Raw genomic sequence first — 82887 nt, 5'->3', positions numbered from 1 at the left:
CAACGCTCTCCATCATGTGCATCACCGTTTTCACCAGGTCTTCCTGGAAAACGCGTCCCCCTGCCACTGGCGGGTCAACTTTGGTGATCGACAGCGGGCGATTGATGCCATAGCTGCCAATGGTTGCGTAGACTCGCGCTAACTGTAACGGCGTTACCATTAGCCCGTAGCCGAAAGAGAAGGTGGCCCTCTCTATGTCAGACCACCGTTGTTTTTGAGGGTATAAGCCACTGCTTTCCCCGACCAGCCCCAAATTGGTCGGTTTACCCAAGCCAAAGCGCGCATAAGTATCTACAAGCGCTGAGGAGGGCATCGCTAACGCCAAACGTGAAACCCCGACGTTACTCGACTTCTGTAAAACCCCGGTAAGGGTCAATTCGTTATAGCGCGCCACGTCTTTGATCTCATGACCATTAACGCGGTACGGCACGGTATTCAGGACGCTGTTTTCTTTCACCACACCACGCTGTAAAGCCGTCATCACCACCATGGGTTTCACGGTAGAACCTGGCTCGAAGATGTCAGTGATGGCGCGGTTACGCATTACGTCTTTCGGCGTATTGCTAAGATTATTCGGGTTATAAGCGGGACTGTTCGCCATTGCCAGCACTTCACCGGTATTCACATCCACCAATACGGCAGTGCCCGATTCGGCTTTGTTGAAGGCCACGGCGTTATTCAGTTCACGATAAACCAGCGCTTGCAGACGCTCATCAATGCTCAGCGTTAGGTTATGCGCCGCACGGCTATCAACCGAAGAGATATCTTCAATGACGCGACCGTTGCGGTCTTTACGCACGGTACGTTCACCCGGCGCGCCAGTCAGCCATTTATCGAAGCTCTTCTCGATGCCCTCAATACCCTGACCATCAATGTTGGTGAAACCAATCAGATGCGCAGTAACCTGGCCCGCCGGATAGTAGCGGCGCGACTCTTCACGCAGATAGATGCCCGGCAGCTTAAGTTTTTTCACATACTCGCCGATTGCCGGATTGACCTGACGCGCCAGATAAATAAAGCGCCCTTTCGGGTTGGCATTAACGCGTGCTGCGAGTTGATCAAGCGGGATTGATAACGCATCAGACAATGCTTTCCAGCGGCTATCCAGCGATACGCCGCCGTGCTCAGTCAGTTCTTTCGGATCGGCCCAGATCGCATTCACCGGCACACTCACCGCCAGTGGACGACCCGCACGATCGCTGATCATACCGCGCGCCGTTGGCACCGACTGCACGCGCAGCGAGCGTAAATCGCCCTCTTTCACCAGCTTATCGGGGTTGATCACCTGCAACCACGCTACGCGCGACAGCAGTCCACCCAGCGCCAGTAAAATACACCCGCACAGTAACGCAAAGCGCCAGCTTACAAAGCTGGCCTTATCTTCTTGTTTTTTTAACTTCAGCGTTTTACCTGCGCCACTCATTGAGTTCTGCGATTCCTTATTTCTGCACCACAATATTTTCCTGTGAAGGATCAACATGCTGCATTTGCAGTTTATCGGTTGCTATCCGCTCTACGCGGCTGTGATCGCCAAGGGCGTTCTCTTCAAGAATGAGGTTGCGCCACTCGATATCGAGCGCATCACGCTCCAGCACCAGCTGTTCACGCTGCGCTGTCAGCAGGCGCGTCTTATGTGTGGTCGTCACCACCACGACGGAGGACACTAGCACCGCAATCAGCAGTAACAGTGGAATCTTGCCAAAACGCAGCAGGTCTCCACCGATAACGCCAGGCAGGCTGTGACGCTCGTTGCCAATCATGACGCTGTTCTCTCCGCGATACGCAAAACAGAACTGCGTGCACGTGGGTTTTCGTTCACTTCAGCTTCACCCGGAATCAGCTTGCCAAGCGTTTTGAGTTCACGACCGCCTAACGCTTTGAGCTGCGACTCGGTCATTGGGATGCCGGCTGGCACCTGTGGACCGCGGCTCTGATCGCGCATAAAACGTTTCACTAAGCGATCTTCCAGCGAATGGAAGCTGATAATCGACAATCTTCCGCCGGGAGCGAGAACAGACAGCGCACCTTTCAGCGCGGTATCAATCTCTTCCAGCTCGCTATTGATCCAGATACGAATCGCCTGGAAGGTACGCGTCGCCGGATGCTTAAATTTGTCTTTCACCGGCATCGCAGCAGCGATAACGGTGGCCAACTCTTTGGTGCGTGTCATGGGCTGCTCGCGATTGCGTTCTACGATGGCACGCGCGATACGTTTACCGAAACGCTCTTCACCGTAGGTTTTAATCACGAAAGCGATATCCGCTTCTTCCGCACTCACTAGCCATTCAGCTGCTGATTGCCCACGCGTTGGATCCATACGCATATCCAGCGGTCCGTCACGCATAAAGGAGAAGCCGCGTTCGGCATCATCCAGCTGTGGTGACGAGACGCCCAGATCCAGCAATACGCCATCAATTTGGCCGGTCAGACCGCGCTCTTCGACATATTCCGCCAGCGCCGAAAACGGCCCGTGGACGATGGAGAAACGGGGATCGTTTATCTCAGCAGCTGCGGCTATCGCTTGCGGATCGCGATCAATCGCGATCAGTTGTCCTTTCTCGCCAAGCTGTGAAAGAATTAAGCGCGAATGACCGCCGCGACCAAAAGTGCCGTCAATGTAAATGCCGTCTTCCCTGATATTGAGGCCGTTAACCGCCTCATCCAGCAGCACTGTGGTGTGTTTGAAATTTTCCTGCATAGCTATAGCGACAAGTCCTGCAACCGCTCAGATAAAGGCTCCTGAGCCGACTGTTCTGTGTCAATATCGTCCTTAACTTGTTGATACCAGGTCTGTTCATCCCACAGCTCAAATTTATTGAACTGTCCAACCAGCATCACTTCTTTGGTCAGGCCCGCGTGTTGTCGCAGCGTATTCGCTAACAACAAACGGCCCGCATTATCCATCTGACACTCACTGGCATGCCCTAACAGCAGTCGCTGTACGCGACGCTCTGCAGGATTCATGCTGGATAAGCGAGACAGCTTTTTCTCAATGATTTCCCATTCGGGCAGGGTATAAAGCAGCAGGCATGGCTGGTGGAGGTCAATGGTGCATACCATTTGCCCCTGAGACTCTGCGACAAGCAATTCACGATAGCGTGTTGGTACTGCTAATCGCCCTTTACTGTCGAGATTGACTAACGTTGCTCCACGGAACATGCCAGCCTTACCCCTCAATCACCCGTTTTCACCACTTTATCCCACTTTTTACCACGAAACGAGTTTACGGAGCCGATGAAATCCTTGTCAAGCCGCAACGGCAAGTGAATATCACTATTTACAACGGGTGAAATTAATTGGAGACGGGAATAAAGCGACATTGAGCGGCAAAATTAAAATTAACCTGATGAATAGTGGAATAAAAATTTCCGCGAAATATAAATTGGCGAAAAATAAAGCGCTTTAGCGCTGAAATATATTTGCCCTGCGTTCTGCGACAGCGGCTGCATTTTAGGGGATTTCTGAAAGGAAGCCCAGCAGCTTCGCGCCAGCTCTGCTATGACCCGTTGATGAACATGTAAACAAATAAGAAAAGTTAACAGGTTTAAATTGTTAGCTATGGTGGCGATAATTTACGCTTTTTTACCCCGGGAGGTTCTTGAGAAATATCTACTGGTTAAATTAAAAGGGGCAGTGAACTGCCCACAATTTCATTTTGCGCGGCGACTTAATTGTCCACGGCGGAATAAATTTCGACGGATGCGCGTTAAACCAGGCTTCGGTTTGCGTGGCTCATCCAGCGAGGCTAATACTAACTCCAGCACACGCTCGGCGACATCGCGGTGACGCTGACCCACTGCCAGTACCGGGCATTCCAGGAAATCGAGCAATTCATGATCACCAAAGGTAGCAATTGCCAGATCGGTTGGCAGGCGACCATCGCGCTTAAGCGTAATGTCCATCACGCCCTGTAATAGCCCAAATGAGGTGGTGAACAGCGCGTCCGGCATAGGATGATCTTCGAGGTAGCTTTCAAACAGCGTTGCCGCGGCGGCACGATCGAAGCTATTACAGTAAATGTAATCGATAGGGCGCTCGTCATCCTTCCACGCATCGCGGAAGCCTAGTTCGCGCAGGAAACTCACTGAAAGCTCAGGCAGTGCGCCAAGGAACAGCACATTTTTCACCGGCAGCTGACGCAATTCAGCCGCCAACGCTTGGGCATCATCCTGATCGGCTCCTACCACGCTGGTAAAGTGTTCACGATCCAGCGCGCGGTCCAGAGCGATAATCGGTAAGGGATCATTGATCCATCGCTGATAGAACGGGTGCTCTGGCGGTAATGAGGTAGAAACAATGATGGCATCGACCTGACGCTGCAGCAGATGCTCAATACAGCGCATTTCGTTATCGGGCTGATCTTCTGAGCAGGCAATCAGCAGCTGATAGCCACGCTGTCGCGCCTGACGCTCCAGATAATTTGCAATGCGGGTGTAACTGGTGTTTTCCAAATCGGGGATTACCAGACCAATAGAGCGCGTCCGGCCGGCACGCAGCCCAGCCGCAACGGCATTGGGGTGATAATTGTGTTCACGCACCACCGCCATGACTTTTTCGACGGTTTTTTCGCTGACACGATACTGCCGCGCTTTGCCATTTATTACATAGCTGGCCGTAGTGCGCGACACGCCTGCCAGGCGCGCAATTTCATCCAGTTTCACGATGACACCTTAATTCTGTTAAGCCAGCGCTGGCGAAAATATCCGCAGATTAGCTATGGATAAAACATTTGTAACATCTAACCGCAGAAAACTACGCTGAGCAACCGCTTTTCTCCAGCATCCTGGTTGAGCGCATAAAATAAAAAAACCCGGCATTTCGCCGGGTTAGCACTGAATGTGATCTTTTCTCTGCGTTATTAACGCATAACGCGATCGCCGCGTGACACACCAACGATTCCTGAACGCGCCACTTCAACAATTTCCGCTACATCACGTACAGTGTTGAGAAACGCATCAAGTTTATCGCTGGTGCCCGCCAGCTGAACCGTGTAAAGCGTCGGCGTCACATCGATAATCTGACCACGGAAAATTTCCGCGCTGCGCTTCACTTCTTCACGACCGTAACCGCTGGCCTGAATTTTCACCAGCATGATCTCGCGCTCTACATAGGCGCCCTGCCCCAGTTCGCTGACGCGTAACACGTCCACCAGCTTATGCAGTTGCTTCTCGATCTGCTCCAGCACTTTCGCGTCGCCAACCGTTTGGATGGTCATGCGGGACAACGTAGGATCATCGGTGGGCGCTACAGTCAGGCTTTCAATGTTGTAGCCACGTTGCGAGAACAGTCCCACGACACGGGACAATGCGCCGGATTCATTTTCCAGCAGAACCGATAAAATACGACGCATAATTAAGTCCTCTCCGTTTTGCTCAGCCACATCTCATCCATCGAACCACCACGAATTTGCATCGGGTAAACGTGCTCGCTGCCGTCAATATTCACATCAACAAACACCAGACGCCCTTTCGCCAGCGTGTCCAGCGCCAGCTGAAGCTTCTCTTCAAGTTCGGCAGGATGTTGAATCGCGATGCCGACATGGCCATAGGCTTCAGCCAGACGGACGAAGTCAGGCAGCGATTGCATATAAGACTGCGAGTGGCGGCCAGAGTAAATCATGTCCTGCCACTGCTTAACCATGCCGAGGAAGCCGTTGTTGAGGTTCAGCACCAGCACCGGCAAATCGTATTGCAGTGCGGTTGACAGCTCCTGAATGTTCATCTGGATACTGCCATCACCGGTCACGCAGATAACCGTTTCATCCGGCAGCGCCATCTTCACACCCAACGCAGCGGGCAGGCCGAAGCCCATGGTGCCCAGGCCGCCGGAGTTGATCCAACGACGTGGTTTGTCGAACTGGTAATAAAGCGCAGCGAACATCTGATGCTGGCCCACGTCAGAGGTGACGTAAGCGTCACCTTTGGTCAAACGACAGATGGTTTCGATCACCGCCTGTGGCTTAATCTTGTCGCTGGTGCGATCAAATTCCAGGCACTTACGGCTACGCCAGCCATCAATGGTTTGCCACCAATCACGCAGGCTATCGAGCTCCTGCTTCGCATCGCTTTGCGCCAGCAGCTCAAGCATTTGAGCCAGCGTCTGTTTTGCATCACCGACAATCGGAATATCCGCGCTCACGGTTTTGGAGATCGAGGTCGGATCGACGTCGATATGCATGATGGTGGCATTCGGGCAGTACTTCGCCAGATTGTTGGTAGTGCGATCATCGAAACGCACGCCAATACCGAAAATCAGGTCGGCATTGTGCATAGTCATGTTGGCTTCGTACGTACCGTGCATACCCAGCATCCCGACGCTCTGACGATGCGTGCCAGGGAACACGCCCAGGCCCATCAACGACATGGTTACCGGGATATTCAGTTTTTCCGCCAGCTGCAGCAGTTCAGCTTCACAGCCAGACATGATCGCGCCGCCACCCGCATAAATCACCGGTTTATGGGCCGCTAATAACGTTTGCAATGCGCGCTTAATCTGTCCTTTATGGCCCTGGATGGTCGGATTGTAGGAGCGCATGCTCACCGTGTCCGGCCATACGTACGGCAACTTATTGGCAGGATTGAGGATATCTTTTGGTAGATCGATTACCACCGGTCCCGGACGACCGCTCGCTGCCAGCCAGAAGGCCTTTTTCAATACGGTTGGAATTTCTTCGGTATTTTTCACCAGGAAGCTGTGCTTCACCACCGGACGGGAGATGCCGACCATGTCGCACTCCTGGAACGCATCATAGCCGATCAGTGAAGAGGGCACCTGGCCCGACAGAATCACCATCGGGATGGAGTCCATATAGGCCGTTGCGATACCGGTGATCGCGTTAGTGGCGCCCGGACCGGAGGTCACCAGCACCACCCCAACCTCGCCCGTCGCACGCGCAAGGCCATCGGCCATATGCACCGCGCCTTGTTCATGACGCACCAATACATGGTCAATACCACCGACCGTTTGCAGCGCATCGTAAATATCGAGCACCGCTCCGCCCGGATAGCCGAATACCTGCTTAACGCCCTGATCGATTAACGAACGGACGACCATTTCGGCTCCTGACAACATCTCCATTTTCTGCCTCCAGGCTTGAGGGACTGAATCCACTGACGTTCGCGTTTCCCGCACGCCACTGATATCCGGCCCCCGCTTGCCAATTAAGATCAAAACCTTATGTTTATGCTCAGAAGACGGCGTTCATTTCCGCCTTCCAGGTACAGGGAATCTACTTGAGTTAATTCTTTTAAGAGTAGGTCGATTACCATAACCGCAGACTACGCAGCCTGCAAACGCCAGCATGCCACCTCAGGCTCTATCCGGCAATTAAGGCACTAACGCGTGATTATCGCCTGGGAGGATTAAACTAATGCTTTGTCATAACCACAGAGGATAATGCTGGCTAAGCAATTATTTGCAGCGTGTTATAAGAAATATGATTTTCATATTGCCTGACCACTCAGTCCACAATCTTTTGGGCTAATTACTTTCTGGCTTGATTATCTTTAAAATGGCTTAATCACATCATATTCCTCTATACAACAAGCCAAATCTTGTTTTGAATTCAGAGCGCATTAACTAACTAAATCAATATATTTCAACGCATTAAAATAAAATCCATTCTCTAAAGTATTTTTTAAGCGTAGGGTTTTGCTTATCCTGCAGCTAATTTATGTCATTGCTCTGCGCAGCTGAAAAATCACAGCAGATCGCCCTCCTGGCTTGACTGAAATACCCTTGCACTTAGGGTTGACTTGCTACGTCAATTCCAGTACCAATATGTGCAGCACACAATTTACGAGGTTTGACTCATGTTTCATTCTTTCCGCCTACTTGGTCTACTACTAAACGCATCCAGTTTGCGCGGTAGACTCGTGGGCGGAATCAATAACTGATTCGAACCTGCAGAAGTTTAAGAAACCCGCGCCAATGCGCGGGTTTTTTTATGCTCGTAGCACCGGCAAAGTTAATGCATAAGGAAGATTACGATGAGCCAGCAAGTTATTATTTTCGATACCACTCTGCGTGACGGCGAACAGGCTTTACAGGCCAGCCTGAGTGTTAAAGAAAAACTGCAGATCGCACTGGCATTGGAACGTATGGGCGTGGATGTGATGGAAGTGGGCTTCCCGGTTTCCTCTCCAGGCGATTTTGAATCCGTACAAACCATTGCTCGTACCATTAAAAATAGCCGCGTCTGCGGACTGGCACGCTGCGTTGAGAAGGACATTGACGCCGCATACGAATCATTGCGTGTCGCTGAAGCGTTCCGTATTCACACCTTCATCGCCACTTCGCCGATGCATATCGCCACCAAGCTGCGCAGCACGCTGCCGGAAGTGATTGAACGTGCAGTACACATGATTAAACGCGCCCGCAACTATACCGACGACGTTGAGTTCTCCTGTGAAGACGGCGGCCGCACACCAATCGACGATCTGTGCCGCATGGTTGAAGCGGCTATCAATGCTGGTGCCACCACGATTAACATCCCCGATACCGTCGGCTACACCTTGCCAGGCGAATACGCCAACATCATCGGCCAATTAGTCGCACGCGTGCCAAACATTGATAAAGCCATTCTGTCTGTTCATACCCACGATGATTTGGGCATGGCGACCGGCAACGCCATCGCCGCGGTATTGGCCGGTGCGCGTCAGGTTGAAGGTACGCTGAATGGTCTGGGCGAGCGCGCGGGTAACTGTGCGTTGGAAGAAGTGATCATGGCGATTAAAACCCGCCAGCAGATTATGAACGTGCACACCAATATCAATCATCAGGAAATCTACCGTACCAGCCAAACGGTAAGCCAAATCTGCAACATGCCGATTCCGGCCAACAAAGCGGTAGTTGGTTCTAACGCCTTCGCCCACTCATCCGGTATTCACCAGGATGGCGTGCTGAAGAATCGTGAAAACTACGAAATCCTGACGCCAGAATCTATCGGCCTGCACAAAATCCAGCTGAATCTGACCTCACGCTCGGGCCGCGCCGCCGTCAAACATCGCATGGAAGAGATGGGTTACAAAGAGTCCGATTACAATCTGGACACCTTGTACGATGCCTTCCTCAAACTGGCTGATAAGAAAGGTCAGGTCTTCGATTACGACCTGGAAGCGTTGGCCTTCATCAACAAACAGAATGAAGAGCCGGAATACTTCCAGCTGAACGAATTCAACGTGCAGACAGGTTCCAGCGTCACCGCCACCGCGTCTGTGCAGTTGGGCTGTGGCGAAGAGACCAAAGCCGATGCCGCTACCGGTAATGGCCCGGTTGATGCCGTTTATCAGGCGATCAACCGCATCACCGGCTTTGAAGCTGAACTGATGAACTACAAGTTGACCGCGAAAGGCCACGGCGAGAACGCGCTGGGTCAGGTAGATATCGTCGTCAACTACAACGGCCGTAAATTCCACGGCGTTGGCCTGGCGACCGATATCGTCGAATCATCCGCTAAAGCGATGGTAAATGCGTTGAACAATATTTGGCGTGCTAAGCAGGTGGAAAAAGAACTGCAGCGTAAATTTAAAGATCAGAAGGAAACGGTGTAACTATGTCTAAGTCTTCTCATATCGCGGTATTGCCAGGCGACGGAATTGGTCCGGAAGTGATGGCGCAGGCCATGAAGGTTCTCGACGCAATTCGTACGCGTTTCGACATGCGTATCACCACCAGCGAATATGATGTTGGCGGTATTGCCATCGATCGTCATGGTGAACCGTTGCCACCGGCCACCGTTGCCGGCGCAGAACAAGCAGATGCGATTCTGTTTGGCTCGGTAGGTGGCCCGAAATGGGAACATCTGCCACCTGCTCAGCAGCCAGAGCGCGGTGCGTTACTGCCGCTGCGTAAGCACTTCAAGCTGTTCAGTAACCTGCGCCCCGCCGCGCTGTATAAAGGTTTAGAAGCTTTTTGCCCGCTGCGCAGCGATATCGCCGAGCGTGGTTTCGATATCCTGTGCGTGCGTGAACTGACTGGCGGCATCTACTTCGGTCAGCCGAAAGGTCGCGAAGGCAGCGGCCCGCATGAGCGCGCCTTTGACACCGAGGTTTATCACCGCTTTGAAATCGAGCGCATTGCCCGCATCGCCTTTGAATCTGCCCGCAAACGTCGCAACATCGTCACCTCAATCGATAAAGCCAACGTCTTGCAGACGTCAGTCATGTGGCGCGAAATTGTCAATGAAGTGGCAAAAGATTATCCGGATGTGCAGCTGAGCCACATGTACATCGATAATGCCACCATGCAGCTGATTAAAGATCCATCACAGTTTGATGTGCTGCTGTGTTCTAACCTGTTCGGCGACATCCTGTCTGATGAATGCGCGATGATTACCGGTTCCATGGGCTTGTTGCCTTCCGCCAGCCTGAACGAAGAAGGTTTCGGCCTGTTTGAGCCCGCGGGCGGTTCTGCACCGGATATCGCCGGTCAGAATATTGCCAACCCGATTGCCCAGATTCTGTCGTTGTCACTGCTGCTGCGTTATAGCCTGAATGCGGATGACGCTGCCGCTAGCATTGAACGCGCCGTGAGCCGCGCGTTGGAAGCGGGTTATCGCACCCGTGATTTAGCCGGTGACGGCAAAGCCGTGAGCACAGATGAAATGGGCAGCATCATTGCCGGTTTTATCGCCGAGGAAAAATAATAAAATGAAAAGCTTATACCAGAAGTTATTTGATGCACATGTCGTCCACGAAGCGCCAAAAGAAACCCCGTTACTGTATATCGATCGCCATTTGATCCATGAAGTGACGTCACCGCAGGCCTTTGATGGCCTGCGTGCGCACGGCCGCAAAGTGCGTCAACCTTCAAAAACCTTTGCCACCATGGACCATAACGTTTCGACCCAGACCAAAGACATCAATGCGTCTGGCGAGATGGCACGTATTCAGATGCAGGAGCTGATCAAGAACTGTGCTGAGTTCGGCATTCAGCTGTATGACCTGAATCACCCGTTCCAGGGCATCGTGCACGTGATTGGGCCGGAACAAGGCATGACGCTGCCGGGCATGACTATTGTCTGCGGCGACTCCCACACCGCCACCCACGGCGCGTTCGGTTCGCTGGCGTTCGGTATCGGTACCTCTGAAGTTGAGCATGTGTTTGCCACGCAAACCCTGAAACAGGGCCGTGCGAAAACCATGAAGATTGAAGTGCTGGGCGAAGCGGCGGCGGGCATTACCGCTAAAGACATCGTGTTAGCGATCATTGGTAAAACCGGTAGCGCTGGCGGTACCGGTCACGTTGTTGAATTCTGTGGCCCAGCGATTGAAGCGCTGAGCATGGAAGGCCGCATGACGCTGTGTAATATGGCGATTGAGATGGGTGCCAAAGCGGGCCTGGTCGCACCGGATGACACCACTTTCAACTACCTGAAAGACAAACAGTTCGCACCGAAGGGCGAGCAGTGGGAACAGGCGGTTGCTTACTGGCGCACGCTGAAATCCGACAGCGATGCCAAATTCGATAGCATCGTCACGCTGCACGCGGAAGATATCGCTCCGCAAGTTACCTGGGGCACCAACCCTGGCCAGGTGATGGCGGTGGATCAAGCGATCCCGAATCCACAATCGTTTGCCGATCCGGTTGAGCGCGCCTCGGCCGAGAAAGCGCTGGCTTACATGGATCTGCAGCCGGGCATTAAACTGACTGACGTGGCGATCGATAAAGTGTTTATCGGCTCCTGCACCAACTCACGCATTGAAGATCTGCGCGCCGCTGCCGCCATTGCTAAAGGCCGCAAAGTGGCGCCAGGCGTAGTAGCGATGGTGGTGCCAGGTTCGGGTCCAGTGAAAGCGCAGGCCGAAGCCGAAGGTCTGGATAAAATCTTCCTCGAAGCCGGTTTTGAGTGGCGCTTGCCGGGCTGCTCCATGTGCCTGGCAATGAACAATGACCGCCTGAATCCAGGCGAGCGTTGTGCATCCACCAGCAACCGTAACTTTGAAGGTCGTCAGGGCCGTGGTGGACGTACTCACCTGGTCAGCCCGGCGATGGCCGCGGCGGCTGCCGTAACCGGTCGCTTTGCCGACATTCGTGAATTGACTCAGGGAGCTTAAGCCATGGCAAACAAATTTACTCAACACACCGGCATTGTGGCGCCACTGGATGCGGCTAACGTCGATACCGATGCCATTATTCCGAAGCAGTTTTTGCAGAAAGTGACGCGCACCGGCTTTGGCGCGCACCTGTTCCACGATTGGCGTTTTGAAGATGATGCCGGCACCGTCCCCACCGCCGGCTTCGTGCTGAACAAGCCGGAGTTCAAAGGCACCAGCATTTTGCTGGCGCGTGAAAACTTCGGCTGCGGATCTTCACGTGAGCATGCGCCCTGGGCGCTGACCGACTTCGGTTTCCATGTGGTGATCGCACCAAGCTTCGCAGACATCTTCTACGGCAACAGTTTCAACAACCAGCTGCTGCCGGTGAAGCTGAGTGATGAAGAAGTGGATGAGATGTTCAAACTGGTCGCCGCGCAGCCGGGCGTTAGCTTCACGGTGGATCTGGAAGCGCAGACGGTAACGGCGGGTGAGAAAACCTACAGCTTTGAAATCGACAGCTTCCGCCGTCACTGCATGATCAACGGCCTCGACAGTATTGGCCTGACGCTGCAACATGAAGCGTCGATCTCCAGCTACGAAACTAATCAGCCCGCGTTCTTACGCTAAGGCAATAAGGGCGACATTCTGTCGCCCTTCTCTTTTCTATCGATGCGGAACATCCCGCACGCGTGACGCCAATCCCAGCGCCAGCACCGCTAACCCCAACGCCAGCCAATAAACAGACTCATGACCAAAGCGCTCGCTCATGGTGCCCTGAATAATACCCGCGATAATCATGCCGGTGGAAATCGACGTAGTGAATAAGGTGGTTGCCGCGCCTGCCCGTCCTGGCATCAAATCCTGGAACCACAGCATGCCAATTCCGGCAATGATGCCAATAAATGCCGCATTGAACAGCTGCAGCACCATCAGCGCAGTACGTGACTGGAACATCACCAGTCCGAGATAAAACACAATTCCCGCCACCAGCGCCAGCAGCATCAGTTTGCGTTTGCCCAACCGCCGCGCGTAATGCCCGGCCAGCAGCATAATCGGAATCTCCAGCCCGGCGGCGGTGCCCATCAATAATCCCGCCAGCTTCTCCGGCAGGCCGAGCGTTGAGCTGATATACAGCGGCATATCGATGATATACATGGTGTTGCACGCCCACATGGTGACGGAGGCAATAAACAGCAGCCGCACCTGGCTATCTTTCCACGGGCTAAGCTGCGTCAGCACCTCTTCAGGCGACGCCACCACGCGCGGTACCGAAGGCAAGGTGCGCCAGATCAGCAGCATGCTCAGCAGGAAAATCCCCGCCGCGACGCAAAACAACGTGGTGAAGCCATAATTGAGCGCCAGCGCAAACGACAGCGGCGGCCCAATCACCCATGCCAGCGACAGCTGCGCACGCATTACCGAGCTGAACATCACCACTTCACGCGCCGATTGATCGGCATATTCACGCGCGAGGGCGAATACCTGCGGAATCGACACGCTGGCCAGCGCAGACAAAAACACCCCCAGCGTCACCAGCGTTAAATAGTGACGGTTGAAAGCAAACAGCAGCGCATTGAGTGTCGCCATCAGGCAGCAGAAAAGAATCAGATTGCGGCGATCGCCTCGATTATCGGATCGCTTCGCCATTAACAGGCTGATGACAATGCCGGCTATCGCATTGATGGTAAAGAACAAGCCCACCCAAAACGGGCTAACCTGCACTTCACGCGTCAAAAATAGACTCAGCGTTGGCGCCTGCAGCGCCCCGGCCACGCCCGTCATAAACGACACCACCATAAAAGAGAGATAGACCGGATTGATGCGACGTTGACGCGTTAACAGCGATTTCATGCAGAAATCCCTTTGCGGATAAAAAATGGCTAGAGAAATGAGGGTAGAAGATTCTACAGCAAAACGAAAAAAGCCAGCAGATAAAGCGCTGCTGGCGGTGAAAATGCACCCTACTCAGAAAGAGGTTCCACGTTGACGGAACCGCTGGCAGAGCGCCATTCATGACTGAATGCCTCCCGCTCTTCCATTGCCGGGCAGTATGCCTCTAATATGAGGCAGGAAAAACTGAGCGATTCTGAGAAGGAGTTCCCCTTTTATGTCCTCTTCACGTCTGCAGCAGCAATTCATCCGCTTATGGCAAAGCTGTCAGGGGCTGGACCAGGAAACCACCCTGAACGAGCTGGCCGATCTGCTGCACTGCTCGCGCCGTCACATGCGTAATTTACTCAATGCCATGCAGAACGAAGGCTGGCTGATTTGGCAGGCGGAAGCCGGACGCGGCAAGCGTTCGATGCTGAGTTTTTGCTATACCGGGCTGGCGCTGCAACAGCAGCGTGCCGAGGATCTGCTGGAACAAGATCGCATCGAACAGTTGGTCCAGTTGGTTGGCGACAAAAATCAGGTCCGACAGATGATCGCGGCACATTTAGGCCGCAGCTTCCGTCAGGGCAAGCATATTCTGCGCGTGCTCTATTACCGTCCGCTGCCCAATCTGTTGCCCGGTTCGCCGTTGCGCCGCTCAGAAACCCATCTGGCACGCCAAATCTTCAACGGCCTGATGCGTATAAATGAGGAAAAGGGGGAAATCGAGCCTGATATCGCGCACCATTGGCAGCAAACTTCGCCGCTGCATTGGCGCTTTTTCCTGCGCCCGGCCATTCGCTTTCATCATGGCCGCGAACTGGAAATGGAGGATGTGATTGCTTCGCTGGAGCGCGTGCGTAGTCAACCGCTGTTTTCCCATATCGAAAAGCTGCATTCACCTGCCCCCTGGACGCTGGATATTCACCTAAGCCAGCCGGACGATTGGCTACCGTGGCTGCTGGCCAGCGTCAGTGCGATGATCCTGCCACGCGAATGGCAGACGCTACGCCACTTTGCCCGTCAGCCGATTGGTACCGGCCCCTACAGCGTGGTGCGTAATCAGCAAACGCAGCTGAAAATTGCCGCCTTTGATGATTACTTCGGCTATCGCGCCTTGATCGACGATGTATCGATTTGGGTGCTGCCGGAGATCAGCGACGAGCTGGTGTATGCCGGCGTAAAACTGCAGGGCGAAAACGCTGATGAGAAATCGGAAGAGAGCCGCCTGGAAGAGGGCTGCTATTTCCTCCTGTTTGATCAGCGCTCACACCTCGGACAAGATGCGCATTTCCGCCGCTGGGTGAGCTATTTATTTAATCCTATCGCCCTGCTTAATCATGCTGGCGTCGGCTATCAGCGTTACTGGTTCCCGGCCTATGGCCTGCTGCCGCGCTGGCATCATCGTCGCGACCTTACGCCTGCCGAGAAACCAGCCGGCTTAACCCAATTCACGCTCAGCTGGTACAACAACCACGTTGAGCATGAAGGTATCGCCAACGCCCTGCGTCCGTTACTGGCGCAGCAAGGTGTTGAGTTGATTACGCGCGAAGTCAGTTACGAGGAGTGGTTCGAGGGTGAAGGCGAGAGTGATATCTGGCTTGGTAGCGTCAATTTTACCCTGCCGCTGGAGTACGCGCTGTTTGCTCAGCTGTTCGAACTGCCTTTGATGCATCATTGCATCCCGATTGACTGGCAAGCCGACGCGGCGCGCTGGCGGCAGAAAGCTTTACCGCTGGCGGAGTGGAGTAAGCAGCTGATCGACAGCGACTATCTGCACCCGCTTTTCCATCATTGGCTGCTGCTGGAGGGGCAACGCAGCATGCGCGGCGTGCGGCTGAATACGCTCGGCTGGTTTGACTTCAAATCCGCCTGGTTTGCGCCTCCGGAGCTGTGAGCATCGCGCCGGCGCAGTTTTGTAAGGTGCGCATTCATGCGCACCGGGAAGCGTGGCACCAGACTTCCAGCCGGTGATCCTTTCGCGCTGTCATATAAATGTCTAGAATGAGCCGTTCTCAACGGGGTGCCTTATTTTGTGGCTGAGAAAGACCCGTCGAACCTGATCCGGCTAATACCGGCGTAGGGATTTGAGATGCCCACTCCTCAGATCCTTTGCGACTCAACCTTATTTTCTCCTCAAGGAGCGCAAAGTGTTAAACAAAGTTCTGCCTGTGTTGTTGCTGGTTGCGGCACCGGTTTTCGCTGCCAAACCGGTTCTGACGGTTTACACCTACGACTCATTCTCTGCCGATTGGGGTCCTGGTCCGGCGGTCAAAAAAGCCTTTGAAGCGCAGTGCGGCTGTGAACTGAAATACGTCGCGCTGGAAGATGGCGTGTCGCTGCTGAATCGTGTGCGTATGGAAGGCAAAAACAGCAAAGCCGATGTGGTGCTGGGCCTCGATAACAATCTGGTGCAGGCAGCGGAGAAAACCGGCCTGTTTGCCAAAAGCAGCGTCGATACCAAAGCGTCAACACTGCCGGATGGCTGGCACAACGACACCTTTATCCCGTTCGATTACGGCTACTTCGCCTTCGTCTACGATAAGAACAAGTTGAAGAATCCGCCTAAAAGCCTGCAGGAGCTGGTCGAGAGCCCGGAAAAATGGCGCGTGATTTATGAAGATCCGCGCACCAGCACGCCGGGTCTTGGCCTGCTGCTGTGGATGCAAAAAGTCTATGGCGACAACGCGCCCGATGCGTGGCAGAAGCTGGCGCAAAAAACCGTTACCGTCACCAAAGGCTGGAGTGAAGCCTACGGCCTGTTCCTCAAAGGCGAAGGCGATTTGGTGTTGAGTTACACCACCTCTCCGGCTTACCACATCATCGAAGAGAAGAAAGAGAACTACGCCGCGGCCGAATTTAGCGAAGGCCACTATTTACAGGTAGAAGTTGCCGCGCAGTTGGCCAGCAGCAAACAGCCACAGCTGGCGCAACAGTTCATGCAGTTTATGGTGTCGCCGGCTTTCCAGCAGACCATTCCCACCGGCAACTGGATGTATCCGGTGATTAAAAGCGAGTTGCCTGCCGGTTATCAATCGCTGCAGGTCCCCGCCAAAGCGCTGCAATTCACGCCAGCGGAAGTAGCCGACCATCGCGCTGCATGGATCAGCGCATGGCAACGTGCCGTTAGCCATTAATGCCTGGCTGGTTGATTCCCGGCAGCGCGACCGCGCTGCTGCTGTGCGCGGTCGCACTGCTGGCCTTTGGCGCTTTAGTGATGGTCGCGCCGGCCACTGACTGGCGCGCGCTGCTCAGCGACAGCTACCTGCACCACGTGCTGGCCTTCTCCTTCGAGCAAGCGCTGCTATCGGCGCTGCTGTCAGTGCTGCCTGCCATCCTGCTGGCACGCGCGCTCTATCGCCGCCGTTTCCCCGGTCGTAATCTGCTGCTGCGTCTGTGTGCTATGACGCTGGTGCTGCCGGTGCTGGTGGCGGTATTTGGCCTGCTGAGCGTTTACGGCCGCAGCGGCTGGCTGGCACAACTGTGTGCGACGCTGGGATTCGACTACCACTTTTCGCCGTATGGTTTGCAGGGCATTCTGCTGGCGCACGTGTTCTTTAATCTGCCGCTGGCAACGCGCATGCTGCTACAGGCGCTGGAGAGCATCCCAGGCGAGCAGCGACAATTAGCCGCGCAGCTCGGCCTGCGCGGCTGGAATCTGTTTCGACTGCTGGAGTGGCCGTGGCTGCGCCGCCAGATTCTGCCTACAGCGGCACTGATCTTTATGCTGTGCTTCGCCAGCTTCGCCACCGTGCTGGCGCTGGGCGGCGGACCGCAGGCCACCACGCTAGAACTGGCGATCTATCAGGCGCTGAATTTTGATTATGATCCTGGCCGTGCGGCACTGCTGGCCCTGCTACAGCTTGGCTGTTGTTTATTACTGGTACTGCTGAGTCAGCGCTTTAGCAAAGCAATTCCCACTGGCAGCCAGAGCATTCGCGGCTGGCGCGACCCGCGCGATTCATGGCATGCGCGTTTTACCGATACCGTGTTAATTGGCATGGCGCTGCTGCTACTGTTACCACCGCTGGCGGCGGTGGTGGTCGATGGCCTACGCGGTGGCGTGGCCGGTGCATTGCAACAATCAGCATTGTGGCAAGCCACCTTTACCTCGCTGCGTATCGCGGTCGGCGCCGGCGTACTCTGTGTGGTGCTGACCATGATGCTGCTATGGAGCAGCCGCGAACTGCGCCAGCGTCAGAAAATGATCGCCGCGCAGGCCTTGGAACTCAGCGGCATGCTGATTCTGGCGATGCCGGGCATTGTGCTGGCGAGTGGATTTTTCCTGCTGTTCAACGCCACCGTTGGCCTGCCGCAGCGCGCCGATGGCTTAGTGATTTTCACTAATGCGCTGATCGCCATTCCCTATGCGATGAAAGTATTGGAGAATCCCATGCGCGATATCAGCACCCGTTATGGCCAGCTCTGTTCCTCACTCGGCATCTCAGGTTTTAACCGCTTACGACTGATTGAGCTGCGCGCGCTGAAACGTCCGATTGCGCAGGCGCTGGCGTTTGCCTGCGTATTGTCGATCGGTGACTTTGGCGTGGTGGCGCTGTTTGGCAGCGCCGATTTCCGCACGCTGCCCTTCTATCTCTTCCAGCAGATCGGTGCCTATCGTGGTGCGGATGGTGCTGTTACCGCACTGCTATTGCTGTTGCTCTGCTTGCTACTCTTTACGCTGATGGAAAAATTACCTGGCCGCCATGCTGACACTGAATAACCTCACTTACCTTTATCAGCATCTGCCGATGCGCTTCAGTTTTGCGGCGCAGGCGGGTGAACGCCTGGCGATCCTTGGTCCAAGCGGCGCGGGCAAAAGCACCTTGCTGAGTCTGATTGGCGGCTTTTTAGCGGTAAACCAGGGATCGCTGGTGATGAATGGCGTGGATCATACCCATAGCGTGCCGTCCGCGCGGCCGGTGTCGATGCTGTTCCAGGAGAACAACCTGTTTCCGCACCTGACGGTGCAGCAGAACATGGCGCTGGGTTTACATCCTGGCCTGAAACTCACGCGCGCGCAGCAGCAACAAGTCACTGACATTGCCGAACAAACCGGCTTGCAGGAGCTGCTGACGCGCTTGCCGGGACAGCTTTCCGGTGGCCAGCGTCAGCGCGTGGCGCTGGCGCGTTGCCTGCTGCGCAATCAGCCTATTTTGCTGCTGGATGAGCCGTTTTCGGCGCTTGATCCGGCGCTGCGCGGTGAGATGCTGCAGCTGGTACGTTCGGTATGTGAAACGCGCAATATCACGTTGCTGATGGTTTCGCACAGCCTGGAAGATGCTCAGCAGATTGCGCCGCGCAGTTTAGTGATCGTCGATGGGCGCATCTATTGGGACGGCAGCACGGAGAGTTTGATTCGGGGTGAAAGCACAGCAGCCGCCATCCTTGGCGTGCAACCGCGTTAAGCGAAGAACACTTTCCACAGCAGGTGGCGGAAGATCGGCATCATGGGATGGAACTGGATCGCGATAAACGCGCCCAGCCCGATCGCTGCCGCCAGCGGTGCCAGCCAGCGCAGGCGCGCAGTCGGCAGATACTGGGTTGCCCAATCGACGGTTTTCCCACTGCGCCACCAGCGCCACAGCAACCAGCCACCGATCCACAGCAGCAGCGCCACCAGCAACAGCAGCCATTTGAAGCTGCCGCCCTGCGCGGCCTGCGGTACATCAATCGCCACGCCCGCCAGAATGCCCGGCATCAAATAAGCCGGCGGCCAAAGAATGCAGCCAATGAGATTCGGTGGCAGGAACTTGCGCACCGGCAGTTCCAGCATACCTGCCGCTAACGGAATCAGCGGACGCGTCGGACCCACAAAACGCCCCACCAGAATGGTGAACATGCTGTGTTGATGCAGCGCGTGCTCGGTTTTATCCAGCAGCCCCTGATATTTTTTCAGATATTTCCAGCGATGCAGCGGACCCTGAAACTTCCAGCCGATGCCATATGAGACCCAATCGCCGACTAAACAGCCGATGAATCCGGCCGCCCACGCAGGGTAAAGGCCAATTTGTCCACTTCCTACCAGCGCCCCAAGGCTGGCCATTAATACCGTGCCCGGCAACAGCAATCCCACGAATGCCAGTGACTCAAGAAAGGTCACCAGCGCAACGGCGATCAGCGCGTACTCCAGCGATTGCGAAAACAGGTGTTGAATCCAGGCTTCCATAAATATCCTCTGCGGAATATAGAGGCTGGATTGTCCAGAGCGCGTGCGCCAGCGTCAAGGCAAGAATTGTAGGCTTTTCCGTCATCCTTCAAATGGCAGGTGCGTTGGCTGCGTTCGCTTGCCCCGGTCACTTACGAGTGTAAGCTCCCGGGGATTTACGCCAGAGATCCAAATACACTGTATAAACATCCATGTTATACTGAATGTAATTCATTCTCCGGAGTTAACGTGACCGATCCGCGCGCAGGTTTTCTGCTTACCCGACATTGGCGAGATACGCCGACTGGCAGCGAAGTGGTGCTGTGGCTGGCGACAGACAGCGGCCCGCAGCGGCTGGTGCTGCCTGCTCAGGAATCGGTGGCGTTTATCCCGGAAGTGTTTCGTGCGCAAACCGAAGCGCAGCTGCACGATGAGCGCCATATTCGTTTGCAAACGCTTGAACTGAAAGATTTCCGCCGCCGCCCGGTTTTTGGCCTCTATTGCCGCAGCAATCGCCAACTGCAAAATCTCGAAAAGCGTCTGCGCGAGAACGGCATTCCGGTCTATGAAGCCGATATCCGCCCGCCGGAACGCTACCTAATGGAACGCTTTATCACCGCGCCTGTGTGGTTTAGTGGCGAGGCGCGCGGTGACAGCGTAGTTAACGCGCGCCTGAAGCCACATCCTGATTATCGTCCACAGCTGAAATGGGTTTCGCTGGATATCGAAACTACCCAGCATGGCGAGCTTTATTGTATTGGGCTGGAAGGCTGCGGCCAGCGTCAGGTCTACATGCTCGGTCCGCCCAACGGCGACGCCAGCCCCCTCGATTTCGAACTCATCTATGTCGATAGCCGCCCGCAGTTGCTGGAGCAGCTCAACGCCTGGTTTGAGCAACATGAACCGGATGTGATTATCGGCTGGAACGTGGTGCAGTTTGACCTGCGCGTATTACAAAAGCACGCCGATCGCTACGGCATTCCGCTGCGTTTAGGGCGTCAGAAGCAGGCTTTAGAGTGGCGCGAGCATGGCTTCAAACCCGGCGTGTTCTTCGCGCAGGCCACTGGCCGCTTGATTATTGATGGCATTGACGCGCTCAAATCCGCTTTCTGGGATTTCCCCTCTTTCAGCCTTGAAGCGGTCTCGCGCCAGCTGCTGGGTGAAGGCAAAGCCATCAATAATCCATGGCAGCGCATGGAGGAGATCAACTGGCGCTTTGCCAACGATAAACCGGCGCTGGCGAAATACAATCTTAAGGATTGCGAGCTGGTAACGCGCATCTTCCAGCACACCGCCATCATGCCGTTCCTGCTGGAACGCGCCACGGTAAATGGGTTAGCAGTGGATCGCCACGGCGGTTCGGTGGCGGCGTTTGGTCATCTCTATATTCCACGCATGCACCGCGCTGGTTTTGTCGCGCCGAATCTCGGTGAAGTGGCGCCTGAAGCCAGCCCCGGCGGCTATGTAATGGATTCGCGCCCCGGCCTGTACGACTCGGTGCTGGTGCTGGATTATAAAAGCCTCTATCCCTCTATTATTCGCACTTTCCTGATCGATCCGGTTGGGCTGGTAGAAGGTCTGGCGCATCCGGATGATGCCGATTCTGTCCCCGGCTTTCGAAATGCACGTTTTTCCCGTGACACGCACTGCTTACCGGCAATCGTTGAGCAGATTTGGCAAGGACGTGAAGCCGCCAAGCGCGACGGCAATAAACCGCTGTCGCAGGCGCTGAAAATTATTATGAACGCCTTTTACGGCGTGCTCGGTACCAGCGCCTGCCGCTTTTTCGATCCGCGTTTGGCGTCGTCAATTACCCTGCGTGGCCACGCCATCATGCAGCAAACGCGCGAGCTGATTGAAGCGGAAGGCTTTGACGTTATTTATGGCGACACCGATTCCACCTTTGTCTGGCTAAAAGGCGCGCACAGCGAAGAAGATGCGACGGCGATTGGTCGCCGCCTGGCCGAGCACGTCAACGGCTGGTGGCAACAGCATCTGCAAGCGACTTATGGACTGGCGAGCGCGCTGGAGCTGGAGTATGAAACGCACTTTAGCCGCTTCCTGATGCCGACGATTCGCGGGGCCGAACAGGGCAGTAAAAAACGTTATGCCGGTATGATCCGCAGCGACGGCGGCGAGCGGCTGGTGTTTAAAGGACTTGAATCGGTGCGTACCGACTGGACACCGCTGGCGCAGCAGTTCCAGCAAAACCTGTATGGTCGTATATTCCGCGGTGAGCCGTGGCAGGATTATATTCGCGAGACGGTGGCACAGCTGCTGGCGGGCGAGCTCGATGAGCAACTGATCTACAAAAAACGGCTACGTCGGGCGCTGAAAGATTACGAACGCAATGTGCCGCCCCACGTGCGCGCCGCACGCCTTGCCGATGAGCAAAATCGTAAGCTACAGCGGCCGTTGCAATACCAGAACGGCGGCTCCATTCGCTATGTGATGGCCACCTCTGGCCCTGAACCGCTGGAGGCACGCAATACGCCGCTGGACTACGATCACTACGTTAGCAAACAGCTACAACCGGTGGCTGATGGCATTTTACCGTTCGTCGGTGATGACTTTGCTACACTTATTACTGGGCAACTGGGGCTTTTTTGACAGGTGACGAATGCCTTGCCATCCAGTACCATAGCGCCCTTCCTGATTCTCACCGCACACACAATCTGACCAAACACCCGTTTGGCGGTTGCGTATTGCCTGAGTGCAGGTGAACTTCTTTATGGCATGTAAGAGAGTCGAGCAAAAAATATATGGTTTTTACACTGGGTCAGCGCTGGATTAGTGATACGGAAAGTGAACTGGGACTGGGCACGGTTGTCGCGATTGATACGCGTATGATTACCATGCTGTTTCCGGCAACCGGCGAAAACCGCCTGTATGCACGAAATGATGCTCCGGTTACCCGTGTAATTTTCAATCCGGGTGACACCATCACCAGCCATGAAGGCTGGCAGATGTGCGTCGATGAAGTCCGCAACGAAAACGAGTTAATGACTTACATCGGCACGCGTCTCGATAACGAAGAAACCGATGTGGTGATGCGTGAAGTGATGCTGGACAGCAAACTGGTGTTCAGCAAGCCGCAGGATCGCTTGTTCGCCGGTCAGCTCGACCGTATGGATCGCTTTGCGCTGCGTTTTCGTGCGCGTAAATATCATAGTGAGCAATATCGTTTGCCGATCAGCGGCCTGCGCGGTATGCGCACCAATCTGATCCCGCATCAGCTGCACATCGCGCACGATGTTGGCCGTCGCCATGCGCCGCGCGTCCTGCTGGCGGACGAAGTGGGCCTGGGTAAAACCATTGAAGCCGGGATGATCATCCAGCAACAGCTGCTGGCCGGTCGCGCCGAACGCGTGCTGATTGTGGTGCCGGAAACGCTGCAACATCAGTGGCTGGTAGAGATGCTGCGTCGCTTTAACCTGCGCTTTGCGCTGTTTGATGATGACCGCTATACCGAAGCCCAGCATGACAGCGATAACGCTTTTGAAACCGAGCAGTTAATTATCTGTTCGCTCGACTTTGTACGCCGTAATAAACAGCGTCTTGAACTGCTGGCGGACGCCGAATGGGATCTGCTGGTGGTCGATGAAGCGCACCACCTCGCGTGGAGCGAAGACGCGCCGAGCCGTGAATATCAGGTCATCGAGCAGCTGGCAGAGAAAACAGCTGGCGTGCTGCTGCTGACCGCAACCCCGGAACAGCTGGGCTTAGAGAGCCACTTTGCCCGTCTGCGCCTGCTCGATCCGAATCGCTTCCACGATTTTGGCCAGTTCGTTGAAGAGCAGCAGCATTATCGCCCGGTGGCAGATGCCGTCAGCTCGCTGCTGGCCGATCACGCCATCAGCAAAGATGAAATGAATCTGATCAACGATTTGATCGGTGAGCAGGATATCGAGCCGTTGCTGCAAGTGGCCAATAGCGATCGCGACGGCAAAGAGGATGCGCGTAAAGAGCTGGTCTCAATGCTGATGGATCGTCACGGCACCAGCCGCGTACTGTTCCGTAACACCCGAAACGGTGTAAAAGGCTTCCCGAAACGCGAGCTGCACCAAATTCGCCTGCCGCTGCCGGCACAGTATCAGACCGCCATTAAAGTCTCCGGCATCATGGGCACGCGCAAAAGTGCAGAAGAGCGCGCGCGCGACATGCTGTATCCCGAGCAGATTTATCAGGAATTCGAAGGCGATAGCGGCACCTGGTGGAACTTCGATCCCCGCGTTGAGTGGCTGATGGGCTATCTCACCAGCAACCGCAAAGAGAAAGTGCTGGTGATTTGCGCCAAAGCGGCCACCGCGCTGCAGCTGGAGCAGGTACTGCGTGAGCGTGAAGGTATTCGCGCTGCTGTATTCCACGAAGGTTTGTCGATCATTGAACGCGACCGTGCAGCCGCCTTCTTCGCCTCCGAAGAGGATGGCGCGCAGGTATTGCTGTGCTCGGAAATCGGTTCAGAAGGCCGTAACTTCCAGTTCGCCAGTCGTCTGGTGATGTTCGATTTGCCGTTCAACCCCGATCTACTGGAACAGCGTATCGGTCGTCTCGATCGTATCGGCCAAATGCATGACATCCAGATTCTGGTGCCGTGGCTGGAAAAAACCGCCCAGGCAGTGCTGCTGCGCTGGTATCACGAAGGTCTGGACGCGTTTGAGCATACCTGTCCAACCGGCCGCGCGATCTATGACAACGAGTACAAGCAGCTGATTGAATACCTCGCCGCGCCGGAAAACCCGCAGGGGCTGGATGCGTTCATCACCGAGAGCCGCAAGCAGCATGATGCGCTGAAATCGCAGCTGGAACAGGGGCGCGACCGCCTGCTGGAACTCAACTCCAACGGTGGCGAAGCGGCACAAGCGTTGGCGAATGCCATCGGCGAACAGGATAATGATACCGATCTGGTTAACTTCGCGCTGAACCTGTTCGATATCGTCGGCATCAACCAGGAAGATCGCAGCGACAGCCTGATTGTGCTGACGCCATCCGATCACATGCTGGTGCCCGATTTCCCTGGCCTGCCGGAGGACGGTTGTACCGTAACCTTCAACCGTAATCAGGCGCTGTCACGCGAAGACACGCAGTTCATCACCTGGGAACACCCGCTGATTCTTAATGGTCTCGATCTGATTCTTTCCGGCGATACCGGCAGCTGCGCGCTGTCGCTGCTGAAGAACAAGGCGCTGCCGGTAGGTACGCTGCTGGTGGAGATGATCTATGTGGTTGAAGCGCAAGCGCCGAAAAGCCTGCAGCTCACCCGCTTCTTGCCGCCAACCCCGGTGCGTTTGCTGATGGATCGTGCCGGTAACAATTTGGCTGGCAAGGTCGAGTTTGAAAGCTTTAACCGTCAGCTCAATGCGGTGAATCGCCATACTGGCAGCAAGCTGGTGAATGCCGTGCAGCAAGATGTGCACGAGATTCTGACCCAGGCGGAAAAAGTGATTGTGCCGGAAGCGCAGGCGATTATCGCGGCGGCGAAAGTCGAAGCCGAAGAGAAGCTGGGTTCAGAACTGTCACGCCTCGAAGCGCTGCGCGCTGTTAACCCCAACATCCGTGATGATGAGGTTGAAGCGCTAGAAAGCAATCGCGAGCAGGTGCTGGAAAGCCTGGGCGATGCGGGCTGGCGTCTTGATGCGCTGCGCCTGATCGTCGTGACGCACCAATAATGTTCAGGACCGCGACATCATGCTGATGGAAGCCTACAACCCGCCGCTCGAGCCCTGGCTGCATATTCTCTATCAGGACGAGCACATTATGGTGGTGAATAAACCGAGCGGGTTGCTGTCAGTGCCGGGTCGTCTTGAGGAGCACAAGGATAGCGTGATGACGCGCATCCAGCGTGATTTCCCGCAGGCGGAATCGGTGCATCGTCTTGATATGGCCACCAGCGGCGTGATAATCGTGGCCCTGAATAAAGCGGCAGAGCGTGAACTCAAGCGCCAGTTTCGTGAGCGCGAGCCCTCTAAGTATTATGTGGCGCGTGTTTGGGGACATCCGGCGTCAGAAGAAGGGTTAATCGATCTGCCGCTGATTTGCGACTGGCCGAATCGGCCGAAGCAGATGGTGTGTTTCGAGAACGGCAAGGCGGCGCAAACGGAGTATCAGGTGCTGGAGTACGAAGCGACTCACAGCGCGCGCATCAAGCTGAAGCCGATTACCGGACGTTCACATCAGCTGCGTGTACATCTGCTGGCGCTGGGGCATCCGATTCTCGGTGACCGCTTTTATGCGCACCAAGAGGCGCTGGCGATGGCCCCGCGTTTGCAGCTGCATGCCGAATCTCTGACGATTACCCATCCGGCTTTTGGTAACAGCATGACATTTAGGCAGCCGGCAGAGTTTTAGCTTCTTCCCTCACCCCAACCCTCGCCCGCGCGCGGTAGAGGGCTAAAGTGAGGGAAAAACAAACTTACTTAAACCCCTTCTCCTTACGAATCAAATCGTAAGCCGCCTGGATTTCCTGCGCTTTCTGTTTCGCCATCTCCATCATCTCTGGCGGTAATCCTTTCGCCACCAGTTTATCAGGATGATGCTCGCTCATTAGCTTACGATAAGCGCGTTTGATGGTGGTGCTATCATCGCTGCTTTTCACGCCCAGCACGCTACAGGCATCTTCCAGTGTGGGCCCGCGTTGGGTCTGCTGATACGCACCGCCGTAGGAAGAACCGCCGCCGCCAAACTGCTGCCCGCCCTCCATCATGCGCAGGAACTGATCGAACTGCGCGCGCGAGATGCCTAGCTCTTCCGCAATGACATACAGCACCTGACGTTCGTTGGGATGCAGTGAACCATCGGCGAAAGCGGCCTGGATCTGGATTTCCAGAAACATACGAATCAGATCGAAACGGCCAAAACAGGCGCTGCGTAGCTCGCGCAGTTTATTGCGCAGCGGATAGTCGCTCTGCTTGCCTTCGCGAAACGCACGCTGTGCAGCGCTGCGCGCATCACCATGCAGCTGCATACGATCCATAAATAAGGAAGCAATCTGGATATCCGCTTCGGTCACGCGCCCTTTTGACTTGGTCAAATGGCCCATCACCTGGAAGGTGGTACTGAAAAACAGTGTCTGTCGCGCCTGGTTATTGGCGAAATATCCCTGCCCTTTTACGCTGCGCACTTTGTCAAACATGTGACCAATGATCAGACCCAGTACAATGCCCCAAAAGCCCGCCCCGGAAAATATACCGAGTGCCAGACCAATTACTTTTCCCCAGTAGCGCATAAACTCCTCAATTCGCCATGCTTGCGGCTGAAAATTGCATTATCATACCTGTCATTTATCTCAGCGCCTAACGGCAACGCGGACAGAAAAGGATTAACACTGGCGCAACGCCGGGCAGTAAGTTAGTCTCTGACCGGATTGTCGGCATGATGCCAGTTTTCATGGAATTATCGAAACCGCGTATGAAAAAACGTATACCTACCTTGCTGGCTACCATGATTGGTGCAGCGCTTTATAGCCAGTCATCACTTGCCGACGATCTGATGTCGCAGTGCATGCTGGGCGTGCCGAGCTACAACCGCCCGCTGGTTAATGGCGATACCAATTCGCTGCCGGTCACCATCAATTCTGATTCAGCCAAAGGCAATTATCCGAATGACGCGGTGTTCACTGGCAACGTCGATGTGCAACAGGGCAATAGCCGCTTGCGCGCTGACGAGATGCAACTGCATCAGCGTCCGCAAGATGGGCAAACCACGCCGGTTCGCACCGTGGATGCGCTGGGTAATGTGCACTATGACGACAACCAGGTCATCCTCAAAGGTCCGAAAGCCTGGTCAAATCTGAACACCAAAGACACCAACGTGTGGAATGGTGATTATCAGATGGTTGGCCGCCAGGGCCGCGGCGATGCCGATCAGATGAAACTGCGCGGTAACAATCGGTACACCATTCTGGAAAACGGCAGCTTCACTTCCTGCTTGCCGGGTTCCAACAGCTGGAGCGTGGTCGGTTCCGAGGTGATTCAGGACCGCGAAGAAGAAGTCGCGGAAATCTGGAACGCCCGCTTTAAACTCGGCAATGTGCCAGTGTTCTACAGCCCCTATTTGCAGCTGCCGATTGGCGATCGTCGCCGTTCCGGTTTCCTGATCCCGAATGCGAAGTACGGCAGCAATGACGGCTTCGAATTCATGTTGCCGTACTACTGGAACATTGCACCGCAGGCCGATGCCACTATTACACCGCATTATATGGAAAAACGCGGTCTGCAATTGCAGAACGAATTCCGCTATCTGACGGTGTTTGGCGCGGGCTTGATGGAGCTGGACTACCTGAAGTCAGATAAGCAATACGACAACGATAAAGCGGTGCGCGGAATCGCAGAGAATGACAGCTCCGATCGCTGGTTATTCTACTGGCGTCATGCGGGCGTTTACGATCAGCACTGGCGCTTTAACGCCGACTACACCAAAGTCAGCGATCCTTATTACTTCAACGATCTTGAGTCGAAGTACTATAGCTCAACCGACGGTTACGCCACGCAGAAATTCAGCTTTGGCTATGCGGACACCAACTGGGACGCTACGCTGTCGAGCAAAGACTTCCAGGTCTTCGGTACGACCAGCAATCGAAACGTCTACCGAGCGCAGCCGCAGCTCGACCTAAACTTTTATCAGAATGATATCGGACCGTTCGATGGCCGCGTCTATGCGCAGGCGGTTAAATTCACCAACGTGAATAGCCGCATGCCTGAAGCGACACGTTTGCACATCGAGCCAACGCTGGATCTTCCGCTGTCAAATGGCTGGGCAAGTCTGGATACCGAAGCAAAATTCCTCGCGACCCATTACCAGCAGGATGAAGTTGATTACTACAACACTTCAATTAATACCGCCGGTGATAACCAGCTGAAGAACTCGGTCAATCGTACCCTGCCGCAGTTCAAAGTGGATGGTCGGTTAGTGTTTGACCGTGATATGGATTGGGAGCCAGGCTACACCCAGACGCTGGAACCACGTGTTCAGTATCTTTACGTCCCGTATCGCAATCAAAGCGATATCTATCCATACGACTCAACGCTGCTGCAAACCGACTACACCGGTCTGTTCCGCGATCGTACTTATAGCGGCCTCGATCGTATCGCTTCGGCGAACGAAGTGGCGACCGGTGTCACCACGCGTATTTATGATAACGATCTGGTTGAACGTTTTAACGTTTCTGTGGGTCAAATCTACTCGTTTACCCCGTCTCGTACCGGCGTAAACCAGACAAATAAAGAAGATGACACCGGCAGCCTGGTATGGGCCGGCGACACCTACTGGAAAATCAGCGATCGCTGGGGCGCGCGTGGCGGACTGCAATATGACACCCGCCTTGATGACGTATCGCAGGGTAATGCGGTAGTTGAGTATCGTCAGGACGCCGACCGTATGGTGCAGCTGAGCTATCGCTACAGCAGCCCGGAATATGTGGCACAGGCCCTGAACAACTCAAACCTGGTGACTAACCCGATCTACAAAAACGGGATTTCACAGGTGGGTACCACTGCCAGCTGGCCGATTGCAGATGCCTGGTCACTGGTGGGCGGTTACTACTACGATACGCGCAACAGCCGTCCTGCTGAACAAATGGTCGGACTGCAGTACAGCTCGTGCTGCTATGCCATTCGTCTGGGTTACGAACGCAAGATCAACGGTTGGGAAAACAACGACAGTAAGTATGACAACCAAATCTCATTCAACATTGAGCTGCGTGGTCTGAGTTCCAACTATGGCTTAGGCACCAATCAAATGCTGCGTCAGGGCATCATCCCTTACCAGCGCGCTTTCTGATGTTGTGATGTTTGACAGGCTATCCCGCAGTGCGGAAACAACAATGGATAAAGTATGAAGAACTGGAGAATGCTGATTCTTGGTGTGGCGATTACCGCTAACACTGCGTTCGCAGCCCCACAAGTGGTTGATAAAGTTGCCGCAGTCGTAAATAACGGCGTGGTACTCGAAAGTGACGTTGATGACATGATGCGCACCGTGAAATCACAGGCGCAGCAGGCAAACCAGCAGCTCCCTGATGACAACACATTGCGTCATCAAATCCTTGAACGCCAGGTCATGGATAACATCATTCTGCAAATGGGTGAAAAAGCAGGCGTGCAGATTAGCGATCAGCAACTGGATCAGGCTATTCAAAACATTGCCGCACAGAATCGCATGAGTCTTGATCAGCTGCGTAGTCGTCTGGCTTACGACGGTATGAACTACAACGTCTATCGCGCGCAGATCCGCAAAGAGATGATGATTGCCGAAGTGCGTAATAACGAAGTGCGTCGCCGCGTCACCATCCTGCCGCAGGAAGTGGACACGTTGGCCGCTCAGGTCGGAGCGCAGAACAGCCAGGGTACGGAACTGAACATTAGCCAGATTCTGCTGCCACTGTCAGAGAACCCAACGCAACAGCAGGTTGACGATCAGGAAACGCTGGCGCGCCAATTGGTTGCTCAGCTGAAAAGCGGTGCTGACTTCGGCAAACTGGCCGTCACTTACTCAGCCGATCCACAAGCGCTGAAAGGCGGCAACATGGGTTGGGGTAAAATCGAAGAGCTGCCAACGCTGTTCTCGCAGGCGCTGAGCACCGCGAAGAAAGGCGATATCGTCGGCCCAATCCGTTCAGGTGTCGGCTTCCATATCCTGAAGGTGAACGATCTGCGTGGCGAGAGTAAAAACATCTCCGTGACTGAAGTACACGCGCGTCACATCCTGCTGAAGCCGTCACCGATTCTGACTGACGCGCAGGCTCAAGCGAAGATCGAACAGATCGCGGCCGACATTCAAAGCGGTAAAACCACCTTCGCCGCAGCGGCCAAGCAGTTCTCTGACGATCCGGGTTCTGCCAATCAGGGCGGCGATCTTGGCTGGGCATCACCGGAAATTTACGATCCGGCATTCCGCGATGCACTGTTGAAACTGCAGAAAGGCCAGGTGAGCCAGCCAGTTCACTCCTCCTTCGGCTGGCATCTGATTCAGCTGCTGGATACGCGTCAGGTCGATAAGACCGATGCTGCGCAGAAAGAGCGCGCCTACCGTATGCTGTTCAACCGTAAATTCGCGGAAGAAGCGCAAACCTGGATGCAGGAACAGCGCGCCAGTGCTTACGTGAAAATTCTGGATAACAATGGTCAGTAATTATCGTGTAGCGATCACTCCCGGCGAACCCGCCGGGATTGGTCCCGACCTCACCGTTCAACTGGCACAGCAAAACTGGCCCGTTGAATTGGTGGTCTGCGGCGACGGCGAGCTTTTGCGCCGTCGCGCTGCTTTATTGGGTTTACCGCTGACGCTGCGCGACTATCAGCCTGGCGTCGCGGCACAACCGCAGCAGGCCGGTACCCTTACGCTACTGCAAGTGGATACCGCGCAGCCCGTCACCGCTGGTGAACTGTGCGTCGCTAACAGCCACTATGTGCTGGAAACGCTGACGCGCGCCTGCGATGGTTGTCTGAAGGGTGAATTCGCTGCGCTGATTACCGGGCCAGTACATAAAGGCGTGATCAACGACGCGGGCATCCCGTTTACCGGTCACACCGAATTTTTCGCCGATCGCGCCGGTGGCGATTTAGTGGTTATGATGCTGGCAACTGAAGAGTTGCGTGTCGCCTTAGCCACGACGCATCTGCCGTTGAAAGATGTGTCTGCAGCAATTACCCGCGATACGCTACATGAAGTGATCACGATTTTGCATCGCGATCTTCAGCTAAAGTTTGGTTTGCCAAATCCGCATATCTTCGTCTGCGGCCTCAATCCGCATGCCGGCGAGAGCGGCCATATGGGCCGTGAAGAGATTGATACCATTATTCCGGCACTCAACGAGCTGCGTCAGCAAGGCATCCAACTCACTGGACCACTGCCAGCGGATACGTTATTCCAGCCGAAATACCTGCAACATGCCGACGCAGTGCTGGCGATGTATCACGACCAGGGCTTACCGGTGCTAAAATTTCAGGGGTTTGGCCGGGCGGTAAATATCACGCTTGGCCTGCCCTTTATCCGGACTTCTGTCGATCACGGCACCGCGCTTGAATTAGCCGGACTGGGTCAGGCGGAACCGGGCAGCTTTATCACGGCGCTTAATCTCGCCATCACTATGATCAAGAGCAGTAATGAATAATCGCGTCCATCAGGGGCATTATGCCCGTAAACGTTTCGGGCAGAACTTTCTGAACGATCAGTACATTATCGACAGCATTGTCTCCGCCATTCATCCGCAAAAAGGCGAAGCCATTGTGGAAATTGGCCCCGGCCTTGGTGCGTTAACCGAACCGGTAGGCGAGCGTCTGGATGAGCTGACCGTTGTCGAGCTGGACCGCGACCTTGCCGCGCGTCTGCAAACGCACCCGTTCCTCGGCCCTAAGCTGACCATCTTCCAGCAGGATGCAATGACCTTTGATTTTTCTGCCCTGGCGCAGGAGAAAGGTCAGCCGCTGCGCGTATTTGGCAACCTGCCGTACAACATCTCCACGCCGCTGATGTTCCACCTTTTCAGCTATACTGGTTCGATTAAAGACATGCACTTCATGTTGCAGAAAGAAGTGGTGAATCGTTTAGTCGCCGGTCCTGGCAGCAAAGCTTATGGTCGTCTGAGCGTGATGGCACAGTACTATTGCCAGGTTATCCCTGTGCTCGAAGTGCCGCCTGAATCGTTCACGCCGCCACCGAAAGTAGATTCGGCCGTGGTGCGTTTGGTGCCTTATACGCAGCCACAGCATCCGGTGAGCGATATTCGTCTGCTGAGCCGCATTACCACAGAAGCCTTTGGTAAACGCCGTAAAACGCTGCGCAACAGCCTTGCTCATATGTTTGCGGCTGGTGCGCTGGATCAATTAGATATCGATGCCTCACTGCGTGCAGAAAACGTTTCTGTGGCGCAATATTGCCAACTGGCAAACTGGTTGAGCAAGCATCAGGCTGAAAACCCGGAGAATTGAGTGCATGAGTGAACTGGCCCGCGTCTGTATCCATGTACATAGTCAGTATGTGGAGTCGCAATCCTTGCCCGACGAGGATCGCTACGTGTTTGCCTACACCATCACCATCCGCAATTTAGGGCGCAGCAGCGTACAGCTGCGCAGCCGCTATTGGCTGATCACCAACGGTAACGGTCGCGAGACTGAAGTCCAGGGCGAAGGCGTGGTCGGCGAGCAGCCGCACATCGCGGCCGGCGGCGAGTATCAATACACCAGCGGCGCGATTCTTGAAACGCCGATGGGCACTATGCAGGGTCACTATGTGATGATCGATGAAGCGGGCGAAGAGTTCAACGTCGAAATTCCCGTGTTCCGACTTGCGGTGCAAACCCACATTCATTAATCCTCCTCCGCCCGGCCCGTCCGGGCGGCGCGTTTTAACCGGACTGACAATGAGTACATACCTGATTGGCGATATCCATGGCTGTTATGACGAGCTTCGTGCGTTGCTGGCGCAGGTCGATTTCGATCCGCAGCAGGACACATTGTGGCTCACCGGCGATCTGGTGGCGCGCGGGCCCGGCTCGCTCAATGTGTTGCGCTATGTGAAATCGCTGGGCGATTGCGTGCGCCTGGTGCTGGGCAATCACGATCTGCACCTGCTGGCGGTGTTTGCCGGTATCAGCCGTAATAAGCCGAAAGATCGCCTGACGCCGCTGCTGGAAGCCGATGATGCCGATGAACTGATCAACTGGTTACGTCGTCAGCCGCTGCTGCAGGTAGATGAAGAGAAGAAGCTATTAATGGCGCATGCCGGGATTACACCGCAGTGGGATCTGGAAACGGCGCAGTTGTGCGCGCGCGAAGTAGAAGCGGTGCTTTCCAGCGACAGCTATCCGCTGTTTCTCGACGCCATGTACGGCGACATGCCAAACAACTGGACGCCGGAGCTTAGCGGGCTGGCGCGCCTGCGGTTTAGCACCAATGCGCTAACGCGCATGCGCTTCTGCTTTCCAAATGGTCAGCTGGATATGATTTGCAAGGAATCCCCGGAATCTGCACCACCGCCGCTGAAGCCGTGGTTTATGGTGCCGAGCAAGATCGACAGCGACTACACGCAGATTTTCGGTCATTGGGCATCACTGGAAGGAAAAGGTACACCGGAACACGTAATTGGTCTGGATACCGGTTGCTGCTGGGGCGGAACACTGACGCTGTTGCATTGGGAAACCAAACAATATTACGTGCAAGCCTCGAATCGTGAACAGGCGATGGCGGAAAGCGCCGCCAGCGCACATCCACCGTTAAGCGATACGCCGTAATTAAAAAACCCCGCTTTAGCGGGGTTTTTTATTGGTCACCTGAAGGCCAACCCTACTTACGGCGATCCAGAATCTCAAAGCAGTAGCTGTGCGAGTTCTGCTCGTCGGCATCGTGGAATTCGCTAAAGTTTGATTGCCACTCATCCGGCTCATAATCCGGGAATTGCGTATCCCCTTCCACTTCCGCGTCGATATGCGTCAGATACAGACGATCTGCGCGCGCCAGCATCTGCTCGTAAACGCGTCCACCGCCAATCACCATCATCTCTTCTACATCGCCCGCAGCTTTCACCGCCTCTTCCAGCGAGGTCACCCAGGTTACGCCATCATGGTTGCCAGGCTGGCTGCTGACCACAATATTAAGACGTCCAGGCAGCGGACGGCCAATGGATTCAAAGGTTAGGCGGCCCATAATCACCGGCTTATTCAGGGTATTACGTTTGAACCACGCCAAATCTGCTGGCAGATTCCATGGCATGGCGTTTTCCATACCAATAATGCGATCCGTTGCCAGTGCCGCGATCAGACTAATCATGTTAAAAGACCTACTGGAAAAAATTGGCGCCATCATACGTAAAGGCGAAACTTTCGTCGATAGGCCGACCCCGCTATTTGCGTAAAGCTCCGATGCCACCGCACTTTTGTTATTGGACAGAGTTTTACACCGACTTTCCCAGCAATAGCGGGGAGAGGCGCCAGAAATTGCTGGCGAGGCGGCACAACTCAGCACGAACCCGTGGACACTCGGTATGGCAGTGTAAAGAAAAACGCACTCTGTGCACCAAAAGAAAACGGCTCCCGCAGGAGCCGTTAAGACGATTTAGAAATCGTAGCGCAGACGCACCAGGTTGACGTTACCCAGTGATTTGTCGGTGCTTGAGGTGATGACATATTCGTAATCAATACGGAAGCCGTAGTCGAGTTGTGCGCTCACGCCAACCCCATTATCGATACGTTTGTAATCACGTCCGTTGACGAACTCCAGACGGTCACCCATGAAGTAAGGCTGAATTGATTTCACCGCATACTGACCGATTGGGAATTTGTAACCGGCAAAGTATTCAATACCCCACGCGTCATCCGCGAAGTAGTTGTTTACCGTATTACGTTTGGTTGGAGAGAAGTTTTCATACCAACCCGCACCTGCTGACAGCGTCCAGTTATCCGGCGTCCAGCTCAATGCGGTACCGTAGATATTCTGGTCGTAGCGCTTGCTGTCACCATTGCCTGGATTACGAATATCTGCGCGGGTGTAGTTCCACGCGGTTCCCCATGCCAGATCTTTGGTGATGTGATAGTTCACACCCAGCGAGCCGCCGCCTTTACGCTTGTAGCGTAGGCCGTTACCCGGCAGGAACTCGTTATCTTCAAACAGATAAGATGCATACACATCTGCATCGCCGAAGGTGTTTTTGTACTTCAACATTTTGCGCGAGCGATATGAACCATCGTAATCGCCATTAATACCGTTGCCTGGGCCCTGAGCCAACATGTCATAGTCCCAGATATCGGTCTTCGCGCCCACTACATCGTAGTAAACGCTGTTCTGCTGACCAAAGTAGAGCTCACCCAAAGTGGCACTTTTGAAGCCCGTGTAAAGTTGGCGACGGGTGGTATTGTTGGCGCCATCAGCATGATGATTGTCCCAACCCCACCAAGCCGGGAAGTTAACACCCAGCTCGTAGTAACCGACCCAGCTTACGTCATCAAACAGGTAGTAATTCGCAGTGAAGCGGAAACGTGAACCGCCATCATAGCCATTACGTTTATAGGATTGGTCGTTCACACCATTTTGGTGCTGGAACTGCGGACGAATACTGCCGCCCACTTTGAAGTCGAGACGGCTGAGCGGATCGCCCGCCTGGGGATCCTGCTTGAGTAAAGTAATTTCCGCCTGGCTGGCGAGTGGCGCCGCTGCGAGTAACGCAGCAATAGCGCTGAGAGTGAAAGCACGCATTTGCATTTTTTATATCCCAGTTAAGGTGAGCGCTCTATTGGTGAGCGAGCGAAATAGTACGGTGCGCTTACTGGGTTCTTATTTATAATTTTGTGCGGATATTCCGAGGTGTAACGTTTTCCGCATCAACTGATAAAAGTTATGTCAAATCTAAAGAATTTTAACGTATAAGCATTTCCATATTGCAGCAAATGACAAAATAAAAACGGCCCCCGAAGGAGCCGCTTATTTTAGCTAACGAACTGATTAGCCTTTAATTTGCGCATGCATTTCCTGCACGGAAATCACCTGCTCTGTTGGATCCGCATTCAGCGCCATCGCAGTAGCAAAGCCGCCGTTCAGCGTAGTGTCGTAATGCACCTTATATTGCAGTGCGCTGCGACGAATCAGCTTAGAGTCTTCAATCGCCTGACGTCCTGCAGTGGTGTTCACGATGTAAGCATATTCGCCGTTCTTCAGACGATCCTGAATGTGCGGACGACCTTCATGCACCTTGTTCACCAGACGTGGATTAATGCCAGCTTCGCCCAGTACCACTGCGGTGCCGTGCGTGGCATCCAGCTCGAAACCAAACTTCTGCAGCTTCGCCGCCAGGTCGACGATACGTTTCTTATCGCCTTCACGTACTGACAACAGTGCACGGCCGGTTTTCTTCATATTGCTCTGCGCGCCCAGCATCGCTTTCGCAAAGGCTTCTGCGAAGGTTCGACCAACGCCCATCACTTCACCGGTAGAGCGCATTTCAGGGCCGAGAATCGGGTCAACACCTGGGAACTTGTTGAACGGCAGCACCACTTCTTTTACCGAGTAATACGGAGGAATCACTTCTTTGGTGACGCCCTGCTCCGCCAGCGTTTTGCCGGCCATTACGCGCGCCGCTACTTTCGCCAGCGCCACGCCGGTGGCTTTCGACACAAACGGTACGGTACGTGCGGCACGCGGGTTAACCTCAATCAGGTAAACCTCGTTGTCCTTCACCGCAAACTGCACGTTCATCAAGCCGCGTACGTTCAGCTCAAAGGCCAGTTTCTCTACCTGCTGGCGCATCACGTTCTGAATTTCAGTGCTCAGCGTGTAGGCTGGCAGTGAACATGCGGAGTCACCGGAGTGCACGCCTGCTTGCTCGATGTGCTCCATAATGCCGCCAATCAGCACACGCTCGCCGTCGCAAATCGCATCTACATCCACTTCAACCGCGTCGTCGAGGAAACGATCCAGCAACACCGGCGCATCGTTAGAGACCGAAACCGCGGTCTGGAAGTAGCGCTTCAGGTCGATTTCATCGTAAACGATTTCCATCGCGCGGCCGCCCAGCACATAAGAAGGACGTACCACCAGCGGATAGCCGATACCGGCCGCTTTTTCTACCGCCTGCTCCAGCGTGGCAACGGTGGCGTTCGCCGGTTGCTTCAGATTCAGGCGATCAACCGCCTGCTGGAAACGTTCACGGTCTTCTGCACGGTCAATGGCATCCGGGCTGGTACCAATCACCGGCACGCCAGCCGCTTCCAGCGCGCGCGCCAGTTTCAGCGGAGTCTGGCCGCCATACTGCACGATGACGCCTTTTGGTTGCTCAATGCGCACGATTTCCAGCACATCTTCCAGCGTGACCGGCTCGAAGTAGAGGCGATCTGAGGTGTCATAATCGGTCGATACGGTTTCCGGGTTACAGTTAACCATGATGGTTTCGTAACCGTCTTCACGCAGTGCCAGCGCCGCATGCACGCAGCAGTAATCAAACTCGATGCCCTGGCCGATACGGTTTGGACCACCGCCCAGAATCATAATTTTTTCACGATCCTGATTTGGATTGGCTTCGCACTCCTCCTCGTAGGTTGAGTACATATACGCGGTATCGGTGGCAAATTCAGCGGCGCAGGTATCGACGCGTTTGTAGACCGGATGCAGATTAAACTGCTGACGCAGCTTGCGAATTTCGCCTTCTGAAACGCCGGCCAGCGTGGCCAGACGCACATCGGCAAAGCCTTTACGTTTCAGGGCCCGCAGGAATTCAGCATTCAGCGAGTTCACGCCTTCGCGTTCAACCTGCTCTTCCAGACGCACCAGCTCTTCAATCTGTACCAGGAACCAGCGGTCGATGTTGGTGAGATTGAACACGCCATCCACCGACATGCCAGCACGGAAGGCATCGGCGATGTACCAGATACGGTCAGAACCGGCATCTTTCAGCTCACGGCGAATGCGCGTCAGTGCTTCGGCATCGTCCAGGCTGACTTTCGGGTCAAAACCGTTGGCGCCCACTTCCAGGCCGCGCAGCGCTTTCTGCATCGATTCCTGGAAAGTACGGCCAATCGCCATCACTTCACCCACTGATTTCATCTGCGTAGTCAGGCGATCGTTGGCGCCAGCGAACTTCTCGAAGTTGAAACGAGGAATTTTAGTCACGACGTAGTCGATAGAGGGTTCAAACGACGCAGGCGTTAAGCCGCCGGTGATGTCGTTCATCAGCTCATCGAGGGTGAAGCCCACCGCCAGCTTCGCTGCCACTTTAGCAATCGGGAAGCCGGTGGCTTTCGATGCCAGCGCCGACGAACGGGACACGCGCGGGTTCATTTCGATAACGATCATACGGCCATCTTTCGGGTTCACCGAGAACTGAACGTTAGAACCGCCGGTTTCTACACCGATCTCACGCAGTACCGCCAGCGAGGCGTTACGCATGATTTGATACTCTTTGTCGGTCAGGGTTTGCGCTGGCGCCACGGTGATCGAGTCACCGGTGTGGATGCCCATCGCATCGAAGTTTTCGATTGAACAGACGATGATGCAGTTGTCGTTTTTATCACGCACCACTTCCATCTCGTACTCTTTCCAGCCAATCAGCGACTCGTCAATCAGCAGCTCATTGGTTGGAGACAGATCCAGACCGCGCTCGCAAATCTCTTCGAACTCTTCGCGGTTATAGGCGATACCGCCGCCGGTGCCGCCCATGGTAAAGGAAGGACGGATGATGCACGGGAAGCCAACGTCTTCGGCCACCGCCAGCGCTTCTTCCATGTTGTGCGCAATACCGGAACGCGCGGTGCCCAAACCAATGCTTTTCATCGCTACGTCGAAACGGCGGCGATCTTCGGCTTTGTCAATCGCATCGGCGGTGGCACCAATCATGGTGACGCCGAATTCAGCCAGCACGCCTTGACGCTCTAGCTCCAGCGCACAGTTCAGCGCAGTCTGGCCGCCCATGGTCGGCAGCACCGCATCCGGGCGCTCTTTTTCGATAATTTTGCGTACCACTTCCCAGTGAATCGGCTCGATGTAGGTGGCATCGGCCATTTCCGGGTCGGTCATGATTGTGGCCGGGTTCGAGTTCACCAGAATGACGCGGTAACCCTCTTCGCGCAGCGCTTTACACGCTTGCGCACCGGAGTAGTCAAATTCACATGCCTGGCCGATTACGATCGGGCCAGCGCCAAGGATCAGGATGGATTTTATGTCTGTACGTTTTGGCATCGTGGGCTCCTGATTACTTCGCGTTAGAACGGTAAGCTTCGATCAGTTCGATAAAGTGATCGAACAGCGGCGCCGCGTCGTGCGGGCCTGGGCTCGCTTCCGGATGTCCCTGGAAGCTGAAGGCCGGTTTGTCGGTGCGATGAATGCCCTGCACGGTTTTGTCGAACAGCGACACATGCGTCACGCGCAGATTCGCTGGCAACTGGCTGTCATCAACCGCAAAACCGTGGTTCTGCGCGGTAATCATCACGGTATTGTTATCGAGATCTTTCACCGGGTGGTTGCCGCCGTGGTGGCCGAGCTTCATCTTGATGGTTTTAGCACCGCTCGCCAGCGCTAATAACTGATGGCCGAGGCAGATGCCGAACACTGGAATGTCCGTGTTCAGGAACGCCTGAATCGCGTTAATGGCATAGTCGCACGGCTCAGGATCGCCAGGGCCATTCGACAGGAAAATACCGTCTGGATTAAGTGCCAGCACCTCGTCTGCCGGGGTTTGTGCCGGTACCACCGTCAGGCGGCAGCCGCGATCCACCAGCATGCGCAGGATATTGCGCTTAGCGCCGTAATCATAGGCCACCACGTGGAACGGCAGCGCTTCCGCGCTTTTCTGCTCCGGCAGGTCGCCTTCCAGCGTCCAACTGCCCTGCTGCCATGCGTAGGTCTCTGCGGTGGTGACTTCTTTCGCCAGATCCATCCCTTTCAAGCCCGGGAACGCCTGCGCTTTCTGTAGCGCCAGTGCGGCATCCGGATTATCGCCCGCAATAATGCAGCCACTCTGAGCACCTTTCTCACGCAGCAAACGGGTCAGTTTGCGCGTGTCGATATCGGCGATACCGACGATGTTATTGCGCTGCAGGTAAGCTGACAGACTCTCTTCACTGCGGAAGTTGCTGGTAATCAGCGGCAGATCGCGAATAACGAGGCCTTGAGCATGGATTTGGCTGGATTCTTCATCGGCGGCGTTAACGCCAACATTGCCGATATGGGGATAAGTGAGGGTAACGATTTGGCGGGAATAGGAAGGATCAGTGAGGATTTCTTGATAACCGGTCATTGAAGTGTTGAAAACAACTTCTCCCACTGCCGACCCCGTTGCCCCGATGGCCCGACCGTGGAATTGGGTTCCGTCTTCCAGAACCAAGAGCGCTGACTTAATCAAAACATCCTCCAGGGAATAAACAGTCACAATATTTGCATATTAATTCAAAAGCAGTGCCAGAATCAATGCAAAACCCGCCTGAGTACTCGAATTTTGGCAAATTGCGCGCATTCTAATGATCGACCCGCAGCTTGTCTACACCACGTGGCTATTTTTTTGTATATTTCGGGCAACTGAATGTTAAAAACGGGGAAAGGCGACAAAAGAGCGTGATAACTCGGAAAAATAATCGGTTGCCTGGCGGCAATAATCACAAAATGGTGCTAGCACGCATAAATTTTTGACCAAATGGTCAAAAACAGCCTTAAGCAGGCTGATAAATAACCAAAAGCCACGATAAATAAAGACTTCATGATAAATACACAACAAGATGGTTATTTATAGATAAAATAAAGGGCAATGAAAACATTGCCCTCGTCAATCAAGGTCTTACCGATTGAAATAACCACATCACGATGGTTCACAACACTCACAACATCGATAAATCCAGCACGTCACGCATGTCATAAAGGCCAGATTTGTTGTTCTTAAGCCAGCTTGCAGCCTTAACCGCGCCATTTGCGAAGGTCATGCGGCTGGAAGCCTTGTGGGTAATCTCTACGCGCTCGCCGATATCCGCAAACATCGCAGTATGTTCGCCCACGATATCGCCGGCGCGCACCGTAGCGAAACCGATGGTTTGTGCTTTACGCTCACCGGTATGGCCTTCACGGGCATACACCGCATGCTCGTCCAGCTTCCAGTTCATGGCATCGGCAATGGCTTCGCCCATTGCCAGCGCGGTACCTGATGGTGCATCAACTTTATGACGGTGATGCGCTTCTACAATTTCAATATCTGCGTAGTCACCCATCACTTTCGCTGCCTGCTGCAGCAGGTTTAGCACCAGATTGACGCCAACACTGAAGTTGGCGGCAAACACGATACCAATCTCTTGCGCAGCCGCGCGAATCGCTGCTTTACCCGCCTCATCAAAACCGGTGGTACCGATCACCATCGCCTTTTTGTGCTGGCGGCAAAACGCCAGATACTCCAGCGTGCCTTCCGGGCGGGTGAAGTCGATTAAGACATCGAAATCATTGCTCACCTGATGCAGATCGTCGGTGACGATCACGCCGGTTTTGCCGACGCCCGCCAACTCCCCCGCATCAACACCCAACAGCGAGGAACCGCTGCGCGCCAATGCGGCACCGAGCACGACACCTTCCGCCTGCTGAACGGCCTGAATCAAATTGCGTCCCATGCGACCCGGCGCACCAACGATAGCAATGCGGATTTCACTCATAATTATTCATTCCTGATACAAATCTATGCATATAAAGCGTAAACAGGTTAACGGTCCGATAACCGTCACGCCACAATAATAAAGGGATAATAAGAATTTTATGCCAGCCGCGAAACATTATCAGTAAAAGCAATCCCGCATGCTGGAAGTGGGATTTTAGGTGGCGACAGACAAAGAAAAGGCCGAACAATGTCGGCCTGATTTTTACTGTGGCGCGAAGCGCTTACTGCACGTTGCGTACGTCGACGCGCAGCTCTTTCGGTACTTCAAACACGATGTTCTCTTCGCGACCAATCAGCTCAATGGCTGCTTCTCCGCCGAGCTCACGCAAACGCTGGATTACCTGCTGCACCAGAATATCCGGCGCTGATGCTCCCGCGGTGACGCCGATGATCTGCTTATCTTTGACCCACTCTTCCTGGATGTCATCCGCTGAATCAATCAGCTTCGCCAGCTTGCCAGCACGCTGCGCCAGTTCCGCCAGGCGATTAGAGTTAGAGGAGTTTTTCGACCCCACCACCAGCACCACTTCAGCATCACGCGCCAACACGCGTACCGCTTCCTGACGGTTAGTGGTGGCATAGCAGATGTCATCTTTGCGTGGACCGATAATTGCCGGGAAGCGCTGACGCAAAGCATCAATCACGTCCGAGGTATCATCGACGGAGAGCGTAGTCTGCGTCATAAAGCATAGATTGCGCTCATCTTTCACGTTCAGCTTAAACACATCTTCCGGTGATTCCACCAGATACATGCCACCGTTCGGATTACTGTATTGGCCCATGGTGCCTTCCACTTCGGGATGGCCCGCGTGACCAATGAGGATCGCTTCGACACCTTTGCGGCTGGCGCGCGCGACTTCCATATGCACTTTGGTCACCAGCGGACAGGTGGCATCGAACAACATGGTGAGATTACGTGCTTTGGCTTCGGCGCGAACCGCTTGTGAGACACCGTGCGCCGAGAAGATCAAAATCGCGTTGTCTGGCACTTCGGCGATCTCTTCAATGAAGATGGCGCCGCGCTCGCGCAGGCTGCTCACCACGTAGCGGTTATGCACCACTTCGTGGCGCACATAGATGGGCGCGCCATACATCTCCAGCGCGCGCTCAACGATGCTGATGGCGCGATCGACGCCTGCGCAGAAACCGCGCGGGTTAGCTAACAGGATTTGCATCGTTGCCCTCCAGCACCGGATCAATCTCCAGCACTTCAATGTCGAACTGAATGCGTTGACCCGCTAGCGGATGGTTGAAATCCACGGTGATCGAGTCGCCGGAAACTTCACGAATCACACCCGGCATTTCGCTGCCGCCTCGACCGCTAAACAGCATGATGGCACCCACTTCCGGCTCGCCCGCATCGTTAAAGTCACGGCGCGAGAAGTACTGAACCAGATCCGGACTGGTGCCACCAAACGCATCTTCCGGTTCCAGCGTAAACGCGTGCTTATCGCCCACTTTACGCCCGATCAGCTGCTGTTCCAGCGCGCCCGACAGGCTACCATCGCCCAGACGGAACAGCGCAGGTTTGCCGTTGGCGCGCGTGGATTCAGCTGTCGAACCATCTTCCAGCTTCAGCGTGAAATGCACCAGCAACGCGCTATCGCGCTGAACTAAGTCTGTCATCTTTTATTCCTTAGCCGGTTTGCCGTTCGGGCTGAGAAAACCTTCCAGCACCACCAGCGCCGCGCCGATGCAGATGGCACAGTCAGCGATGTTAAAGGTCGCGAAGTGCCAGTCTCCGACATAGAAGTCGATAAAATCGACCACAAAGCCGTGATATGAACGGTCAAACAGGTTACCTAACGCCCCGCCAATAATCAGCGCGTAGGCAATATTGGTTAATTTGTTCGTGGCCGCATTGCGATACATCATCACCAGCAGCGCCACCACGATAGCAACGGCGATACCGGCAAAGAACCAGCGCTGCCAGCCTCCTTTGTCGGCCAGGAAACTGAACGCCGCGCCATAGTTGTGCGCGTAGAACAGGTTCAGGAACGGCATCAGCGGCTGCGTTTCATGCAGCATCATGTTGTTGATGATCCACATCTTGCTGCCAAAATCGATGGCGATCACCACCAGCACCAGCCACAGCCAGCGCAAACCAGTCGAAGAGAGCGCTTTACTCATCAGGCAAATTTCCGCTGTTCGCCATTGCCGGCGACGTTGGTGTAGCAACGACCGCACACCGCAGCATGCTCCGGATTCTGGCCAACGTCAGTAGTGTAATGCCAGCAGCGCGGACATTTCTCGCCTTCTGCTTTGTGCAGCGCAATTTTCAGACCTTTTAACAGCTCGCTCTGCTGCGCTTCATCGCTGGCCGTGGCGTAATCCGCTACTGTCGCACCTGAGGTTAGCAGCACAAAACGCAGCTCATCGCCCAGCGCCTGCAGCTTGGCTGCCAGCTCGGCATCTGCGTAAAGCGTGACCGTGGCTTCCAGCGCACCACCGATGCGTTTATCACTACGCGCTTGCTCAATGACCTTGTTCACTTCGCCGCGAACTTTCAGCAGGTCATCCCAATAAGCGTCGTTCAGCGCTTCGTTCTCCGCCAGACCAAACAGACCCTGGTACCACTCTTCGGTGAACACGTATTTCGCACGCTCGCCCGGCAGATAGCCCCAGATTTCGTCAGCGGTGAAGGACATGATTGGCGCCATCCAGCGCACCAGCGCTTCAACGATGTGCCACAGTGCGGTTTGGCAGCTGCGACGCGCCAGGCTGTCACCTTTCGCGGTGTACTGACGATCTTTGATCACATCAAGATAGAACGAGCCCATTTCAATGGAGCAGAAGTGCATCAGGCGCTGCACCACTTCATGGAAATCATAGTTCTCGTAGGACTGCACGATATCCTGTTGCGCTGCCAGCGCGCGGCCGACCGCCCAGCGATCCACCACCACCATCTCTTCCGGATTAACGCAATCGGTCGCCGGGTTGAAGCCAGCAAGGTTAGCCAGCAGGAAACGCGCGGTGTTACGGATACGACGATAGCTGTCTGCGGCACGTTTGAGGATTTCGTCGGATACCGCCATCTCACCGGAGTAATCGGTTGAGGCGACCCACAGACGCAGAATGTCCGCGCCCAGCTTATCCATCACGTCCTGCGGTGCCACGGTGTTGCCGATAGATTTCGACATTTTGCGGCCCTGACCATCGACGGTGAAGCCGTGCGTCAGTACCTGACGATAAGGCGCTTTGCCTTTCATCGCCGTAGAGATCATCAGAGAAGACATGAACCAGCCGCGATGCTGATCCGAACCTTCCAGATACATATCTGGCGTGTGACCACCAAACTCTGCACGCGCATCAACGACCGCGTAGCTGGTTGATCCGGAGTCGAACCAGACGTCTAAGGTGTCTGGCACTTTAACGTAGTGGTCAGCGTCGTCGCCCATCAGGTCGCGCGGGTCGAGATCCCACCACGCCTGGATGCCGTCCTGCTCAACCCGTTTGGCGACTTTTTCCATCAGCTCCAGCGTATCTGGATGCAACTGCTCGCTCTCTTTATGCACGAACAGCGCCATCGGCACGCCCCACGTACGCTGACGTGAGATACACCAGTCTGGACGGTTAGCGACCATCGCTTCGATACGCGCCTGGCCCCAATCCGGGATCCACTGCACGCCTTTGATCTCTTTCAGCGACTGCGCACGCAGACCTTTCTGATCCATGCTGATAAACCATTGCGGCGTGGCACGGAAGATGATCGGCGTTTTGTGACGCCAGCAGTGTGGATAGCTATGCAGCAGTTTTTCAACGTGCAGCAGCGCACCTTTCTCTTTTAGCAGCTCAACGATCATGTCGTTAGCTTTAAAGACGTTCACACCATCCAGCGTTGGATAAGTGCCTGGCAGATAGGCGCCGTCCGGACCAACCGGATTGGCGGTTTCCAGACCATATTTCTGACCGATGACATAGTCATCCGGGCCGTGGCCTGGCGCGGTGTGTACCGCACCGGTACCGGCTTCCAGCGTAACGTGCTCACCCAGAACCACTTTAGATTGGATCTGCTCAAGGAACGGATGCTGGAACAGCTGCAGCTCCAGCGCAGCGCCGTTGCATTCGCCCAGCACTGTCCAGTCGCTGATGCCCGCGCGCTTCATCACGCTCTCAACCATCTCTTTAGCGAGGATCAGGCTGCGACCTTCAATCTGCAGCAGCTGGTATTCAAATTCCGGATGCAGCGAGATCCCGCGGTTGGCCGGCATGGTCCACGGCGTGGTGGTCCAGATAACCAGAGAAACCGGGCCTTCTGAAGCGGTGACGCCAAACTTAGCGCGTACTGCGTCAGCATCAACGGCATTGAACATCACGTCGATGGAGGGTGAGGTTTTGTCGTAGTACTCGACTTCCGCTTCGGCCAGCGCTGAGCGGCAATCCATACACCAGTGCACCGGCTTAGCGCCTTTGTGCAGATGGCCGTTGCCGATGATTTTACCCAGTGCGCGGATGATGTTGGCTTCTGTCTGGAAATTCATCGTCAGGTAAGGACGATCCCAGTCGCCTAATACGCCGAGACGGATGAAGTCATTTTTCTGACCTTCAACCTGTTCAGCCGCATATTGACGGCAAGCTGCACGAAATTCAGCCGCGCTCACCTTCTCGCCCGGCTTGCCAATCATCTGCTCAACTTTGTGTTCAATCGGCAAGCCGTGGCAGTCCCAGCCTGGAACGTACGGCGAGTCATAGCCCGCCATGCCTTTCGACTTAACGATAATGTCTTTCAGAATCTTGTTAACTGAGTGACCGATATGAATGCTGCCGTTCGCATAGGGAGGGCCATCATGCAAAATAAAGGTTTTTTTCCCTTTTTTGGCTTCGCGGATGATGCCGTACAGGTTGTCATCATACCAACGTTGCAGCATTCCCGGTTCGCGCTTGGCCAGATCGCCACGCATCGGGAACCCCGTTTCCGGCAAATTCAGGGTAGATTTATAGTCACTCATCAGATTCTCGATTCCGTATTTCGGTCATTAAACCGGTGTTTTTAGCCCAAAGAATTGGCGGGCCGTCACCACATCTTTCGCAATTTGTTCTTTCAACGCGTCCAGCGAAGCGAAACGCTGTTCATCGCGAATCTTCTGTTTCAATACCACGTCAATGTGGCGTCCATAGAGATTCATATTTGTGTCGAGCAGGTGAACTTCAAGCTGCTGACGTAAACCTTTTACCGTAGGACGCGTACCAATGTTGGCCACGCCCGGCAGCGGCTGCTCACCAAGGCCCAAAACTTCAACCGCAAACACGCCTTTAACCGGCGTAACGGTACGACGTAAAGGGAGGTTAGCAGTAGGAAAACCGATGGTGCGCCCCAGTGCATCACCGTGCACGACGCGACCTGAGATGCTGAACGGATGGCCCAGCAGCGCTTCGGCTTGCGCGAAATCATCCTGCGCCAGCGCCTGACGTACCGCCGTGCTGCTGATGCGCTTGCCGCTGTCACAGTAAGTCTGGGTGCTGATGACCTCGAAGCCATACTCCGCACCGGCTTTCTGTAATAGCAGGAAATCCCCCTGGCGACCAGCGCCAAAGCGGAAATCATCGCCCACGGCAAGGAACTTCACGTTCAACTTGTCCACCAGCAATTCAGCAATAAAACTCTGCGCCGAATGCGCGGCGAAGCGGCGATCAAAACGCACGCACAACACCGCATCAACACCGGCTTGCTCAAGGTATTTCAGCTTTTCACGCAAACGTGTAAGGCGCGCCGGGGCTTTATCGCCGGCAAACAGTTCAAGCGGTTGTGGCTCGAACAGCATCACCACCACCGGCAGATTGCGTTGACGTCCTTCGGCAATCAGCTCCGCCATCAAAGCCTGGTGGCCGCGATGTACGCCGTCAAAATTGCCTATGGTCAGGACGCAGCCGCGATGCTGCTCTTTCAGATTGTAAATACCGCGGATAAACTTCATGGCTGACTCAAACCGGTGGAAATCGGCGGATTATACCCTTGAATGGCGTTTAGGTTAACCCGTATACGTGCCTTTCCTGCTTCTGGAGCGGCTTATTCCATGCGTAGCCAGTTGCTTAGCGAGGATCTGAAGATTTTTGCTGCGAAATACTGTATTCAACGCCGCGTTGCTGGTAGAATCCTGCGCCATCAATTACGTAATCGAGTGTTGTTTTTAAAACGACGCTTATTTGCACAAATCCATTGACATAAGAAGGCGCAAAAGGCATAGTCCTCGGCCTTTGATTTGTCCATATAGATCACATTTGGGAGTTGGACCTTGGCTAATATCAAATCAGCTAAGAAACGCGCCGTAACATCTGAGAAACGTCGCAAGCATAACGCAAGCAACCGTTCAATGATGCGTACTTTCATCAAGAAAGTATACGCGGCTATCGCAACAGGCGACAAAGCTGCTGCGCAGAACGCATTCAACGAAATGCAACCACTCGTGGACCGTCAGGCTGCTAAAGGTCTGATCCACAAAAACAAAGCTGCACGTCATAAAGCAAACCTGACTGCACAGATCAACAAACTGGCTTAATCGCCCGTCTGTTCATCGCTTTGTAAAAAGAACCGGCGCTTAGCCGGTTTTTTTATGCCTGTTATTCGCGGGTAAATAGCGCGCTGAAATCGCGATTGCAAATACGTTGCACGGCCGGATGCTGAATCATCCTTTCAGCAAAAATGACGTGATACTCCTCCATCACCGCATCCAAACGACCAATCTCCCTGATAGCATCATCACGATAAATGCCGTCGCCATAAAGCGTGGGAGCCACGAATATCGCGTTGTTAAGCGCGCCAAACGCCTTCATTAAGGCCGCATCATCAAACTCACCCAGAATCTCGACCTGCAAGCCCTGGCTGTGAATCCAGTTCAGCAATTTGCGCCCCAGCATCGAACGACGACCGGGGATCAGTAAGCGACGCTCTTCGAGGCAGACGGGAAAAGGCTGCGCCGGTACAGGCGTGTTGCACCAGAAACTGATTGGACACTCGCCCAGCTTCACCGAAAACAGCCCTTCCTGCTGGGTAGAATCAATAGGACAATCGGAGAGGATCATATCCAGCTTATGTTGGCTAAGCTGCTCCAGCAGCATTTCGTGTGTCGATTCAAAGCAGCGCAAATGAATTCTCTCTTCTGCCACCACCGCCGCCTCAAGCACTTTACTCACTAACTGCTTCGATAGCGCATCCGCCACGCCGACATCAAACAGCAGATGTGACTCTTTGCGATAGTTAACGATATCGAGCATTTCCTGGCTCAGCATGAACATACGATCGGCATAACGAAATACCAGCTGCCCCAATTCACTGGGCACTAATCCGCGCCCCTGACGACGAAACAACACCCCGCCGAGCTGCTCTTCCAGTGCTTTAATTTGGCCGGTGACAGTTTGTGGCGCCAGGCACAGCACATCCGCTGCACGCACCACCGAACCGGTTTTACACACCTGCCAGAAATAGTAGAGATGATTAAAGTTGAGCTGATTCATTGGCAAAAAAGGAGGCTTTCGCCTCCTTCCTCTATTAACGCAATTTAATCCGCAGCAGCGTATAACCAATTACCGCCGAGAGCAGTGAGCCGCTTAAAATGCCCAGTTTGGAGAAGGTCACCAGTTGCTCGTGGGCAGCATCAAAGGCCAGTGAGCTGATAAAGATCGACATGGTAAAGCCGATACCGCACAACACACCAATCGCCATGATATCGCGTATCGTGGTGCCCGCTGGCAGTACCGCCAGCCGCCACTTCACCGCCAACCAGCAGAACAGCGTAATCCCCAGTGGTTTACCTATCAGCAAGCCCAGAATGATACCCAGCGGCTCTGGCGACAGCGCATCCATAAAGGTGATACCGCTCAGCGAAATCCCCGCATTTGCAAAAGCGAACAGCGGCAGAATCAGCCAGTTTACCCATGGCATCAAGCCATGCGCTAAATGCTCAGCCGGTGAATGGCCGTTCTTCTCCTCCAGCGGCACGAAGAAGCCGACAACGACGCCCGCCAGTGTGGCGTGTACGCCAGATTTCAGCACCGCAGTCCACAACACGATGCCGACCAGCATATAGATTGCGATATTACGTACACCACAGCGATTGAGAATCGCCAGCAACACAATTGCGCCCGCCGCCACGCTCAAGGACATCACAGACAGGTCGCTGGTGTAAAACAGCGCGATAATCACGATGGCACCGAGGTCATCAATAATTGCCAGCGCCATCAGGAAAACTTTCAGCGCGGTCGGTACGCGGCTGCCTAACAATGCCAATACGCCTAAAGCGAAGGCGATATCGGTAGCAGTTGGGATCGCCCAGCCATTACGTGCGATAGGATCGCCATGATTCAAGGCAAAAAATATCAGCCCCGGCACAACCATACCGCCGAGCGCAGCAATCACCGGGAAAATGGCGCGATCGCGGCTAGCGAGTTCGCCGGTAATCAGTTCACGTTTCACTTCCAGACCGATGACCAGGAAGAACAACGCCATCATCGCATCGTTGATCCACAGCAGCAGGTCTTTACTGATATCTAATGCGCCAAAGCGAATCTGTACCGGTTGCGCGAGAAACGCTTGATAGCCTTGAGCGGTCTCCGCGCTGTTAGCCAAAATCATTGCCGCGACGGCAGCCAGAATCAGCACTAAGCCATTACTGGCATCGCTGGCAATAAAGCTTTTAAGTAAGCTTCGAATAGAACGGGGTTTGTTCACAACTCCTCCTGAGTAGAGACATTTGGCTGAGAAGTGTAGCGATTCAAACACCTCGTTAAAAGCAGCTTATGTCTCGTTTAATGCTCGATAATACCGAGCCTTTGCGATGACGTTTTTGGCGTACATCAAGTGATGGGCAAAATTGAGCATATATCAGGAGTGACGCGTGAGTGGCGAAACATAAAAAAAGCGGAGAGTTTCCTCTCCGCTTTTTAACCCTGCCCGGCAAATTTAACGGGTTAGGTCATCAAAGAATTTTTTTACGCCGTCAAAGAAGCTCTTAGAGCGCGGGCTATTTTTCTCACCGCCAGCACCGCCAAAGCTCTCTTCCAGTTCACGCAGCAGCGCTTTTTGCTTGTCGTTGAGGCTAACAGGCGTTTCCACCACCACACGACACAGCAAATCACCCACCGCGCCACCACGCACCGATTTCACGCCTTTGCCGCGCATGCGGAACAGTTTGCCGGTTTGCGTTTCAGAAGGCACTTTCAGGTTTACGCGACCATCCAGGGTTGGCACTTCTATCTCGCCACCCAATGCAGCCATGGCGAAGTTAATCGGCACTTCGCAGTACAGGTTGTTATCTTCACGCTCAAAGATCGGGTGTTTTTTCACCGACACCTGAACGTAGAGATCGCCTGCCGGTGCGCCGTGTTCGCCTGCTTCACCTTCGCCGCTCAGACGAATGCGATCGCCGGTGTCCACGCCTGCAGGAATTTTCACTGACAGGGTTTTACTGCGCTCAACGCGACCGTGACCATGACAGGCGTTGCACGGATCTTTGATCACCGAACCGCGACCGTGACAGGTTGGACACGCCTGCTGCACTGTGAAGAAGCCCTGACGCATCTGTACCTGGCCCGCACCATGACAGGTATGACATGTCTGTGGTTTGGTTCCCGCTTTCGCGCCGCTGCCGTGGCAAACATCACACTCTTCCAGCGTAGGAATGCGGATCTCTTTGGTCACGCCGCGTACCGCTTCTTCCAGCGTTAGCTCCATGTTGTAGCGTAAATCGGCGCCACGTGAGGCACGCTGACGGCGGCCACCACCAAAGATATCGCCAAATACGTCGCCAAAGATATCGCTGAAATCAGCACCGCCGCCGCCGAAGCCACCGCCGCCACCCATACCACCTTGTTCAAAGGCCGCATGACCGTATTGGTCGTAGGCTGCACGCTTCTGCGCATCGGTCAGAATTTCGTAGGCTTCTTTGATTTCTTTAAATTTCGCTTCGGCTTCTTTATTGTCCGGATTACGGTCCGGATGGTATTTCATCGCCAGGCGCTTATAAGCCTTTTTGATTTCACGCTCATCAGCGGATTTAGAGACGCCTAAGATCTCGTATAAATCACTCTTAGCCATATTTGTTCTGCCCTTAACATGATCGCACGGGCGTGGAGAGATCTCCTACGCCCGTGCTGGTTTCAACGGCTGTCAGGCCAGCCGTCGCGCCCGGTCAGGGGCAATTATTTTTTGTCTTTAACTTCTTCGAATTCAGCATCGACAACGTCGTCATCTTTCTGTGCAGACGCATCGCCTGCATCAGATGATTGACCTTGCTGCTGTGCCAGCTCCATCAGTTTGCTGGACACTTCCATCAATGCCTGCATTTTGGCTTCGATTTCAGCTTTGTCTTCGCCTTTCAGCGCCGTGTTCAGCTCAGTCAATGCCGCTTCGATCGGTGCTTTATCATCGGCAGACAGTTTGTCGCCAGCTTCATCTAACTGCTTACGCGTGCTGTGCGAAATCTGATCGCCCTGGTTACGGGTCTGAACCAGCTCTTCGAACTTACGGTCAGACTCGGCGTTAGCTTCCGCGTCACGCACCATTTTTTCGATCTCTTCTTCGTTCAGACCAGAAGAAGCCTTGATGGTGATCTTCTGCTCTTTACCGCTGTTTTTGTCTTTCGCCGACACGTGCAGGATACCATCCGCATCGATATCGAAGGTGACTTCGATCTGCGGCATGCCGCGCGGTGCAGACTGAATACCGTCGAGGTTGAACTGGCCCAGTGATTTGTTATCACCAGAACGCTTACGCTCACCCTGCAGCACGTGAATGGTCACGGCAGACTGATTGTCTTCAGCCGTCGAGAACACCTGGCTGTGCTTGGTTGGGATAGTGGTGTTCTTGCTGATCAGCGACGTCATCACGCCACCCATGGTTTCGATACCCAGCGACAGCGGGGTCACGTCCAGCAGCAGAACGTCTTTTACTTCACCCGCCAACACGCCACCCTGAACCGCAGCACCTACAGCAACCGCTTCATCCGGGTTCACGTCTTTACGTGGCTCTTTACCAAAGAACTCAGTGACTTTGGCCTGAACCATTGGCATACGCGTTTGACCGCCTACCAGGATGACATCGTTAATGTCAGAAACTGACAGACCGGCATCCTGCAGAGCGACTTTCAGCGGCTCGATAGAGCGCGCAACCAGATCTTCAACCAGTGATTCCAGCTTCGCACGAGTCACTTTAATGTTCAGGTGCTTAGGACCGGTCGCATCCGCCGTGATGTACGGCAGGTTAACGTCGGTCTGCTGCGCTGAAGACAGCTCGATCTTGGCTTTCTCTGCGGCTTCTTTCAGACGCTGCATTGCCAGTGGATCGTTGTGCAGATCGATGCCCTGATCTTTCTTAAACTCTGCCACCAGATAGTTAATCAGACGGCTATCGAAGTCTTCACCACCAAGGTGGGTATCACCGTTGGTTGCCAACACTTCAAAGGTTTTCTCGCCATCAACTTCATCGATCTCAATGATTGAGATATCGAAAGTACCACCGCCCAGGTCGTAAACAGCGATGGTGCGGTTGCCCTGGCCTTTATCCAGACCGTAAGCCAGTGCCGCTGCGGTTGGTTCGTTGATGATACGTTTTACTTCCAGACCCGCGATACGGCCGGCGTCTTTGGTTGCCTGACGCTGCGCATCGTTGAAGTAAGCCGGTACGGTAATAACCGCTTCAGTTACTGCTTCACCGAGGAAATCTTCCGCGGTTTTCTTCATTTTTTTCAGCACTTCAGCAGAGATCTGCGGCGGTGCCATTTTCTGGCCTTTAACATCCAGCCATGCGTCGCCGTTGTCAGCGCCGATGATTTTGTAAGGCATGATTTTAATATCACGCTGTACTTCTTCGTCCTGGAAGCGACGGCCAATCAGGCGCTTAATCGCGAACAGGGTATTCTGCGGGTTGGTCACAGACTGACGTTTAGCCGGTTGACCAACCAGAGTTTCGCCATCCTGTGCATACGCAATGATCGACGGCGTGGTGCGATCGCCTTCGGCGTTTTCCAGCACGCGCGCTTTACCACCATCCATAACCGCAACACATGAGTTGGTTGTACCCAAGTCAATACCAATAATCTTACCCATCTAAACATCTCCCACTTAAATTCTTTGCCAATTAGGGTTGTGAAACAGAGATGCGGTCAAACTGACCACTTTCAACTGCTGAAGCAGGCTTTTTTTGCTGCCTCACAACGCTCGATGACAAGTAAATGGGGCCGGTTCGATGCGCATCAAGGGTTAAAACTAAAAAAAATTTCATTCTCTGGTCGATTAAGATCAAAGTTGGCCAAAAACAGGCCGCTTATTATGCAGCGCCACGCGGCCCCGGCGGCTTACGTGGCTAAAAAAACTAACAACATTTAAACGCTGCTTCTGAGGAATTATGAGCAACACCACGCTGGCGAATCCCGCTCCGTTGGGCCTGATGGGATTTGGTATGACCACCATCCTGCTTAACTTACATAACACCGGCCTGTTCGCTATGGATGTGATCATCCTGGCAATGGGCATCTTTTACGGTGGCATCGCGCAGATCTTTGCCGGGCTGCTGGAGTATAAAAAAGGCAATACCTTTGGTTTGACCGCGTTCACTTCGTACGGCAGCTTTTGGTTAACGCTGGTGGCAATTCTGCTGCTGCCAAAGCTTGGGTTAGCGTCCGCAGCCGATGGCCACTTCCTCGGTGCCTATCTCGCGCTATGGGGCATTTTCACTGCATTCCTGTTCTTCGGCACGCTGAAGTCACCCAAAATGCTGCAGTTCATCTTTGCCAGCCTGACGCTGCTGTTTGCCCTGCTGGCGATAGGTCATTTGACCGACAACGCGGGCTTGCTGCGTTTTGCCGGCTGGATTGGCATCATTTGCGGATCGAGCGCCTTCTATCTGGCGATGGGCGAAGTGCTGAACGAGAAATTTGGCCGTAACGTCCTACCGATCGGCGAGTAAATGTGGCAAGAGAAGAAAAACAACGCGGAGCCTATTGGCTCCGCGTTGTTTATTATGACGAGTGCAGCGACATATCCAACTGCGCATGCTGTTGACGGCTATCGCGCCACAGCCAAATCCCCACCATGAAACCAATGCCTGCCAGCGCCAGCACATACCACGCGGGTGCCATCGGCGTCAGGCTCATCATCAGCGTCACGCTAATCGGCGTGAGTCCGCCAAAAATCGCGTAAGCCACGTTGTATGAGAACGAGATGCCGGTAAAACGCACCGCGGCCGGGAACGCGCGCACCATGACAAACGGCACCACACCCACCACGCCGACGCTCAAGCCCGCTAAGCCATACCAAACAAACAGCATTTCGGGCGTGCTACCTAATTGATGGAAGAAATTCCAGCTACCCATCGCCAGCAGTAATGAACCGACCATCAGCGACCGCGCAGCGCCGAAGCGATCCACCAGCCATCCGGCGATAACGCAGCCCAGCAGCAGCATAATGGTGGCGAAACTGTTGGCTTGCAGGCTGAGCGCCGCGGGGATGCCGTGCTGTTTCTGCATCAGCGTCGGCGCCATCAAAATCACCACCACAATGCAGGCTGACAGCAGCCAGGTAAGCAGCATCGAAATCACAATGCCGCGCTTGTGGCTGGCCAGAATAGTTTGCAGCGGCATTTTATCCGCCAGCGCTTTACGCTGCTGCATCTGCTGGAACACCGGCGTTTCGTGCAGCCAGCGGCGTAGATACATCGCCAGCAGGCCAAAAATCCCGCCAAGGAAGAACGGAATACGCCAGCCGTGATCGCGAATGGCAGCCGGTGAAAGCGTGGTATTCAGTACTGTTGCCACCAGCGAACCCAGTAAAATGCCGGCAGTTAAACCGGCTGTCAGCGTGCCGCAGGCGAAACCGATGCGTTTCTCAGGAACATGTTCGGCAACAAACACCCACGCGCCGGGTACTTCACCGCCGATGGCCGCCCCCTGCAGCACACGCATCAGCAGCATCAACAGCGGCGCGGCAATGCCAATGCTGGCATACGTTGGCAGCGCACCCATCGCCAGCGTGGGCAGCGCCATCAACAGAATACTCAGGCTAAACATCTTCTTGCGGCCCACTTTGTCACCAAAGTGCGCCATGATAATGCCGCCTAATGGGCGCGCCAGATAGCCGGCGGCAAAGATGGCGAACGTCTGCACCTGCCGCAGCCATTCAGGAATGTCGGGCGGAAAGAACAGTTCGCCAATCACCGCGGCAAAGAAAACGAAAATAATGAAGTCGTAGAATTCCAGCGCCCCGCCAAGGGCGGCCAGCGACAGGGTTTTGTAATCCTGTCCGTTAAGTCGACGCGTTGCGTGCGTATCCATAATCCAGCGGTATCCAGAGGCTAAACATACGTTATGTAAAGATTGGATTACTATACCGTCAATATTTTGCCACACCAGCGCCGCTGGATTTTATGCCTGAAAACGCCGTTTTTTAGTTATTTGTCTCACGACGGGCACTTTTAGGACGAAAAGCTGCTACCACTGCGTCATGCGTTTCAACATACGGCCCTTCCAGAAGCTGTAAACAATAAGGTACAGCGGCAAAAATCCCCGGCACGTTGACCGTTCCATCTTCCGCTTTCACGCCTTCCAGCGTCTCTTTAATCGATTTCGGCTGGCCCGGCAGATTCAGGATCAGCGACTGCTTGCGAATCACGCCAACCTGACGCGACAAAATGGCCGTTGGCACAAACTGCAGGCTAATTTGGCGCATCTGCTCGCCGAACCCGGGCATTTCACGATCGGCGACGGCTAGCGTGGCATCCGGCGTGACATCGCGTCGCGCGGGTCCGGTGCCGCCGGTGGTGAGTACCAAATGACAGAACAGCTCATCGACCAGCTCGCAGATCGCCTGTTCAATCATCGGCTGCTCATCCGGCACCAGACGCGTTTCAATTTCAAACGGCGTCGCCAGCGCGGCAGTGAGCCAGCTTTCTAATGCCGGAATGCCCTGATCCTGATAGATGCCGTTAGCAGCACGATCGGAAACAGAAATTAAGCCAATACGTAAAGTATCCATAGAGTTATCGCTGTGGTTGGCTGCAAGGCAGCAAATGACGTGAGAAGTAAAAAGGATAATACAAGAAGTGAGGAAAAAACGTAAAACCGTGGCAGCAGGTCGCCGCCACGGCACATCACCTTACAGCAGTTCGGCGATCATCTTCTCAAGTTTGCCCTGATCGATGGCAAAGTTGCGGATACCTTCAGCCAGTTTGGTCACGGCCATTGGATCCTGGTTGTGCTGCCAGAAGAACTCAGCTTCAGTCATCTTCGCTGGACGCGCTTTCACTTCGCCGCTGTAGCTCAGTTTACGCTCAACGGTACCTTCGCTCTCAGCCAGCTCTTTCAGCAGGCCCGGAGAAATGGTCAGACGGTCGCAGCCAGCCAGCTCAATGATTTCGCCGACATTACGGAAGCTCGCGCCCATTACCACGGTTTCATAACCGTGCTGCTTGTAGTAGTTGTAGATTTCAGCCACAGACACCACGCCTGGATCTTCGTGTGCGGCGTACTCTTTCTTGTCGGTGTTCTGCTTGTACCAGTCGAGGATACGGCCAACGAATGGCGAGATCAGGAACACGCCCGCTTCCGCACATGCACGCGCCTGTGCGAAGGAGAACAGCAGCGTCAGGTTGCAGTTAATGCCTTCTTTTTCCAGCTGCTCAGCTGCACGAATGCCCTGCCAGGTTGAGGCCAGCTTGATCAGGATACGGTCATTGCTGATGCCAGCATCGTTGTACAGTTTGATCAGGCTACGCGCTTTAGCGATGCTCGCTTCAGTGTCGTAAGAGAGGCGCGCATCGACTTCAGTCGAGATGCGACCTGGGATCAATTTGAGAATTTCCAGACCAATGTTGACGGCCAGCTTGTCAGAAACCAGCGCCAGCTGATCTTCTTTGTTGCTGCTCTGCTGACGTGCCCAGCTAATGGCTTCGTCAATCAGTTTGCGGTATTCAGGGATTTGAGCGGCGTTGAGAATCAAAGAAGGGTTCGTGGTAGCGTCTTGCGGCTGATACAGTTTCATCGCCGCGATATCACCGGTGTCGGCGACCACAGTAGTCAGCTGACGCAAGGAAGTAAGTTTGTCCGTCATGGTTCTCTTTCTCTTAGGTTGACTGTCAGGGTGTAAAAGGCTGTTGCGATAATATCACGCGCAAGTGACGGCGCAACACCACGAAGTGCCCTTTACGATAGCGCTAACAAATGGCAGTGATTTGCCGATCTCTGCGGCTTTTTTGCTACACTCCCTGCGACATTTTTCCCTTCAATTCCCTGATAAACCTGCGGGTCAACGAGGACGTAAACGATGCTGATGGTAATCTCGCCAGCGAAGACACTGGACTATGAAAGCCCGCTGGCGACCCAACGCTTTACCCAACCGGCGCTGTTAGAAAAATCACACCAATTAATTGACGTTGCGCGCGATCTTTCACCAGCGCAAATCAGCTCACTGATGAGCATCAGCGACAAGCTGGCGCATCTGAATGCCGAGCGTTTTAACCAGTGGCAGCCGCCCTTCTCGCTGGATAACGCACGTCAGGCGATTCTGGCCTTTAAAGGCGATGTGTATACCGGTTTGCAGGCAGAAACCTTTAGCGATGGCGACTTTGAGTTTGCCCAGCAGCACTTGCGCATGCTTTCCGGCTTATACGGCTTGCTGCGTCCGCTCGATTTAATGCAGCCCTATCGTCTGGAGATGGGGATTAAGCTGGCGAATCCGGCCGGGAAAGACCTTTACGGCTTCTGGGGCGATCTGCTGACAGAGAAGCTCAACGAGGCGATTGCTGAGCAAGGCGATGAAGTGCTGATTAATCTGGCATCCGATGAGTATTTCAAAGCCATTAAGCCGAAGAAACTCAATGGCGAATTGATCAAGCCGGTGTTCCTCGATGAGAAGAACGGCAAGTTTAAAGTCATCAGCTTCTACGCCAAAAAAGCGCGTGGTTTGATGAGCCGCTATGTGATTCAGAATCGCCTGACCAAGCCAGCGCAGTTGAAGAAATTCGATGTGGATGGCTACTTCTTTGATGCGGCAGAAAGCAAAGATAACGAGCTGGTGTTTAAGCGCCGCGAGCAGAAATAGTTTAGCAAGCGCTGCCCTGGATTGTGCTCGCTGCCCCCCTCCTCGGTCCTCCCCCATAAATGGGGGAGGAAGATGCTGCAATATGTGAGTTGGGAAGCTGCATGTGGCAGCGTCTCCTTCCCCCGCTTGCGGGGGAAGGTCGGGATGGGGGACAGCCAGCACTAACTTCAGTCGCACTAACTCCAGCCAGTATTTACTTCAGCAAAAACGCCCGCAGCTCAGCGAAATCGCCTTTCAGATTGTGTGACAGCAGCGGCAAATCGGCGCGCTCGGCCAGCTCTTTCGGCAGTGGCAGATCCTGGCCCAGAATCTCATCCACGCTCTCTTTGAACTTCGCCGGATGCGCAGTCCCGAGGAACAGGCCATATTCGCCCTCCTGCAGGTTATCGCGCAGCAGACGATAGGCAATTGCCGCATGCGGTTCAGAGATGTAGCCAATCTCCGCCAGCTCGCGCATGGTGGATTGGGTGGTTTCATCTGAAACCGCGCCGTAAGCCAGATCGGTTAAACGCCAGGTTTTGCGGCGGAACAGCTCTTCCACGCGCGGCCAGTTGTTCGGCTGGCTGACATCCATCGCGTTCGACAGCGTTGCCACCGTCGCGTTTGGCTGCCATGCACCGTTGCCGAGGAAGCGCGGCACCGTGTCATTGGCATTGGTCGCAGCGATAAAACGCTTGATCGGCAGACCGAGTGATTTCGCCAACAGGCCCGCCGTCAGGTCACCGAAGTTTCCACTTGGTACGGAAACCACCAGCTGATTGCGCTGCTCTTGTGGCAGTTGCGCCACCGCTTCGAAGTAGTAGCAAATCTGTGCCAGCAGGCGACTGATGTTGATCGAGTTCGCCGAGTTCAGGCCAATCGCCTTTTTCAGCTCTTCATCATCAAATGCCTGTTTCACCAGCGCCTGACAGGCATCGAAATCGCCCTCAACCGCGATGGTTTCGATATTCCCGCCCAGCGTACAGAACAGTTTCTCCTGCAGCGGGCTGATTTTGCCCTGCGGATAGAGAATCACCACGCGCACGTTCTCCATGCCGTAGAACGCATGCGCTACCGCGGCACCGGTATCACCGGAAGTCGCGGTCAGAATGGTGATCTGCTCATCCGCGCCGCTCACATACGAGAGCATCTGCGCCATAAAGCGGCCGCCGAAATCTTTGAACGCCAGCGTCGGTCCGTGGAACAGTTCAAGGCAAGCCACATCCTCGCTAACCTTCGCCACCGGAGCCGGGAAAGCGAAGGCGTTTTTCACGCGCTCGGCCAGCTGATGCGCGGCAATTTCATCACCAATATAGGCAGACAGAATTTTGCTACTGCGGCTGACGAAATCCATCTCCAGCATGGCATCGATATCGGTCAGTTCGAATTCCGGCAGTTCGAGCGGGAAAAACAGCCCTTGCTGCGAGCCGAGGCCCTGTTTAACCGCCTGAGCAAAACTGACCTGCTCGTTGTGATCCTTAAGGTTGTAGAGTTTCATGCGTTATCCCAATTTACGTGCGCCAGCCGTATCAAGACGGCAGATGTGGACGAAACCTTCTTCATTCTGCAGATAGTGCTGGCTCAGCCAGTCCGCCATCCGCTGTGCCGTTGCCATCTCGTTGCAAACGGCGAAAAGTGTCGGGCCAGAACCCGAAATGCCGCACGCCAGTGCGCCAATATCCTGTGCGGCTTTACGCGCATCGGCGAAGCCCGGCAGCAGTTTGGTACGATACGGCTCAGCGATAACATCCTGCATAAGTTTAGCCGCAAGCCCAGGCTGACGCGTATGACAGGCGTGAATAAAGCCCGCCAGCAGACGACCATGCTTGATGGCATCCTCTTTGCGATATTGTGCTGGCAGAATGGCGCGCGCTTCGGCGGTGGAGACTTTAATCCCCGGATAGGCCATCACCCACAGCCATTCGTCAAAGCACGGCACGTGCTGGCTAATAATGCCGTTCTCTTCAATCATCAACTGCACGCCGCCCAGGAAGCATGGCGCGACGTTATCAAAGTGTACGCTGCCGGAAATACGTCCTTCCAGCTCGCCCATCAGCGCCAGCAGTTCAGTATCATTCAACGGTTTGCCGCAGAATTCGTTCATCGCCATCAAGCCGGCGACCACTGAGCAAGCGCTCGAACCGAGGCCGGAACCGATCGGCATATTTTTTTCCAGCGTCATCGCCACCGGAACTTGTTTACCAATCGCCTGGCAAAAACGCTCCCAGCACTGATAAACGATATTCTCCTGCGGATTGCTCGGCAGTTTGCTGACAAAGCGCCCGGAGTTCACCAGGCTAAAGCTGTCGGCGGCTTCCACGGATACGCAGTCGCCCAGCAAGGTGCCATCCACCGGCGAAACCGCCGCGCCAAGCACATCAAAGCCGACGCTGACGTTACCTATCGAGGCCGGTGCATAAATTTTTACCATCATCAAACTCCCAACTTCCACGACAGCGTACGCAGCAGGTCAGCAAACACGCCCGCTGCTGTGACATCATTCCCGGCGCCATATCCACGCAGAACCAGCGGGATTGGCTGATAGTAGCGGCTGTAAAATGCCAGCGCGTTCTCACCGTTCTTCACTTTGTACAGCGGATCGTTGCCGTCCACCGCATCAATCTTCACTTTGCAGACGCCGCCCTCTTCGATCGCGCCGACGAAGCGTAATACTTTACCTTCGTCACGCGCTTTGGCAACGCGCGCCGCAAAGGCGTTATCCAGCTCCGGCAGGCGTTCCATGAATTGTTCAACGTCGGCGATATCCGTCAGGCTGGCGGGCAGCAGTGGTTCGATATCGATATCGCTGAGTTCCAGCTGATGCCCGGCTTCGCGCGCCAGAATCAGCAGCTTACGCGCCACGTCGGTGCCGGAAAGATCGTCACGCGGATCCGGTTCGGTAAAGCCCATCTCACGCGCCATTTTAGTGGCTTCTGACAACGAAACGCCTTCATCCAGTTTGCCGAAGATGAAAGAGAGCGAGCCAGAGAGAATACCGGAGAACTTGATCAGCTCATCACCGGCATTCATCAGGTTTTGCAGGTTTTCGATCACCGGCAAACCGGCACCGACGTTGGTGTCATACAGGAATTTACGGCGCGATTTCGCCGCTGCAGCGCGCATCTGCTGGTAGTAATTCCATGAAGAGGTATTGGCTTTTTTGTTCGGCGTAACCACATGGAAACCTTCGGCGAGGAAATCCGCGTACTGATCGGCGACCGCCTGGCTGGAGGTACAATCGACGATCACCGGATTCAGCAGGTGATACTCCTTCACCAAACGAATCAAGCGGCCGAGATTGAACGGCTCTTTGGCTTCGCTCAGTTCCGCCTTCCAGTTGCTGAGATCGATACCGTGCACGTTGGTTAACAGTGCACGCGAGTTAGCGATGCCGCACACGCGCAGATCGATATGCTTCTGTTTCAGCCACGTTTGCTGACGGTGCAGCTGATCGAGTAGCGCCGCACCGACACCGCCAACGCCCACCACAAACACTTCAATCACCTGATCGGTGGCGAACAGCATCTGGTGCACCACGCGCACGCCGGTGGTGACTTCATCGTTGCTCACCACCACCGAGATAGAACGCTCAGATGAGCCCTGAGCAATCGCCACGATATTGATATTGGCGCGTGCCAGCGCCGAGAAGAATTTGGCCGAGATGCCGCGCAGCGTGCGCATGCCATCGCCCACCACCGAGATCACCGCCAGCTGTTCCAGCACGTCCAGCGGATCGAGTAAGCCATCTTTCAACTCCAGATAGAACTCCTCTTCCAGCACGCGACGCGCCCGCGCCTGATCGCTTTGCGGTACGCAGAAGCTGATGCTGTATTCCGAAGAGGATTGGGTGATCAACACCACCGAAATGCCGGTGCGGGACATCGCCGCGAACACGCGCGCCGCCATGCCCACCATGCCTTTCATACCCGGGCCGGAAACGTTAAACATCGCCATGTTGTTCAGGTTGGTGATGCCTTTCACCGGATTTTCATCCAGCTCGCCTTCGCCACCGATCAAGGTGCCCGGCGCTTGCGGATTGGCGGTGTTTTTGATCAGGCAGGGAATCTGGAACTGAGCGATAGGCGCGATGGTGCGCGGATGCAGTACTTTGGCGCCGAAATAGGAGAGCTCCATCGCTTCCTGATAAGACATCGATTTCAGTAAGCGGGCATCAGGCACCTGACGTGGATCGCAGGTGTAGACGCCGTCGACGTCAGTCCAGATTTCACAGCAGTCTGCGCGCAGGCAAGCGGCCAACACGGCGGCAGAATAGTCAGAACCGTTACGGCCCAGCACCACTAATTCGCCCTTCTCATTGCCAGCGGTGAAACCGGCCATCAGGATAAAGTGATCGGATGGGATCTGGCTGGCGGCGATGCGACGTGTGGATTCGGCAATATCCACGGTGGATTCGAGGTAATGACCAACCGCCAGCAGTTTCTCCACCGGATCGATAACGGTCACCTTGTGGCCGCGCGCCTGCAGCAGCGCTTCCATTATGGCAATCGACAGCTTCTCGCCACGGCAGATGATGGCAGCGTTGACGGCGTCCGGACATTGGCCCAGCAGGCTGATGCCGTGCAGCACTTGCTTCAGCTGCGCGAACTCCAATTGCACGCGGGTTTTCAATCCATCGAAATCAAAGCCCGGCTGTGCATCATGCAGGCCTTGTAGTAGGTCGGCAAAAATACGTTCGGCATCGCTGATATTCGGTAACGTGTCCTGACCGCTGATGGTTTTCTCAATCATCGCCACCAGATGATTGGTAATTTTCGCTGGTGCAGAGAGTACGGTCGCAACCTGTCCCTGTTGTGCATTGCTTTCCAGAATGTCCGCCACGCGGAGAAAACGATCCGCATTGGCTACTGAGGTTCCGCCGAATTTCAGCACTCGCATAGTTGAAGCTCTCCTGAATTTTTGCCGAAAAAAAAGCCCGCACTGTTTAGGTGCGGGCTTTTTTCTTTGTTTTTCCTGTATGCGTCAGCCCGCACCGTTACCTGTGGTAATGGTGGTGGTAATAATAATTGTGGTGTTCAGGCTGAGTTTACGCATTTAGATTTTTTTCTGTCTGTCTTTGTCTTGTCCGTCTGCCTTCCAGAAGTAAAGCAAAGGGCACATTAAGTCAACGAATTTGTCCTAAGCACACGGACGGCACGGCTGCGCAGTAGTGCGCTTGCTGGCACAAATCGTATCGGGATCGTTCATAAGAGGCTGCGATTTCCACGATCAGTCACTGCCAACTCAGGATTTATCCGAGCAATTATCTATAAGTTTTTTTTCTACATCGTGTAACAAGCGATGCAGCATAGCGCTATCGCGCTGTTCCAGCAGGCCAATACGCTGGTCGATCCAGTCAGCCATTTTGGCGTCATCGCTGACATCCAGCTTCGCCAACAGCTGATGGAAACGCTCACGCAGCGCCTGCAGTTGATGCGCGTTTGCCGCTTCAGCAGGTTCGGCCGCAATTTGATTCAGCGCTGACAGCTGATAGCAATAGACCATCACGGCCTGGCCGAGGTTAAGTGATGGATAGTCATTTGCCATCGGAATGCCGGTCAACAGGTCAACCTGCTCCAGCTCCTCATTGGTTAAACCGCTGTCCTCACGGCCAAAAACCAGTGCGATACGGCTCAGCCATTGGCGCTTCTCTTGCAGGATATTTTCCACCTGCGCCGGCGTAGCGTAGTAGCGAAACTTTGCACGGCTGCGCGCGGTGGTCGCCACCGAGAAATCGACATCCTTGAGCGCCTCGCTCAGCGTGGCATAGGTTTTCACGTTATCAAGGATCGCGCCGGCACCGTGTGCCACACGTCGTGCAGCGGGGTCCTGCCAGGCATCGCTGGCGACAATACGCAACTCGCTAAATCCCATGGTTTTCATGGCACGGGCAGCCGCGCCGATATTTTCCGGACGGGCGGGAGAAACAAGGATTAAGGGGAAATGCATGATTTTTCCATCGGACGGTTAACAACGCGCTTTATGTTGGCATGCAGCAGAAAAAATACCAACCACGGCGATAAGAGAAAATAAGATGTTAACGATGTTAAAACAGCGGGAAATCTCCATGTAGAGTAAATTAGCAGGCATAAGCAAAATTATAGGACTTAATTTATATAAAACCCTTTCCTTTCAATTTATTGAAATATAAATTCCTGCGCGTTTAACTTTTGCTTCTATAAGGGATAAATGTAGCAAAATTGCTGCATTTTGTGAGCTAAACTAGCAATCCTGGAGAAGTTTTTCATAAAAGTGTTAACGTGCTACACTTGCATTTGATATAAGTCAACGAAGCGTTGTTTTTATGCTTATCGGTTGTTGTTGGTGCTGTTAGGTTGCTGTTAATACGGTTAGGATGAGCGCCTGTCCGATATTCTCGGGGCGCGCAAATATCCATCCTGACTGGCTGAGCTAACACTGAAGTTGACGTAGATGGATGGTGTATTCCGAAGATTATTTCGTATACCGGTTACCGCAAATAGCGTAACCGACGTACGCCCTGTTTTCGATTTGTTGGCAAATTTTAGGTAGCGAAACATGCAGACCCCGCACATTCTTATCGTTGAAGACGAACTGGTCACGCGTAACACCCTCAAAAGTATCTTTGAGGCAGAAGGTTACGTGGTCTATGAAGCCACCGACGGCGCCGAAATGCATCAGGTCCTGACGGAGAACGACGTCAATCTGGTGATCATGGATATCAACCTGCCAGGTAAAAACGGTTTGCTGCTGGCACGCGAATTGCGTGAACAAGCAAACGTTGCGCTGATGTTCCTGACCGGTCGTGATAATGAAGTGGATAAAATCCTCGGTCTGGAAATTGGTGCCGATGATTACATCACCAAACCCTTCAACCCACGTGAGCTGACGATTCGTGCGCGCAATTTGCTGTCGCGAACCATGAATCTGGCCATGCCGAGTGAAGAGCGCCGCCAGGTTGAGAGCTATCGCTTTAACGGCTGGGAGCTGGATATCAATAGCCGCTCATTGATCAGCCCGAACGGCGACCAGTACAAGCTGCCGCGCAGTGAATTCCGCGCCATGCTGCACTTCTGTGAGAATCCAGGCAAAATTCAAACGCGTGGTGACTTGCTGAAGAAGATGACCGGCCGCGAGCTCAAGCCGCATGACCGTACCGTGGATGTCACCATCCGCCGCATCCGCAAGCATTTCGAATCCACGCCAGATACGCCAGAAATCATCGCCACCATTCACGGCGAAGGTTACCGTTTCTGCGGCGAACTGCAGGACTAAGTTTTGAAAGGAAAAACGCCCGTCAGGGCGTTTTTTTATGCCTGTATTAATGCCACGGCATGATCGGCACGGCACTTAGCGCATTCTTCGGCGAGCCGTCTACCACCTTATCTGAGTAACTCAGATACACCAGCGCATGACGTTTCTGATCGAAGAAGCGCACCACCTGCAACTTCTTAAACACCAGTGAAGTGCGTTTTTTAAATACCACTTCGCCCTGCGACTTGCCTTGTGCGATTTTATCGCTAAGCTCTACCGGCCCAACCTGTTGACAGGAGATGGCTGAGTCGGACGTGTCTTCCGCCAAACCTAATCCCCCTTTGATACCACCGGTTTTTGCCCGGCTGATATAACAGGTTACATTTTTTACATCGGGGTCATCGAAGGCTTCGACCACGATCTTATGATCGGGGCCAAATATCTTGAACACCGTGTCAACTGAGCCGATCTCTTCAGCCTGAACGCCAGCGCTGAACACATAAGTTGCCAGCGTGATTATAAGAATACGAGCTATTGTCATTGAGTTACCATTGCCAATCGAATAGATGAGAATGTAATGTACTGTCAATTGAACACAGAACCAAACCTAAACGGGTTTTAACCCGCATTGACTTAGCACACTCGATTAGCAAACCGCCCCCACGCTTTTGTGCATTTCGTGCTATTATTCGACGACTTCATAGTTGCGCCACCAGAGAGTTATGAGGATGTTTTATGGACCAAGCCGGTATCATTCGCGATTTGCTTGTCTGGCTGGAGAGCCATCTGGACCAACCGCTTTCATTAGATAACGTTGCGCAGAAAGCAGGCTATTCCAAGTGGCACCTGCAGCGGATGTTCAAGGAAGTAACCAGCCACGCAATTGGCGCGTATATCCGCGCGCGTCGGCTGTCGAAAGCCGCGGTGGCGTTACGCCTGACCAGCCGCCCCATCCTTGACATCGCTCTACAATATCGTTTCGATTCACAGCAGACCTTTACCCGCGCGTTTAAAAAGCAGTTCAATCAAACGCCCGCCTGGTATCGTCGCTCATCGGAGTGGAACTCGTTCGGTATTCGCCCGCCGATTCGCCTGGACGATAGCAGCCTGCCGGAAGCGCAGTTTGTCACGCTGCCGGAAACGGTGTTGGTGGGCCAGACGCAGAGCTACTCCTGCACGCTGGAGCAAATTTCCAGCTACCGCGATGAGATGCGCATGCATTTCTGGAAACAGTTCCTGCTGGAAACCGACACGGTGCCGCCGGTGCTATACGGCCTGCATCAGGTGCGTGCCAGCCATGAAAAGGATGATGAGCAAGAGATTCTGTACACCACAGCGGTGCCCGCCGATCAGCTGGCGAAGAGTATGCAATCGAATCAAAGCGTGGTGGTTGAAGCCGGTGATTACGTGCAGTTTACTTACAACGGTGCACGCAGTGCGCTGGGTGAGTTCATCCTGCTGCTGTACGGAACCTGCATGCCAACGCTCGGTTTAGTGCGTCGTCAGGGACAGGATATCGAGCGTTTCTTCACCCACGGTGGCAAGAAACGTAGCGAGCCGCCAGCGGAAATCCGCTGCGAATACCTGATTCCGATTCGCCCGCAAACAAATCACTAAAAACAAAATGCCGTCATCATGACGGCATTTTTTATTTAGCTCAACGCTGCAATTCATCCAGCGCGGGGGCATCCAGATGCGAAACATCGCCCGCCGTTTCGACCACCCAACCAGCCGCCAGCCAGGCGCTTTGCTGATGATCCACACGCGAAATCGAGCAGTTGCGCAGACGCAAACGACGTTCTGCATGCGCAGGTAAGCCGAGAATGGTGCTGACCAGCACGCCAAGCGCCATGCCGTGGCTGACAATCAGCGGACGGCTGCCAGCTGGCAACGCCAGCAGCGCATTCAGCGCTTCGTGCATACGCGCCGCCATCTCCGCCATCGATTCGCCACCCGGAATACGGCCCGCTGTGGTGCCGTCCACCAGCGTTTTACGCCAGTTTTCCTCTTCTTCCGTCAAGCCATCGAGTGGACGTTGTTCCAGGCAGCCCATGTTGAGCTCACGCAGACGCGCGTCGAGCGTAACGGTGCAGCCACACGCGTCGGCGATGATCTCCGCCGTGCGACGTGTGCGTCCTAAATCGCTGGCAATCACGTGGGTAATGCCCAGCGATTTCACGCGCTCGCCAACCTGATGAGCCTGCTGCTCACCTTTTTCCGTTAACGGGCTGTCAGACTGCCCCTGAATGCGTCGCGCCGCATTCCATACCGTTTCACCGTGACGAACAAGATAGACCTGTAGCATGCTTAATTTCCGTTATACTGCGACAAATTTGCCTCGAGGGTTCAAACAATTATGTACCATGTTGTCGCAGCCACCATCAACCCGGCAAAAATTCGCGCGATTGCTCAGGCGTTCAACGACGTTTTCGGCGAAGGATCCTGCCACATTGAAGGGGTCGAGGTCGAGAGCGGCGTCGCAGCTCAGCCACTTAGCGATGTCGAAACGCGAACTGGCGCACGTCAACGCGTAGCGAACGCCCGTCAGGAGCGTCCACAGGCGGATTATTGGGTGGCGATTGAAGCGGGCATTGAAGGCGATTGCGCCTTTGCGTGGATGGTGATTGAAAATGCGCAGCAGCGCGGTGAATCGCGTTCGGCCAGCTTTACCCTGCCGCCGATCGTCGTAGCAGGCTTAGCCGCCGGACGTGAACTCGGTGACGAGATGGCACGCCTGACCGGCGTAGAGAATATCAAACACAAAGGTGGCGCGATTGGCGCCTTTACTCACGGCCTGCTAAGCCGCTCCAGCGTCTATCATCAGGCGTTGATTCTCGCGCTGTGTCCGTTTACGCATCCGCTTTACAATCAGCGTTAATCGCGTCCCAGACGCGCTTCCAGCCAGCGTTTCAGCTCTGGCGGCGCTTCTTTCAGGCTATTTGAACCGCGCGTTATCGTAGCGATACCCACGCCCAACTCATTCTTCAGTTCACGCTGGCTCATCTCACCGTTCATCAGCTCTTCGATAATGCGCAAACGCGTGCCGAAGGACTCACGTTCATCCGGCGTCATCATCAGCTGTAGCAACGGCAGCGCCACGCCATCGGCAAAGGCGTTTTGCATCAGTTCGATAAAACGCAGCCAGTTATCTTCAACAGGCTGAGCCGATTCCGGCTGGGAAGAAAGGGGTTGGCTCATGAAGGACTTCCGTACTCATTAACGAGTACGGAAGCATAGCACAGTCAATACTGGCGATTCCACTCACTGTCAGCGAGAATCTTATCCGGCTTGCCCATGAAGTAGCGATAATAGGCATCGTAGGCCAGCACGTTTTTCACGTAGCCACGCGTTTCTGAGAACGGAATGGTCTCGATAAACGCCACCGCATCCAGATTCCCCCCGCTGGTTTTCTGCCAGCTGCGCACGCGTCCCGGCCCTGCGTTGTAAGCCGCCGAGGCGAAGATGCGGTTCTGACCGAACTGCTGATAGACATACTCCAGATACTGGGTACCGATCTGAATATTGGTCTGCGGATCCAACAGCTGGCTGCTGTTCACATAGCCGGGAATGTTATACATCTTCACGGTATGCGTCGCCGTGCCGGGCATGACCTGCATCAAGCCGCTGGCGCCCACCGGTGAACGCGCCTTCGGATTCCACGCGCTCTCCTGACGTGAAATCGCCATCGCATAACTCGGTGGAATGCCTTTGTCGCTGGTGTATTGCTGATACAGATTTTGCCACGCCAATGGGAAGCGCTCTTTCAGGCTATCCCACATTTTCGCGGTAATGGTGGCCTGCACGCTGAGATCCCACCAATCCTGCTCGTTGGCATAACGCGCCAGCATCTGCTGCTGGGAATGGGTTTTACTGGAGATCAGATTGGCCCATTCGCTGCGCGCCAGGTTATCCAGACCCCAGTACATCAGCTCGCGCACGCGCGCCATCTCCGCGCCCTGCACCACGCTATTATCAGCTGCCGGCGCTTTATCAACCTGCAACGGATACTCCACGCCAAGACGTTGCGCCGCCACCATCGGATAGAAGCCGCGCGCCTGCATCAGCTTGCGCAGAATGTCGTTCGCTTCCTCTTTGCGGCCCTGCGAAATCAGCAAATCGGCCTGCCAGTATTGCCACTCATCTTTCTCTTTGGCTTCCACCGGCAAACGCGCGATCCAGGTATTCAGCCCGCGGCGATCGTTCTGGCTCAGCGCCAGACGAACACGGCGCTCCACCAGCGCGGTGGATTCGCTGTTCATCACTACCGCATCACGCCAGCGCGCCTGCTCGCTGGTGAGATCCGCGCCCATCATGCGCCATACCACCGTCTCTTTCAGATCCTGCTCATCGGCCTGGCTCATCTTCTGCGCCTGCACCAGTTGCGGAATCATCATGCGCGCGTTGTCCATATCCTCACGCGCCACGCGGGCGAAGGCATAGCTGGTCGCCATGCGGGTGAAATCAGTGGGGCCCATGCTGCTGGCAAAGGTAGTGACGGTTTGCGGATTCTGCTGCAGCGCAATCAGCGCGCTGGCGGTGGTTTGATAATCCGCCGGCAGCATTTTCGCCAGATAATTCACCAGGCTATCGTTACCGGCTTTCATCGCCAGACGGATACGCTCTAGAATGGTGATCGGCGAGAGCTGCCCGCTGGCTTGCCAGACCGAGAACAGCTTGTCACAGTCATTCGGCAACGCGGTGCCGCGCAGCCAAATTTCTTTGGCCCCGGCAAACGCCGCCTGCTGTTGCCCGGTGGCCCATTTGGCGTAATACCAGTTACAGCGCGCCTGCACCGGTTTCGGCTCATCCGGGCTGAAGCTGAGCACGCCTTGCCAGTCCTGACGATTGGCCAACACATTCACAAAGCGTGTTGAGAGCGAGCGCGCCGGTGGCAGCGTAGGATACTGTTGAATAAAATTCTTCACCGCCAGCGGCGTCTCTTGATCGAGATCCTGCGCCAGCAGCCGGTATTGCAGATACGGGTAGAGCGGGTAATCCTGCAGCGTCGGCATCAGCTGCGTCACCTGGTCCATCTGTTTGTTATCCCAGGCTTGCTTGATTTGCGCATAGCGCTGCCGCTGCTGATCCAGCGAATCGGCCCATGCGCTGCTGGCCGTGCTGACCAGACAGATCCCTAGCATCCAGTAACGCCACTTCTCCATTACGCTCTCCTCTCAGTGCTGCGATCCAGCTCATGCCAGACTTCCTTCATGCTAACCAAGCCAACCGTCTCTTGCCATGTTCTTCACAAAATTTACGCTCGCGCACCGCCATTGCACAGCGCTTGCGCCGCTGTTGTGCAATTTATCATCAGAAAAACGTATTACACATCAATTAACTACGCGCTTTCATTGGCTTACAAAAATGGCACGCACTTTGCTCTGTTGAATTCCATCTTGTATACCAGTTGGAATTCACTCATGGCATTGACCTTTGGCTTTACGCTCCAGGATTGGCAACGCAGTTACCAACAGGATCCACAGCAAATTACTTCCCTGCTGGCAGCACATCTCGACGCAATCGACGCGCAGGATAACGCCTGGCTTTATCTCGCCACACCCGCGCAGCTGCAGGCACAAATTGAGCCGCTGCTGGCGAGTTATCAGCGCAACCCGGCCGCGCTGCCGCTGTTTGGCGTGCCTTTTGCGGTTAAAGACAATATTGATGTCGCCGGCTGGCCGACCAGCGCCGCCTGCCCGGCCTTCACCTACACCGCCGCCGCCGATGCCTTTGTGGTGGCGCAGCTTAAAGCCGCAGGCGCGGTGGTGATTGGCAAAACCAACCTCGATCAATACGCCACTGGCTTAGTCGGCACGCGTTCGCCATTTGGCGCGGTGAGCAACACTTTCAATCCGGATTACGTCAGCGGCGGCTCCAGTTCCGGTTCCGCTTCGGTACTGGCGCGCGGACTGGTGGGCTTCTCACTCGGCACCGATACCGCCGGTTCGGGCCGCGTACCGGCCGGTTTCAACAATATCGTCGGCCTTAAGCCCACCAAAGGCTGGTTCTCCGCCAGCGGCGTGGTGCCGGCTTGCCGCCTGAACGACACCATCTCCGTGTTCGCATTAACGGTGGAAGATGCCTTTGCCGTGGCCTCGGCCGCAGGCGGTTATGATGCCGGCGATGCCTATTCGCGCAGCAATCCGCATACCGCGCCCGCCAGTTTCAAAGCGCAGCCCGATTTCGCCATTCCCGCTACGCCCGAATTCTTCGGCGACCAGCAGGCCGAAGCCGCGTGGCTGGCCGCGCTGGCGCAGTTACAAGCGGGCGGCGCGACGCTGCATCCTATCGATTTCTCCGTGTTCCACCAGCTGGCCGAGCAGCTCTATTACGGCCCGTGGGTCGCCGAGCGCACCGTGGCGGTGGGCGAGATGATCAATCGTCCGGAAGAGATGGATCCGGTGGTATTCGGGATTGTCAGTAGCGGCCTGAAATACAGCGCGGTCGAAGCCTATCAGGCGGAATACCTGCGTGCCGAGCTGACGCGGCAGATTCAGCAAACGCTGGCGCAGTTCGACGCGCTGGTGGTGCCCACCTCACCAACCATCCACACGCTGGCCGAAATGCAGCAGGAGCCGGTGCTCTACAACTCGCAGTTCGGCACTTACACCAACTTCACCAATCTTGCCGATCTCAGCGCGCTGGCGCTGCCGGCCCCCTTCCGCGCCGATGGTTTACCGGCGGGCATCACGCTGATTGCGCCCGCCTGGCAGGATCGTGCGCTGGCCGGTTTTGGTGTGCGCTGGCAGCAGCAGATGGCGCTGCCGCTCGGTGCCACCGGCAAAAAGCAGCCAGCGGAATCTGCCACCTTGCCGCTTTCTGCCGATCACGTACGCGTGGCGGTGGTAGGCGCGCATCTCACCGGTATGCCGCTCAACTTCCAGCTGACGACGCGTCAGGCGGTGCTGGTGGAAGAGACACAAACCGCCAGCAACTACCGCCTATTTGCTCTGCTCGATGGCCCAATTAAGAAGCCGGGCCTGCTGCGCGGTGAGAGCGGCGCGGCGATTACCGTCGAGCTGTGGGATATCCCGCTGGCACGCTTTGGCGAGTTCGTGGCGGAGATCCCCGCCCCGCTCGGCATTGGCTCGTTAACGCTGGCCGACGGCCGCAGCGTCAAAGGCTTTATCTGTGAACCGGCGGTGCTGTCGCAGGCGCTGGAAATTACCGAATTTGGCGGCTGGCGCAACTGGCTGGCTTCTCAGGGGAGTAAATAAGCATGTTCAGCACCGTTCTGATTGCTAACCGTGGCGAAATCGCCTGTCGCGCCATCCGCACCTTAAAACGCCTCGGCGTGAAAAGCGTCGCCGTCTATTCCGATGCCGATCGCAACGCGCGCCACGTCAAAGAAGCGGATGTGGCGATCGCGCTTGGCGGTGACAAAGCCAGCGACAGCTATCTGCGCATCGATAAAATACTCGCCGCCGCACAGGAAACCGGTGCCGAAGCCATCTGGCCGGGCTACGGTTTCCTCTCGGAAAGCCTGCCGTTCGCCGATGCCTGTGAAAAAGCCGGTATTGCCTTCGTCGGCCCCACCGCGCAGCAGATTGGCGAGTTTGGCCTGAAACACCGCGCGCGTGAATTAGCCGCCAGCGCTGGCGTGCCAATGACGCCGGGCACGCCGCTACTGAGTTCGCTGGACGAAGCCTTAAGCGCCGCCGACAGCATCGGTTATCCGGTGATGTTGAAAAGCACCGCCGGCGGCGGTGGCATTGGTCTGACGCGCTGCGCCGACGCCGACGCGCTGCGCAATGCGTGGGAGAGCGTGCGTCGTCTCGGCGAGCAGTTCTTCAGCGATGCGGGAGTGTTTTTAGAACGCTGCATCGACCGCGCACGCCACGTGGAAGTGCAGATTTTTGGCGACGGCAGCGGCAAAGTAATTGCCCTCGGCGAACGCGACTGCTCGCTGCAGCGCCGCAACCAGAAAGTGGTGGAAGAAACACCGGCACCTAATCTGCCGCAGGCAACGCGTGAAGCGCTGCTCTCTTCGGCGGTGCGCCTTGGCGAGCTGGTCAACTATCGCAGCGCTGGCACGGTGGAGTACATCTACGACGCCGAGCAGGATGCCTTCTACTTCCTCGAAGTGAACACCCGCCTGCAGGTGGAACATCCGGTCACCGAATGCGTCACCGGTCTCGATCTGGTTGAGTGCATGCTGCAAGTCGCGGCGGGCGATGCCATCGAATGGGCGCGTCTGCAGCAGGCGCCGCAAGGCGCCTCAATTGAAGTGCGCCTCTACGCTGAAGATCCGTTGAAAAACTTCCAGCCCAGCCCCGGCGTGCTGACCCACGTTGGCTTCCCGGACGATGTGCGCGTTGATGGTTGGATCGACACCGGCACCGAAGTTTCGGCGTTTTACGATCCGATGGTGGCCAAACTGATCGTGCATGCCGAGACGCGTGAAGCGGCGTTAACGAAAATGCAGCAGGCGCTCGACGCCACGCAGCTGCACGGCATCGCCAGCAACCTCGACTATCTGCGCCAGATCGTCGCCACCGAGGCGTTCCGCAGCGGCAAGGTGTGGACACGCTTCCTCGACAGCTTCACGCCATCCGCCAGCGTGATTGAAGTGCTGCAGCCCGGCACCTTCAGCAGCATTCAGGATTTTCCTGGCCGCCTTGGCTATTGGGATATCGGCGTGCCGCCATCCGGCCCGATGGACGATTTCGCCTTCCGCCTCGCCAACCGCATTGTCGGCAACCACGACAGCGCCGCGGGCCTCGAATTTACCTTGCAAGGCCCGACGCTGCGCTTCCATAGCGATGCGGTGATCGCCCTGACCGGCGCCGATTGTGCGGCCGATGTCGATGGCGAAAGCATCGCCTACTGGCAGCCCGTCAGCGTTAAAGCAGGGCAAACCCTGACGTTAGGCCGCGCGCAAAGCGGCTGCCGCACCTATTTAGCGGTGCGCAACGGCTTTGACGTGCCGGAGTATCTCGGCAGCCGCTCAACCTTCTCGCTCGGCCAGTTTGGCGGCCACGCCGGACGCACCTTGCGCGTCGCCGATATGCTGCCGATCTCCCAGCCGCAGCTGGCGGCCTGTACCACGCCCGCGCCGGTCAGCGCACCGCAGGCGCTCGATCATGCATTGGTGCCGCACTACGGCAACGAATGGCGCATCGGCGTGCTGTACGGACCGCACGGCGCACCGGATTTCTTCACTCAGGCGGCAATTGATGAGTTCTTCGCCAGCGACTGGCAGGTGCACTACAACTCCAACCGCCTCGGTGTGCGCCTGGTTGGTCCGAAACCGACATGGACGCGCGCCAACGGCGGCGAAGCCGGTCTGCATCCGTCCAACGTGCATGACTGCGAATACGCCATTGGCGCGGTGAACTTCACCGGCGACTTCCCGGTGATCCTGACGCATGACGGCCCAAGCCTCGGCGGCTTCGTCTGTCCGGTGACCATCGCCAAAGCCGAGCTGTGGAAAGTCGGCCAGGTGAAACCGGGTGACCGCATTCGCTTCCATCCGATTAGCGCTGACGAAGCGGTGGCGCTGGAAAAAGCCCAGGCGCACAGCGTGGCCACCCTGCGCAGTGCCCATGCACCGGCTTTTGCGGTGCCCTCTTTAGCGGCCAGCGCTATCGGTTCCGCCACCCTGCTGGCGGCGTTACCGGCCACGGCGACCACGCCAGCGGCGGTGTATCGCCAGGCGGGCGATAAATATGTGCTGATTGAGTACGGCGATAACGTGCTGGATCTGGCGCTGCGTCTGCGCGTGCATCTGCTGATGAATGCGCTGCGTGAACGCGCGGTGCCGGGCGTGGAAGAGCTGTCGCCCGGCGTGCGCTCTCTGCAGGTACGTTACGACAGCCTGATCCTCAGCCAGAAACAGCTGATGCAGTTACTGCTGGAGCTGGAGAGCGGATTGGGCGATGTCAGCCAGCTGAAAGTGCCGTCACGCATTGTCTGGCTGCCGATGGCGTTCGAAGACAGCGCGACGCTCGGCGCGGTGGAGCGCTACAAAGAAACCGTGCGCGCCAGCGCGCCGTGGCTGCCGAACAACGTCGATTTTATCCAGCGTATTAATGGCTTAGCCAGCCGTGAAGCGGTACGCGACACGATTTTTGATGCCAGCTATCTGATTCTCGGCCTCGGCGACGTCTATCTCGGCGCGCCGTGCGCAGTACCGATCGATCCACGCCATCGCCTGCTGAGCTCCAAATACAGCCCGGCGCGCACCTTCACCGCCGAAGGCACCGTTGGCATTGGCGGCATGTACATGTGCATCTACGGCATGGACTCGCCGGGCGGCTATCAGCTGGTGGGCCGCACCCTGCCGATCTGGAACAAGTTCCTCAAAAACCCTCAGTTCGCCGCTGACGAGCCGTGGCTGCTGCACTTCTTCGATCAGGTGCGCTTCTATCCGGTCACCGAAGACGAACTGACGCAGCTGCGCGATGACTTCCGCGAAGGCCGTGCCACGGTGCGCATTGAAGAGACGGTATTCGATTTCGCCGCGCATCAGCAGTTCCTGGCCGATCACGCCGCGTCGATCGGCGAATTCCGTCAGCGCCAGTCGGCCGCCTTCGAACAGGAAGTGACGCTGTGGGCGCAGGAAGAGCAGAACGCGCCACTCACCAGTGATGAGACGCTGGAGGTGGCGGAAGCCGACGATGATGCGCTGGCGGTGTGCGCCGATATGAACGGCAACATCTGGAAAGTGCTGGTACAGCCGGGCGACGTGGTGGAAGCCGGTCAAACGCTGATCATCGTGGAAGCGATGAAAATGGAACTGGCGATTGTCGCGCCGCAGGCAGGCCAGGTGAAACGCATTGCCTGCCAGGCAGGACGTCCGGTGAGTCCGGGCGATGCCCTGCTGTGGCTGGAATAAGGAGACGGCATGAACACGAGCCCGCGCAGCAAAGGCCGCCCTGAGGCATTGGCCGAGAAGGTCTATCAGGCGCTGAAACAGGACATTTTTGAGTTCCGTCTGATGCCGGGCGACCGTTTCAGCGAGAACGAAATCGCCGATCGGCTGGAAGTCAGCCGCACGCCGGTGCGTCAGGCGCTGTTCTGGCTGGAGCGCGAGGGCTACGTCGAAGTGTGGTTCCGCAGCGGCTGGCAGGTGAAGCCGTTTGACTTCGAATATTTCGAAGAGCTGTACGACTTCCGCACCGTGCTCGAGTGCGAAGCGGTGCGCCGCTTGTGCGCCCTGCCCGCCGTGCAGTGTGCGCAAACCCTGACGGCACAGAAAAGCTTCTGGATCGATGCGCTACCGCTGGCCGATGGCAAAGCGGTCTCCGCGCAGGATGAAGCTTTTCACATGGCGCTGGTGGCGGCCGCTGGCAATCAGGAGATGGCGCGTATCCACGCCGAACTGACCGAAAAGATTCGCATCATTCGCCGTCTCGATTTCACGCGCGACGACCGAATGGAGGCGACATACCGAGAGCATGCCCAGATTTTACGGGCGATTTTCCAGCAACAGACCGAGGAGGCGCAGCGCATTTTAACCGACCACATCGCCGTCAGTAAGGCAGAGGTCAGAAAGATTACATTGCATATGTTACAGCAGGCTCGACTTCAACCCATTGAATAACAATACAAACACAGTTAGGGGTTTACTGATGAAAAGACGTTCGTTGCTCAAGGCTTTCGCGCTCTCTGCCTCTGTTGCCAGCATGGGTTTTGCCTTCGCGGCACAGGCTGCTGACACCATCAAGGTGGGTATTATGTCCTCGCTCTCCGGCACCATGGCGATCTCCGAAACGCCGCTGAAGGATGTGGCGCTGATGACTATCGATGAGATTAACGCCAAAGGCGGCGTGCTGGGCAAAAAGCTGGAACCGGTGGTGGTGGATCCCGCCTCCAACTGGCCGCTGTTCGCCGAAAAAGCGCGTCAGTTGCTGACGCAGGATAAAGTGGCGGCGGTGTTTGGCTGCTGGACCTCGGTATCGCGCAAATCGGTGCTGCCGGTGTTTGAAGAGCTAAACGGCCTGCTGTTCTATCCGGTGCAGTACGAAGGCGAAGAGATGTCGCCGAACGTGTTTTACACCGGTGCTGCGCCTAACCAGCAGGCGATTCCGGCGGTGGAGTACCTGATGAGTGAAGATGGCGGTAGCGCTAAACGCTTCTTCCTGCTGGGCACTGATTACGTTTATCCCCGCACCACCAACAAGATTCTGCGCGCCTTCCTGCACAGTAAAGGGGTGCAGGATAAAGACATCGAAGAGGTCTACACGCCGTTTGGTTACAGCGATTATCAGACCATCGTTTCCAACATTAAGAAGTTCTCTGCCGGGGGCAAAACCGCGGTGATCTCCACCATCAACGGCGACTCCAACGTGCCGTTCTACAAAGAGCTGGCGAATCAGGGCATCAAAGCCACCGATATTCCGGTGATCGCCTTCTCGGTGGGTGAAGAGGAGCTGCGCGGTATTGATACCAAACCGCTGGTTGGTCAGTTAGCGGCGTGGAACTACTTTGAGTCGGTGGATAACCCCACCAACGCCCAATTTGTGAAGGATTATCGCGCTTACGCGAAAGCGCATAACCTGCCGAACGCCGACACCGTGGTAACCAACGATCCGATGGAAGCGACCTACGTTGGCCTGCACATGTGGGCGCAGGCGGTGGAGAAAGCCGGCACCACTGATGTAGACAAAGTGCGCGCGGCGATGGCGGGCCAGACCTTCAAAGCCCCGGACGGTTTTACGCTGACCATGGATAAAACCAACCACCATCTACACAAGCCAGTGATGATTGGCGAAGTGGAAGAGAACGGTCAGTTCAACGTGGTGTGGCAGACCGAGCAACCGGTGCGCGCCCAGCCGTGGAGCCCGTACATCGCGGGTAACGACAAGAAGCCCGACCATCCGGTGAAATCAACGCAGTAATTGAGTGCTCGCTGTCCCCCATCCCGGCCTTCCCCCGTAAACGGGGGAAGGAGACGCTGCCACATGTAATTCCTTAACCAACATATGGCAGCGTCATCCTCTCCCATTTATGGGGGAGGACCGAGGAGGGGGACAGCAACATCAATCTCAAACTACCTCCTTCAGGGCCAGAACCATGACAATTCGCCGTTATCTCTGCTGTCTGCTGTTACTGCTGCCCTGGCTCGCCCAGGCGGGCGATGGCGCAGACTTCGCGGCCGCCAGCCGCACCCAACAAGCCACGCTGCTGCAACAGTGGGCCGCCGCGCCGCAGGCTAGCCGCTTGCCGCTGCTGCAGGCGCTGCGCAATGAAACCGTGGTCATCGACCAGAAACAGCAGCCGTTCAGCAAACAGGGCGATACGTTGCAGCCGCTCGATAGCGCGCAACAGCCCGCTGGAGACAGCAAAAAACTGTTTATGAATAACCGGCTGCGCGTATTGGTCGCCAGCGCCCTCGCCGCTCATCAGCTGGTGAGCGACGATGCGACGATCCGCTTACGTGCCGCGCAACAACTGCAAAACGATGGCGTAGCCGATATGTTGCCGCTGCTTGAGCAGCGCCTCGCCAGCGAAAAAGATGCACAGGTCCACACCGTGCTGCTGATGGCCGCCGCTAACCTGCAACTCGCCAGCCCGGATGCGGCGCTGCGCCTTAAAGCCGTGACGCTGCTCGGCGAATCCAGCGATCCCAACATGCAGGCCAGCCTGACTCGCCTAACCCAGGCCAGTAATGAGCCCGATGCTAAAGTCCGTGAAGCCGCCGCCACCAGCCTGAAGCAGATTAAACAGCGCCTGATGTGGGGCGATCTGATCGGACAGGCGTTTACTGGCCTGTCGCTCGGTTCGATTTTGCTGCTGGCGGCACTCGGTCTGGCGATCACTTACGGCCTGCTGGGTGTGATCAACATGGCGCACGGCGAAATGCTGATGCTCGGCGCCTACGCTACCTGGTTTGTGCAGAGCCTATTCCAGCAGTTCGCGCCGCAGTGGCTCGCCTGGTATCCGCTGCTGGCGCTGCCGGTGGCATTTCTGGTGACCGCCTGCATGGGCATGCTGCTGGAGCGCACCATTATCCGCCATCTCTACGGACGTCCGCTGGAAACCCTGCTCGCGACGTGGGGCATCAGCCTGATGCTGATTCAGCTGGTGCGTATGCTGTTTGGCGCGCAGAACCTGGAAGTGGCCAACCCGAGCTGGCTCTCTGGCGGTCTGCAGCTGCTGCCTAATCTGGTGCTGCCGTACAACCGTATCGCGGTGATCCTGTTCGTGTTTGCCGTGCTGAGTCTCACCTGGCTGCTGCTGAATAAAACTCGCCTTGGTCTCAGCGTGCGTGCCGTGACGCAGAACCGCGCCATGGCTGATTGCTGCGGCGTACCCACCGGACGCATCGATATGCTGGCCTTTGGCCTCGGTTCTGGCATTGCCGGACTCGGCGGCGTGGCGCTGTCGCAGTTGGGCAACGTCGGGCCGGAGCTGGGTCAGGGCTACATCATCGACTCCTTCCTCGTGGTGGTGCTGGGCGGCGTCGGCCAGCTGGCGGGCACCGTCGTGGCGGCGTTTGGCCTCGGCATTCTTAACAAAGTGCTGGAACCGCAGATAGGCGCAGTGTTGGGCAAAATCCTCATCCTCGTGCTGATCGTGCTGTTTATCCAGAAACGTCCGCAGGGCCTGTTTGCCTTTAAAGGGAGGGTGATTGACTGATGAGCCAGCCAATGACGTTAACCATCGCGCGTAAGGCGCCGCGCCTGACCCTCAGCCTTGGTGTAGTGATCACCGCGCTGCTGCTGGTGCTGCCATTCTGCGCCCTGCTGCCTGCCACCCATCCGCTGGCGATCTCCACCTACACGCTGACGCTGGTCGGCAAAATCCTCTGTTACGCCATCGTCGCGGTAGCGCTCGATCTGGTGTGGGGCTACGCCGGTTTGCTGTCACTCGGTCACGGCCTGTTCTTCGCGCTCGGCGGCTATGCGATGGGCATGTATTTAATGCGCCAGGCCTCCGGCGACGGCCTGCCGGCGTTTATGTCATTCCTTTCGTGGAGCGAGCTGCCGTGGTTCTGGGCGGGCACGCAGCATTTTGCCTGGGCGCTGTGCCTGATCGTGCTGGTGCCGGGCCTGCTGGCGTTGGTGTTCGGCTTCTTCGCCTTTCGCTCAAAAATCAAAGGCGTCTACTTCTCGATCATGACGCAGGCGCTGACCTACGCCGGCATGCTGCTGTTTTTCCGCAACGAAACCGGCTTCGGCGGTAACAACGGGTTTACCGGCTTCACCACGCTGCTTGGCTTTAACGTCACCGCGACCGGCACGCGCATCGGGCTGTTCGTTGCCACGGTGCTGCTGTTGCTGGTGAGTCTCGGCATCGGCTTCGCGCTGGCGCGCAGCAAATTCGGCCGCGTGCTGACGGCGGTGCGCGATGCGGAAAACCGCCTGATGTTTGTCGGCTACGATCCCAAAGGCTTCAAGCTGTTTGTCTGGACGCTCTCGGCGGTGCTGTGCGGGCTGGCGGGCGCGCTATATGTGCCGCAGGTCGGCATTATCAACCCGAGTGAAATGTCGCCGACCAATTCGATTGAAGCCGCAATCTGGGTGGCGTTAGGCGGACGCGGCACTTTGATTGGACCGCTACTGGGCGCGGCGATCGTTAACGGCGCCAAGAGCTGGTTTACCGTCGCCTTCCCGGAATATTGGCTGTTCTTCCTCGGCCTGATGTTTATCCTGGTCACGCTGTTCCTGCCGCGTGGCGTGATTGGCCTGCTGCGCCGGAGGCGTGATGACTGAACACCTGTTTACCCAACCTCATCCTTCAGATCGCCATCGTGAACAGACCGATCCGGTATTGCAACTGGAGAAGATCAACGTGTCATTCGACGGTTTCCGTGCGCTAACCGATCTCTCACTGCAGATCGGCGTCGGCGAACTGCGCTGCGTGATCGGCCCCAACGGCGCGGGTAAAACCACGCTGATGGATGTGATCACCGGTAAAACCCGACCGGATAATGGCCAGGTGATCTACGACCAGGATACCGATCTCAGCAAAATGTCGCCGGTAGAGATCGCGCGCGCTGGGATCGGACGCAAGTTCCAGAAACCCACGGTATTTGAAGCGCTCACGGTGTTCGAGAATCTGGAAATCGCGCTGAAAAATGACAAATCGGTGTGGGCCAGCCTGCGCGCCCGGCTGAACGGCGAGCAGCAGGATCGCATTGATGAGGTGCTGAAGCTGCTACGACTCGGCGGCGAACGTCAGCGCCAGGCCGGTTTGCTGTCGCACGGCCAGAAGCAGTTTCTGGAAATCGGCATGCTGCTGGTGCAGGACCCGCATCTGCTGCTGCTGGATGAACCGGCGGCGGGCATGACCGACGCCGAAACCGAGTACACCGCCGAGCTGTTCCGCAGTCTCGCCGGCAAGCATTCGCTGATGGTGGTTGAGCACGACATGGGCTTTGTTGAAACCATTGCCGATCACGTGACCGTGCTGCATCAGGGCCAGGTGTTGGCCGAGGGATCGTTACGCGAAGTGCAGGCGGACGATCGGGTTATCGACGTTTATCTGGGGCGCTAACATGCTGCAAGTCGCGGAACTGAATCAATATTACGGCGGCAGCCACAT

At 55.4% G+C, this 82887-nt stretch carries 67 protein-coding genes, 1 riboswitch and 1 other annotated feature; of the genes, 31 read left to right on the top strand and 36 right to left on the bottom strand.

Annotated elements, in window-relative coordinates:
• The 7 genes from ftsI to ilvI form a co-directional block, all read right to left on the bottom strand.
• The coding region (gene ftsI / locus PMI17_RS00585; protein WP_007885017.1) for a peptidoglycan glycosyltransferase FtsI at positions 1-1423 on the bottom strand (1423 nt) is incomplete at its 3' end.
• Positions 1424-1439: 16 nt separating this feature from the next.
• The gene (gene ftsL / locus PMI17_RS00580) at positions 1440-1760 is read right to left on the bottom strand and encodes a cell division protein FtsL (protein ID WP_007885016.1); all 321 of its coding nucleotides are present in this window, start codon (positions 1758-1760) and stop codon (positions 1440-1442) included.
• Complete coding sequence (gene rsmH / locus PMI17_RS00575) at positions 1757-2698, bottom strand: 16S rRNA (cytosine(1402)-N(4))-methyltransferase RsmH (RefSeq protein WP_007885015.1); 942 nt, start codon at positions 2696-2698, stop codon at positions 1757-1759. Before rsmH ends, ftsL begins: the two co-directional genes overlap by 4 nt.
• A 2-nt stretch (positions 2699-2700) precedes the next feature.
• Complete coding sequence (gene mraZ, locus PMI17_RS00570) at positions 2701-3159, bottom strand: division/cell wall cluster transcriptional repressor MraZ (RefSeq protein WP_007885013.1); 459 nt, start codon at positions 3157-3159, stop codon at positions 2701-2703.
• A gap of 491 nt (positions 3160-3650) precedes the next feature.
• Positions 3651-4661 carry a catabolite repressor/activator gene (gene cra / locus PMI17_RS00565; protein WP_007885012.1) on the bottom strand — a complete coding sequence of 337 codons (1011 nt, stop codon included), beginning with the start codon at positions 4659-4661 and terminating at the stop codon, positions 3651-3653.
• Between the two features lie 197 nt (positions 4662-4858).
• On the bottom strand, positions 4859-5350 hold the full coding sequence (ilvN, locus tag PMI17_RS00560) for an acetolactate synthase small subunit (RefSeq protein WP_007885011.1): 492 nt from the start codon (positions 5348-5350) through the stop codon (positions 4859-4861).
• A 2-nt stretch (positions 5351-5352) separates the two neighbouring features.
• Positions 5353-7077, bottom strand: a complete 1725-nt coding sequence (gene ilvI / locus PMI17_RS00555) for an acetolactate synthase 3 large subunit (protein WP_007885010.1) — start codon at positions 7075-7077, stop codon at positions 5353-5355.
• A 734-nt stretch (positions 7078-7811) separates the two neighbouring features.
• On the opposite strand from ilvI, the gene leuL reads away from it, so the two are divergent.
• The 5 genes from leuL to leuD all read left to right on the top strand — a co-directional run bounded on the left by leuL (position 7812) and on the right by leuD (position 12665).
• Entirely contained in the window at positions 7812-7895 is an 84-nt protein-coding gene (gene leuL / locus PMI17_RS25825; protein ID WP_099686952.1) for a leu operon leader peptide, read from the top strand.
• Between the two features lie 93 nt (positions 7896-7988).
• Entirely contained in the window at positions 7989-9551 is a 1563-nt protein-coding gene (gene leuA, locus PMI17_RS00550; protein ID WP_007885009.1) for a 2-isopropylmalate synthase, read from the top strand.
• A gap of 2 nt (positions 9552-9553) precedes the next feature.
• Positions 9554-10645 carry a 3-isopropylmalate dehydrogenase gene (leuB, locus tag PMI17_RS00545; RefSeq protein ID WP_007885003.1) on the top strand — a complete coding sequence of 364 codons (1092 nt, stop codon included), beginning with the start codon at positions 9554-9556 and terminating at the stop codon, positions 10643-10645.
• A gap of 4 nt (positions 10646-10649) precedes the next feature.
• The gene (leuC, locus tag PMI17_RS00540) at positions 10650-12056 is read left to right on the top strand and encodes a 3-isopropylmalate dehydratase large subunit (protein WP_007885002.1); all 1407 of its coding nucleotides are present in this window, start codon (positions 10650-10652) and stop codon (positions 12054-12056) included.
• Positions 12057-12059: 3 nt separating this feature from the next.
• On the top strand, positions 12060-12665 hold the full coding sequence (gene leuD, locus PMI17_RS00535; RefSeq protein ID WP_007885001.1) for a 3-isopropylmalate dehydratase small subunit: 606 nt from the start codon (positions 12060-12062) through the stop codon (positions 12663-12665).
• A gap of 36 nt (positions 12666-12701) precedes the next feature.
• Here leuD and PMI17_RS00530 read toward each other — a convergent pair whose 3' ends face one another.
• Positions 12702-13889 carry an MFS transporter gene (locus PMI17_RS00530; protein ID WP_007884993.1) on the bottom strand — a complete coding sequence of 396 codons (1188 nt, stop codon included), beginning with the start codon at positions 13887-13889 and terminating at the stop codon, positions 12702-12704.
• 256 nt (positions 13890-14145) lie between these two features.
• On the opposite strand from PMI17_RS00530, the gene sgrR reads away from it, so the two are divergent.
• The 4 genes from sgrR to thiQ all read left to right on the top strand — a co-directional run bounded on the left by sgrR (position 14146) and on the right by thiQ (position 19318).
• Entirely contained in the window at positions 14146-15807 is a 1662-nt protein-coding gene (gene sgrR / locus PMI17_RS00525; RefSeq protein WP_007884992.1) for an HTH-type transcriptional regulator SgrR, read from the top strand.
• Between the two features lie 112 nt (positions 15808-15919).
• A riboswitch (TPP riboswitch) is annotated at positions 15920-16014 on the top strand.
• A gap of 46 nt (positions 16015-16060) precedes the next feature.
• Complete coding sequence (thiB, locus tag PMI17_RS00520) at positions 16061-17047, top strand: thiamine ABC transporter substrate binding subunit (RefSeq protein WP_007884991.1); 987 nt, start codon at positions 16061-16063, stop codon at positions 17045-17047.
• Positions 17047-18633: a thiamine/thiamine pyrophosphate ABC transporter permease ThiP gene (gene thiP, locus PMI17_RS00515; protein ID WP_007884990.1), complete on the top strand. Its 1587-nt coding sequence runs from the start codon at positions 17047-17049 to the stop codon at positions 18631-18633. Before thiB ends, thiP begins: the two co-directional genes overlap by 1 nt.
• Entirely contained in the window at positions 18617-19318 is a 702-nt protein-coding gene (gene thiQ, locus PMI17_RS00510; RefSeq protein WP_007884989.1) for a thiamine ABC transporter ATP-binding protein ThiQ, read from the top strand. Before thiP ends, thiQ begins: the two co-directional genes overlap by 17 nt.
• Here thiQ and PMI17_RS00505 read toward each other — a convergent pair.
• Positions 19315-20079 (bottom strand): DedA family protein, encoded by a 765-nt coding sequence (locus PMI17_RS00505; protein WP_007884988.1) that lies wholly within the window; start codon positions 20077-20079, stop codon positions 19315-19317. The genes thiQ and PMI17_RS00505 overlap by 4 nt on opposite strands.
• A gap of 228 nt (positions 20080-20307) precedes the next feature.
• On the opposite strand from PMI17_RS00505, the gene polB reads away from it, so the two are divergent.
• From polB to rluA, 3 genes are all read left to right on the top strand, one after another.
• Positions 20308-22668: a DNA polymerase II gene (polB, locus tag PMI17_RS00500; protein WP_007884987.1), complete on the top strand. Its 2361-nt coding sequence runs from the start codon at positions 20308-20310 to the stop codon at positions 22666-22668.
• Between the two features lie 152 nt (positions 22669-22820).
• Complete coding sequence (gene rapA / locus PMI17_RS00495) at positions 22821-25727, top strand: RNA polymerase-associated protein RapA (RefSeq protein WP_007884985.1); 2907 nt, start codon at positions 22821-22823, stop codon at positions 25725-25727.
• A 19-nt stretch (positions 25728-25746) separates the two neighbouring features.
• Entirely contained in the window at positions 25747-26406 is a 660-nt protein-coding gene (gene rluA / locus PMI17_RS00490; protein WP_007884984.1) for a bifunctional tRNA pseudouridine(32) synthase/23S rRNA pseudouridine(746) synthase RluA, read from the top strand.
• 64 nt (positions 26407-26470) lie between these two features.
• Here the strand turns inward: rluA and djlA are convergent, their stop codons facing one another.
• Positions 26471-27283, bottom strand: coding sequence for a co-chaperone DjlA (gene djlA, locus PMI17_RS00485; protein ID WP_007884983.1), 813 nt, complete (start codon positions 27281-27283; stop codon positions 26471-26473).
• A gap of 182 nt (positions 27284-27465) precedes the next feature.
• On the opposite strand from djlA, the gene lptD reads away from it, so the two are divergent.
• Genes lptD through apaH form a run of 6 tightly spaced genes read left to right on the top strand, consistent with a single transcriptional unit; the run spans position 27466 to position 34285 of the window.
• Positions 27466-29835, top strand: a complete 2370-nt coding sequence (gene lptD / locus PMI17_RS00480) for an LPS assembly protein LptD (protein ID WP_193372766.1) — start codon at positions 27466-27468, stop codon at positions 29833-29835.
• A gap of 54 nt (positions 29836-29889) precedes the next feature.
• Entirely contained in the window at positions 29890-31185 is a 1296-nt protein-coding gene (surA, locus tag PMI17_RS00475; RefSeq protein ID WP_007884980.1) for a peptidylprolyl isomerase SurA, read from the top strand.
• Entirely contained in the window at positions 31175-32167 is a 993-nt protein-coding gene (gene pdxA / locus PMI17_RS00470; RefSeq protein WP_007884978.1) for a 4-hydroxythreonine-4-phosphate dehydrogenase PdxA, read from the top strand. The genes surA and pdxA overlap by 11 nt, the downstream gene beginning before the upstream one ends.
• Positions 32160-32984 (top strand): 16S rRNA (adenine(1518)-N(6)/adenine(1519)-N(6))-dimethyltransferase RsmA, encoded by an 825-nt coding sequence (gene rsmA, locus PMI17_RS00465; RefSeq protein WP_007884976.1) that lies wholly within the window; start codon positions 32160-32162, stop codon positions 32982-32984. Before pdxA ends, rsmA begins: the two co-directional genes overlap by 8 nt.
• 4 nt (positions 32985-32988) lie before the next feature.
• Complete coding sequence (apaG, locus tag PMI17_RS00460) at positions 32989-33366, top strand: Co2+/Mg2+ efflux protein ApaG (RefSeq protein WP_007884974.1); 378 nt, start codon at positions 32989-32991, stop codon at positions 33364-33366.
• 49 nt (positions 33367-33415) lie between these two features.
• Positions 33416-34285, top strand: coding sequence for a bis(5'-nucleosyl)-tetraphosphatase (symmetrical) ApaH (gene apaH / locus PMI17_RS00455; protein ID WP_007884973.1), 870 nt, complete (start codon positions 33416-33418; stop codon positions 34283-34285).
• A gap of 52 nt (positions 34286-34337) precedes the next feature.
• On the opposite strand, the gene folA is transcribed toward apaH, so the two are convergent.
• From folA to ribF, 10 genes are all read right to left on the bottom strand, one after another.
• Positions 34338-34820, bottom strand: a complete 483-nt coding sequence (gene folA, locus PMI17_RS00450; RefSeq protein WP_007884968.1) for a type 3 dihydrofolate reductase — start codon at positions 34818-34820, stop codon at positions 34338-34340.
• Positions 34821-35105: 285 nt separating this feature from the next.
• Positions 35106-36248 carry a porin gene (locus tag PMI17_RS00445; protein ID WP_007884966.1) on the bottom strand — a complete coding sequence of 381 codons (1143 nt, stop codon included), beginning with the start codon at positions 36246-36248 and terminating at the stop codon, positions 35106-35108.
• Positions 36249-36488: 240 nt separating this feature from the next.
• Positions 36489-39713: a carbamoyl-phosphate synthase large subunit gene (carB, locus tag PMI17_RS00440; RefSeq protein WP_007884964.1), complete on the bottom strand. Its 3225-nt coding sequence runs from the start codon at positions 39711-39713 to the stop codon at positions 36489-36491.
• A gap of 13 nt (positions 39714-39726) precedes the next feature.
• Complete coding sequence (carA, locus tag PMI17_RS00435) at positions 39727-40875, bottom strand: glutamine-hydrolyzing carbamoyl-phosphate synthase small subunit (protein ID WP_007884962.1); 1149 nt, start codon at positions 40873-40875, stop codon at positions 39727-39729.
• Positions 40876-41344: 469 nt separating this feature from the next.
• On the bottom strand, positions 41345-42160 hold the full coding sequence (gene dapB, locus PMI17_RS00430) for a 4-hydroxy-tetrahydrodipicolinate reductase (RefSeq protein ID WP_007884960.1): 816 nt from the start codon (positions 42158-42160) through the stop codon (positions 41345-41347).
• Positions 42161-42383: 223 nt separating this feature from the next.
• Positions 42384-43337: a 4-hydroxy-3-methylbut-2-enyl diphosphate reductase gene (gene ispH, locus PMI17_RS00425; protein WP_007884958.1), complete on the bottom strand. Its 954-nt coding sequence runs from the start codon at positions 43335-43337 to the stop codon at positions 42384-42386.
• Positions 43318-43788 carry an FKBP-type peptidyl-prolyl cis-trans isomerase gene (gene fkpB / locus PMI17_RS00420; protein ID WP_007884956.1) on the bottom strand — a complete coding sequence of 157 codons (471 nt, stop codon included), beginning with the start codon at positions 43786-43788 and terminating at the stop codon, positions 43318-43320. The genes ispH and fkpB overlap by 20 nt, the downstream gene beginning before the upstream one ends.
• A gap of 3 nt (positions 43789-43791) precedes the next feature.
• Complete coding sequence (gene lspA, locus PMI17_RS00415) at positions 43792-44292, bottom strand: signal peptidase II (protein ID WP_007884955.1); 501 nt, start codon at positions 44290-44292, stop codon at positions 43792-43794.
• Positions 44292-47111, bottom strand: coding sequence for an isoleucine--tRNA ligase (gene ileS / locus PMI17_RS00410; protein WP_007884954.1), 2820 nt, complete (start codon positions 47109-47111; stop codon positions 44292-44294). Before ileS ends, lspA begins: the two co-directional genes overlap by 1 nt.
• 27 nt (positions 47112-47138) lie before the next feature.
• Positions 47139-48077, bottom strand: coding sequence for a bifunctional riboflavin kinase/FAD synthetase (gene ribF, locus PMI17_RS00405; RefSeq protein WP_007884953.1), 939 nt, complete (start codon positions 48075-48077; stop codon positions 47139-47141).
• Positions 48078-48395: 318 nt separating this feature from the next.
• Here ribF and rpsT point away from each other — a divergent pair, with 318 nt between their 5' ends.
• On the top strand, positions 48396-48659 hold the full coding sequence (rpsT, locus tag PMI17_RS00400) for a 30S ribosomal protein S20 (protein ID WP_036619798.1): 264 nt from the start codon (positions 48396-48398) through the stop codon (positions 48657-48659).
• Positions 48660-48720: 61 nt separating this feature from the next.
• Here the strand turns inward: rpsT and nhaR are convergent, their stop codons facing one another.
• The 4 genes from nhaR to dnaK all read right to left on the bottom strand — a co-directional run bounded on the left by nhaR (position 48721) and on the right by dnaK (position 54201).
• Positions 48721-49614, bottom strand: coding sequence for a transcriptional activator NhaR (gene nhaR, locus PMI17_RS00395; RefSeq protein ID WP_007884951.1), 894 nt, complete (start codon positions 49612-49614; stop codon positions 48721-48723).
• Positions 49615-49648: 34 nt separating this feature from the next.
• The gene (gene nhaA / locus PMI17_RS00390; protein WP_007884950.1) at positions 49649-50827 is read right to left on the bottom strand and encodes a Na+/H+ antiporter NhaA; all 1179 of its coding nucleotides are present in this window, start codon (positions 50825-50827) and stop codon (positions 49649-49651) included.
• 231 nt (positions 50828-51058) lie between these two features.
• The gene (gene dnaJ, locus PMI17_RS00385; protein WP_007884949.1) at positions 51059-52192 is read right to left on the bottom strand and encodes a molecular chaperone DnaJ; all 1134 of its coding nucleotides are present in this window, start codon (positions 52190-52192) and stop codon (positions 51059-51061) included.
• Positions 52193-52296: 104 nt separating this feature from the next.
• Positions 52297-54201, bottom strand: a complete 1905-nt coding sequence (dnaK, locus tag PMI17_RS00380) for a molecular chaperone DnaK (RefSeq protein ID WP_007884948.1) — start codon at positions 54199-54201, stop codon at positions 52297-52299.
• A gap of 298 nt (positions 54202-54499) precedes the next feature.
• On the opposite strand from dnaK, the gene satP reads away from it, so the two are divergent.
• Entirely contained in the window at positions 54500-55060 is a 561-nt protein-coding gene (satP, locus tag PMI17_RS00375; RefSeq protein WP_007884947.1) for an acetate uptake transporter, read from the top strand.
• Positions 55061-55112: 52 nt separating this feature from the next.
• Here the strand turns inward: satP and PMI17_RS00370 are convergent, their stop codons facing one another.
• The 3 genes from PMI17_RS00370 to tal all read right to left on the bottom strand — a co-directional run bounded on the left by PMI17_RS00370 (position 55113) and on the right by tal (position 58197).
• Positions 55113-56423, bottom strand: coding sequence for an MFS transporter (locus PMI17_RS00370; protein ID WP_007884944.1), 1311 nt, complete (start codon positions 56421-56423; stop codon positions 55113-55115).
• A gap of 112 nt (positions 56424-56535) precedes the next feature.
• A complete protein-coding gene (gene mog, locus PMI17_RS00365) occupies positions 56536-57123 on the bottom strand; it encodes a molybdopterin adenylyltransferase (RefSeq protein ID WP_007884941.1) in 588 nt (195 codons plus the stop codon).
• Between the two features lie 120 nt (positions 57124-57243).
• Positions 57244-58197, bottom strand: coding sequence for a transaldolase (gene tal, locus PMI17_RS00360; protein WP_007884940.1), 954 nt, complete (start codon positions 58195-58197; stop codon positions 57244-57246).
• 213 nt (positions 58198-58410) lie between these two features.
• Between tal and yaaA the strand changes: the two genes are divergently transcribed.
• Positions 58411-59187 carry a peroxide stress protein YaaA gene (yaaA, locus tag PMI17_RS00355; protein WP_007884939.1) on the top strand — a complete coding sequence of 259 codons (777 nt, stop codon included), beginning with the start codon at positions 58411-58413 and terminating at the stop codon, positions 59185-59187.
• A gap of 193 nt (positions 59188-59380) precedes the next feature.
• Here the strand turns inward: yaaA and thrC are convergent, their stop codons facing one another.
• The 5 genes from thrC to PMI17_RS00335 form a co-directional block, all read right to left on the bottom strand.
• A complete protein-coding gene (gene thrC, locus PMI17_RS00350; RefSeq protein WP_007884938.1) occupies positions 59381-60664 on the bottom strand; it encodes a threonine synthase in 1284 nt (427 codons plus the stop codon).
• Between the two features lie 3 nt (positions 60665-60667).
• Positions 60668-61597: a homoserine kinase gene (gene thrB / locus PMI17_RS00345; protein WP_007884937.1), complete on the bottom strand. Its 930-nt coding sequence runs from the start codon at positions 61595-61597 to the stop codon at positions 60668-60670.
• A gap of 2 nt (positions 61598-61599) precedes the next feature.
• On the bottom strand, positions 61600-64062 hold the full coding sequence (thrA, locus tag PMI17_RS00340) for a bifunctional aspartate kinase/homoserine dehydrogenase I (RefSeq protein ID WP_007884936.1): 2463 nt from the start codon (positions 64060-64062) through the stop codon (positions 61600-61602).
• A 26-nt stretch (positions 64063-64088) separates the two neighbouring features.
• Positions 64089-64211: a sequence feature (Thr leader region), on the bottom strand.
• Positions 64147-64218, bottom strand: coding sequence for a thr operon leader peptide (thrL, locus tag PMI17_RS25820; RefSeq protein WP_071531027.1), 72 nt, complete (start codon positions 64216-64218; stop codon positions 64147-64149). (Overlaps the previous feature by 65 nt.)
• A gap of 189 nt (positions 64219-64407) precedes the next feature.
• Positions 64408-65112: a tRNA/rRNA methyltransferase gene (locus PMI17_RS00335; RefSeq protein ID WP_007884935.1), complete on the bottom strand. Its 705-nt coding sequence runs from the start codon at positions 65110-65112 to the stop codon at positions 64408-64410.
• A gap of 588 nt (positions 65113-65700) precedes the next feature.
• Between PMI17_RS00335 and arcA the strand changes: the two genes are divergently transcribed.
• Positions 65701-66417 (top strand): two-component system response regulator ArcA, encoded by a 717-nt coding sequence (arcA, locus tag PMI17_RS00330; RefSeq protein WP_007884933.1) that lies wholly within the window; start codon positions 65701-65703, stop codon positions 66415-66417.
• 46 nt (positions 66418-66463) lie between these two features.
• On the opposite strand, the gene creA is transcribed toward arcA, so the two are convergent.
• Positions 66464-66937 carry a protein CreA gene (creA, locus tag PMI17_RS00325; protein ID WP_007884931.1) on the bottom strand — a complete coding sequence of 158 codons (474 nt, stop codon included), beginning with the start codon at positions 66935-66937 and terminating at the stop codon, positions 66464-66466.
• A 194-nt stretch (positions 66938-67131) separates the two neighbouring features.
• On the opposite strand from creA, the gene robA reads away from it, so the two are divergent.
• On the top strand, positions 67132-68013 hold the full coding sequence (robA, locus tag PMI17_RS00320) for an MDR efflux pump AcrAB transcriptional activator RobA (protein WP_007884929.1): 882 nt from the start codon (positions 67132-67134) through the stop codon (positions 68011-68013).
• Positions 68014-68053: 40 nt separating this feature from the next.
• Here robA and gpmB read toward each other — a convergent pair whose 3' ends face one another.
• Positions 68054-68701: a 2,3-diphosphoglycerate-dependent phosphoglycerate mutase GpmB gene (gpmB, locus tag PMI17_RS00315; protein WP_007884928.1), complete on the bottom strand. Its 648-nt coding sequence runs from the start codon at positions 68699-68701 to the stop codon at positions 68054-68056.
• Positions 68702-68752: 51 nt separating this feature from the next.
• Here gpmB and yjjX point away from each other — a divergent pair, with 51 nt between their 5' ends.
• Positions 68753-69274 (top strand): inosine/xanthosine triphosphatase, encoded by a 522-nt coding sequence (gene yjjX / locus PMI17_RS00310; protein WP_007884926.1) that lies wholly within the window; start codon positions 68753-68755, stop codon positions 69272-69274.
• Here yjjX and trpR read toward each other — a convergent pair.
• Complete coding sequence (gene trpR / locus PMI17_RS00305; RefSeq protein WP_007884925.1) at positions 69271-69594, bottom strand: trp operon repressor; 324 nt, start codon at positions 69592-69594, stop codon at positions 69271-69273. The genes yjjX and trpR overlap by 4 nt on opposite strands.
• A gap of 44 nt (positions 69595-69638) precedes the next feature.
• Entirely contained in the window at positions 69639-71558 is a 1920-nt protein-coding gene (gene sltY / locus PMI17_RS00300) for a murein transglycosylase (protein ID WP_007884923.1), read from the bottom strand.
• A 258-nt stretch (positions 71559-71816) separates the two neighbouring features.
• On the opposite strand from sltY, the gene atzF reads away from it, so the two are divergent.
• From atzF to urtD, 7 genes are all read left to right on the top strand, one after another.
• Positions 71817-73613 (top strand): allophanate hydrolase, encoded by a 1797-nt coding sequence (gene atzF, locus PMI17_RS00295; RefSeq protein WP_007884922.1) that lies wholly within the window; start codon positions 71817-71819, stop codon positions 73611-73613.
• 2 nt (positions 73614-73615) lie between these two features.
• Positions 73616-77233: an urea carboxylase gene (gene uca / locus PMI17_RS00290; protein ID WP_007884921.1), complete on the top strand. Its 3618-nt coding sequence runs from the start codon at positions 73616-73618 to the stop codon at positions 77231-77233.
• Between the two features lie 9 nt (positions 77234-77242).
• A complete protein-coding gene (locus PMI17_RS00285) occupies positions 77243-77941 on the top strand; it encodes a GntR family transcriptional regulator (protein WP_007884920.1) in 699 nt (232 codons plus the stop codon).
• 28 nt (positions 77942-77969) lie between these two features.
• Complete coding sequence (gene urtA, locus PMI17_RS00280) at positions 77970-79238, top strand: urea ABC transporter substrate-binding protein (protein ID WP_007884919.1); 1269 nt, start codon at positions 77970-77972, stop codon at positions 79236-79238.
• Positions 79239-79413: 175 nt separating this feature from the next.
• Positions 79414-80979, top strand: a complete 1566-nt coding sequence (urtB, locus tag PMI17_RS00275) for an urea ABC transporter permease subunit UrtB (RefSeq protein WP_007884913.1) — start codon at positions 79414-79416, stop codon at positions 80977-80979.
• Positions 80979-82055, top strand: a complete 1077-nt coding sequence (gene urtC, locus PMI17_RS00270) for an urea ABC transporter permease subunit UrtC (protein ID WP_007884911.1) — start codon at positions 80979-80981, stop codon at positions 82053-82055. The genes urtB and urtC overlap by 1 nt, the downstream gene beginning before the upstream one ends.
• Positions 82048-82839, top strand: a complete 792-nt coding sequence (gene urtD / locus PMI17_RS00265) for an urea ABC transporter ATP-binding protein UrtD (protein ID WP_007884909.1) — start codon at positions 82048-82050, stop codon at positions 82837-82839. Before urtC ends, urtD begins: the two co-directional genes overlap by 8 nt.
• The last annotated feature ends 48 nt before the right edge of the window (positions 82840-82887 follow it).

It is taken from the genome of Pantoea sp. GM01 (assembly GCF_000282675.1).
GTDB lineage: Bacteria > Pseudomonadota > Gammaproteobacteria > Enterobacterales > Enterobacteriaceae > Pantoea > Pantoea nemavictus.
The sequence above is the reverse complement of the archived record's forward strand: the minus strand, read 5'-3'. Positions and strand labels throughout refer to the sequence as shown.

Excerpts from the sequence above, each read along its gene's own strand:
- PMI17_RS00530 (WP_007884993.1), bottom strand. The coding sequence starts at position 13,889 with ATGAAATCGCTGTTAACGCGTCAACGTCGCATCAATCCGGTCTATCTC.
- dapB (WP_007884960.1), bottom strand. The coding sequence starts at position 42,160 with ATGAGTGAAATCCGCATTGCTATCGTTGGTGCGCCGGGTCGCATGGGA.
- thiP (WP_007884990.1), top strand. The coding sequence starts at position 17,047 with ATGCCTGGCTGGTTGATTCCCGGCAGCGCGACCGCGCTGCTGCTGTGC.
- thiQ (WP_007884989.1), top strand. The coding sequence starts at position 18,617 with ATGCTGACACTGAATAACCTCACTTACCTTTATCAGCATCTGCCGATG.
- dnaK (WP_007884948.1), bottom strand. The coding sequence starts at position 54,201 with ATGGGTAAGATTATTGGTATTGACTTGGGTACAACCAACTCATGTGTT.
- PMI17_RS00285 (WP_007884920.1), top strand. The coding sequence starts at position 77,243 with ATGAACACGAGCCCGCGCAGCAAAGGCCGCCCTGAGGCATTGGCCGAG.
- urtC (WP_007884911.1), top strand. The coding sequence starts at position 80,979 with ATGAGCCAGCCAATGACGTTAACCATCGCGCGTAAGGCGCCGCGCCTG.
- leuB (WP_007885003.1), top strand. The coding sequence starts at position 9,554 with ATGTCTAAGTCTTCTCATATCGCGGTATTGCCAGGCGACGGAATTGGT.
- PMI17_RS00370 (WP_007884944.1), bottom strand. The coding sequence starts at position 56,423 with ATGGATACGCACGCAACGCGTCGACTTAACGGACAGGATTACAAAACC.
- lptD (WP_193372766.1), top strand. The coding sequence starts at position 27,466 with ATGAAAAAACGTATACCTACCTTGCTGGCTACCATGATTGGTGCAGCG.
- creA (WP_007884931.1), bottom strand. The coding sequence starts at position 66,937 with ATGACAATAGCTCGTATTCTTATAATCACGCTGGCAACTTATGTGTTC.
- uca (WP_007884921.1), top strand. The coding sequence starts at position 73,616 with ATGTTCAGCACCGTTCTGATTGCTAACCGTGGCGAAATCGCCTGTCGC.
- urtD (WP_007884909.1), top strand. The coding sequence starts at position 82,048 with ATGACTGAACACCTGTTTACCCAACCTCATCCTTCAGATCGCCATCGT.
- ftsL (WP_007885016.1), bottom strand. The coding sequence starts at position 1,760 with ATGATTGGCAACGAGCGTCACAGCCTGCCTGGCGTTATCGGTGGAGAC.
- ilvI (WP_007885010.1), bottom strand. The coding sequence starts at position 7,077 with ATGGAGATGTTGTCAGGAGCCGAAATGGTCGTCCGTTCGTTAATCGAT.
- sltY (WP_007884923.1), bottom strand. The coding sequence starts at position 71,558 with ATGGAGAAGTGGCGTTACTGGATGCTAGGGATCTGTCTGGTCAGCACG.
- leuC (WP_007885002.1), top strand. The coding sequence starts at position 10,650 with ATGAAAAGCTTATACCAGAAGTTATTTGATGCACATGTCGTCCACGAA.
- ispH (WP_007884958.1), bottom strand. The coding sequence starts at position 43,337 with ATGCAAATCCTGTTAGCTAACCCGCGCGGTTTCTGCGCAGGCGTCGAT.
- mog (WP_007884941.1), bottom strand. The coding sequence starts at position 57,123 with ATGGATACTTTACGTATTGGCTTAATTTCTGTTTCCGATCGTGCTGCT.
- robA (WP_007884929.1), top strand. The coding sequence starts at position 67,132 with ATGGACCAAGCCGGTATCATTCGCGATTTGCTTGTCTGGCTGGAGAGC.
- fkpB (WP_007884956.1), bottom strand. The coding sequence starts at position 43,788 with ATGACAGACTTAGTTCAGCGCGATAGCGCGTTGCTGGTGCATTTCACG.
- surA (WP_007884980.1), top strand. The coding sequence starts at position 29,890 with ATGAAGAACTGGAGAATGCTGATTCTTGGTGTGGCGATTACCGCTAAC.
- rsmA (WP_007884976.1), top strand. The coding sequence starts at position 32,160 with ATGAATAATCGCGTCCATCAGGGGCATTATGCCCGTAAACGTTTCGGG.
- PMI17_RS00335 (WP_007884935.1), bottom strand. The coding sequence starts at position 65,112 with ATGCATTTCCCCTTAATCCTTGTTTCTCCCGCCCGTCCGGAAAATATC.
- dnaJ (WP_007884949.1), bottom strand. The coding sequence starts at position 52,192 with ATGGCTAAGAGTGATTTATACGAGATCTTAGGCGTCTCTAAATCCGCT.
- apaH (WP_007884973.1), top strand. The coding sequence starts at position 33,416 with ATGAGTACATACCTGATTGGCGATATCCATGGCTGTTATGACGAGCTT.
- leuD (WP_007885001.1), top strand. The coding sequence starts at position 12,060 with ATGGCAAACAAATTTACTCAACACACCGGCATTGTGGCGCCACTGGAT.
- mraZ (WP_007885013.1), bottom strand. The coding sequence starts at position 3,159 with ATGTTCCGTGGAGCAACGTTAGTCAATCTCGACAGTAAAGGGCGATTA.
- lspA (WP_007884955.1), bottom strand. The coding sequence starts at position 44,292 with ATGAGTAAAGCGCTCTCTTCGACTGGTTTGCGCTGGCTGTGGCTGGTG.
- pdxA (WP_007884978.1), top strand. The coding sequence starts at position 31,175 with ATGGTCAGTAATTATCGTGTAGCGATCACTCCCGGCGAACCCGCCGGG.
- folA (WP_007884968.1), bottom strand. The coding sequence starts at position 34,820 with ATGATTAGTCTGATCGCGGCACTGGCAACGGATCGCATTATTGGTATG.
- rsmH (WP_007885015.1), bottom strand. The coding sequence starts at position 2,698 with ATGCAGGAAAATTTCAAACACACCACAGTGCTGCTGGATGAGGCGGTT.
- thrA (WP_007884936.1), bottom strand. The coding sequence starts at position 64,062 with ATGCGAGTGCTGAAATTCGGCGGAACCTCAGTAGCCAATGCGGATCGT.
- rluA (WP_007884984.1), top strand. The coding sequence starts at position 25,747 with ATGCTGATGGAAGCCTACAACCCGCCGCTCGAGCCCTGGCTGCATATT.
- urtB (WP_007884913.1), top strand. The coding sequence starts at position 79,414 with ATGACAATTCGCCGTTATCTCTGCTGTCTGCTGTTACTGCTGCCCTGG.
- ilvN (WP_007885011.1), bottom strand. The coding sequence starts at position 5,350 with ATGCGTCGTATTTTATCGGTTCTGCTGGAAAATGAATCCGGCGCATTG.
- urtA (WP_007884919.1), top strand. The coding sequence starts at position 77,970 with ATGAAAAGACGTTCGTTGCTCAAGGCTTTCGCGCTCTCTGCCTCTGTT.
- thrC (WP_007884938.1), bottom strand. The coding sequence starts at position 60,664 with ATGAAACTCTACAACCTTAAGGATCACAACGAGCAGGTCAGTTTTGCT.
- sgrR (WP_007884992.1), top strand. The coding sequence starts at position 14,146 with ATGTCCTCTTCACGTCTGCAGCAGCAATTCATCCGCTTATGGCAAAGC.
- ribF (WP_007884953.1), bottom strand. The coding sequence starts at position 48,077 with ATGAAGTTTATCCGCGGTATTTACAATCTGAAAGAGCAGCATCGCGGC.
- yjjX (WP_007884926.1), top strand. The coding sequence starts at position 68,753 with ATGTACCATGTTGTCGCAGCCACCATCAACCCGGCAAAAATTCGCGCG.
- carB (WP_007884964.1), bottom strand. The coding sequence starts at position 39,713 with ATGCCAAAACGTACAGACATAAAATCCATCCTGATCCTTGGCGCTGGC.
- yaaA (WP_007884939.1), top strand. The coding sequence starts at position 58,411 with ATGCTGATGGTAATCTCGCCAGCGAAGACACTGGACTATGAAAGCCCG.
- thrB (WP_007884937.1), bottom strand. The coding sequence starts at position 61,597 with ATGGTAAAAATTTATGCACCGGCCTCGATAGGTAACGTCAGCGTCGGC.
- apaG (WP_007884974.1), top strand. The coding sequence starts at position 32,989 with ATGAGTGAACTGGCCCGCGTCTGTATCCATGTACATAGTCAGTATGTG.
- satP (WP_007884947.1), top strand. The coding sequence starts at position 54,500 with ATGAGCAACACCACGCTGGCGAATCCCGCTCCGTTGGGCCTGATGGGA.
- rapA (WP_007884985.1), top strand. The coding sequence starts at position 22,821 with ATGGTTTTTACACTGGGTCAGCGCTGGATTAGTGATACGGAAAGTGAA.
- trpR (WP_007884925.1), bottom strand. The coding sequence starts at position 69,594 with ATGAGCCAACCCCTTTCTTCCCAGCCGGAATCGGCTCAGCCTGTTGAA.
- arcA (WP_007884933.1), top strand. The coding sequence starts at position 65,701 with ATGCAGACCCCGCACATTCTTATCGTTGAAGACGAACTGGTCACGCGT.
- tal (WP_007884940.1), bottom strand. The coding sequence starts at position 58,197 with ATGACGGACAAACTTACTTCCTTGCGTCAGCTGACTACTGTGGTCGCC.
- gpmB (WP_007884928.1), bottom strand. The coding sequence starts at position 68,701 with ATGCTACAGGTCTATCTTGTTCGTCACGGTGAAACGGTATGGAATGCG.
- djlA (WP_007884983.1), bottom strand. The coding sequence starts at position 27,283 with ATGCGCTACTGGGGAAAAGTAATTGGTCTGGCACTCGGTATATTTTCC.
- leuL (WP_099686952.1), top strand. The coding sequence starts at position 7,812 with ATGTTTCATTCTTTCCGCCTACTTGGTCTACTACTAAACGCATCCAGT.
- nhaR (WP_007884951.1), bottom strand. The coding sequence starts at position 49,614 with ATGAATCAGCTCAACTTTAATCATCTCTACTATTTCTGGCAGGTGTGT.
- atzF (WP_007884922.1), top strand. The coding sequence starts at position 71,817 with ATGGCATTGACCTTTGGCTTTACGCTCCAGGATTGGCAACGCAGTTAC.
- PMI17_RS00445 (WP_007884966.1), bottom strand. The coding sequence starts at position 36,248 with ATGCAAATGCGTGCTTTCACTCTCAGCGCTATTGCTGCGTTACTCGCA.
- ileS (WP_007884954.1), bottom strand. The coding sequence starts at position 47,111 with ATGAGTGACTATAAATCTACCCTGAATTTGCCGGAAACGGGGTTCCCG.
- PMI17_RS00505 (WP_007884988.1), bottom strand. The coding sequence starts at position 20,079 with ATGGAAGCCTGGATTCAACACCTGTTTTCGCAATCGCTGGAGTACGCG.
- leuA (WP_007885009.1), top strand. The coding sequence starts at position 7,989 with ATGAGCCAGCAAGTTATTATTTTCGATACCACTCTGCGTGACGGCGAA.